Below are 115,343 nucleotides of genomic sequence, written 5' to 3'. Positions count from 1 at the left end.
GGCTGGCTGGCCTGCGCGACCGCCTGATCGACGGCGTCCTGGCGGCGGTTCCCGATGCCGTACTGCGGGGAGCGCCGGGCGCTGGCCGCCTGCCCGGCAACGCCCACTTCACGTTCCCGGGATGTGAAGGGGATTCGCTGCTCTTCCTCCTTGACCTGGCCGGCGTGGAGTCGTCCACGGGATCGGCATGCACCGCGGGAGTGCCGCGCCCTTCGCATGTCCTCCTTGCCATGGGTTTGGATGAGGACACGGCCCGCGGGGCACAGCGGTTTACCCTGGGCCACAGCTCTACGGATGCCGACGTCGACGCACTCCTCAAGGCCCTGCCGGAGGCCTGTGCACGGGCACGTCAGGCCGGGATGGCCGGTCACGAGTCCAGCATTCAAACGGCGGCGACGGTAGCCAGGCAACACCAGGCCTGAGCTGTTGCGCGCCGCCAAGGCGTGGGCAGTTCCGCCCCGTTACGGGGTGGGCAGAAGTTCCTCGAGGGGGACTGCCGGATCGGTCAGCCGATCCAGGCCAACGCGTACCCTGCCCGTAATGAGGGCCTTGATCGCCTTCTGGACACGGCGTTGGTTGAGGCTCATGCCTGCAACCACGCATCCGTCGTTGACCCAGAAAGCGATGAAGCTGCCGTCAGCCACGGTGCCGCGAATGACGGGAGAAAGGCCGGATGCCAGTGAAGGGAAGCCTGAGTATTCCATGCTCGCCTCGAACTGGTCGGTATAGAAGTAGGGCACAGCATCAAACGTGGCGTCCTGGCCAAGCATCGACCTCGCCGCGGTCTTGCCGCCGTTGAGTGCGTTGGACCAGTGTTCGTTGCGGTGGTGTTCGCCGGTGAACGGATGGAGGGCGTTGGCCACATCTCCTGCGGCGAGGACGTCCGGGGCACTGGTGCGGAGGGCGCTGTCCACCAGGATCCCGTTGCGGACGGCCAGGCCGGCTGTCTCGGCGAGCGCGGTATCCGGGACGACGCCGACGGCAACGATGACGACGTCGGCCGGGAGCCTTTCGCCCGTGTCCGTGACCACTGCTTCCACTGTTCCGGCGCGTCCCTCGATTCCCGCCGCGCTCGCCGGAAGCCTGAAGGCCACACCGTGATCCTGGTGAAGGCGTTGGAAGTAGCGGCCCAATTTCGGTCCAATGGCGGCACTCAGCGGAATATCCTCCAGCCCGAGAAGAGTGACGTCGTTGCCGTACGTGCGGGCTGCCGCCGCCAATTCCATGCCGATCCAGCCGGATCCGATCATGACCACTTTCCTGCCGCCGGCTTTGAGGAGGCTTTGCAGCCGCAGGCTGTCCTCGAAGGTCCGGAAGGTCATGACGCCCGCCAGGTCCGAGCCGGGAAGGGGGATGGTCCTGGGGCGTGCGCCGGTGGCGATGAGCAGTTTGGCGTATTCCAGACGGTGGCCACCCTGCAGCACTATCCGATGGTTGGACGGATCGAGCTCCACCGCGGCGCTGCCAAGCAGGAGTTCGACGCCGTTCTCCTGGTACCAGCCGGCAGGAACCACCGGCACGGAATCTTCGCCCGCCTTTCCGAGGAGGAATTCCTTTGAAAGGGGAGGGCGGAGGTAGGGGATACGGTTCTCGGCGCAGAGCAGTGTGATGGGACCATCGAAACCTTCGTCCCGGAGGGTCCTTGCGGCAGTGGCGCCGGCAAGGCCACCGCCGGATATGACCATTTGTCCTGAAGCCATGTCAGCTCGATTCTAAAATCAGTTGTTCTCATTTTAGAATTACGGGCAGGAGTGGTCAAGGCATTTAGCACACTCCGGCTACTGCGAGCTAGAATGGACGGGCACACTGGCCGTTCCGGGCCGGACACAGGGCAGCCCCAAACACACAGAAAGCCAGCATGCGAGTACTTGCAGCAATGAGCGGCGGAGTCGACTCCGCCGTGGCAGCCGCCCGCGCCGTCGAAGCGGGGCACGACGTCGTCGGGGTCCACCTCGCGTTGTCGCGCATGCCGGGGACCCTCCGCACCGGAAGCCGCGGTTGCTGCACCATCGAGGATTCCCGTGACGCTTGGCGTGCTTGCGATGTCCTGGGAATCCCGTACTACGTGTGGGACTTCTCGGAGCGTTTCAAGGAAGACGTGGTCCAGGACTTCATCGATGAATACGCCGCCGGGCGCACGCCCAATCCGTGCATGCGCTGCAACGAGCGCATCAAGTTCGCCGCATTGCTGGAGAAGGCCATTGCTTTGGGTTTTGATGCTGTGTGCACCGGCCACTATGCCAAGGTCATCGAAGATGCCGACGGCAACCGCGAACTCCATCGTGCCGCTGACTGGGCAAAGGACCAGAGCTACGTTCTGGGTGTCCTGACCCACGAGCAGCTCAAGCACTCCATGTTCCCGCTCGCTGATACGCCGTCCAAGGCGGAGGTCCGCGCCGAAGCTGAACGCCGGGGCCTGTCCGTGGCAAACAAGCCGGACAGCCACGATATTTGCTTCATTTCCGACGGCGACACCCGTGGCTGGCTGGCCGAAAAGATCGAGATGACCACCGGCGATATCGTCGATGAAACCGGCGCCAAAGTCGGGGAGCATCCCGGCGCCAATGCCTTCACGGTGGGACAGCGTCGCGGCCTGAAGCTCGGGACGCCCGCTGCCGATGGCAAGCCCCGGTTTGTCCTGGAGATCCGTCCCAAGGAAAACAAAGTGGTGGTTGGTCCCGAAGCGCTCCTGGCCATCGATGAGATTCGCGGCATCAAGGTTTCGTGGGCAGGCCTGCCCATCTCCGAGGTTGCTACTGGTGCGGAGTTCGATTGCTACGCCCAGGTCCGCGCCCACGGTGATCCCGTGCCGGCAATTGCACGCGTGGAAGCAGTGACCGACGACTCCGGCATTGAGCGGGCTGAGCTCGTGGTTACCCTGACAGATCCCTTGCGTGGGGTTGCGCCGGGCCAGACAGTCGTGCTCTACCAAGGGAGCAGGGTACTGGGCCAGGCAACCATCGATGCCGCCCGCTCCCTCCAGCGCGCGGCACTCTAAAGGGCCATTGCCACCGGATTGGCCGGCCTCCATACTGGGCTAAGCAGCGTTTCCGCTGCGGTATGTGGGGTCCGCATCCGGGATGGCGATGACTGTGGCATTTCCAAAGAAGGGCCCGGGAGATGTCAAAGCCGGGCAAATGGTCACGGTGACCGTCCTGGCTGAGGGGCCAATCGGAGCGGACGGTACTGCCCCGGAGACGGCGCAGGTACGGATCCCTGTGGAACGGCTGAGGCGCGGACCCACCGGGCACCGCTACGCGATCCATATCCGGAAGTGGCGCGGTACCAACGTATCCCCGGTGACGCTTACCAGGCAGGGAGACCCCTGGCAGTTGGTCGACGAGCCGCCGCCGCACGGTCTGCGGGAGCTGCTGGATGACACCCGCTTCCTGGCCCAACATGTGTACGGGGTGGCGATGAGCACCTTGGACATCTTTGAAAGCACCCTGGGACGGCGCATGCCTTGGAACCCGGAGGGGCGCGTGGTCCTCAAAGCCCGCGACCTGGTCACAGCCACGGATACCGGATACCAGCGTGGAAGCAACATCATCCGCTTCGGCTCGGTGGATCGGATGGGATACAAGGTTCCGACGGCCCTCTACAGGGACATCGTGGCCCACGAGGTGACGCACGCGATCCTGGACGGATTCCGTCCCGCCTGGGCCGATGAGCTGGCCACCATGGAGCAGCTGGCGATGCACGAGGCCCTGGCTGACCTCGTGGCTATCCTTTCGGTCTTTTCTTCGCGGGACGTCGTCTACCGTCAACTTGAAGCAGCCCGAGCCGGTTTCGGAGCCGGGCAGGTGGTCGACGACGTGGTCATGATGCGATCGCTGTTCGATTTCGCCCGCGACCTGTTCGCCCGGGGGCCGCTGCGTGAGCCGTTCGTGGGCGTTGTCCCCGACCACTGGCAGGAGCTGTGCGAACCTCATGCACGCGGTGCCGTGGTGGTGGGCGCCGTGCTCCGTGCCGTCCAGCGGCTCTGGGGCGAAAGGAATGCCAGGCTGGGAGACGGGCAAAGCCTCCGGCAAAAAGCCGAATCCGGGTCCATCGTGGCAACCCGGGTCCTGCGGATGGTTATCCGGGGACTGTCCTACATGCCGCCGGTTGATGTGTCCTGGCGTGATCTCCTGCGGGGCATCATCGCAGCCGACCTGGACATGGTCCCGGAGGACATCCACGGGTACCGCGAGGCGCTTCAAGCGGAATTCTCCGCAATCGGCATCCGGAGGGTGTCCAGGGACAACATCAGCGGCGTTGAGAACTACCAGGGGCTCCGCTATCCCATCCGCCTATCGGCCCTGGGCTCGGACCCCCAGGAAGTGCAGCGCTTCGTCTGGGAAAACCCGAGGCTCCTGGACGCGGCACGGCTGGAACGACGGACGCCACTGAGCTCCACGCGCGTCCGGACATCGGAGCGCGTGTCCCCGGACGGGTTCGTCATTTCCGAAATTGGGGCTTCGTTCATCCAGACGGTGCGGATGAGCCGGCGGGAAGCGAACGTCCGCCTCGGGTTGAGGACCACAAGGGACTACGTTGACATTCGGGGTGGAGGACTTTTGCGGTTCGACGCCGGTGGGCGGCTCGTGTATGCCGCGCTGAAGCCCGTGATGGACCGGGACCGGCAAGGGAAGTTGTTCGGTTCCGACCAACAGCACGACGCCGAGCTGGCCGCCTCAGCGGGCGTGCGAAACAGGTTTCACGGCACCGGTGACTAGGCGATTCATGCCCGAACTGTCACGTTCCCCATGCGGCCTTGCGGGCTGCTCTGGGGGCTTCCAGTTGCGCCACTTGGTCAAAGCCTCCGGCCTTCAGGCCTTTGCTGACCAGCTTGAGGATTTCGGCCCGCCCCAACGCCCCGTCGGATCGGAGTGTCTTCAGGAAGTTGTAGGTGAAGGCGCCGTTATAGCGGCCCTCTATCAACGCGTCGGCGGCCGTTTGGTCCGATCGGCAGGCCGCCATCAGCACTGGAGCTGACAGCTTGGCGGTTTTGACCAGGTCGCGCAGGCTTCGGAGCTCCTTGTCTTCGTTCGCTATGGCAGCTTCCGGCGTCGGTGCGGGGAGGAAACGTGGCCGCCTGCCAGGTAGCAAGTCCAGGGACTTGAGCCCCGTGCCGCTGTGGCAGGTGTCCAGGACAACGTCCATGAGGACACCTGCGGGCAGGCGGGCAAAAACGGCTGAGAGTTCATCATCCGAGATCACGGTGTCGGGGTCCCACGCGTCCCCGCTGCTGTTGATGTCATGGCAGGCGAAAGCCTCATCCAGGCTGTCGTCCTCGTCCCCGTTGGTATCAGGGATTTGGGTGCCGTGGCTGGAAAAGGTGAAAACGAGATGTGTGGCTTTGCCGGCGACCGCCGCGTCCACCAGTTTGTTCAGCTCCGCCATGACTGACTTCTTCGTGGCCTGGGCGTCGCAGAGAACAGTGATGGCCGAAGCCTCGAAGCCGTAGGAGTCTGCCAGGACAGCGGCCAGGTCGTTGGCATCGTTCACGCAGCCCTGTAGCCAGCTCGACTGCGGCAGGGAAGCGAACTGATTGATACCTACGCAGAGTGCTGCCTTATCCATGTGCTTGTCCAAGCCGTCGCCCCTTGACTGATCACCCGGGACCACCATATTCCCGCCTCCGCGGCCGGGCAACGGCTGCCGGACGAAGAAGAAAGCTACTGGAAGGTAAATTTTATGTCTCGAATCACAAAATCCGGGGTTCTCCGCTCGGGAAGTCTGGTTGAATCGTGGGATCAAGAGTGTCCGCCGTCACAAATTTTCCACGGCGGCGCGCCCAATCCATCGAACAGAAGGTTCACCAGATGGCACTGAACAAGAAGGCCCTACACGGCGTTATCGCGCTGGCGGGCATCTCCGCATTCGCCTTGACGGCATGCACCGGGCCCTCCGGAGGCGGTTCATCATCCGCTCCGGCTGCCGGCGGCCCCATCGCCTACGGCACCACGGACAAGGTCACCTCCCTTGACCCGGCAGGCTCCTACGACAACGGTTCATTCATGGTGATGAACCAGGTCTACTCCTTCCTCCTCAATTCCAAGCCGGGCAGCGCAGAGCCCGTACCCGACCTCGCCGAATCGGCGTCGTTCACGTCCCCTTCCGAGTACACGGTCAAGCTCAAGTCGGGGCTCAAGTGGGCCAATGGCCACACCTTGGACTCCAAGGACGTCAAATTCTCGTTCGACCGCCAGGTAGCCATCAACGACCCCGCTGGACCGGCCTCGTTGCTTACCAACATCCAAAGCGTGAGCGCACCGGATGCCACCACCGTGGTGTTCAAGCTCAAGAACGCCAATGACCAAACGTTCAGCCAGATTCTCAGCAGCCCTGCCGCGCCGATCGTGGACGATGAAGTCTTCCCGGCAGACAAGATCCTCTCGGACGACGAAATCATCAAGGCCAACGCCTTCTATGGCCAGTACACAATCGACAGCTACAAAAAGAACGAGCTGGTCAGTTTCAAGGCATTTGCCGATTACAAGGGTGTCCTTGGCAAGCCGGCGAACGACGCCGCCACCATCAAGTACTACGCCAGCCCCACCAACCTGAAACTGGAAATCCAGCAAGGTGCCATTGACGTTGCCTTCCGCAGCCTCAGCGCGACGGACATCGACGATCTCCGCAAGGATTCCAAAGTCAAGGTCCTCACAGGCCCCGGTGGCGAAATCCGCTACATCACTTTCAACTTCGACACCATGCCGTTCGGAACCAAGGCCACCGGTGCTGATCCCGCCAAGGCACTTGCCGTGCGGCAGGCAATCGCCAACCTTGTTGACCGCCAGGCCATCGCCGACCAGGTTTACAAGGGCACCTACCTGCCCCTGTACTCGAACGTCCCCAACGGATTCATGGGAGCCAACGAGTCCTTCAAGGACGCCTATGGCGACGCCGGCAAGCCGAGCCTGGACAAGGCCAAGAAGGTCCTGACAGATGCCGGGATCACTGAACCCGTCTCACTGAACCTGCAGTACAACCCGGACCACTACGGTGGATCCTCCGGCGACGAATACGCCATGGTGAAGGAACAGCTGGAGAAGTCCGGCCTGTTCAAGGTCAACCTGCAATCCACCGAGTGGGTGACCTACAGCAAGGCCAGCCGCGCCGACGAGTACCCGCTGTTCCAGTTCGGTTGGTTCCCGGACTTCAGCGACGCTGACAACTACCTCACCCCGTTCTTCCCGGAGGGCGGCTTCCTCAAGAACCACTACAACAACGCCACGGTCAACGACCTCATCGCCAAGCAGCTCACCGAAGCGGACAAGACCAAGCGCGAATCCGACATCAAGGATGTCCAGAACGCACTGGCCAAGGACATCTCCACCTTGCCCCTGCTCCAGGGTGCCCAGGTGGCAGTGGTCGGCAGTGGCGTGAACGGTGTCGACAAGACACTGGATCCGTCCTTCAAGTTCCGCCTCGGAACTGTCTCCAAGTAACCGAGCCTCTCCATGGAAGGAAGGCGGGACGTCCACCAGACGTCCCGCCTCCTTGCTGAACACCAAGGTGGGCAGCACGCATGAGCCAAATCCCGCGCAATCCACGGGCAGGAAATACAGGTAACAATGACAACACTTATTGAGGTCCCCGAGGCAGAGCCAGGGATCGTTGCTCCAAAGAGCAAGTCCAGGTCCGGAGGAGGGCTTGGCAGATACATCGTGGTCAGGTTCTTCCTGATCATCCCCACAGTTTTTATCCTCGTGACACTCGTCTTCTTCCTGATGCGGGTCATCGGCGACCCCATCACCGCGGCACAAGGTGGCCGGCTTCCTCCGGACGTTCTGGCGCAGCGCATCCATGACGCCGGCTACGACCGGCCCGTTCTCGTCCAGTACTTCGAATACCTCGGCCAACTCCTGACCGGGAACTTCGGTACCACTATCACGGACCGGCGTCCCGTCGTCGAGGTGCTCACTACCTTTGGTGCGGCAACCCTGGAGTTGTCCATCAGCGCACTGATCGTTGCGCTCGCAGTGGGAATTCCGCTCGGACTTATCGCCGCGCAACACCGGGACAAGACGTCCGACGCCGTGCTGCGGTTCTTTGCGATCCTTTGCTACGCGACACCCGTCTTCTTCTCGGGACTGCTGCTGAAGCTCACCTTCTCCGTCTGGCTGGGTTGGTTTCCCGTCGCGGGCCGTGCTTCAACCCGGACGGAACTGACCATGGGCGGACTGGCGGCGCCGTCGGGCATCTATTGGCTGGACGCGATTCGCAGCGGCAACTTCACGGCACTGGGCGATGTCGCAGCCCATGCGGTTCTCCCTGCCATCGCGTTGGGCTTGTTGACCGCCGGGGTGTTCCTGCGACTGGTGCGCACCAACGTGATCGGCACCCTCGGCAAGGACTACGTCGAGGCCGGCCGGTCCCGGGGTGTCAGCGAGTACAGGCTGGTGACCAAGCACGCCTATAAACCGGCACTGATTCCGGTCATTACCGTCATGGGCCTGCAGATCGCGTTGATGCTGGGCGGTGCCATCCTGACGGAAACCACGTTCGAGTGGAAGGGCCTTGGGTACCAACTGGTGCAGTACCTCAATGCCCGCGACTTCGTGGCAGTACAAGGCATCGTGGTGCTGCTGGCCATCATCGTGGCCGTCACCAACTTCATCGTGGACATCATCGCCGCGCTCATCGACCCCCGAGTGAGGTACTGACCATGAGCACACCAACGCTCACACCGCCCCGGCAGCCCCTGTTCTCGAGGCTTCCGGTAGTGTCCCACCTCAAGAAGAGCGTAGGGCTCCAACGCGGCATGCTCATCGTGGGGGTAGTCCTGAGCGGGCTGTTCATCCTGACGAGCATTTTCGCACCGCTGCTGGCACCCTATGGATATTCCCAGCTCAGCGATGCCTCCGGTTCCTTCCCCACGCAGCAGGCTCCCGGTGGAAATCACCTGTTGGGAACCACCGTGGGCGGCTACGACGTCCTGTCGCGGGTTATCTGGGGATCGCAGACGGCCGTGACGGTCATTATCGTGTCCGTTGCAATGTCCCTGTTCCTCGGCGTCGCCCTGGGATTGCTCAGCGGGTACTTCGGGGGCTGGCTTGACCGGATCCTCGTGGTGGTCGCGGACGCCATCTACGCCTTCCCGACGCTGCTTCTGGCGATCGTGATCTCCATTGTCATCAGCCGTGGCCAGTCCAGTTTCTGGGGCGGGATCTTCTCCTGCGCGTTCTCGATCACCGTGGTGTTCGTCCCGCAGTATTTCCGCGTGATACGCGCCGAAACCATCCGCCTCAAAGCCGAACCATTCGTCGAATCGGCCAAGGTCCTGGGCGCCTCGAGCCTGCGCATCATCGGACGGCACATCTTCAAGAACGCCACCAGGACCCTGCCGCTGATGTTTACCCTCAACGCATCGGAGGCCATTCTCACCCTGGCCGGCCTGGGCTTCCTGGGCTTCGGCATCGAACCAACGTCAGCAGCCGAGTGGGGTTTCGACCTCAACAAGGCATTGGCTGACACCTCGTCGGGAATTTGGTGGACAGGTGTCTTCCCGGGCATCGCGATTGTCCTGACAGTGCTGGGCTTGACGTTGGTCGGCGAGAGCATCAACGACCTCAACGACCCCCGCATCCGCGGACGCAAGCGCGCCGGCAGGACCCCGGTACTGTCCGCAACCCCGGAAACAGGAACGCCGGAAACCCCGGCAGAGGCAGGAAAGCCATGACCACCAACCTTGGAAATGTCTCAGACCAGTCCGTTGCTGGTGAGCCCGTGCTCACCATTGACCGTCTCCAAGTCACTTTCGCCACCGATGGCGGAGACGTTCACGCCGTCAAGGACGTCAGCCTGGAGGTGAAGGCCGGTGAAGTAGTGGCCATCGTGGGCGAGTCGGGATCGGGAAAGACCGTCACCGCAAAAACGATCCTGGGCTTGCTTCCCGAAACGGCCATCAGCTCCGGTGCCGTGGTGATCAATGGCAACAACGTGATCAGTGTCAGCAAATCCACGCTCAGGAAAATCCGTGGCAGGGATGTTGCCATGGTCTTCCAGGAACCCTCCACGGCGCTGAATCCTGTCTTTACCGTCGGATGGCAAATAGCCGAAGGTATCCGGGCACACGCAACGGACGGCAAGCGTGTTTCCGCCAAGGAAGCCAAGAAGAGGGCCACCGAGGCGCTGCGGAAAGTAGGTATCCCGGACCCTGAAACCAGGGTCGATTACTATCCGCACCAGTTCTCCGGGGGCCAAAAACAACGTGTCGTCATCGCCGCGGCGCTCGCGTTGAACCCCGGGCTGATCGTGGCCGATGAACCCACCACGGCGTTGGACGTCACCGTCCAGGCCGAAATCCTGCAGCTGCTGCGCGACCTCAGGGACAACTACGGCACCTCGATTGTGCTCATCACGCACAACATGGGCGTTGTGGCTGACCTCGCTGACCGCGTGGTTGTCATGTATCAGGGCGACGTGGTGGAGGAGGCGCCGTCCCGCGTCCTCTTCGCCGAACCCCGCCAGGAGTACACCCGCAACCTCCTCGCCGCGGTTCCCCATCTTGGCCGGCACTCGGCCTCTGAAGGTGCCCGGAGCCGCCTCCACCAGGATGGCAAGGTACTGGTTGAGGCCAAGAACCTGACAATTGAGTACCCGGGCCGGTTCGGACGGCACGGGTTCAAGGCAGTGGACAACGTCAGCTTCACGGTGTCGGAGAACGAGGTCTTTGGCCTGGTGGGTGAATCCGGCTCCGGAAAGTCCACGATTGGTCGCGCCATCGCAGGCCTGAACCGGACAACCGGGGGCAGCTTGAAGGTGCTCGGCTACGAGATGCTGGACTTCAAGGAACGATCGTTCCGTCCACTGCGGAAAGAGATCGGGTTCGTCTTCCAGGACCCGGCGGCGTCCTTCAACCCGCATCTGACCATTGGTGAGTGCGTGGCGGAGCCGCTGGTCATCCACACGAAACCGAGCGCCGCCGAAGCGAGGAAAAAGGTCGGTGAGCTACTCGAATCAGTCCAGTTACCGGCGTCGTATGCTCAGCGCTACCCCCACGAGCTATCGGGTGGGCAGCGGCAACGGGCCTCGCTGGCGAGGGCGCTGGCGCTGAACCCGCGGCTTCTGATCGCCGACGAACCCACGTCGGCCCTGGATGTGTCGGTGCAGGCCAAGGTACTGGACCTCTTCAAGGAGATCCAGGAGCAGTTCGGCTTCGCGGCGCTCTTCATCAGCCACGACCTCGCAGTGGTGGACATGTTGTCGCATTGGGTGGGCGTGCTTTACAAAGGCCAGCTGGTGGAGCAGGGGATCGGCAACCATGTGATGGGTTCGCCCCAGCATGACTACACCAAGCGGCTTATTGCCTCGCTGCCGGTGCCGGACCCGGACGAACAAGCACGACGGCGGGAAGCGCACCGGGCACTGCTGGGCGGCTAGCCCGGCATTTATCCCGGCGCGTGAGCTACGGCAAAGGCACGCCCCCTGCATGGGGGCGTGCCTTTGCCGTAGTTGTTTCTATTCGGAAACGATGCCGATATTGAACATCTTTCCTTGGGGCTGTTGCATGAAAATCCGCAACCAGAGGGGGAGCCACATCTCCATTGCGCGCGCAGCGTCCAGCCCGCCCAGATCCCGGATGTGCGCGGGCGTCCACCCAAATTCCTGGAGCAGGCCCGACACTACGGCCTTGGCGTCAGCGTCGTTGCCGGCCATGAAGATGTCATGTGGTCCCGGGAGCCGGCCGGGATCCACCATGACCGGTGCGGTGACGGTGTTCAACGACTTCACCACCCTGACTCCCGGATGGGCTCTTTGGATGGTTTCGGCGATGCTGTCCGTATTGCAGACCGTGAGCGGGGGAGGGAATCCCTTCGATGAATCCAAGGGGTTGGAGACGTCCAACAGGATCTTGCCGTCCAGCGTGCTGTCACCTGCCTCGGCCAGGACTGACAGGCTCACGGTGCCGGGGGTTGCGTTGATGATCAGGCTGGACCGTGCACAGGCCTCCGCGAAGGAGCCGGCGCTTGCCCCTGTGCCGGCGCTTCGGGCCCATTCCATGCCTTTGGGATTACCGGCCTCGCGGGAACCCATGGTTACTTCATGACCCAGGGTGACGAGTTTTCCGGCGAGCGCGTGCCCTACCATTCCCGTACCCAGCACAGCGATTTTCATGGGAGCTCCTTTGCCTAGGCTGCGGTGATGGTGCCATTCTGCTCCGTTTCCGGCGGCAGGAACACTGCCCACACCGGCTCGCCAGGCGTGGTGCATGCCCTGCTTGCGGAGGGCAGGTAACAACGGCGCCGTCACGTCCCCACACCCTAGACTGGGGTGCATGACCGAGTACAACAATGCCCTTCCCGATGACGCCGATTCCTTCAACCCGGCTGCGAGTTCCCTGGCCGGCCAGGTGGACCGCGCCGTCATGGATGAGCTGCTGTCCATTCGGTCCAGTATCGACAACATTGACGCGACCCTGGTTTTCCTCCTCGCGGAACGCTTCAAGGCCACCCAGAAAGTAGGGGTGCTCAAAGCCACGCACAAGCTTCCTGCTGGTGACCCGGGGCGTGAAGCTGCCCAGATCGCGCGGCTGCGGAGACTCGCTGAGGACGCGCACCTTGATCCCGCCTTCGCGGAGAAGTTCCTGAACTTCATCATCAGCGAAGTGATCCGACACCATGAGGCTATTGCCGAGGATCACCAGATCTCCAGCCAGCAGGCCTGATCCATGTCCTCATTGAATGACCTGCGTGCCAGTGCCACGGCGCTGGGGCCGTGGCCAGGCAGCGACCCGGCAGAAGCAAACCGGATTATCCGCGGCGAGTTGGGCGACCCGCATCTTCCGTTCCTGCCGTCGTTGCCGGACAGGGGTGTGGGATCGGACCCCGTTGGCCGAACGGGTTCCCTGCTGGTGGACCTGGCCATCGATGTCCAGCCCCATGGGTGGCGTCTGGTGGACAGGCCCGGCAAGGACGCCCAACGCGCTCGTTCAGCCCTGTCTACCGACATCAACATCCTGGCCGACATCGCCGGCGCCGAGGATATTTCGGCCACGGCCCTGAAAGTCCAGTTGCTGGGCCCGATGAGCCTCGCTGCCAGCCTTTACCTGCACAACGGGGAGCGGGCCCTCCTGGACTATGGCGCCAGGCGGGATGTTGCGGAGTCCCTTGCTGCGGGCGTTGGCGACTATGTCCGCAGGATCTCAGCCGCGGTGCCGGGCGCCGGGATCGTGGTCCAGGTGGACGAACCGGATATCACGTCGATCATGGCAGGGACCATCCCGACGGCGAGCGGTTACCGAACGCTGAGGTCCATCCCGGGGGAGGAAGTGACAGGCGCTTGGCAGTTGGTCATCAAGGCGCTCAAGGCTGCGGGTGTGGTGGAAACCGTTGTTTCGGTTCCCGAAATAGAAGCACCCATTGACCGTGTGATCGCTGCCGGGGCTGACGGTGTCGCCGTGCCTCTCAAGGCCCTGACGACCCGGCAATGGGAACAGCTTGCAGAGGCCGTGGAAAACGGCAAACGCTTGTGGGCGGGTGCCCTGCCGACGGGAGATCCCCAGTCCCTGCTGCCCCGGACTGCCGACGTGGTGGAGTGCATCTGGAAACCGTGGCGCCAACTCGGCTTGCCGGCATCGCAGCTTGCCGGGGTTCGGGTCACCCCGTCCACTGGTTTGGAACACTTCACACCGTCGTCCGCCAAAGCCGTCCTTTCGAAGCTGACGAAGGTCGCTGACGGTCTGGACCAACTCATCCAGGGCTAAATCCGTTCCTCCCAGCGGTCCGGTTCCGCGTACCGAGGGAGTGTTGTGCCGGGTGCCGTGCCCGGCAGGTAGGGTGCCAGGCGGTAATCGAACCGCCCGGCATACACCAGGACCAGGCCGATCTGCGGTTGGATGACCTTGACCTGGATCCGGTGCTTGCCCTCGACGCCGTCCCACCACTGTTCGGCGTAGGCGCGGGCGTCCAGGGCTTCAGGCAACGGAATCCGCAACGGCCCCAGCAGGAGCCGGCTTGCTTTCGACACTCCACGCAGCCGGCCCTCTGGGGTGACGCTGACATCCAGGTCCGTGACCAACCGGCGGTACCGGCCCACATGGTCCACCAGCCGGGCTTCCACCCCAGGTGCCGGTTGCCCGCCGGACGTCGGAATGGCACTGGTCGTGTCATGGAAAAGCCGTGTTCCGGACGGGAAGTAGATCTCGCGGCGGGCTGTGAGCGCTGGTCGCCCAAAGGGGTCGACATGGGCATGGTTTTCTATGCGGAACGCTATGCCTTCACCGTACTCGGGGAAGAAGGCCTCCTCACCTCCGGTCAATGCGAGGAGGGGGCGCAGCCACTTCTGCCGGCAACCCACAACATCGAAGATCCCCTCGCCTATGCCATAGGTGCCTGAACCGGCGGAAAGCGAAAAGTACTCCTGGAGTTCCGGCGTCAGTCTCTTGAAGTCCTCACCGAGGGCGAGTTCATAAATGGGGCTGTTCATGGGCGTCCTTCCTAGAGCCGTCCGGCGGCTTTGAGCCGTATATAGGTGTCTGCGAGCAGAGGCGGAACGTCGAGGGGATCAGCGTCCACCACCTCGGCTCCGAGTTGTCGCAGCTGGGCTGTAACAGCGGCCCGCTCCAACAGCGCGCGTTCAGCGGCGGCTGCACGGAACACCTGGCTGGCCGTGGTCCGTTGTTCCTTCATCCCGGTGAGCAGGGGATCGCGGACCGAGGCAACCACTACCGCGTGTTGACGCGACAACTGCGCGACGGTGGGGAGCAACCCTTCCTCGGGGGCGCCGCCGTCGAGCGCCGTCAACAAAACCACCAGCGAGCGGTGCGCCGAGACGGCCCGCACTTGGCCCGGTATCTGTTGCCAGTCAAGTTCGATTAGTTCCGCTTCCAAGGGGGCCATGGCCTGGACCAACTGCCCGAGCAGATTGCCCTTCGACGCCGATTCGACCCGGGCGCGCAGCCTCCTGTCGTAAGCGAGGAAGTCCACCCGGTCTCCACCCCTCTCGGCGAGCACAGCCAGCAACAAGGCGGCTTCGATGCCTGTATCGAGGCGGGGTTCATCGTTGATTCTCGCGGCGGCTGTGCGGGACGTGTCGAGGACGATGACGACGCGGCGGTCCCGCTCCGGGCGCCACGTCCGCACCACTACGGAGGTCCGGCGTGCCGTGGCGCGCCAATCGATGGACCGGACATCGTCTCCGCGGACGTAGTCCCGCAGGGAATCGAACTCCGTTCCGGCGCCGCGGATCTGCACAGCCGCCTTTCCGTCCAGTTCCCTGAGCTTCCTTAGCTTGGAGGGCAGATGCCGCTTGGAGTGGAAGGGTGGCAGCACCCGCAGCCGTCCGGGGAGCACGCGCGTACGCTGGCGGGCGGCCAGGCCCAAGGGCCCCATTGAGCGGATAGTCAGGTGCGGGCTTTCCAGGTCCCCGCGACGCCGGGGTACCAGGGCCACGTTCAGGCGGCGCCGCTCACCGGCCGGGACCGTGAGGCTTTGGACAGGGCTGATGGCTCCCGCGGAAGGCTGCCATGCATCACGGATACGGGCCCGCAGTTTACGGCCGGTGGGATTGGATACCATCACCACCGAATCCGCTTGGCCTTCAAGCGTGACGTTGCCGGGTTGCCGTCGTTCCAAACCCAGTTTGGCCGGAGACACCGCCACCACAAGGTCAAGGACCAACAGGAGCAGGAGTCCGATGCCGACAAAGAGAACAGTGCTCCACGCGGGGAACACCACCAAGGGAACCAAGCCCAGCACGGCCAGGAGCACGAAACGCCCGGTAATTGCCACTTAGTCCGCCCGGTCCTTGAGAAATCCTGGAATCATCGCGGCACCGGGACGGACGCCAGGATACTGCCAAGGACATCGTCCACCTGGATGCCATCCATCTGGGCTTCCGGCCGAAGGCCCACCCGGTGCCTCAGGCAGGGCAAGGACAACGCTTTGACATCGTCCGGGGTCACGAAGGTCCTGCCCGACAACCACGCCCACGCTTTGGACGTATTGAGCAATGCGGTGGTACCTCTGGGGGAGACCCCGAGCTGGAAAGAAGGTGCGGACCTGGTGGCCCGCACCACGTCCACGATGTAAGCAAGAATTTCGGGTGCAACGGTCACATCCGCTACTGCCGCCTGGGCGGCGGACAGCTCGACGGCGCCAGCGACCGGCAGCACGCCGGCGGCTGCGAGGTTGCGTGGATCAAAGCCGACGGCATGGCGCCGGATGACCTCAATTTCCTCGGCCCTTCCCGGCAACGGCATGGTCAGCTTGAGGAGGAAACGGTCGAGCTGGGCCTCAGGCAAAGGATAGGTGCCTTCATACTCCACAGGATTCTGCGTGGCCGCCACGATAAAAGGAACCGGCAACGGACGGGACAGCCCATCGACCGAGACCTGGCGCTCCTCCATGGCTTCCAACAGTGAAGCCTGGGTCTTCGGCGGTGTCCGGTTGATTTCATCCGCGAGCATGATGTTCGTGAAGACCGGGCCTTCGCGGAAAGTGAATTCGGACGAGTGGGAGTCGTACACCAGGGAGCCCGTCACATCGCCTGGCATCAGGTCGGGGGTGAATTGCACCCGCTTGGTGTCCAGGCTGAGAGCGGTGGACAACGCCCGTACCAGGAGTGTCTTCGCCACCCCGGGCACACCCTCCAGGAGCACATGGCCGCCACACAGCAGGGCGATCAGCATTCCAGTCACGGTGGCATCCTGGCCAACGACAGCCTTGCCCACTTCCGCCCGGACGTTGAGCAGCGACTGTCGTGCAGGGTCTTCTCCGGCCGGCCGCTCCGGTGCCTGCTGTGGGGCGGCGCCGCCTGCGTGTTGGCTGTTGCTGTCCGTGTAGCTGTTCGGCTGGCTGCTCATCGGGCGGTTGCCTCCTCTTCGATTCGTTCGATCTGTTGGGCCCACTGCACCAGTTGGCCTTCGGTTGCGGGTATGGCGTCGATCAGGACTGACCGTACTTCCGGTGCCGGCCTCCCCAAGCGGTTGGAACAGGCGTCCACGATGGCTTCGGCGGTGGCGTCGGCCCCGAGGTTGAAATGACGGGCCAAGCGGGTGAGGGTTCCTGCCCGAAGATTGTCCGCTGCGCGGTCTATGGCCCGGGAGTCCTGGTACAGCCGGGCCCTTCCCTCTGCTGTCTCTGCTGCCTTGACAACCACGGGAAGCGGTTCAAAGACCAGCGGCCCCATGCGCCTGCCCCGCCAGGCAATGGCAAGGACGGCCACCAAGCCAAGCCAGGGGCCGGCGAATGCCAGCCATCGGGGTGCCAGCTCGTTCAGGGTAGGTGTCGAATCCGATGCCGCAACGTCTTCGATGCCGGGTAGGTACCAGACAAGCTCGGCATTGTTCCCAAGGGTTCGCAGCGCCAGGGCGGCGTTTCCCTCAGATGCGAGGTGTTCGTTGTCGAGCACCTCGGTGCTGCCGATGGCAACCAACCTCCCGTCGGCTGATGCGGCGTAGACGCCCGGTCCACCGTCCCGGATGGGGTAGCAGACTACGGGACCCTGGAAAACAGGTCCCTGCACGGAAATTCTGCCGGCCGACGTGGCGTCCTCCTGCTCGCAACCCGGCTCTATCGCGGTGGTTGCTTCAGGAACGACGCCACCGGGATGGAAGTCCGGCCCCAGTCCACCGAGGCTCCGCAACCTTGGCTTGACCAGCACCAACCGGTCGGCCATCGCCGCAACATCCTGTACTTGGTCCTGATTGAGGAAACCACGGGGATCATAGACAAGCACTGTGGCTCGGGGCTTTTCAGTCAACGCGGTCCGGGTCTCCTCCAACGTGTCGGTCGGAGTGACGGAAACGCCGTGCTGCCCCAGGATTTCTGCCGCGGCCATGGCGCCATCCGGGGCGGGATTCCGGGCGGACAGGGGGCGCTTGTCGCTGTTGCCAGTGAGAGTGGAAACAGCGAGAAAGGCCACCAAGCCGGCGAGCAACGCACCGATCGCGATCCACGCCAGGTTCTTTCGGAACCAGTCAGGGAAGCCGCGCCGGGAGGAGCCGCTGGTGGGTGCCGCCTCATCCGAACCTTGGGAGTGTTCCTGCAAAGTTGTCGTCATCGTGGCACCGCGAAGCCGGGAGCTGCCTGCCCTGCATAGTCGGGCTTCATGGCAAGGACATCGGTATCCAACTGGCGCAGGGAACCGTAATCGGCTTTCGTAGCCCCCGCCTCGCCGTAGCGTATTGCGTCGAACACGCGGGCAGCGGCAATGAGCCTGCTTTGTGCGGCGCCAAAAACACTTCCCAGTTGGGCTGCAGCTTCGTCTGCGGTCCTGCCGGCCCGGACATCAATGACGTCCCGCTCTTCGGCGGACCTGACCAGGGCGCGGAACAAGTCGACGACGGCGGCCGGCCAGTCGCCGTCGTCGGCCGCAGCTGCGGCACGCGAACGGTACCCGTCCGCATCCATGATGCGTTCGTCACCATAAATGTCCGTGTCCGCTGCTTTTCGCCGTGCGTTCAACCGTGGCCGGACAACAAAGATGGCCACAATAATGACCGCTACGGCCACAGCAAGGATGATGGGCACGGCGAGGTCGGGGCCGGGACCGGACAGCTCCCCGTCGAAGGACGAGAGCCAGTCCAGGAAATCCCGCCACAGCTGGTCAACCCAGCCTGGACGTGCGTCGGGGTATTGGGCTTTTGCGAGTTCTTCGGCGGCCCATTGGCGCGCTTCGTCGCGACCCGGTACCACCGGGGGCTCCGTGCCCACCGGTACGTTCCAGCCGGGAAACCTCATGCGGGAGGACGCTGACCAGGCGGGATGTATGGAAATTGTCCACCGGCTGGTGGCTGCCCGTTGCCGGGTAGGGCCGAAGGGGTGCCCGGGATGCCGTCAGGGTCCGCTCCGGTTTCCATTAACCGCATCAGCTCCACATCAAGGCCATCACGACGCATGCGCAGGTCCATGTAGAGCAACGCCAGAACTGACGCCTGGAAGGCAAAAGTTACCGAGCCCACCAAAGCTCCGATGGCGGAGGAAATAACCGTACTGACCACCATGGTGGAAGCGACTGTGTCCTGGTCGGGATGGGGCGAGACCACTCCGCCGATGGCAGTGGCAGCCAGAGAGGCCGGGATCTGCACGATCTGGGCAATGATTCCCACCATGATCGCCACTACGAGGGTGATCCCGAAAATACGCCACCAGTTGTTCTTCGTCAGCTGCCAGGACCGAAGGAGGCCGTCATAGACGCCCGTGCGTTCCACGACGATGGCCGCCGGGGCGAGCATGAGCTTCAGGCCAATCCACACAATAAGGACGACTGAGCCCAGCCCCACCGGGAAGACAATAAACAAGGCCATGGGCCCCATTGCCGTAAACAGCAATACCGCGATCCCCGCTACGGCAGCAACAGCGAGCAACCCGCCCAGCGTCAGCAAGGCTGCTACGCCAAGCAGAGGCCAGATCCTGCGTCCGGCGAGCGTCCACATCTGCTTGAAGCCGGTCCGTCGGTTAAGGACCGACCGCGCCACCGGGACCACCAGAACTCCCTGGAGGACCGAGCCAAGGAAACCGATCAAGACCGAAATACCCATGGCCCCTGCCATGACGGCAAAGACCGGGCCCATCGCTTGGAGGAACTCCTCCTCGGAGTTGACGGTTTCAAGGGATGAGGTCATCTGGACCATCCCCACCGTGACTGCCCCGATCAGGATCGCCCCGATGGCCTGCACGATCAGGGCCGAGCCAAACATCGCCGCGGCGTTGCGGCGGATGGTCTGGAAGGAGCCGTCGAGGATCTCGCCGAACTGCAACGGACGCAATGGAATGACGCCGGGTTTTGGGGGCGCAACGTAGAGGGGCTGGCCGTAGGGAGCTCCGGGTGGCCACCCTGGCGCAGACTGTCCCGGGACGCCTTGGCTACCGGCCTGCGGAACTGCCCACGCTGGAGGGCCGCCCCACTGTGGCTGGTTGCCCCACGCGGGTTGGTTGCCTGGCGGTGGCTGGTTGCCCCACGCGGGTTGGTTGCCTGGCACCCCATCCTGGCCGTGCTGTGGTTGTGACACGATATCCTCCCCATAAGGCCCGCTCCGCCGACGTCCGACGTCCCCCATACGGACCCTCGCACTCAGCCTATAGTCCCGCCGTCGTCGCTCCTAGCCTGCCGCGGTGCCGCCGTCGACAAGCATGGCCGCGCCGTGGTGCGTTACGGTGGAATTGCCCTGGGGGCGCCATGCCGTGCGCCGTGCCCAACGGGACAAAGACTTGGCGATAAGGGAATATATAACTATGAAGGCACGCATTCTGGTAGTGGACGACGACGAAGCACTCGCGGAGATGATTGGTATCGTCTTGCGCAATGACGGCTTCGAGCCCGTCTTCTGCGCGGATGGCGGACAGGCCTTGGAAATCTTCCGTTCCTCGAAGCCCGACCTCGTGCTGCTGGACCTCATGCTCCCGGGCTCGGACGGCATTGAAGTGTGCCGCCAAATCCGTGGCGAGTCAGATGTTCCCATCGTGATGCTCACGGCGAAGTCCGATACGTCCGATGTGGTCCGTGGCCTCGAGTCCGGTGCCGACGACTACGTGCCCAAGCCCTTCAAGCCCGCCGAACTGGTGGCGCGTGTTCGTGCGCGCCTGCGTCCGGGCGAACAGAAGGCCCCCGAAACGCTGCGTATTGCGGACGTCACGATCGACGTCGCAGGGCACTTGGTGACCCGTGGCGGGGAGCGCATTTCGCTGACGCCCCTCGAATTCGACCTTCTTGTGGCCCTCGCCCGGAAGCCGTGGCAGGTCTTTACGCGCGAGCTCCTCCTCGAGCAGGTGTGGGGGTATCGGCATGCCGCGGACACGCGGTTGGTCAACGTCCACGTCCAGCGTTTGCGCTCAAAGATTGAACGCGACCCGGAAGCGCCAGAGGTTGTCTTGACGGTGCGTGGTGTCGGATATAAAGCAGGTTCCTGAGTCCGCAGCCGGCGAGGCCGGCGCGGCAAAAGGGGATGCTGCCCCCGAGGTTTCCGAAACAGCCGGCGTCGAACAACCGACGCCGGATACTTCGGCCACCCCAAAGCCGGCAGAATCGTCCCCGCCTCCGGCACGGGACCTCTCGTGGTTCCTGACCCGTACCCGGATCTGGACGCGTCGGGCCCTGATCCTTGTCCTGAGGGTGTCGCGGCTGGTCGTCACCGGCATCAGGCACATCCGGCCTGGCCTGCGCTTCCTGTGGAAGTCCTTACTGCGCCGCTGGCGCCGTTCACTGGAATTCCGAACGGTCCTCACCACGTTGCTCCTGGCCGTGACATCGTTCGCCATCGTGGGTGCGTACCTTTCCAACCAAATCGCCAACAACCTGTTCCAGGAACGACTCGCCCAAGCGGAGTCCGAGTCACGCTACAACGTCAAACAGGTCCAGGACACGTTCGACGGCGCCCAGGTCACCGACCAGTCGAGCGTCATCACCTTGGTTTATGACACCCTCACTGCGGTGGAAGGCCGTGGATCGGTCATTCAACGGCGATACGTCTTCGAAGCCAAACCCGAACAGACCAAGCCGCGAAACCGCTGGGTCGAGTCGAGGGCCTCGGACCAATTGACGGTCCGGGTCATTCCGCCGGAGTTGCGCAAGGCCGTCCAGGAAGGCGGGAAGCAGCAGTTCTGGGCCTCCACGCAGTTCCCCGTGGGCAACGAGGACCGGCCCGGCATCGCGGTCGGAAACCTGGTGACGTTCAACGGCACGGCCTATGAGCTGTACCTGATCTATGACCTCAACACGGCCCAGCAAACCCTCAATGAGATCCAGAACGTCCTTTGGGCCGGTGGCGCCGCACTGGTTCTCATGATTGGTGCCATTGCCTGGTACGTCACCCGGAATGTCGTCAGTCCCGTGAGCCACGCTGCAGTGGTCTCGGAGAAGCTAGCCGCCGGGCAGCTGCAGGAACGCATGGTAGTCAAGGGCGAAGACGAGGTGGCACGATTGGGTGCCTCGTTCAACCACATGGCTGCAAGCCTCCAGGAACAGATCACCCAGCTGGCGACGCTGTCCCAGATGCAGCAGCGCTTCGTCTCCGATGTCTCCCACGAGCTCCGCACCCCGCTGACCACCGTGCGCATGGCCGCAGAGGTCCTTTTCGATGCCCGTGACGAGTTCGATCCCATGAACAAAAGGTCTGCGGAGCTGCTCTATCACCAGGTTGAGCGTTTCCAGTCGTTGCTGTCGGACCTGCTTGAGATTTCCCGGTTCGACGCCGGCGCCGCCGTCCTTGACGCCGAGCCCCAGGACATCTTCCAGGTGATTTCCCACGTCATTGACGGTGCGGCGCCCGTGGCCGAGGAGTATGGCTCGGAAGTCCGGCTGAGCGCCCGCCAGAAGAGCATTGTGGTGGAAATGGACTCCCGGAGAATCGATCGGATCCTGCGCAACTTGCTGCTCAATGCACTCGAACATGGTGAAGGCAGGCCCATCCATGTTTCGGTGGCAGCAAACCATGATGCTGTGGCCGTGTCCGTCAGGGATCACGGCATCGGCATGAGCCAGGCAGAGGCAGCGAGGGTATTCGACCGTTTTTGGCGGGCAGATCCGGCCCGTGCCCGAACCACTGGAGGGAGCGGCCTTGGCCTGTCAATCGCTGCCGAGGACACCAAACTGCACAACGGATGGCTGCAGGCCTGGGGCCGTAAGGGATCGGGATCCAATTTCCGCCTGACGCTGCCGCTGCGCCAAGGCGGCACCATCGTAAAGTCGCCGTTGCTTCTGGAACCTGCGGACATCGAATTCCCCGGATCGGCAAACGAACGCCACATGCTGGTGCTTGGTACGGGATCCACGGGCAATCCCGGTCAGACCGCTTCAGATGCTGACCGGAATCCGCAAACAGGCAGCGGAACGGGAGAGGCCCCGTGACGAGAACGCGTTTTGCCCGCTCCAAGGCCGCAGCCGTCATTCTGGCCGTGCTGATGCTCCTGCTCACCTCCTGCGCGCAAATTCCCCGATCAGGACCAGTTGGCAAGAGCAAGGATGAAGGTGCAGGCAATCCGAATGCGCCGGTATTCTTTCCTGCCGCTCCGCGGTCCGGTTCCAGCCCGGAAACCATCATTGAGGACTTCTACATGGCCGGCAGCGGCTATGAGGACGATTACCCTGTTGCCCGCCAGTACCTGACACAGGCGCAGTCGGTGACCTGGAAGCCTGACAAGAAGGCCCTCGTTTTCCGTGCGGCGCACGTGGTCAAGGCTGCCGCGGAAAACGAATACGTCTACGAACTTGATCTTGCCTACTCCGTGGACGCTGACGGCGTTGCCACCCAGTTCCCACCGGGAACCAAGGAGACCATCCCCCTGACCTTGGAGCAGGTAGAGGGGGAGTGGCGCATTTCAAAGGTCCCGGACGGCACGGCTATTCCGGAAGAAACGTTCAAGGTCATTTATGGGGCAAACCCCATCTACTTCTACGACCCGACCTTCACCTACGCGGTCCCTGACTATCGGTGGTTCATCAAGAAGAACACCGTCAAATCGATGACCAGCGCCTTGTTGGCCGGCCCGGCACCCTACCTTCGGGGCGCTGTGGTCAGTGCTTTCCCATCGGGGATGAAACTTGCCCGCGAATCCGTGCCCGTGGTCTCAGGTGCTGCGCAGGTGGACCTGTCGGCGAAGGAACTGTTTGATGCCTCCGCGGAGGATCGCCAGAGGATGCAAAACCAACTGGCCCTGACCTTCAGGAGCCAGCCTGATGTCATCAACGTCCAACTTCGGGCAGACCAGGACCTGGTCCGGGTCGAGGACAACGGAACGGTGCTGCCGCCCGTGCTGGACAAAAATGTTCCTGCACACCAGATCGCCGTGAACAATGGTGACCTGGTGCGGTACGAGAACAACAGGGTTTCCCCGCTCCCGGACATCCAATCCGTTGCGGGCTTGGGGCCGCATGCTCCCGCGGAGTCGCCAGTGTCCCAGACGGCCGCCTTCCTCAACGGTGACAGGACCACCCTGTACTCCATCGAACCAGGCCAGCCCGCGCGACAACTCACCACCAGGAGCACACTGACCGGGCCATCGTTCAGCCCACAGGATTGGGTTTGGACCGCGGGGCCCGGTGCCAACGGCGCTGCCGAAGTGGTGGCGTACAAACCCACCGGAGTTCCACCGGGCACCACCGTGCCTGCCGTCACGATCACCCCGTCCTGGCTCTCGGGCCGGACCGTGAAGGATTTCCGGGTGTCCAGGGAAGGGACGCGGGCCCTGGTCATTTCGGAGGCCAACGGCAAATCCGCGGTCCAGATCACCGGAATAGTCCGTACTCCTGACGGCGTGCCCAAGGACCTCACAACTCCCGTCACCCTCCTTAGCACCGGCAATGCAAACCAGGGTGTGTGGATTAACGGGTCAACGGTAGCCGTGATGTCCGGCTCCGCGACGTCCACGGTTGTTCCGGAGTTGCTCAGTTTGGCCTCAGGGGAACCCCAGCAGCTCGCACCCTGGGACGGACTGACCAGCCTCAGTGCCGGCAACGGATCCGAGCAGATCTATGGTCAGTCAGAGGCGGGGATCTTCCAGCGGGTCGGCAACGGCTGGGAACTCCAGCTCAAAGGACCTACAGAACCCGCGTTTCCCGGCTGACGTCTTCGTCAGGCCGCTATCACGGCCCTTTGTCCACATGGGGCCTCTGTCCACATAGGGCTACGAAGTCCTTCCGTGCAGTAGTGCACTGGCACAGGCTGATGGAATGACTTCGTTTCCTCCCGCCGCAAAAGCCGCCCGCCCCCGTCGCCGCGAGGACCCTGACCTCGAAGCCACAGCCAGCGGTCCCGCACGGCGTCGCGGACCGGACAGGCAACCCATGGGCAGGATCCTTTCCGCGCTCCAAAGAACCGCGGCTGAATTGTTGGCCCTGCTGATCCCTGTTGAATGTGTCTGCTGCAATGCCGAAGACACCGTCCTGTGTCGAACTTGCGCCAAGCGGGTCCGGCAACTCTGCAGGCAGCCCTTTCGGGCGGAGCAGGAGGCGCCCGCCCTGGTCGAGTTCGACGGTACGGCGAAGATCGGTGTGGTGGCTGCGGGGCCGTACCGCGATGAACTGGCGCAATGCCTGCTCTCGTTTAAACACCATGGCCAATGGAAGTTGGCCGGAGTGCTGGCGAACTGCCTGAGCAAGGCCGTGGACTCTGCCGCAGGTGGCTTGGAAGGCTATCGCCTCGTCCCGGTACCAACCAGTACAACGGCGTTCGCGAAGCGCGGATTCAGCCCTGTGCACCTCCTGCTCTTCTGGATGCGGCTCCGGAGGACACACCCGCAAGGCCGTGCATTGGATGCGCTGGTGAAGACCGCCCGTCCGTTCCGCCACGGGCTGGGCCAATTCGCACCCCGCGATCTTGCCATTTGGCTTGCCAACTCCGTGCTGGGTGGCGACGCCGGCCAGGATCGGGGCGGGCAAAAGGGGCTGGGGCGGGGCGGGAGGGTCAGCAGGGTCCGCGGCTCCATGCGTGTGCGGAGCCGCTGGCGCAAGGAGCTCAATGGTGCCCGATGCATACTGATCGACGACGTGCTCACTACGGGCGCCACCCTGGCCGAGGCTGCGCGGGCCGTCACCGCGGCCGGAGGCGTGGTTTGCGGCGCTGTTGTTCTCGCGGCCACGAGGCCACCAGCCTACGCCTCCGTAGTGATCGCAGACGACCCCATGGCAGTTGATAAGACAAAATCAAAAAATAAACGGCCAAAGGATGAATAACACGTGACGATGAACTAACGTCGGTTGTGGGTACCAAGAACAGATGTACCTGTCGATAGCGGCTCGGAAAGGGGCTCGACTGTCCGTCAGACCAGCCCCCAACAGAGTCGTTGTCGTGTCACCGAGTTATTTGGAGGGCACCATGGAGTTCATGATCAGCGGACGAAATCTGACAGTTTCTGACCGCTTTCGCGAATACGCCGGCGAAAAAATCTCGAAGATTGAATCGCTGGGGGATAAGGTCCAGCGAGTAGACGCCAAGGTTTCCAAGGAAACCAATCCCCGGCAGACGCCGGGCCAGCTCACCGTCGAAGTGACAGTCCTGGGCCGAGGCCCCGTTATCCGTGCCGAGGCCACAGCCGCTGACAAATTCGCTGCCTTCGATCTTGCGTACAACAAGCTGCTGGAGCGGCTCCGCCGTGCGAGGGACCGCAAGAAGGTCCACCACGGCCGCCACACGCCCAAGGCCGTCCGGGAGGCCACGGCAACGTTGGAGCCGGCCAGCACCAGCGAGCCGCTCTACGTCGAGGCAAGCAATCACCAGGACTCCGAGCCACAGACCGATGAGCGTTCTCCCTACGAGATTGAGAACGACATCCCGGCGGGCGATTCACCCGTCCTGATCCGCCGCAAGGTATTTCCCGCAGCGTCGCTGACACTCGACGACGCTGTGGACAGCATGGAACTGGTGGGACACAACTTCTATCTGTTCCTGGACAAGGAAACCAACGCGCCCTCGGTCGTTTACCGGCGCAGTGGCTGGACTTATGGTGTGATTACCCTTGATTCGACGTGCGAACCGGGTGAGGAGGCAGTGGAAGAGAAGATCCACGCCTATCGCTCCGATGACCAGGCCGCTACGGCAAAGTAAGTCGTCAACTCCTGCATGAAGGGACTTCAATGACCGCTTCGCTGAGCCTCTCACAGGCACGGCGGATCGCATTGGCAGCTCAGGGTTTGGCAAAGGTCCGGCCTACCGGCCCCGTCACAGCACGGGCGGTGGGCCGGACCTTTGCCCGGCTCCAGTTGGTCCAGATCGATTCCGTGAACGTAGTGTCACGCAGCCACTACCTTCCGTTCTTTTCCCGGTTGGGTAACTACGACCCCGACATTCTGCATGTCATGGCTGGCCGGAAGCCGCGCAAGATGATGGAGTATTGGGCGCACGAGGCAAGCTTTATCCGGCCGGAGCACTTCCACGACCTCCTGCTGTGGCAAAAGCGCGCTTGGGTGGGCGCGCACACCCTGGATCCCTTGGAACGTCAGGGTATGGAAGACCGCATTCTCTCGGCCCTCGCCTCAGGGCGTCCAATGACCGCGTCCGAACTGACTGCGAAGCTCGGGCATGTCCACGATGCTTCGCGAGACCAATGGGGTTGGAACTGGAACATGGTCAAACGCGTGCTTGAGCACCTCTTTGAAGAAGGAAGGGTTTCCGCGGCTACAAGGACCCAGCAATTCGAGCGGAAATACACCCTCACCACCCGGGTCGTTCCGGACCTGGCTCCGCCGGTCCTTGATCCCGAAGCATCCTTGGACCGACTGATCGAGGCCGCCGCCCAAGCCCATGGCATTGGCACGGTGCGGTGCTTCTCGGACTATTTCCGTACACCGGTGAAGGCGGGAGCGGAATCGGTCCGGCGTTTAGTGAAATCAGGGCGGCTGGAACCTGTCTCCGTCCGCGGCTGGGACCGGGAAACCTTCAAGCACGTCGAGGCAAAATTGCCGCGAAAAGCGGAAGGGCGTGCTTTGCTCAGTCCTTTTGACTCATTGGTCTTTGAACGTCGACGCCTGGAAGAGCTCTTCGGCTTCCACTATCGGATTGAGATCTACACCCCGGCTGCCAAACGACGATTCGGCTACTACGTTCTGCCGTTCCTCCTGGGCGAAAGCATTGTGGCGCGGGTGGACCTGAAGGCGGATAGGGCCTCCGGCCAGTTGCTGGTGCGCTCGGCGTTCGGTGAGGCCGACGCACCGGCGGATACCGCCGTCGAACTGGCCGCAGAGCTCTGCCTGATGGCCCGATGGCTCGGCTTGGACGAAGTGGTGGTTTGGCCCGTTGGTGACCTTGCAGCCAGCCTGGCCAGTGAGGTGGCAGTCCTCAGTGTCGATAGTGCCGGCCCGGCCCAGCCGAGCAGTCCGCTCACAGGTGAACCCGGCAACGTGGCGTTGGTCTCTCCCGTAGACTGAAACAGCCAGAATTCGGCAGCATGAGACTGGGAGCAATTTCACGTGGCATCACTAATCGAAAAACTTCTCCGCACGGGTGACAAAAAGACACTCAAGCAACTGCGGAACTATGCCGATTCCATCAATGCCCTGGAAGACTCTTTCAAGTCCTTCACGGACGCTGAACTCCGTGAGGAAACGGATCGCCTCCGCGCCCGCCACCAAGACGGCGAGACCCTTGAGGCACTGCTGCCCGAAGCCTTTGCCGCCGTTCGCGAGGCGTCATCACGGACCCTGGGAATGCGGCACTTCGATGTGCAGCTGATGGGCGGGGCCGCCTTGCATTTGGGCAACATCGCCGAAATGAAAACCGGTGAAGGTAAAACCCTTGTTGCCACCGCACCGGCCTACCTCAACGCCCTGACCGGCAAAGGCGTCCACGTTGTCACGGTGAACGATTACCTTGCCGAATACCAGTCCGAACTCATGGGACGCGTCTACAGGTTCCTTGGCCTCACCAGTGGTTGCATCCTGTCCAACCAGGACCCAGCGGTGCGCCGTGAACAGTACGCTGCCGACATTACTTACGGCACCAACAACGAGTTCGGCTTCGACTACCTGCGCGACAACATGGCCTGGGATGCCAGTGAACTCGTTCAGCGCGGCCACAACTTCGCGATCGTCGATGAGGTTGACTCCATCCTCATCGACGAGGCGAGGACACCCTTGATCATCTCGGGACCGGCGCAGGGCGACACCAACCGGTGGTACAGCGAATTCGCGAAGGTTGTTACGCGGCTTCAGCCTGAGGTCGACTACGAAGTGGACGAGAAGAAGCGGACCGTCGGCGTGCTGGAAGCCGGCATCGAAAAGGTTGAGGACTATCTCGGAATCCAAAACCTGTACGAATCTGCCAACACGCCCCTCATCGGCTTCCTCAACAACGCCATCAAGGCGAAGGAATTGTTCAAGCGGGATAAGGACTACGTCATCCTCGACGGTGAGGTCCTGATTGTCGACGAGCACACCGGGCGCATCCTGGCTGGACGCCGCTACAACGAAGGCATGCACCAGGCCATTGAAGCCAAGGAAAATGTCGAGATCAAGGCCGAGAACCAGACTCTCGCCACAGTGACCTTGCAGAACTACTTCCGCATGTATTCCAAGCTCTCCGGCATGACCGGTACGGCCGAAACCGAGGCCGCGGAATTCATGAGCACCTACAAGCTTGGCGTCGTTCCCATCCCCACCAACCGGGATATGCAACGTATCGACCAGTCAGACCTCGTGTACAAGAACGAGGTCGTCAAGTTTGATGCAGTGGTCGCTGACATTGCCGAACGCCACGAAAACGGGCAGCCGGTACTCGTTGGAACCACCAGCGTTGAAAAGAGCGAATACCTCTCGAAGCTCCTGGCAAAGGAAGGCATCCGCCACGAAGTCCTCAACGCGAAAAACCACGCACGCGAAGCCTCCATCGTGGCCCAAGCGGGCCGTAAGGGTGCGGTAACCGTTGCCACCAACATGGCTGGCCGTGGTACTGACATCATGCTCGGCGGCAATGCGGAGTTTACCGCCATCGCCGAACTGGCCAAGCGTGGTCTCGATCCCGAAGAGAACTCCGAAGAATACGAAGCCGCGTGGCCCGAAGCGCTGGCCGCAGCCAAGCAGGCCGTCAAGGACGAGCATGAAGAAGTCCTGAACCTCGGTGGTTTGTACGTCCTGGGTACCGAACGCCACGAATCACGCCGTATCGATAACCAGCTGCGCGGACGCTCAGGCCGTCAGGGCGACCCCGGCGAATCCCGCTTCTACCTTTCGCTGACTGATGACCTCATGAGGTTGTTCAACTCCGGCGCCGCCGAACGGCTGATGAACAGTTCAGTACCTGATGACGTAGCGCTCGAGTCCAAGCTGGTGTCCCGCGCAATTGCCTCGGCCCAGGGCCAGGTGGAGGCTCGCAACGCGGAACAGCGCAAGAACGTCCTCAAATACGATGATGTCCTCAACCGCCAGCGCGAAGCCATCTATGGTGACCGTCGCAGGATCCTCGAAGGCGACGACCTTCACGAAAAGGTCCAGTACTTCCTCGAGGACACCATCAATGCACTGATCGAGGCAGCAACCGCCGAAGGAACCGGCGACGATTGGGACTTCAACCAGTTGTGGACGAACCTGAAGACGCTCTACCCGGCCACGGTTACACCCGAAGACATCATCGAGGAGGCCGGCGGCAAGTCACGCGTCACGGCAGAGTTCCTGAAGGATGAGATCCTCTCCGACGCCCGGCTCGTGTACCAGGCCCGCGAAGAAGCCATCGGATCGGAGAGCATGCGCGAGCTTGAACGCCGTGTGGTCCTGTCAGTCCTGGGACGAAAGTGGCAGGAACACCTCTACGAGATGGATTACCTCAAGGAAGGAATCGGGCTCCGGGCCATGGCCCAGCGCGATCCCCTGGTCGAGTACCAACGGGAAGGTTTCGTCATGTTCCAAAGCATGATGGAAGCCATTCGCGAAGAGAGCATCGGGTTCCTGTACAACCTTGAAGTCGAAGTGACGCCCGCCGAGGACGTAGTGGTCGCCGACGATACTGCCACTGGCACGCATACAGAGCACCACGATCCGCAAATCCGGGCGGCAGGCCTGCAGGCACCGGAGAAGCCGGCGCAGTTGCAGTACACCGCACCTGGCGAGGACGGAGCAACCCAGACCCGGGTGGAGGGCCGCGCGTCAGGCCGTTCCGGCAATCCCGCCAAGGCGGCTGGCCAGGAGCCACGCAAATCTGCGAAGAAGAAGCGCCGCTGACCCTCGGTAGCTGCGAGTCTAAAGGGCGAACCCCGGACCTAAGGTCCGGGGTTCGCCTTTATTCATTGGTCCCGCCTTGCGATGGGTACGCTGTCAGCCAATTTCGAGCGCAGTAACCTGCCATACACCATCCAGGCGTTCGAGCCTCATGGCTACCGCGCGGCAGCGTTGCTCTTCCGCCACCACGATGCTGGCCTCACAGATGGACTCGGAGATGGAGCATGTCCGAACGGATCGGACCATCGGACTGCTGTGGGGCTGCTGGCTGCCGCGGACCCTGGCGGCATGTTTTCGGGTGAGAGCCGCCCGGTGCTGCAAGGAGAGGTAACACTCGGCATCAAGGGAATGTGAGAGTTGCTGGAGGGGCCGCGTCCCTGCGAGAACCTCCAAAGCTGCCTGCGCAATGCTCCTCGCAACGAGTCGAACGTCGACGTCCGCGCTGTTGGAGCTGCGGACGACGCCGGTCCCACTTCTGCCTTGACGGCTTGCCGGCCTGCTCGGAGTCGTAACGGTCATGGTCATACCTCATGCATTCACAACATGGGCTCGGGCGTGGGGTCGCCGTTGCCTGGGTGGCTTCTGCTGGGATGACGATGGATGGGAGTCGGGATGCTGTTGGAGCCCCTGAGTGGGCTCGCAGTCGGACCTTCGGGACCGCGGATTCCGGGCTAGCCGGGGGGTGGAGGCTGGAGGACCTGGCCTGGCTGCAGCAGGGTCGGGTCGGCACCAATCGTGGAGCGATTCGCGTCGTACCATTTGGGCCAGGACAGGGCGATGTCTACGTCGGTGGCGAAGGGCCCGAGCCGTGACGCCGCGATGGACCACAGCGAGTCTCCGGGTTGCACGATGACGTCTGCTTTCCCGGGAGACGTGGCCTGCCGGGACGCGGTCCGGCTGAGGAGCCCGGGATCAACAACGGGGTGTTCGGGTTTCCATCCCGGACTAATGGCCTCGACCCTTGCCGAACCTGTTTCGACAGGCGCTGGAGCGCCAACCTTCGGCGTGCTGTGCGATGTCGGGGTCCACGATGCTCCGGTGGAATCGGTGGTCACCGTGTCTGTGGCGTGCCACCCAGGTTCGGGTTGTGTTGCTGCTTGCGCGGCGCCGGAGGCCAGCAGGTTCAGGCCGAGTACGGCTGCAGCAAGGCGCAGCATAAAACCGGGGCTGAACTTGGAAATGGTACGGGCGGCCTTAGTCCGGCCTCTGCGCTGCATCGCGGTGGCCAGGAAGGCAAGGAAACATGAGGCGGTCCACCACGTCGCAATGGAGCTGCCAACGATGCTGGCGGAGGTTCCCAAAAGGTGGTCAAGGGAGGACTGTTGATGATGATGTTCGGCAGCCAACCATTGGCCCATCAAGACGGTGCCGGTGAACGCCAAAAGCAAACCAAGCCCGAGTAACGAAGCAGCAAGGACCAGGTCTTCGCGTAGTGTTCGCGCCATGCCAAGCCCCCAAAGCCTAGTTTGATGTCGTTTGATCGTCTTTGACCCATTCTGATGGGTTTTGTCGGCGATTGTCCAATCCTTGTCACCAGAAAGCGGTGAATTGTCCCGCCTTCCTAGTGCAGCCTAGTCTGGCCACATGAGATGGGACTCTCTTTTCAGCGATTTGGAAGCACAATTTTCGGCCGAACGCGCGCTCCGTGATGAATCGGAGATAACGGAACGGGCCAGGGTTGAACTCGGTGGCATCGAACTCAGTGACCGGCTCCGCGGCGTGGTTGGCTCAGGCATCAAGGTCATGCTGATGGATGGCAGCGTGCTCCAAGGCGGGCTAAGCCACGTCGGCAGTGAGTGGATTGTGCTCACTGAGGGGGCGCGGCAATGGTTGATCCCACATGGATCCGTGCTGTCCTACCAGGGGCTTGGGAGGCTGGCAGTCAAGGAAGCATCCCGTGTTCAACGTTCATTGGGAATCGCTTCGGCGTTGCGGGCCCTGTCCAGGGGCCGCATCCCCCTCGTCGTCTACCTGGCTGTCCGGAATGGCGGCGGCCATAAGCTCGATGGGGTTATCGACAGGGTTGGGAGCGACCACTTTGACTTGGCCGTCGTGCCGCAGGGTGAGGAGAGGCGCGCCGGAAGCGTTGCGGCGGTTGTGACCGTTCCCTTTGTCGCGTTCACGGCCATCAGCTCTCCGGGTGGCCAGGAGTTCTAACGCTGGGCGGTTTTGGACCTGGACTCTTCGATCATTCGGCTGGTTTCTGCATATCGGTCCTGGATGTACTGCTCCAGCATCGCTTCCTCGATGCGCCATTGTCCGCGCCCTCCCACCTGTATGGCCTTCAGTTCCCCGCTGCGCACTAACGCGTAAGCCTGGGGGGAGTTTATTTGGAGTTGTTCGGCGACATCCGCCAGAGTCAGGAATCGGGGCATGGCTCCATTTTGCCATCGGTGGTGCTGTTTGGGGTAGTTATCCACAGTTTCGGGCTATTTGGGGTCGTTCGCTTTGGGGCCGCCGCCCGCCCCGGGCAAGAATGGGAGGCAAGTCCATAGGACATGCCCAAACTCGTAGGGGGAGCTGGAAAATGGGTCCAAATGCAGTGGCGGCGGCCGCGCGCTTGAGGAAGCCCTCGTGGAAGGACCCTCGACTGCTTGTCGGGGTTCTTCTGGTACTCCTGTCCATTGCCGGCGTTGTCGCGCTCGTGGGCGCGGCTGACAAGACGACTCAGGTATATGCCGCCCGGGAGGATATCGCAATTGGCCAGCGGATTACCGAAGCCGACTTTTCCATCGTCAACGTGCGTTTGGATGCCATCGAATCGAGCTACGTTACCGTCGAAAGCGGCTTACCTTCCGACAGGGTCGCTGTACAGAGGGTAGCGAAGAATCAATTGATTCCGCAGGACAGCCTGGGTACGGCCGACCTTCTGAATCGTAAGCCGGTTGCCATATCGGTGGATGAAGAACTGCCCGAGCAGGCCGTACCTGGGGCGCGGGTGGATGTGTGGGTTGCGATGCCCGGAACCGACAGGTCATTCGAAGAACCTGAATTGTTGTTGCCGGGCGCGGAAATCGCACAGGTGTCGGAAGGTGCCACTACCTTGGGGGCTTCGAAGACAAAAGTTGTACTGGTGCTGGTGACCGATGAACAAATGCCCAAGCTGTTGGGTGCGCAGGCCAATGATGCCAAGGTGTCCGTTGTGTGGAACCCGGCGGGCTTGGCCCGGTGAGTATTCCCGTCGTAACCGTTGGCACAGCTGAAGAGGACGTCGTGGGTGGGCTTGAGCGCCTGCACGGACCGGTAACGGTTGTCCGGCGTTGCTCCGAGCTTGCAGAACTGATTGCCGCATGCCAAAGCGGGCTGGCTATGGCCGCCGTCGTTGCCGAAGGCTGCCGGGAGCTGACCGCAACCCTCGTTGACCGCCTTGGTGCCGTGGGGGTCTCGGTAGTAGCCCTCACTGACGATCCCGAGGAATCCCGACGACTCCAGTCAATCGGCGTTGTCGCCGCCGCACCCGGCATCAATCCGTCCGCCCTCGCCGACCATATCTCTGAAGCAGTAGGACGTGTTGCGTCAATTGCTGGAGCCCATTACGGGTACGGCAGCGCATTCTCGGATCCGGCCGCAGAATTGACCGGGGTGCCGGCGCCGGCAGATGTGGAGGAAGGGGCGCGCGGAAAAGGTGAGATTATCGCCGTCTGGGGTCCGACAGGTGCACCCGGCAGGACCCTGGTAGCGGTCAACATCGCGGCGGAACTCGCCGCAGACGGCAAATCAGTGATCCTGGTCGATGCTGACAGCTATGGCGCCAGCGTTTCAGCGGTTCTTGGCCTGCTGGAAGAGTCGGCAGGTCTGGCGCAGGCGTGCAGGCTGGCTGATCAGGGCTTGCTCGATGACAGGGCTTTGGAGTCAGCGGCTTCCTTCGTATTTACCAAAGGAGGCGCTTTCCGCGTGCTCACCGGAACCACGCGTGCGGACCGTTGGACTGAGCTCAGGGCAGCGGCGCTTTCCACGGTTCTTGAGCTGGCCCGTCACGCGGCGGAATTTGTGGTCGTGGACACGGGATTCTGTCTTGAGTCGGATGAGGAACTCACCTTTGACACCATGACTCCGAGGCGCAACGCGGCAACCCTCCGCAGCCTGGAGATGGCTGACCTGGTGCTTGCTGTTGGAGCGGCGGATCCCATTGGGATACCGCGCCTGATTCGCGGCTTGGCTGATCTTGCATCAGTCGTTCCGGAGGCATTGCCCCGTGTGGTGCTGAACAAGGTCAAGCAATCCACCGTGGGCCATTCGCCCAGGCGGCAACTGGAAGAGGCGTGGGAACGGTTCGGACCCGGCCGGGCCATCGACGCGTACCTTCCCTCGGATCCTGCTGCCTGCGAGTTGGCCCTGCTGACTGGTGCGGTCTTGCTCGAAGCTGCCCCGGACTCACCACTCCGTCATGCCCTAGCCCAACTCGTTTGTGCGCCTGGCCAGCAAAAACGCAATTCTTTGGGTCGATCAACCAGAGCCCTTCGCTTTTATAAGCGATAGGCTCACCATGTGGGCTGCAGAGTCGCAGCAATCAACTTGTGATGGAGGCGTTTGTCGATGTCGTCAGGATCCAGCGTGGAGGATCGGTCCGATGCAGCAGTTGTCCGTGAAGGGTTCTTCGGTGACTACTATGAGCATCTCGCAGAGGAGGATTCCCGCGCATACTCGCCTGAGCTGTTGATGTCGCGGGCTTCCCATCACAGGACTGTTGCCCAGTCCCGCCGACCGGGCAATGCCGTGGTGGAAGTCTCCGCCGAATCCGACCGAAGCGTCGTCTACATCGTCACCGACGACATGCCCTTCCTCGTTGACTCGGTCAATGCTGAGCTCGTTCGCCAGAACTGCGCCATCCGACTCGTAATGCACCCTCTGTTCGTGGTGTCGCGCGATCGGACGTCCGGGGAACTGGCCAAGATCTCCAGGGTCCCGTCCAATGTGGGTATCTCCAGCGGCGATACAGCAGCACTGCCAAGCGTGGCTCATCTCCTCGGTGACGGTGACAACGCGTCACACATGGAATCGTGGATTGCTGTCGAGATTGACCGCGTGAGCGATGAAGTCCGCGAAGAGCTCGTCACCGGCCTGCAACGCGTACTGGGCGACGTCAGGGCAGCCGTCGAAGACTGGCCGAAAATGCGCAGCAAGGCACTCGAACTGGCTGAAGCGCTGGGAGGCGTCTCCCACCCGGAACAGGTTGCCGAACTACGGCAGGCCCAAGACCTCCTGCGATGGCTGGATAACGGAAACTTCACTTTCCTGGGGTACCGGGAGTACGACCTCGTCAATGAAGACGGCGAAGACGTCCTGCAACTGCGGGAAGACAGCGGCCTCGGCTTGCTCCGTGCCGGAGACTCCACCCGCCAGGTCCAGCACCTGACTGATGCCGGACGAAAGCGTGCCAGGGAGAAGCGCGCCCTGGTCATTACCAAGGCCAACTCGCGCTCTACCGTGCACCGGCCTGCTTACCTCGACTACATCGGTGTCAAAAGCTTTGATGCGCTGGGCAATGTCAACGGTGAACGGCGCTTCATCGGGCTTTTCGCGACCAGTGCCTACACCGGATCCGTGCGCAGCATACCGATTGTGCGGGACAAAGTGGATGCAGTCCTGCGTAACGCCGGATTCCCGATCGACTCCCACTCCGGCAAGGACCTGCTCGGCATCCTCGAGACGTATCCCCGCGATGAGCTGTTCCAGATCGAGGTAGCTGACCTGGCTGCCACGGCCACGGGTATCCAGCGTCTGCAGGAACGCCGGCGCACCAAGCTGTTCCTTAGGCCCGACATTTACGGTCGATTCATGTCAGCCGTGGTCTACTTGCCCCGCGATCGCTACACCACCAGCGTCCGGCTCCGGATCGAGCAGGAACTCCGTGAGACCTTCCAGGCCGAGAGTATTGACTACGAGGCCCGGATTACCGAGTCGGCTTTGGCCCGTGTCTTCTTCAGGATCCGGTTGCCCCGGGCCGCGGAGCTTGCCGAGGTTAATGTGGAAGAGCTCGAACATCGCCTGATGCGGGCATCGAGGTCGTGGAGCGAAGGTATCGCAGAAGTCCTGCGGGAGAACCGTCCAACAGCAGAAGCCGATGTCCTGTCGGCTCTGTGGGCTGAGGCATTCCCGGCCGGTTACCGCGTGGATTACGAAGTCGAAGATGCCCTGGAAGATATCGAGCGATTCGAGAAGTACGGTGCCGAAGCGGAAAGGGCGGGGGCATCCACCCAGCAGGTCAAGCCGGGGGTGCATGTATACCTTCCGGAGGGCGCGGGTGAGGCGTTGGAAGAGGACGCACGCGTCAAGCTCTACCTGATGGAACCCAAGAGCCTTAGCCAGATCCTTCCCTACTTCCATAACCTCGGCCTCGAAGTCCTCGACGAGCGCCCCTTTGAGATTGAAACCGCAGACAACCGGGACTTCTTCCTCTACGACCTTGGTCTTAAGTACCCTGCCGGGGTTGATCCCCTGACCACGGGTGACCTGCTGGGCGATTCGTTTGGGGCAGCGGTGACCGGGGCTGTGGAGTCGGACAACTTCGACAAATTGGTCCTCCGTGAAGGTATGCACTGGCGGCAGGTTGTGGTGCTGCGCGCGTACGCCAAGTACATGCGGCAAATGGGCAACACCAACTCCTTCGGTTTCATAGCTGACACACTCCTCGGGAACCCGGACGTTGCCCGAGGCCTCAACGAACTCTTCTCGGCGCGCTTCGATCCCGCGGTTCCCGAGGACCTCCGGGCTGACCGACAGGCTGCTGCCCGGGATGCACTCGCGGAATCCATTGAGCAAGTAGCCACCTTGGATGCCGACCGCGTCCTGCGGACTTTCGTGAACCTTATCGAGTCGACGCTGCGGACCAACTACTTCCAAAACAAGGACTACGTCAGCTTCAAGCTGGATCCGACCTCGATTGATGGTCTTCCTTTCCCGCGCCCCATGTTCGAGATCTGGGTTTACTCCCCGAGGGTGGAAGGTGTGCACCTCCGCTTTGGAAAGGTGGCCAGAGGTGGTCTTCGCTGGTCGGATCGGCGGGAGGATTTCCGCACTGAGATCCTGGGCCTTGTTAAGGCCCAGACGGTAAAGAACGCGGTGATTGTTCCCACGGGAGCCAAGGGCGGCTTCTTTGCCAAAAAGCTTCCTAACCCTGCCGTCGACCGGGCCGCCTGGATGGCCGAAGGAATCGAAAGCTACAAGACCTTTATCCGGGGATTGCTGGACATCACTGACAACCTCGTCACCTCAGCGGACGGCGAGAGGCTGGTGCCGCCGTCGGACGTTGTCCGGCATGACGGCGACGACTCCTACTTGGTGGTGGCAGCTGACAAGGGCACGGCAACGTTCTCGGATACCGCCAACGGGCTGGCTGCCGAATACGGGTTCTGGCTCGGCGACGCCTTTGCCTCCGGCGGTTCGGTCGGCTACGACCACAAGGCCATGGGCATCACGGCACGCGGAGCCTGGGAATCCGTCAAGAGGCACTTCAGCGAGTTGGATCTCGACACCCAATCCGAAGAATTCACGGTTGTCGGCGTGGGCGACATGTCAGGCGATGTCTTTGGCAATGGCATGCTGCTTTCCCGGCACATCAGACTGCTGGCAGCCTTTGACCACCGCCACATCTTCCTGGATCCGACTCCCGATGCGGCGGCGTCCTTCGCCGAAAGGCAGCGGCTGTTCGAATTGCCCAGGTCGTCCTGGGATGACTATGACCGCTCCGTCATCAGCGAAGGCGGTGGCGTGTACGCGCGCCAGGCAAAGACCATTCCGGTCTCGGACCAGGTCCGCAAGGCGCTGGGACTGCCCGACGGCACAACCCAGCTCAGCCCGCCGGAACTCCTCCGCGCGATCCTGCTGGCGCCGGCCGACCTTCTCTACAATGGCGGCATCGGTACCTACGTCAAGGCCAGTACCGAGACGCATGCCGCGGTGGGGGACAAGGCAAACGATGCCATTCGCGTCGATGGCCGCGACCTGCGGGTCAAGGTGGTGGGCGAGGGTGGAAACCTGGGTCTGACCCAGCGTGGACGCATCGAGGCTGCTCTGCAGGGGGTCATCCTTAATACGGATGCGATCGACAACTCTGCCGGCGTGGACTGCTCCGACCACGAGGTCAACATCAAAATCTTCGTTGACAGGATGGTCGCGGCAGGCAAGCTGGAAGCCGCGGACAGGGCATCGTTCCTGGCCGATATGACCGATGAAGTGGGACGGCTGGTCCTGCAGGACAACATCGACCAGAACATCCTGCTCCTCAACGACAGGACCCGGGTTGCCGATTGGAGCCCGAGCTACGAGCGCCTGATGGATTGGCTGGAGAAGTCCGCAGACCTCAAGCGCGACCTTGAAGCGCTGCCGACTACCGACACCCTGCGTGCGAGGTTGGAACAGGGCCAGGGCCTGACGTCTCCGGAACTGGCTGTCCTGGCGGCCTACGCGAAGATCGAGCTCGGCGCAGCCCTCCGCGACAGCAACCTTGCCGATGATCCGTGGTTCGCGGACACCATCCGCAACTACTTCCCCAAGCAATTGCGCGAGAAGTTCGACGCCGAATTGGACACCCATCCGCTGCGGCGCGAAATCATCGCCACTGTGGTCGCCAATGACATCATCAACCTGGGCGGCATCACCTTCGCGTTCCGGGCCATGGAAGAGACGTCGGCAAATGAAGTCGCAGTCGCCAAGGCTTTCGTCGCCCTGCGCGAAATCTACGACCTCGACCCCATGGTCGATGAACTGAATGCGCTTCCGGCGTCCTTCCCTACAGAACACTGGAGCGAAGTACACCTGGACATCCGCAGGTTGCTCGACCGCGCAGTGCGGTGGGTGTTGGGTCAAGGCATGGCGTCCCAGCCGATTTCCGAGGTCGTGGAATCGTTCAAGCCGATGCTGGCTCCGCTGCGTGCAAAGCTGCTGGACTACTTGCGGGGCGAGGATAAGGTCCGCATCACCGGCTGGTTGGAGAAGGCACGCGGTTGGGAACTGCCGGATCATCTGGCACACAGGTGGGCGGAGCTGTTTGAGAGCTATGCCCTTCTGGATATTGCCCGGATCGCCCGGACCGGAAACGACACGGTCGAGGACGTCGCCCACGTCTACTACACGGTGTTCAACCGCTTCCACGTCGATTCACTGCTGGAGCGAATCAGTTCGCTCCCACGAGACGACCGCTGGCAGGCGTTGGCCCGCGCTGCACTCAGGGATGACCTTTATTCGACGGTGGCAGACATGACGACGTCGGTACTTGAGTCGACTGAGTCCGGCACCTCGGCGGAGGATCGCCTGAGGGCATGGGAGGGGCAGAATGCCGAGCAGCTCGGCCGGGCCAAGACCATGTTCGATGAGGTCAACGCACTCGAAGCCGACGACATGGCGTCACTGTCGGTAGCATTAAGGCTCTTGAGGTCAATCGTTCGACGCTAGGAGCAAGTCCCGGCGTCGCAAATGGAGGTGCAGTGGCAATCTTTACAGACCCCATCAGGGAACACGCTGATTTCGGGCCTGGAGATGCCGAATGGCTGCACCTCCTCGTCGGTGACTGGCAGATGGTCGCCGACCTGGCTTTCGCGGACCTTGCGTTGTGGTTCCCGCACCCGGAGCTCGGCTATATCGCCCTCGCCCACGTACGTCCGTCGACATCGCATACGGTGTTCCATGCGGACTTCGTGGGTGAGGGCATCCGCTCGGACCTCCGCCCATTGGTGGACAAGGCGTGGAACAGCCGATCGATCGAACGGTCCAGTGAAACCAGCTGGAGCAGTGAGATGGCTTTGCGCGTGGAAGCAGTTCCCATGGTGCGCAACGGCCGCACACTGGCCGTTGTCACTTCGCACATGGACCTGTCCAGTTCGCGGATGCCGTCCCGGCTGGAACTGACCTATCGCCAGTGCGCGTACGACCTCCTACGGATGGGAACGCTCGGGTTATGGCCCGACTTTGCCTCACCGACGGGATCCCGCCGAGGGGCGCCCCGTGTTGGTGACGGGCTTATCCGTCTCGATGCCGACGGAGTCGTGCAGTATGCCAGTCCCAACGGAGTGTCCGCCTTCCGCCGTCTCGGCGAAGTCGAATCGCTGGAGGGACGCTCGCTCGCCGAAGTGACTGCCGGTCTGCTGAAAGATCGCCGCATGGTGGACGAAACCCTGCCATTGGTGGTTACGGGCCGGATGCCATGGCGCAGTGAAATCGAGTCCCGGGGCGTGAGCCTGTCTCTTCGGGCCATTCCCTTGCGCGACGAGCAGCATCGATTCGGTGCCCTCGTTCTCTGCCGTGACGTTTCCGAACTTCGCCGGCGGGAGATGGAACTCGTTACCAAGGATGCCACCATCCGGGAGATACACCACCGGGTGAAGAACAACCTGCAGACTGTGGCTGCGCTGCTGCGCATGCAGTCCCGCCGTATGGTCAGTGACGAAGCCAAGCAGGGCCTGGAACAGGCCATGCGGCGCGTAGCCACCATTGCACTGGTCCACGAGACACTTTCGCAGGGTTTGACGCAGAGCGTCGACTTCGATGAGCTCATTGGACGGCAGTTCCGGTTGTCGGCCGAGGTTGCCTCCCCCTCCCAGCAGGTACGCACAGAGCGTTCCGGGCTGTTCGGTGAATTGCCCAGCGACTTCGCCACTCCGTTGGCTTTGGTCATCAACGAACTCGTCACCAATGCCGTGGAGCACGGGCTCGAGGGGCGGACTGGAACCGTATGGTTGTTGGCGGACAGGGCCGACGGGGACGGGAACGACGAATTCCTGACGGTCACCATCGCAGATGATGGCGTTGGATTGCCGGACGGGCAGTACACAGAGGGCCTGGGCCTTCAGATTGTCCGCACGCTGGTGACCAGTGAGCTCGGGGGATCGATCCAGTGGAGGCCGCGTGAAGGCGGCGGGACCGCCGTCGAAATCGTCCTGAACCTTGCCCGGTCCTAGGGCCCGGAGGGCACCAACCCGAGTAAACCCGGGCTTGAGTAACCCGGACCCGTGGGAGACGTAGCGGCCCAGCTGGGCTGAAAGCGTCGCAGCGCGTTAAAGTCGCAGCGCGCTAAAACAGAAGGCCGCGGACCCCTGGGGTCCGCGGCCTTCTTGCTGGGTTCTATGTCTAGGAAGCGCGACGTGCGCGAGCTGCCCGGCGCTTGAGGGCGCGGCGCTCGTCTTCGCTCATGCCGCCCCAGACGCCGGCGTCCTGTCCGGATTCCAAGGCCCACTGCAGGCAGGTATCAACCACCGGGCAACGACGGCAAACGCTTTTGGCTTCTTCTATCTGGAGAAGTGCTGGTCCGGTATTGCCGACTGGGAAGAAGAGCTCCGGGTCCTTGTCGAGGCAGGCTGCGCGATTACGCCAATCCATGCTGATCAGTCACTCCATTCGTGAGAACTAGTAGGGCCCCCTTTTGTGAAAACATTCACGAGAGGCTCCAAAGGAAAGGGGCCCGCATGGGCCCCCTTGGTCGTCTGAGTCAAGCGTTTCATGTTAACGCCTTGTAAACAAGGGGTGTTAGCGGACCAAATGCCCGGAATCCGTGAGCGATGCATCACATCAGCGGCCGGTGCCCTCACTGCTAGATGACTATGTCCGGTAGTGTGCCAGTGTGTCAAGACCTCCAGTTAACCCCAGCCAATCCACGCCCGAACCCGACGGAAAAGACGGGCCCGCCGTATCGACGCCCGGCACGATCGGGGCACCCGGACGCACTCCGCGACCGCTCGGCGTCGCAGTCATTTCCTTGGTTGTCGTACTGGAAGCACTGGCTCTCCTGGGCGCCGCTGCCTGGTATGCATTCGAGCTGCTCACGGGAGCGCCTGTGCTGACGTTCTGGGGTGCGATTTTTACCCTGGGGTTGCTCTTGGCTTTTTCTGCGTGGCTGTTTGCCGTAGGCCATTTCCTGTTCCGGGGTTACCGGTGGACCCGTGCGGCCGCGTTGGTGGCACAGTTGTTCGTCCTCACCATCGGCTTCCCGACCATGACCGGCGGTTTGGTGCTGCCGGGTTTGGCGATGATCATTCCCGCACTCGCGGCGATAGTGTTCTTGTTCCAAAAGGACGTCATCGCTTACGCATCACGCACCGGCGGCACGTCAGCGGCACTATAGGCCGCTCCGTCCTCGTCATCAGACGTCAATGGGCTGCCAGGGCTCCTTGATATGGAGTCACCTCTTTTCCCTGGATAACGAAACCCCTGCCTGGGCGCGCGGGGCCAACATCGTCGAGCCTTGCTCCAAAGAGTTCACCGTCATGCGGTGTTGACGGGGCCAAGACCACTCCGGCGCCAAAGGACCGCACGTCGCCGGCCAGAGGCATGTGATGCACGAGTGCCGGTCCCGTCGTGGCTGTAAGCACGATTCCCCGGACTTTACCTGTCAGCGCGGTGAGCGCATGGCGGCCCTCGGCATTCATGGCGTCCGCGTCGTCCACCAGCAGGATGCTGTTGGGATCCAAGGCGCCGGCTTCTGCCTGGTCGGCGATGGAAGCCCAAAACGAACCTGTACTGTCGGCTCCGTCAGGGTATACCCACGGCACCAGTGGGTTAAGGTGCCGGAGGCCGGCCAGCGCGGAGCTTTTGCCGGAGCAGCGCCCACCCAAAATGGCGCTGACGCCCCGTTCCGGAAGAGGGAGGGCAACGGGAATGGCCTCATCGCCCCCAACGCCCAACCACAGGGGGGCTCGTGCATCTCCATCTGGGGAAAACTGGTCCGAGCCCCGGGGGACCGGAGCCGTGGTGCAGGCTTCGGGCACGACAGCACTTTGCCGCACTTCTTCCAGGCACCGGAAGAACTCCTCGGCGCTGAGCATGTCAGGAAGTGGCCTGATCCGAAAAGGCGGTTCAGAATTCTCCAGGTCCTTGAAGGGCCATGCGCCCGACCCTGGAGCTTCCCGGAACTGTGCAACGTTGGAGTGGCCGTCAATGAAATTACCGGTGACCACAGCCCGACCAGCGACGTCTTCGATCTCGGGAAGCCGCGGCCAATGGAAACGCGCTTCCTCCGTGGACCCGCTGGGAAAGTACGCCCGATTGGGGACTGCGGCGAAGAAGCGCGAACTGACGAGCTCTCTCTCACCTGAGATCAGCACAGAGATGCCGAGGGGAGTGCCGTCGCGGACGATGTCGTGCAATGCCGCCTCTACCCATCCAAAAATCCCGTTCCGCAGGGCGTTGGACCACGAGCACCACCCCGTCACGATCAGTACCAGTGGAGTGCCGGATCGTGCGGCATTCCGGGGGTCGCGTCGAACATCCAACTCCCCTGCAAGGCGCTTGACGATTCGCGCCGCGAGGGGCAATTGGTGCAGCCCCGCACGGCCCCCGAGGAGTTGCTCTTGAGCCGCGTCTTCCAACAGCCCGATGGCGTCAAGGACGTAGAGGTGAGGTTGTGGATGGGCTGTGGCCAGCATGGCGGCCACTGCCCTGAAGGAGGTCATCACGCCGCTGGATGTGCTGCCGATCATGGCCAGATGTCCATGTTGGGCCGGAATCCACGTTAAGGGTTCGACGACTTGCTGGGCTGGCGCATCCACGAGTGCAAAGGGTCCAACGCGCCATGATGAGGCTGTTGTAGAGTCCTCGCCTTGGGCCGGTCCGGGGGCCGGGAGACTGTGGTTCCAGGCTATGGAATCGGGCAGCGGGTCGGCTATTGGAGAGCGCGGATGCAGCCCGCCCATGGCCTGCCAGAGTTCAGGGAGAGTGGACGCTATGGTGGCCGTCCCTGCGCTCGCCTGTTCATCGCGCTCATTGGGCCCGGCGTCGGCGACAGCGCGTTGCAATATGGCCTGGGTAGCGGGCTTGACAAGGACCTGCCCGTAGGCGGACCCGGATCCGGAAGACGCCGTTGCGGAAGGCACGTCCAGTGATGCTGTCTGGAATTCTTCGGCGTCTCCTGAGGCCCTGGCCAGAAACGCGCGTCCCGGACTCCCAACGTGAATGGAAGCCGCAGCCTTGTTGTTGATGATGTCCAAAGACTCTGCGTCGGATTGCACCCTCAGCGCAATGCTGGAGGTGACGTTGGCCCGGATGTCGGCGGTGAGGGCTCCTTGGGGTCTTTGCGTTGCCATCACCAAATGGATTCCCAAGGAACGCCCGATGGCTGCAATGCGCATGAGTTCTTGAAGAGCGCCGGGCGCTTGGTCCACGAGCATGCGGAACTCATCAATGACCAGAAGCAGGTGCGGTATGGGGGAGGACTGCCGATCCGAACGGTGGTACTGACTCAGGTCTGACACGCGCGCCTCTGCAAGCGCCTCTTCCCGGCGGCTGATTTCGGCACGGAGTGAGACGAGTGCGCGGTCGAGATGATGCTTGGTGAGGTCGGTCAGCATCCCTACGCAATGCGGGAGGCTCGCCAGTGGAGCCAAACCCGAACCACCCTTGAAATCGATGAACAAGAACGTTGCGTAGTCCGGTGAGTGGTTTAGGGCTATGGATGCTACCAAGGTTCGCAGCAGTTCCGACTTCCCGGAGCCCGTGGTCCCGGCAACCAGAAGGTGTGGGCCGTCGATCTTGAAATCGAAGGTCATGGGGCCAGCGCCGCCCTGGCCCAGCACCGCAATAAGACCGGTTCGGCTTATGGGGTCCGCCCAGCGTCGCAGCAGCCTGCGCGGTCCGCCCTGATGCAGATCAGTGAACGAGCAGCTGTCGGGAATGTCGTCGCCGCCACCGGCCCTCTTGTTCCATGTCTCCGACGCCAAGAACCGGCAGAAAGCGTCAAAGACGTCCACGGGGATGAGGTCGGGGATGAAGTCCTGGTGGGAGCCTTCCACCCGAAGGACGCCAGCGGTCCCGGATGACCCCAATTCAACAGTTGGCAGCAGATGCGGCGCCCAGCCGGAGCAGTCGATGACCTGCCAGCCAACCCGGCGTGCGGCTGCAAGCACCGATGTTATGGATTCACCGCTTCCGCCGGGATCATCGATGATAAAGAGCCTGCCAGGCGGAATGCCATGGCGGTTAAGGGCAGTGATGGCTGTCAGGTTACTGGCTGCCAGGGTCACGGTGCTGAGGAAACGGGCGGGCAAGGGCAGTCTTCTGATCGGTCCCAGCAGGATGATGGGTGTCTGGGACGAGCCTTGGAAACTGCCTAACTGCATCAGCACAAATCGGAGCAGGGCGTCCACATGGTCCTGGTGTCCACGAAGCCTCACCAGCGGGATCTTCGGATCCAAGGTCACAGCGGCTGTCCCGATGGCAGGCGGCTGGAAACGGGGATCGTGAGGCACCATGTGAACATTCGCCGCGGAATTCATCATGGTGCCGAGCCGCACCCACGTGCCGTCGCCCGACGTCGGCTCCCCGTCCGTCGTCGGACTCTTCTCTGGCTGGCAAGGCCCAGCCGGGTACTGAAGTTCCTGGCTGTCCGCTCCCATGGCCAGGGGTGGACGGTACTTTGCCATGACGATATCGGCGGCCGAGGGAGAGCACCGCCGGCGTCGGGCAATATCTTCCTGCACTGCCTGGGAAAGGGCCTGAAGCCGGTCCTTCCGCTCTTTTCGGCCAGTGAGTAGCGGGACCAGCAGGCTGACTGCGGAAAGTGCAGTAAATCCGAGATACATCCATGTGCCAGTGACAGCGACCAGTGCTACGCCGGCTATCAGCGGCAGTCCTGCTGCCAGCGCCAAGGGCAGGCGGCGGGTTGTGGGTGATGCGTGCACCACGTCCAGGGGCTCTTCAACCGAGCATCCAGCGAGAGTAGATAACTGCGATGCGGCTCCTCCTATGTCAGGGGAGATGCTGAAAGTCGAGTTGCCGCAGCGGATCGAGGATTCCGAGTTGATGGGGCTTCGCCGCGTTGCCTTCCCGCAGACGTACAGGGGTGCAGCTCCTTCCATCTGGCTCACCACTACTGCCGTGCCGCTAACCTCCAGTACAGCGTGCTCCCGTGACATCGCCGAATCCGGTATCTGGATATCGACCTGGCCGCGTCCGATCATGAACCGCCCGCGCCGGAGCCGGAAAACCGAGCCGGCGGCCGGGCCGGAGTGGGCCAGAAGCACCAACGGGACCGATCCGCCCTCCTGAGTCTGGGGCTGCAGCGGAGGGCCGTCCACCAGGATGGCGCCGGAAACCAACGGGGGAATTCCCACGGTGAGAGCAGTTAATTCCAGTCCCTGAACAGTAAGAAGGGCAGTGCCATGGGTTTCAGCAATGAGGGATTGAACGTCGACGCCGGACGTTCCGGCAGGCACTGCGATGGACAATTCAGTGGGCTCGACATTCCGCTCCGCACCGGGGCTGCGGACCAGTGTGCACTCCAGGGGCATCGTGTTTCCTTTCGCAATAAACTGCTTCACCACCGACGATAGGGATTCGGCGATGGGAGTTCAGGACCCCTCATGGCCTATGTGGACAACAGGGCCAAGCCTGTTCCCCATGCCGGTGACTTGACGCCGTGGCATGGTGTCTCAGCTAAGATGAGTTTCGTTGTCGCGTGTGCTCAATGAGGAAGGACCTTCACCGGTGATAGTGGTTGCGGAGAGCGCCGATGTTTCAGACAAGGCTGTAATTGGTGATGGATCAAAGATTTGGCATCTGGCCCAAGTCCGCGAGCAGGCCGAACTTGGCGTCAATTGCATCGTAGGACGGGGTGCTTACATTGGCACCGGGGTCAAGATGGGGGACAACTGCAAAGTTCAAAACTATGCACTTGTCTATGAGCCCGCGGAACTGGAAGCCGGAGTTTTCATCGGCCCGGCCGTGGTGTTGACGAACGACACCTACCCCCGTGCCGTTGGCCCGGATGGGAGCCAGAAGAGTGCCCATGACTGGGAACCTGTGGGCGTCACGATTCGCGAAGGTGCGTCCATTGGCGCCCGCGCCGTGTGCGTCGCCCCGGTGACCATTGGACGATGGGCCACCGTGGCTGCCGGAGCAGTAGTTGCCAAAGACGTCCCGGACTTTGCGTTGATGGTCGGAGTTCCGGCCAAGCGCCATGGTTGGGTTGGCAAGGCCGGATTCCCGCTGAAGCGCAGCGGAGAGAACTGGGTGTGCCCCGAAACCGGCGCAACGTATGTTGAACAGAACGAGATTCTTCGAGAGGTAGAGGCATGAGCCCCGAATTCATTCCCCCCGCAAAGCCCATCATTGGCGAAGACGAGCGGAAGGCCGTAGACGCCGTGCTGGCTTCCGGCCAGCTCGCCCAGGGGTCGGAGGTGGCAACCTTCGAGCAGGAATTCTCGCAGGTCCTCCTCGACGGCAGGGCAGCGGTGGCGGTTAACTCCGGCACCTCCGGTTTGCACCTTGGCCTCCTGGCTGCCGGTATCGGTGCCGGGGACGAAGTCATCGTTCCGTCCTTCACTTTTGCTGCCACCGCGAACTCCGTTGCATTGACCGGCGCAACGCCGGTCTTCGCCGACGTCGACCCGGACTACTACACGCTGGACCCCGCTTCCGTCGAGTCGAAGATCACGGATCGTACGGCTGCCATCATGCCTGTCCACCTCTACGGACACCCTTTCGATGTTGACGGCATTGGCGCACTCGCGGCAAAGCACGGCGTCAAGGTCTTCGAGGACGCTGCACAGGCCCACGGCGCGGCCGTCAACGGACGCAAGGTCGGTACGTTCGGCGACTTCGCAATGTTCAGCCTTTACCCCACCAAGAACATGACGTCCGGCGAAGGCGGCATGGTGAGCACGGGCCTGGCCGACGTCGAGCGCCGGCTTCGGCTGCTGCGTAACCAGGGCATGGAACGGCAGTACGAGAACGAACTGGTCGGCTTCAACTGCCGGATGACCAACATCCACGCTGCAATTGGTCGCGTGCAGTTGACCAAAGTCGAAGCCTGGACGAAGACACGCCAGGAAAATGCAGCCTTCTTCGACGCCAACATTGAGGGCGTCGTCACTCCCAAGGTTGCGGACGGCTACGAGCACGTCTACCACCAGTACACCATCCGCATCGCAGAGGACCGCGACGGCTTCGCGAAGGCACTCCGCGAGGAGTACAACGTGGGCTGTGGCGTCTATTACCCCATCCCCAACCACCGGCTCGCTCCGTTCCAGACCTCCGATGACCTGCCGGTTACCGAGGAAGCGGCGGCAAGCGTGCTTTCGCTCCCGGTTCACCCGTCGTTGAGCCAGGACGACCTTGACCGGATCGTTGCCGCGGTCAACGCCGTTGCAAAGGCAGGCAGCTAGTGGCGAATCTCCGCGCAGGCCTCATCGGATTGGGAATGATGGGGCGCCACCACGCCCGCGTCATCCGTGAACTCGAAGGCGTGGACCTGGTGGCCGTAGCGGATTCCTTCGGGGACCCGCACAACGTTGCCAATGGATTGACCGTCTGCGGCTCCGTGGATGAACTGATTGAGCAGGGCATTGACATGGCTGTCGCTGCTGTGCCAACGGTTCTTCACGAGGAAGTGGCACTGAAGCTCGCCGAGGCCGGCGTGCACTGCCTCGTCGAAAAGCCCATCGCGAATGACTCCGTTTCCGGCCGCAGGATCGCCGAAGCCTTCGACTCCCGTGGCTTGATTGGCGCGGTTGGTCACATCGAGCGGTTCAACCCGTCACTGCAAAGCCTTCGCGACAGGTTGGGCAACGGAGACCTCGGCGAGGTTTACCAGATTTCCACTCGGCGCCAGGGGCCGTTCCCCTCGCGCATTGCAGATGTGGGGGTGGTTAAGGACCTGGCCACGCATGACATCGACCTCACGGCATGGCTTGCGCAAAGCAACTTCGTCAACGTCATGGCGCACACCACGTCCAGGAGCGGTCGGCAGCACGAGGACATGGTCACGGCCATTGGCCACCTGAAGAGCGGGGTTGTCACCAACCACATCGTGAACTGGCTGTCTCCCATGAAGGAACGGACCACGGTTGTCCTGGGTGAGCGTGGTGCTTATATCGCCGACACGATTTCTGCTGACCTGACATTCATCGAGAACGGAACGTTCCAGACGGACTGGGACTCTGTCGCGGCATTCCGTGGGGTCTCGGAAGGTTCATCCACGCGTTTCGCATTGGCCAAGCGTGAGCCGTTGAAGATGGAGCACGAGGCTTTCCGGGACGCTGTCCTCGGAAAGTCGATGAACATTGTCACAATGGCCGAAGGCCTTGAGACGCTCCGGGTTGCAGAGGCCGTACTTGAATCGGCCGATTCAGGCTCCGTGATCGCGCTTTAGTACCAAGTTTCACGCAAGGATGGACGGGAGGCTGGCCCAGTGCCAGGCCTCCCGTTTGCTTTTTCGACCCATGGGAAGGGCTTGCGCGGCCGGCCCCCGAATCGGGGAACAATCGGAACGTCGGGTAGCCTTGACCAGTAGACGTGGGCATTTCTGTGCCCGCACGCCAATACACAGGAGAGTTTGTGAACGCTGATCTCGTCGTCGTCGGCTCGGGTTTCTTTGGCCTGACCATTGCAGAACGCGCCGCTACCGAGTTGGGGCTGAAGGTCGCGGTTCTTGATCGCCGCCACCATATTGGAGGAAACGCCTACAGCGAAAACGAAGAGAAGACTGGAATCGAGGTTCACCGCTACGGCGCGCACCTCTTCCACACTTCGAACGAACGCGTCTGGGAGTATGTGAACCGCTTTACGAAGTTCACCAGCTACCAGCACAAGGTTTACACCAACCACAAGGGTGAGGTGTACCCGATGCCCATCAACCTGGGCACCATCAACCAGTTCTTCCGTTCCGCGTTGAGCCCCTCGGAGGCGAAGGCGCTGATCGCAGAGCAGGCCGGCGAACTCGCGGGCACGGATCCCCAGAACCTGAACGACAAGGGCATCCAGCTGATCGGCCGTCCCCTGTATGAAGCTTTCATCAAGCACTACACCGGCAAGCAGTGGCAGACGGATCCCAAGGACCTGCCGGCAGAGATCATCTCGCGGCTTCCCGTGCGCTACAACTACGACAACCGGTACTTCAACGACACGTATGAGGGCCTCCCGGTTGACGGCTACACCGCTTGGATCGAACGCATGGCGGACCACCCCAATATTGAAGTCATCCTGAACGCGGACTTCTTCGACGACGGCGAGTACGGCCGGTCTGCGGTGCTGGGCCAGGTTCCGGTTATCTACACCGGCCCGGTTGACCGCTACTTTGACTACGCAGAAGGCGACCTGTCGTGGCGCACCATCGACCTTGAAGAAGAAGTGCTCCCGATCGAGGACTTCCAGGGTTGCGCTGTCATGAACTACCCCGACGCCGATGCCGCCTTCACCCGCATCCATGAGTTCCGGCATTTCCACCCGGAGCGGGACTACACCAAGGATGCCACTGTCATCATGCGCGAATTCTCCCGCTTTGCAGAAAAGGGCGACGAGCCGTACTACCCGGTGAACACCTCCGATGACCGCCAGAAGCTCCTGGCCTACCGCGACCTGGCCCGGGGCGAGAAGTCGGTCCTGTTTGGTGGCCGGCTCGGAACCTACAAGTACCTCGACATGCATATGGCCATCGGCTCGGCACTGTCCATGTTCGATAACAAGATCAAGCCGCACTTCACGGGTGGCGCCAAGCTTGAAAGCGGAGGAGTGGACGCATGACCGCTACTACCAACGAAAGCCAGGAGACTGCCATGACGGCTGAAAATGCCTCGGAAGCCTCAACGCAGGAGAGCCTGCGCATCGTTCAGCGGGTGATTTTCCCGGCCAACCGCGACCTCGACACGCTGCCCCTTTATGTCGACCCGGACACCAGCAAGGTGCAGAAGGACGACGGCGGCAGCAGCGCCGTCGTGCAGGCGGTCGGAATGGCCCGAAAGCTGCACCCGGAAGACATCCTGGATCGTGGCTCGGTGCAGGTGCGCCGTGGCGAGCGTCTGTCCTTCGGTTCCTACTTCAACGCCTTTCCTGCCAGCTACTGGAGGAAATGGACCATTGCCACGAAGACCGTCCTTCACCTCGAGACCGAGGGCGAAGGAACGGTCATCGTTTACCGCTCCAACGCCCGCGGAGCCTCTCAGCGCGTGGACTCGGTGCTTGTTGAGGGTTCGGCCAGCAACGATTTCGAATTGACGCTGGCACCCTTCGGAGACGGCGGCTGGTACTGGTTCGACCTGATTGCCGGTGGGGACGGCATGACGCTGAAGACCGCGCACTGGGCCGTGCCGGATGAAGGCCGCCCGCAGGGCCGGGTCACGCTCGGCGTGACCACCTTCAACCGCGCCGACTACTGCCTTGAAACCATCAAGTCGATCGACGCCGATGCGGGCCTGCGTGAAATCCTCGCTGAACTGATCATTGTGGACCAAGGCAACAAGAAGGTTGCCGACGAAGCCGGATTCGACGCCGTTGCAGAGTCCATGGGCGAACAGCTGCGGATCATCAACCAGGGAAACCTCGGTGGTTCAGGTGGCTTCGCCCGCAACATGTACGAGATGGTCGTCTCAGACAAGAGCGATTACGTCATGCTGCTCGATGACGACATTGAGCTGGAAACCGAAGGCGTTATGCGCGCGGTGGCCTTCGCCGACCTTTGCCGGAAGCCCACGATCGTGGGTGGCCACATGTTCGACATGTACAACAAGTCCGTGCTGCACGCCTACTCCGAAGTCGTGAACTTCTACCGTTTCCTCTGGGGTCCCGTGGAAGGACTGGGCAACCACGACTTCTCCGCCGCCGGGTTGCGGTCCACACCCCAGCTCCACCGGCGTTGGGACGCGGACTACAACGGTTGGTGGATGTGCTTGATCCCCAAGACCGTTGTGGAGACAATCGGCCTGTCGCTGCCGGTCTTCATCAAGTGGGACGACGCCGAATACTCCCTTCGTGGTCGCGCTGCCGGGTTCCCGACCGTGACCTTGCCGGGTGCTGCCGTTTGGCATGTCTCTTGGGCCGACAAGGACGACTCCGTCGACTGGCAGGCCTACTATCACGAGCGCAACCGCCTCATTGCCACGTTGCTGCATTCGCCGTTCCCGAAGGGTGGTCGCATTCTTCGCGAAAGCCTGAATGCCGACGTTAAGCACTTGGTCTCGATGCAGTACTACCCTGAGCAGGCTCGCATCATGGCGCTCAAGGATGTCCTGGCGGGGCCCGGCAACCTGCATCAGCAGTTGCCGACCACAATGCCTAAGCTGCGTGCCATGCGCGAGGAGTTCCCGGACTCACAGGTCAAGACTGACCCGGGTGCGTTCCCCGAGGTGTTCCGCAAGCGTCCGCCGAAGAAGCCGCAGTCCTACAAGCAGCCCGGTGCCCTTGGCTTGCTTCCTTGGGCCGTGAAGACGGTCCTGAAGCAGACCCTGGCTCCCGTCCGAGAGTCCGCGAAGGAAAACCCCGAAGCCCAGGTTGCCCACCAGGATGGCAAATGGTGGAGCTTGGCGCACTTGGACAGTGCAGTCGTCTCCAACGCCGACGGTACCGGTGCATCATGGCACCTTCGCGATCCGAAATTGGCCCGCCAACTTGTGGTCGAATCCGCCAAGTTGCACGCACAGCTTTTCTCGAACTGGGAAACGCTCCGGGCTCAATACCGCGAAGCCCTTCCGGAGATCACTTCCATGGAATCATGGCGGGAAACCTTTGAAGCGTCGGAGCCCAGCAAGTAGCGATGGCCAATTCCACTGATACATATGCTGTTCCGGGGGTAGGCGCCGGGCTTCTGGATGTCTACCGCCGGCGTTTCCTTCTGAAGCTGATCGTCCGCAAGGAACTTCGGGTCCGGTACCGCGGGTCCGTCCTTGGCTTGGCTTGGTCCTACGTCAAGCCATTGGTCCAGTACGTCGTGCTGTTCTTCGCTTTGGGAATTGTGTTGAGGGTCGGGGACCAGATCCCCAACTATGCGCTCTACATGTTCTCGGGCGTTATTGTCATCAACTTCTTCACCGAAGCCTTCTCCAACGCAACGCGTTCGATTGTGTCGAATGCAGCACTGGTCAAGAAGATATACCTTCCACGCGAGCTCTTCCCCGTGGCGTCCGTGTGGGTGGCCGCAGTCCACTTCCTGCCGCAACTGGTGGTGCTGCTTGCTGCTGCATTGCTGAACGGATGGCATCCTGACGTTATGCAGCTTTTCGGTGCCCTCCTGGGATTCGTCATTGTTGCGGTCACGGCCACTGGACTGGGTCTGCTGGCTGGAGCCATCAACGTCTTCTTCCGCGATGCGGAGAACATCGTTGACATGCTGATGATGGTCATTACCTGGACTTCGCCGGTGCTTTATGACTGGACCATGATCCGCCGATTGGCAGCACCGTGGGTCCTGTTCGTCTATCAGTTGAACCCGATTACGGTGGCTGTGGAACTGTTCCACTGGGCGTTCTGGTACCCCACCGTGGACCGGCCGGTGGAATTGCCACCGCATCTTCTGATCACGGGGTTCGTTGGTTTGGGCATGGCAGCACTGTTCCTGGTCATCGGCCAGCTCGTGTTCCGTCGGCTCGAGGGCCATTTTGCGCAGGAGGTTTAGTTGGGCGCCGCAGTAATCGTCAAAGGGTTGAAGAAAACCTTCAATCTTCGGCACTCGCACTCGCTGAAAGAGACCCTTGTTTGGCTCGTGAAGGGCCGCAAGGGAGACCTGACCAGGAAGTTCGATGCCCTGCACGATGTCAGCTTCGAAATCCAGCCGGGGGAGACCGTCGCTTTGCTGGGCTTCAACGGTTCAGGCAAGTCCACGCTGTTGAAGCTCATCTCGGGCGTTATCCTTCCCGATAAGGGAACGGTCCGGACCAAGGGCCGGGTTGCCGGTCTCATCGAGGTTGGCGCGGGATTCCACCCGGACTTGTCCGGGCGTGAAAATGTATTTCTCAATGCTGCAATCCTGGGTATGACGGAGCAGGAGATCAACGATAAGTTCGATGACATCGTGGCTTTCTCCGAGATTGAGCAGTTCATTGACACCGAAGTGAAGTTCTATTCATCGGGTATGTTCCTTCGGCTGGCCTTCGCAGTGGCTGTCCATACCCAGCCTGACATCTTCCTGGTGGACGAAATCCTGGCAGTCGGCGACGAACCCTTCCAGAAGAAGTGCCTGGCCAAAATCAAGCAACTCTCTGATGAAGGCCGTACCCTGGTTGTGGTTAGCCACGACCTGGACATGATTGCCCGCATCTGCGATCGCGGGGTGGTCCTTTCGGACGGAACCGTGCAGTTCGAGGGTCCAGCCCAGGAAGCCGTAGCCTGGCTGCGTGACCGCTGACGTATCGAATGTGATGTAGCCCGTTACCGGGTACTGGACAGGAAGGCCACCCATCTCCACGGAGAAGGGGGGCCTTCTCCGTGTTCCGGGACATGCGGGATACCCAAGTGAGCCGTCACCAGCGAGAAAAGGAGCGTCCATCCCGTGACGGGACGGACGCTCCTGGGCTGACTGGAACCGTCGTGCTTTGGGTCCTAGACAGTCACCTTCTGTGCGGTCTTCGGTGCTGTGGTCTCAGCTGCTGTGGTGTTCCGGCGTCGGCGAACATAATGGATGACGGTAAAGAGCAGAATCCCGAACCAGGCGAGAGCCTGCGCGGCGAGTCCTATGGTGAGTCCCGGCGTCGTGAATGTGATGTCGACTGACTTGGCTCCGGCTGGAACGTCGACCAGTATGACGCCTGCGGGTCCCTGGGTCAGCGTCTGCGGCTGGCCGTCAACCTTGACTGAGTAGCCGGGCCACGCGAGTCGGGCGAGCGTGAGTTGACCGGCGCTGCCAGAGCCGGACAGGGTGACCTTCTCATCAGTCCCATTCCGGACGGAGTCCTGCACGGATACGCCCTCAGATGCCCAGGAAACCGTTCCAGGGTAGGGGAGGGGCTTGTCCCGTCGCAGGATGGTCCGGGAGTCGTCAGAGGAAACGATCGACCATCCCGGTGCAACCTTAAGTTGATCAGGTGCTATGAGGGTCTTCTGCACCGCGACCGTTTCCACTTGCAGGACGTCTGCAAGTGTGGCGTCGATTTTGTCGGAGGCCGGTTTGAACAGCTCCGTATAGGCGAGCGGGCACGTCTCGCCACGGTAGTTCATGCACAGGGCGTTGACGTACGTGGTGAAGCTGATTCCGCTGTAGCGGCCCATGCTGTTGTTGACGTCAGCGTTGAGGATCTGGTTGCCATAAAGCAACTGGCCCCCGGTAAATTCCTTTCCAGTGATCTTCATGGTGTTGAAGATCTGGATGGTATTGCCCTTGTAGTCGCTGGTGGCATCCCGAAGCGTCTCGGCATCGACCGGCGATCCAATTCCTGCCACAGCGTTATTGGGGACAAACTGCCTGGACTGCATTCCAAGCGTTGCAATGGTTCCAATAACCAATACGGCCGCCAGGCCCTTGTATCCAAAGCGCCGCCAGCCAAAGATGGCCAGGCAGACCAGGCCCAGCGTGACAGCCAGCGTGAAGATCTGCCACTTGCCACCACCGGGAACCATGGACCACGCCCGATACGTGCCGAAAGCGAGGATCGCCACGGTGATGAAAAGCCGCTTTTTCCAGGCAGTGGTCTTCAGTCCGGCAGAGGCGACCACTGCAACAAGGACGATGACACCGAGGTAGACGTATTCGATCAGGCGGATCGGCCAGCGGAAGACCAGCACCTGTGAAGGTGCAAAGGTCAGCAGGAAGTAGATACCGGTGATGACGTAGATGCTGAAGATCTGGCGGGACCTGCCGCGGAAGCTCCGGAAATCGAGCCATGGAAGCAGCGGAAGGACAAACCAGGCCAGGTAGCTGGACGGTACGTTGTCGATAGGCGCCCAGAAATTGTTGATACGGGGAGTCATCGAGGACGTGCTCATGGTCAGCAGCGACGACATATCCGGTGACAGGAAGAGGTCGTTCAGGATTTCGTTCTGCTGCCGCACGGTAACAGCGGAGCTCAAAGGCAGCGGGAAGTACACGAGGACCGCTGTCAGTCCTACCAGGGCGCCCACGATAACGATAGGGATGAGCCTGCGCCAGTGGCGCATCAGCATCAGCTCGACGGCCACGGCACCGAGGACCAGGATGACGCCGATCGCGCCGTAGGGGTTGCCGGCAGTCATGGTGAGGAAGCCCAGAAGGAAAGGCAGGAAGGGGGAGGTGTTGCGGCGTGCGTAGCGGCGAACCGACCACCAGAACACGGTGATCCATGCGAACGCCATCAGGCCTCCGGGCCAGCGGGCAGCCTCATAGAAGAGCGTGAATCCACTGAAGGGGATTGCAACGCCGGCGGCCAGTGCCAAGGGCCGGTTCGAACCGTAGTCACGGGCGAGCATGTAGGTGCCAAAGGCCAGCAGTGCGATGAACTGGATGATGATGAAGTAGCTCGCCAGGGACAGGTTTTCGAAGTTCGAAACGATGACCGAGTTGACGATGTTCACCGGGTTGAAGATGCCGTAGCCGACTTCGGCCACGATGTTGCCGCCTACCCATCCACCGGGTTCCATTAAGGGGAAACGGCCGGAGCGGATCTCCTCGCCCATGTGGCGCCACAGGGGGAGGAAGGACTGCATCATGTCATCCCAGTAGTAGAACGTGGGATTGAAGAGCCTGGGAATGATGGAGGCAACGGCCGCTATCGCGGCGGTGACGATGCCCCAATGCCAATCGCGCTGCATAAAGTAGCGCCGGCTGGTTCGCGGTCGGCGCTGGGCAGTTGCCCCCGAGGTTCCTGCGGTCATGGTGGTACCTTGCTCCTTAGCACGGCATGTGTATGAAAGTTGGCTGACTGCCTTGGGCGGTCTGCGGGGCTTGCGTCCTTGAGGGCTGGTTGCCATTGCGGAACCGGCCGCTAGTTGGCGTTGTTGTCCGTTTGCTCGGCAGGGGCCTTGGCAAGAGTTGGGTGCCGCCAGCGGAAATGGATGTAGGCGATGCCCACACACAGCAGGTCGGCCACCGTGAACATGATCCGGGAGAGGGCTGCGATGGCCGTAGCCGCGCCTGCGCTCATCATTCCGGCCAGTGCCAGGATGAGGATCGCTTCCCTGGCCCCCACACCAGCCGGAAGCAGGAAGGCGAGCACCCCAAGGGTCATGCCCAAGGCCAGGGCACCGGTGAGTACAAGGAACGTGGCAAGGTCCAGCGTGGCCTCATGGCCCACCAGGATCCACAGATGGAGCCCGAAGCAGAGGTACATGAGGACACCGAGAATGAAAGCCTTCACCATGGTGTTGGCTTGAATCCGCTCGGGGAGAGGCGGGCGCCGGAAGACCCTAAGGACAGTGTTGACGAGGAAGGTTACGACATTGGGGTTCATGGCCAGGATGACCACCGGAAGGATCACGTACAGCCACTGCAGGTTGGGTTCCCGCTGGACAAGGATGGGAAGCGACGACGCGCCGACTACCAGGGCCGCACCAATGGTGATTCCGGTGCTGACCAGTGAGGCCACAAAGACCTGGGCTCGTGCGATCCCGTTCTTACGGCCCAATTCCATCTGCAGGACGAAGGCCCAGACAGATCCAGGAAGGTACTTGCCGATCTGACCCACCAGGTAGATCTGGTTGAGGACCAGTCCCGGGGGTTCGATGTCCACGGACTTCAGGAGACTGCTCATCACGACCCGCCACATGTACATGCCGAGCAGGACTCCCGGGATGAGAGCGAGGAGGGACAGAAGGATCTGCCACCACTGCAGGGCGAATACTGTGGCCTGCACCTGCGGCCACTGGGTGGCGATGAAGTAGACAGCTGCCGCGAATACGAGGACGACCAAGGCCCGCCGGGCGAAGTCGACCAGCTTGGACTTGGCGCTCTTCGCCGGTGGCTGTTCCTGGTTCAGGTCGTTATCGTTCGAGGGCGTCTCGGCAATTGATCCTGTCATGACGCGTGGGTTCCTGTGCTGGGCGCGGCTGCAAATTCACGACGACGGCGGCGCATGGCCAGCAATCCCTTGAACATCTTGACGACGTCGGCAATGCGGATGGTGGTTTCGCTGGGATCGTCGTCGGGCGCCAGGGTGACGGGCACCTCGACGATTGTGAAACCCTGTTTCTCCGCTGCGTAGACAACCTGCGTGCTGAAAAGGAAGCCCGGATCGTCGAAGCGGTCGACCATGCTCCGCAACCAGTCGCCGTCGACAATCAACGTTCCCTGTGAATCGCCAACCCTGGACGCAAGGATGACCTGGCGCAGGGTCTTGAAACCGAAAGTGGTGAGTCCCCGCAGAGGACTGCGCTGGATGTTGGAGTCTTTGTGCGCCTTGGAACCGATGACGATATGGGGCTTCGGGTCCAGCTTCTTGTCTTCGTCGAGGTCGTCGGTTCCGAAAGGGAGGTCGTCCGCAGTGAGAAGCACCCGGCGGCCCGAACTGGCTTCGATGCCGGTCCTGAGGGCGTTGCCCATCCCCTTCTGGCTTTGGAGTACGTGGAAGGTGACGTGGGGAGTGTCAACAGCGTGCTGACGTGCAACCTCAAGTGTTTTGTCCGTGGATCCGTTTTCCACGATGATGATCTCGGAGGTGCCACTGGTCAAATAGCCGGTGAGACGGGCCATTGTTGCCGCCAATATCCGTTCTCCGTTGTAGACCGGGATCACAACGGAGAGGTCCGGTTGGCCTGCCTGGTCGAAAGTCAAGACTCTCCTCGGTAGTTCGTGCCGACGAGATTCTTATACGCCAGCCACAGCCCGCAACGCTGGCGTCACGAGGTCCTTGCAAACCCTCAGTCTAGTTCATCGCAGTATGCCTTCTGTGGACCGGAGGCCACTTTTGGCGCATTGAGGACACCGGGACAGCCACTGCGCAAACCAAAAGGGTGCACCGGATATTCTCCGGTGCACCCTTCCAAAGGGCAAGCTACCCCTGTTTCGGCTTTATGGGAGGGAAGTGAAACCCTGCCATCCTGTGCCTATCTGGCTCCAAGCCAGCCAGCCTCCACTGCCGTTCCCGGGATAGAGCCAAAGGTTGCCGCTGGCATCGCGGGCCATGACATCGGCCTTGCCGTTGCCGTTGAAGTCGCCGGGGCCAAGGAGTGCAGTCATGCCACCCCAACCGCTGCCGATTTGCGAGCGGGTACCCCAGCCAGCGGAGCCGTTGCCCGGGTATAGCCACAGGGCGCCCCCGGTGTCGCGGGCCAGTATGTCTGTCTTCCCGTCTCCGTTGAAATCTCCAGTGCTGAAGATCGCGTTCATGGTGTTCCACCCTGAACCCACTTGGGTCCGGCCGGAGCTGAACTGACCCAGGCCATCGCCCTTGTAGAGCCACAGAATGCCTGATGCATCCCTGGCGAGGACATCGGCTTTTCCGTCGCCGCTGAAGTCGCCAGGTGCCACGATCGACGTCATGCCGGTCCACCCGGAGCCAACCGCAACTGCAGGCTGCCAGCCACCCAGGCCATTGCCTTTGAAGAGCCAGAGCTGGCCTGCGGAGTCACGGGCCAGGACATCGCTGCGGCCGTCTCCGCTGAAGTCCCGGGTTGGAACCAGCAGGTTGTAGTTGTTCCAGCCTGTGCCGGTGTTGACCCTGGTCAGCCAGCCACCAGTTCCGTTTCCGGGGTACAGCCACAGCGTGCCGGCGCTGTCCCGGGCAAGGACGTCATTCTTGCTGTCCGCGTTGAAGTCCTTCCACGTGTTCGCCGGTGCTGCGGGCACTGTGTAGGTCTGCGACGCTACGGCAGATTGGTTGCCTGCCGCGTCAACTGCGAAGTACTTCACTGTTGTGGTTGCGGTTGGAGTCAGGGTCACAGTCGTGATACCGCTCGGGCTTGTCAGGGTCGGGGTGGAATTGTCCGTCGAGTAGTAGATCTTGGCCCCGGTTTCCGTGGTCAACGTGATCTTCTGTCCGAGCGAAATGTTTCCACCCAGCGGACTGGGAGTGACAACAGGAGCAGTGCTGTCCAGTACGTAGGCTCGGGACTGAGGTGCCGAGGCATTGTTGGATGCGTCAACGGCGATGAAACTGACCGTCTTGGTACCCATCGCAATCGGACCTGCATATAGGGTGCTGGCTGTTGTCGGCGTGGTGCCGTTTTCCGTGTAGTAGATCTTGGCGCCGGCTTCGTTGGCCGTCAACGTTATCTTGGTGCCCGGACCATATGTTCCGGCCGCGGGATCGGCTGAAACCGTGGGTGGAGTGGTATCAGCAATGAAGACAGTGAAGTTGACGCCGGCGACTGTCGTATTGCCTGCAGCATCCCTGGCTTCTACCTCGAACCGGTTGGCACCGTTGGCGATATCAGCGTAGACCTTGGGTGAAGTGCACTCCGTGAAGGCGTTGGTGCCCAAACGGCAGCGGAATCCTGCGACGTCCGTGGAGTTCGACGAGAACATGAATTGGTACCCGGCTCCTACGGTGGCTCCACTTGCCGGAGCGGTGATGGCCACTTGTGGTGCCGTCAGGTCCGCTGTGACATTTATCGATGTAGCAGGGCTGACGTTACCTGCCGGGTCTGTGCTGCGGATCCGCAAGGTGTGAGCACCCTCGGTTGTCAGGCTGAAGGTGTCTCCGGGTACGCAGGTCTTGAAGGCACTATCCGCAGTTGAATCGACCGAGCAGGCCAGGGTTGTGCCAGTTTCGAAGGTTGCGCCCAGCACAGGCTTGCCGTTGACCACTTGCCCGCTGTTTGGCGCCGTGAAGACCGGAGGCGCCGGGGCGACCGTGTCCACCTTGAAGGTCCGTGACACCGGAACTCCTCCGGGGGCGGGCCGGACAGAGAAGGTCTGGGATCCGTTGGTCAGGGTTGCCGCCGTGTACGTACCGCTGGTGCAGTCCGTCCACGCGCCGCCCATGGAGCATTCCAAGGCGCTGCCGGCGGGATCGGAACTCACTCCGAATGTTGGTGTGGTGTCATTCGTGAAGTCAGGGTTGGGCGCTTGTGTCCCATTCGCCTGGGTAGGCCCGGACGTGATCTTTGCTGTTACGCCGCCAAGAATACTGACGCGTCCCTGGCCGGTGGCCGGTGCCGCGTTCAACTGACCGGGGTCATCCATGACCAGGAGCTGGCCGCCCCGCATCCCGAGTCCGCCGATTTTGCTGAAGCCCAAGGCCCACGAGTTGTCGACGACGCCGGTTGTCAGGTCAAGTTTCGATACCTTGTCCTTTCCGGCGTCAGCAGCCGTGGCCGCCGTTCCGGTACCGGCATAGATAACGTTGGCGTCGTAGTCGTAATGGATGGACGACGCAATTCCCACGTTGTAGGAAGCCGCGGGCACATAGTTCGTCATATCCCCATCATCGGGGGCTGAGAAGGCCTTCATCCCGGTGGTTTCCAGGACATAGACGCTGACGTGGCCGTTGCTGTCCCGTCCCGCGGCTACCAGGCCCAGGGACTTTGTGGTCACCGATGCGATGGTCTCGATGCTGGGGTGCATGATGGTGGGATCGACGATCTTGATGATCGATCGTGCGTTCGCAAATGACAGGTAGATGTTGCCGTCGGGGCCATCGCTGACAGCGTTTGGGCGAACATCGCCATCAAGGATGGACAGGGTACTGCTGTACTCGAAAAGGTCCGACGGCGGATCCCAAACCGCCCTGACCAGGCGCGAACTCCCGGCCGCGGCGTCCGGGATGAACGCGGTCTCGTCGCCGCTTCCGACTGAGGAAGGGGTCGGATCCAGGACGACTGCGACTCCGGGCAACACTGGGCCTTTGCTGCCGCCTTGCGAGCTCCCGCCCAAGCATGTGCTCTTATCAATCGTGCCCGGCTGGCCGTTGGAGGGCTCAGACATCCGGCAGAAGCCGGCAACGCTGTCCGACACCCAGACGTGGCCGAGGGGGTCCAGTACGGACCCCGCGGACTTGGTCAGCCCGGTCCCAATGACCTGCCGTTGCTGGTCCGCGTGGGCGGGAGTGCTGGAAACCACTGCGGTCATTCCGGCTACGGCCAGGATCGAAGCAGCCCAGAAAGTGGTGACCCTGTGCGCCCGACGCCCCAGTCCGCCGTCGTTCTTCATCTGCCTGATCATCACGCCACTTCCTTCAGCCACTTTGTCAGGACTGCCGATTGCGGCGCCATGGGTGCCAGGGTCAGGGCGCCCTTGACGATCGGTACGCCGCCCAAGCCAAAAAGTGCTGTACTGATGGTTGGCGGGTTGCTTCGGGTGCATGCCTTGATGATTGCCAGGAGGATGTCGTTGCGCGACCCCGTGGCGCCGGCCGCGACGGCAACATTGACCGCTGCATTTTCTTCTGCGGTCAGGACCCACGGCTGAGGGCCGACGAATGTCACCACGACATCCGAGAATTTCTTGTATTGGGTGTTTGCCCATACTTCTTCGAGGCTGGACAGAATGATCAGCGGAAGTCCGTTTGGCCCACGGCACTCGAATTGATAGCGCTTTACGGGTTCGGGTCTTTCAACGCGTGGTTTGACGGCATCGCCGACATTAGTTACGCCGAGCTTGAATGGCTCAACATTTTCAACGACCTTGACCGAGCAGCCCGTAAGAACGAGACCGACTAGGCCAAGCTGGACGATAGCGCGTCTTGGCATGTCCACCGAGGGATCCCCACTTCATTCGGATGCTCCCCAGCTCCGCATGCAGTTGGATTTTCGCCCCAGCCGTTGCCGGCTGCATTACTCTATCTTCTCCCAAATTCCGCATTTGTCACTAGTCAGGACGTCTTTTTCTGCCAGCGTGATTCCGGACTGTCCTTCTGCTGCGCCGCCCGTCGACTTCACTTTGCCGTCCACCCCGGCAACGGACCAGGCACATCCCTCGGGAGGGGCTTTGCGCAGATGGAACCTGCCCGGCGTCAATCCATCAGCCGACACCGGGTAGGTGCCGTCGGCTGCCCTTGCCCCTGACGCCCAGAGTGCAATGATCTTTCCCTGCGGACCGCGAGGGCACAGTTCGCTGGCCGCCCGCAGCAGGGGTCGCGGGCTCTGGCCAAAGAGTTCGGACGCGGCATCATCGCTGACACGGGTGCACAGCCCCAAAGCGGCAAGGTAGGCGTCCAGGCCATCGGAGGGGTTCACTCCGGGCTGGGCTATGGAGATGATTCTTGCTTCGTCTTCCGTCGGTTCATACGGGTCCGGTCCTTCGTACCGTGCCTGGCAGGAAGCCAGCCGAAGATATCCCGTGGAAGACCAGACTTCGGCGAGGCTGGACAGCGTCACGTCGGGTACGCCGTCGAGGCTTGAACAGAGGTAGGAGAATCGGCCGGAGTCATCGGGTGCGCCCGCTCCTTGGCCGCTGCCCGCTCCTTGGCCGCTGCCCGGGTCCGTGGTGGGGCCCGCTTCCGTGCCGGAGGGCGTTGGTGTTGGCGAGGATGTTGCTGATGGCGTCGAACTGGCCGTGGGCTGTGGAGGAGCGGCCGTGGAGCAACCGGAAACGAGGAGCAGCAAAGCTGCCGCCAGTGGGTACAACGCTCTCATGGTGACCTCCAACTCCATGGTTGCCCGGCAAAAGACGCTGGTCAACGGATATGTGGGCGATCTGAGTATCGATACCACTACGAATCAACCCGGGTCCCTGATCAAGGGAGCAGGGCCCGGGCAAGGCTTTAGGCCAACATGCCGTCCAGGGTGTTGATGATGGTGGCCTCAACGCCGGTGGTGCCGCCCTTGAAATGTGCAATGTGCCCGTACACCGTCATGGCCCCACCTGCGATGCCCGGGTAATCGGGATCCCAGCCCCCCTCGTAGCTGCCCCCGGCCGAGTAGGGCGGGAGGAACTGCGCACTGGGCAGGTAGTAGCACGACTCATTTCCGTAGCCACCGACGATCACGCCGTTCGCTCCGCCGTACCTTCCACGGAAGTACGCAGCGTAACCGCTGACGAGCTCACCCCCGACGATCCCGATCCTCAATTGGGGGCTGCCGCCAAACTTCCACACCTGGAACGGGCAGGCCACGGATGTCGCGTAGCTGCCACTGTCGATCCGGCCGATCATGACTTGGGCATGACGTCCGTACCATGCAGGGTTTCCGTCGAGGTTCGGCAGCCGTGAGGCGTACGCCGCCCGAACGGCTGCCATGTTTCCTGCGGTCGGAGTGATGTCCAAGGGAATTTGGATTTCCTTGTAACTGGTTTGCAGGGGGCTGCCGATTGTGCGACCGGCGCTCTGCATCGCCGTCGAAACCGCTGAGCCGAGTGTTGTGGCGTATTCATCCCGCAGTTCCCAGCTGGGCACGCCCATGGGGTTTTGATCTCCGGCCGCACCTTGGAGGAACAATGCGAAACACCCCGGGTTGTTGTTTTCGATGTAGTTGCACGCCCCCGCAGGAAAATCGCCGTCGAACAGCGTCCGCATGCCCGCTGCGACAGGATGGCACGCGTAGTTGAAGATGACCGCACGGGGCACGCCGTTTCCCTTGCGCATCACAATGACGGGCACAGTGTTCTCAAGATAGGAAAGACCTGCGCGGTTGTACGCGATGCTCGCCGTAGTGACCTTGTAGTCGAGCGTCACTGACGTCTGCGCGGCATTCAGGGCAGTCTGGGCTGCCTCCACCAGATCATCTTCGAGTTGCTGGCTGTAGGTCTCGACCATCGAAAGGTCCGATAAGCCGTAACACATGAATGGGTGGAGCGTATCGATCACCACTGGGCCGTTGTGGGTGTGCGTGGACTGGATCAGGATGTCGCTGTTGGACCAGTCTGCCAGGGCCAGGATGCGTTGGCGGGCCCTTTGATGGATGGACCTGGGCAGCGCCAGGATGTCGACGCTCATGATCAGGTTGGGGGAGCCGTTCTCCCACAGGACGATGGCCCGGGCCCACAATGATTCGTAGGGGTCGCTGCTGGTGGCCTCACGGCCGCCGTCGAGCGTTCCGTACCCGGCCATATACGGATTGACGTCAAGCGATGGCGAAATGCTCACTTGGGCCGTCGAAACGGTAAACGCCATGAAAGATCACTCCTTGATTGTGCGCAATGGTGACCTTCGTTTGCCCCCAAACAAAGCCCGTTTCCCGGTAGCGCTTAACAGCCAATACGTGAGACCACCTTCATTAGATCACGCGTTGCGCGGAATCCGGCGTGTCAGATGCACCAAATATTTATCGTTTTCTCTTCGGGTATTTGGTTAAACAAAAAGGGCCGGCACACTCCATTCAGAAGCGTGCGGCCCTTCATGCCATGGTTCTATCTGGAAGCCGGCCTAAAAATGGTCAAGCCATTCCAGCCGGTGCCCACGGTACTGGGCTGGCCCCATGCCCGGTTCTGGCCCACGGGGTAGTAGCGGAGATCGCCGGTGGTGGTCCGGGCGATGATTCCCGAGGTGCCGGTTCCCGCGAATCCCTTAACGGCTCCAAAACTGGAGATGGCGTCCCAGCCGACCCCGATGACACTCGGCGACTCCTGGATAAAGGAACCGCTTCCGTTGGACCGGTAGAGCCTCAGGTCACCGTTGCTGCCCTTGGCCAGAAGATCGGCGTTCGAATCCTTATCGAAGTCCATTTGCAGGATCTCAAGGCCTCCCCAACCCGTGCCAATCTGCACGCGGGGGCCCAGTCCGTTGCCGTTGGGGTTGCTGATGTAGAACATGCGGCCCGAAGGGTCGTAGCCTGTGATGCCTGGCAGGGCATCGGACTTCTTCCATGAGCCGACTGTCAACGTCCAGTCCTTCCAACCCGTCCCGAGGCTGATCGGGGACCCAAAGCCACTGCCCTTCAGGCCTGGATAGACATTCAGGCGGCCGTCGGACCACTGCGCGAGGATGTCCAGGGCACCATCCCCATTCCAATCGGTGAGGAAACCGGCCTTCAGCCCAGTCCACTGCGTGCCGATGCGTTCCGCGCCGAGAAGCGACGTGGATCCTGTTGCAGCGTAGCGGTAGAGGTTGCCGTCCGTCCGTACGGCCAGGACGTCGGCAGCGTCGACGCCGAGTGTTGAAGCCACGTCTACCGGGGCTCCACTGATCAGCGCGGCATCATTCCAACCGAGGCCGGTCAGGAAGCGGTTGCCCCACGATCCCGATTCCGCGGGGTAGTAGAACAAGTCACCGTTTGCGGCGCGTGCCTGCAGGCCCTGCGAACCGGACCCGTTGAACCCGGATGAGGAGCTGACCGAGGTCATGGCTGACCAGCCGTTGCCGATCACACTGCTTGCTTCGGGAACAAACGATCCGAGCCCGTTCGACCGGTAGAGCCGCATGGTTCCGTCGGACGTCCTGGAAACGATGTCCTGGCTGCCGTCGTCGTCGAAGTCGAGTTGGTTGATCTGGTGACCGCCGAAGCCCGTCCCAATGAGGACGCCTCCGCCCAAGCCCCGACCGGAGGCGTTTTGGTAGCGGAAGAGATTGCCGTCCCCGTCCAGCCCGATGACCCCCGGGTAGGCGTCTTTGGAGTTCCACCAACCAACTGTAAGAGACATTTCCTGCCAGCCTGACCCAACTTGAATGGGGGCAAGGAAGCCGCCGCGGGGGGCTCCCGGGTACACCTGAAGGCTGCCGTCGGGCCATTGGGAGAGGATGTCCTGGACCCCGTCCTGGTTCCAGTCGACCACATAGATGGCCTTGGCATTGCCCCACCCGGAGCCAATGGCGACCGGACCCGTGATGCTGCCTTGGCCATCTGCCGGGAAGTTGTCCAGCCGACCGGATGAGCTGGTCGCCAGGACGTCTGCCCCCGACCTGATGGAGGGGGCGGAGGGGGTGTCCGCACCCCGGGCGAAGGTCCGCAGCTGGTCGTAGCTGCCGTTGAAGATGTTGGAGTCACCCTCGAACGGTCCGGTGCTGCTGTATTGCCACATGGAGTAGTTGCCCCAGCTCACGGGCAAGGTTCCGGGCGTGTTGGTGGGGTTGTTCCAGTAGGAGGCGATCCACAAGGGATAGCTGCCGAAAGTGGAGTTCCCCACGCACGTGTTCCACCAGTCCGTGGTGCTGTAGATGACAGGGAACCGGCCCGTCAGCGCCATGACGGTGTTGCCGAAGTCTGCGGCCCACTGGCCAAGTTGCGCCTTGGACATGTCGTAGCACGTGTTCCCGAAGTAGAAGCCGTTGATGGTGCGTCCGGCATAGGGGTTGTACTCAATGTCGAGGACGGGCGGAAGGGTGTAACCGTCCGCGGTCCAGCCTCCGCCATTGGCCACAAAATACCTGGCCTGGTCAGCGCCTGAGGACCAGTTGGGAATGGCAAAGTGGTAGGCCCCACGCACCATGCCTGCGTTTCGTGAGCCGTCGTATTGCTGGGCGTAGTTTTCGTTGAGGTAGTAATTGCCTTCAGTTGCCTTGACGTATGCCCACCTCGAGCCCTGGTTCCATTGGCTCTGCCAGTCGACGTTGCCCTGGTGGGCACTGACGTCCTGGCCCGCAATCCCGATGCTGGGCCGCCAGTGTCCTGTGTCAGCCCCCAAGGGCTGGACCGGGGCTTGCTCAAGCGTTTGGGCGTCCGCAGGTGCCGGGGAACCCTTTCCTTGGGCGGCGGCAGTGACCCGTGGGGAGCGCTGTCCCATCTCGGCTCCGCCGGCCGGGATAGCTGATCTCATCGCCGCGTTCTTTGCCACCGCGTCTTGCCCGCTGCCCGGCAACGCCTTTGGATCCGGCGCCTGCGCCGCCTCGTTCAACGGTTGGCCGGGCGGCTGCGTCGGCGGGGAGGAAGGTCCGACGGCGGTTCCCGGCTTGGGTTCCGCGGGTGCGGTCGGAGGGACATACGGTTGGGCATCCTTCTGGGGAGCCACAGCGTCTGTGCCCGTCGGAGCGGGACGTGGGCCCTGCGATGGCGTCGGTTGCGACGTGGCAGACGGAGCCGGCTGGGGTGCCGTTGCCACGGCTTGCGCAGGAGCTCCGAGGCAACTGCCCGCCACGAGGGCGGTGGCAAGGGCAAGGCCTGCGTTGGTCCACGTCAACCGTCGGGGCGCGTTGAGGGATGGTTTTTTCATTTGCATTCCGGCCCTGTGCCGCGGCTCAGCGGCGCATGGTGTGGCTTGCGGACAAGCTCCGGGGCGGGCGCCTGCGCATGGGACCAAAGGCCAGCTCCTAACGGCCTTACCCTAACATTCTGGAACTGGAGTGACTAGTGGGGTTGACGATACTGCAGTGACTCCTGATTCTGACTTATCCACATGTGCCTCCGAGTGACTTGAGGGGCTTTTGGCGCTCGCCTAGCGTGAGTCACTCGAGATGCGCTCGGTTGACCAATCCGTGACCATTGGGGGAGATGTGGACGCTGTAAAAATAGTCGAGGGCGAGGTCCGCGAACTTATCCGCCGCAGGGGTTTGGATCCCTTGGAGCAAACGGCCGATGTGCGTCGACTTGTTGAGGCCGCGGTCAGCGACTATGACGAGCGGGCGCTCCTCGGGCCCCTTCCACCTTTGGGACATCTCGAGGCGGCGCGCCGCCACGTCTTTGATGCCGTCGCCGGTTTCGGTCCCTTGCAGCCACTCCTGGATGACCCCTCCATCGAGGAGGTCTGGATTAATGCTCCCCATGAAATTTACGTGGCCCGGAACGGGGAATCTGAACTGACTGCTCTGAGCCTCACCGAGCAGCAGGTCCGGGACCTCGTCGAAAGGATGCTTAAGAGCTCGGGCCGGCGGCTGGACCTATCATCGCCGTTCGTGGATGCTGCGCTGCCGGACGGCTCAAGGCTGCACGTAGCCATCCCCGATATCACCCGGAAGCACTGGGCCGTGAATATCCGGAAATTTATTGCCAGGGCAAGCCGCCTGGAGCACCTCGTCGAGCTGGGAAGTCTGACACCCCAAGCAGCCAGATTCCTGGGCGCTGCCGTGGCCAGTGGCCTCAACATCTTGGTGTCCGGGGCCACCCAAGCGGGAAAAACCACCATGCTGAACTGCCTGGCGGCGAACGTCGGTTCCCGCGAAAGGGTAATAACGGTAGAAGAAATCTTCGAGCTTCAACTGCCGCTCCGCGATGTCGTGGGCCTGCAGTGCAGGCAGCCCAACCTGGAGGGCGAGGGCGAAATCCCGCTGCGTCGGCTGGTGAAGGAAGCCCTGCGTATGCGGCCCGACCGGCTGATCGTGGGAGAAGTCCGTGAAGCCGAAAGCCTGGACATGCTGATCTCACTCAATTCGGGCCTTCCCGGTATGTGTACGGTGCACGCCAACTCCGCTCATGACGCCGTAACGAAGATCTGTACCCTGCCACTGCTGGCAGGGGCCAACATTTCCAGTGCCTTCGTCCTACCCACGGTCGCTTCATGCATAGACCTCGTGGTGCACTGCGGTCGCCACTCCACCGGGCGCAGGCAGGTTACCGAGGTGCTCTCCCTGGGGCGCCGCGTGGAGAACGGGATCATCGAGTCATCCCAAGTCTTTGGCATGGTTGGCGGCCAGTTGCAGCCCAGAGCCAATTCCATGCCCGCGGTCGAGAAGTTTGCCCGGGCAGGTTTCGATGTTGCCGCCCTCCTGGAGTTGAACTGATGGCACCGCTTCTCGGGATTCTCTGTGGTCTTGGCGTATTTCTGGTGTGGTGGTCCACGTGGGAGCAGCCCGCCGGAAAGAAGAAAGCCAAGCCGCGGCGACTGGACCTCTTGCTGGTATCGGCGGGGATAGAAAAGGTAACGGCTGGCGGGCTCATTGCGACCTGCGCTGGATGTGGCCTTCTCGCCCTTCTCGTCTTCTTTGTGCTGACGGCCTCGCTTCCCATCGCTGTGTGCTTCGCAATTTTCGGTTCCTGGGTGCCCTTCGGCGTGGTTCGCTGGAGGGCGAAGAAGCGCCGCGCGGCGCTCCGCGTCCTTTGGCCGGACGTGGTGGATCATCTGCGCTCCGCCATCCGGGCGGGCCTGGCGTTGCCGGAGGCACTGATTCAGTTGGGTCACAACGGGCCGGATGAATTGCGTGCCCTGTTCCTCGACTTCGGGGCCGATTACAGGTCGGGTGGACAATTCGATGCTGCCTTGAACAGGCTGAAGGAGCGACTGGCTGATCCAGTGGCAGACCGGATTATCGAAGCACTTCGGATGACCCGGGAGGTGGGCGGATCCGACCTTGGCCGGATGCTTGGCACCCTCGCTGAGTTCCTGCGGGATAGTGCCCGGACACGCAGCGAGCTTGAGGCCCGGCAATCCTGGACGATTAACGCCGCCCGCCTCGCCGTCGCGGCCCCGTGGATCATCCTGGTGGTGATGGCAAGCCGGCCGGAGGCGATGCGGGCCTACAGCTCACCCCTTGGCGCCATGGTGCTGCTGGGAGGCCTCCTGGTCTCCGTGATCTGCTACGCGGTCATGCTGCGGATAGGCGCGTTGCCTGAGGACGAACGGATCCTTGCATGAGTTCAACAACAGCGCTCGCGGTCCTGTGTGGACTCCTGCTTGGGGCAGGGGTGTGGCTGACGATGGTTCGCCTGCCTTTTCTGCGCGGCATCACTCTGGCCGAACGAATCGAACCGCAGCTGAAGTCCAAGAACCTCGAATCGCGCCTTCTGCGCCCTCCCACGCAGAACCTGACGCCATTCGGACCCCTGGAACGGATACTCCGTCCAGTGATTCGTGACGCAATGCGGCAACTTTCCCGGTTCAATGTCGGTTCGACCGCCCTGGCCAAGCGGTTGGCGCGGGCGGGTTCGCAGAAGTCGACTCTTGATTACAGGGCCGAGCAATTGCTGTGGGCCGGCGCTGGCTTCGTGCTTGCTGTTCTGGTGGTTGCTGTCCGGGCAGCGACTGGACAGTTCAGCCCGGCACTACTGGTGGTCGCGGTCATCGGAAGTGCATTGGCGGGTTATCTGCTGCGTGACTACGTTCTTGGCCAACACATCAAGCGGCGCGAGTCCAGGATGCTGTCCGAATTTCCAGGCCTTGCCGAGCTCATGGCCTTGGCCGTTGCTGCAGGGGAGAGCGCGATGGGCGCCATGGACAGGGTGACCCGCAGCTCCAGCGGCGAGCTTTCCGCCGAATTCGCCAGGGTCATCGCGGATGCCCGCTCCGGAAAGCCGCTGCCAGAGGCCCTGCGAGGCTTTTCCTCCAGGGCGGAGCTGCCACCCCTCGTCAGGTTCTTCGACGGGCTGGTGGTTGCTGTGGAACGCGGCACTCCACTGGCCGGCGTACTCAGGGCGCAGGCTGCCGACGTCCGTGACGCCGCCAAACGCGAGCTGATGGAATCAGCCGGCCGGAAAGAGATCGCCATGATGGTGCCGCTCGTTTTCGGTGTACTTCCACTCACGGTGGTTTTTGCCGCCTTCCCAGCCATTGCAGCCCTGGAAATCAGCCTCTAGGAGGCTGGCCAGGTCCATCTCATCATCCTGTTCACCAACAAGCTGCTTCAACACCAGCTCGACACATAGTGGGGAAATCATGAAGAAAAAAGCTCAAAGCACAATTGCAGCCTGGGTCCTGGTACTTGGTTGCGGCTCTTGGTTCACGGCCGGACTGGGGGAGACAATGCCGGCCACGGACGACCATGAACGGGGGGACGTACCGGGTTGGGTCATGATCACACTGATGTCAGCCGTCCTGGTTGCGGGGCTGTTGGCCCTCGCTGCGCCGGCCCTAAAGGACCTCTTTAACCAGGCAATCCATCAGGTTGCCAAGTAGGCCGCGGCGCGGAAGGGTCCGTACCTTGGGTCATTGGCGTCGATCGGCGGCCTCGGCAGCTCCCGACGAGCAGGGGTCAGCGGTCGTCGATTTTGTTCTGGTCGGGACGTTGCTGACCCTGTTGTTCCTGTCAATCATCCAGTTCACCTTGGTCTTGCATGTCCGGAATACGCTCATCGATGCTGCGGCCTCCGGTGCACGCTACGGATCATTGGCGGACAGGACACCGACCGACGCCAAAGAGCGTGCTTCTGAGCTGATCGGCTCTGCCCTGAGTGCCGACTTCCCACGTGAGGTTACTGCGGCCGAGGCTACGACCGACGGCCTTCGCACCATGGAGGTGACTGTCAGGGCGCCTTTTCCGATGCTGGGTTTGATCGGGCCCGTCGGACTGATGGAGGTGAAAGGACATGCGGTTCTCCCGGGCTGACCTAAGGAGTCTGCTGTGGACGGCTATGCGGCAAAGGCTCGGTGACGCCCTGGGCGTGCGGACAGAAGTCGGGGCGGGCCGCGTACCTCATGCGATTCCCAGCGGGGCGCAGGAAGGAAGCGCTGCGGTCGAGTTCATCTTCCTGGCCTTGCTTTTAATGGTCCCGGTGGTCTATTTCGTCGTGACTGTCGGCCAACTGCAGGGCGGTTCCTTCGCCGTGGTGGGGGCGGCGGACCAAGCCGCGAAGGTCTATGTTGCCCAATCAAACCCGGCGGGCGCCCAACGGGCGGCTGAGCAAACTGTCCTCGTTGCACTGAAGGATTATGGCTACACTCCCGAGCAAGCCAGCTTTGAGGTCTCGTGCGACAGATCAGACTGCTCATCGGCGGGTGCCACGGTTTCCGTCGTTGTGCACTTGGATGTTCCCTTGCCCATGATGCCGTTTGCGGACGCCGGCCAACTGACGGCAAGCAGGGTGAGTGCGACAGCAACACAGGTTGTGGGGCGATACAGATGACGGGTTGCAGATGCAGCAGGACAGCCTCGGAGGACGGCCAAATGACAGTTCTTATCATCGGGTTTGTGGCGTTGTCCCTCCTGCTGGCAACAGCGGTGATGGCCGCATCCGCTGTGTACCTGGAACACAAGAAGCTGCTCTCCCTGGCTGACGGAGCAGCGCTCGCTGCCGCGGATGCGTACGTTGCGGGGGAGATAGGCGGGGGAAGCTCGCCATCGACCACGTTGGCGGACAGCAGGGTGCTTGCGGCGGCAGGCTCGTACTTGGACAAAAGCCATGCTTTCGATAGCCATGACCATTTGACCGTGCAAGCTGAAACAGGGCGTGGCCCGGGGGATACCGCTGTTGTGGTCCTGGCGTCCATCGCCCATCCGCCAGTGATCAGTTTCCTGCTTCCCGACGGTATCGCTGTTGAGGCCAAATCCACTGCACGGTCGAGGCTAACGCAGTAATGATACGGGCCAAAGTGTCCGGCCCCGACGGGGGAGTCCGATGAATAGCGTACGCTGGGATAACCATGGCTGACATTGATTTTCCCGCAGAAATCCGCGCCCTTCGCGCAACTTACGGCTCCATCGAGAACGTCACGGATGTTGATGCCCTCAAAGCTGAGATCGCTGAACTGAGCGAGCAAGCCGGTGCGCCGGACCTTTGGGACGACCCCGCAGCAGCCCAGGTGATCACGTCCCGGCTGTCGCATCGGCAGTCGGAAGTTGAGCGACTGTCGAAGCTTGCTTCCCGCATCGATGACCTCGAGGTGCTGGTGGAGTTGGGCCAGGACGAAGGCGACGAAGCTTCCATGGCCGAAGCCGCGAAGGAATTGGCCTCCATCCGCAAGGCACTGGAGGAACTCGAAGTCGTTACCCTGCTCTCGGGTGAGTACGACGAGCGGGAAGCAGTTGTCACGATCAGGGCGGGGGCAGGGGGCGTTGATGCCGCCGATTTCGCCGAGATGCTGATGAGGATGTACTTGCGCTGGGCAGAACGCCATGGTTATCCGACCACTGTCATGGACACTTCCTATGCGGAAGAAGCGGGTTTGAAGTCCGCCACTTTCGAGGTCAAGGCGCCATATGCGTTCGGCACACTGAGCGTAGAGGCGGGCACCCACCGCCTGGTCCGCATCAGCCCTTTCGATAACCAGGGCCGGCGGCAGACCTCCTTTGCGGCCGTGGAGGTCATACCCCTGATTGAACAGACGGACTCGATCGAGATTCCCGACAACGAAATCAGGGTGGACGTCTTCCGGTCCTCGGGACCGGGTGGCCAGTCGGTCAACACCACCGACTCCGCAGTACGGTTGACGCACATTCCCACTGGAATTGTCGTCTCCATGCAGAACGAAAAATCACAGCTCCAAAACCGCGCAGCGGCCATGCGGGTCCTTCAGTCCCGCCTCTTGTTGGTCAAGAAAGAACAAGAAGACGCGGAGAAGAAAGCACTGGCCGGTGACGTCAAAGCGTCGTGGGGCGACCAGATGCGTTCCTATGTGCTCAATCCGTACCAGATGGTCAAGGACCTGCGCACGGAACATGAAGTGGGCAACACATCGGCAGTGCTGGACGGCGATATTGACGACTTCATTGACGCTGGCATCCGTTGGCGCACGGGCAACCGCAACGCCGCTGCCAGCTAGGCCGTACAGCAGTCAGCAGATCCCGCAGGCTGTCAAAGGCTGTGAGGAGTCGGTCCGGATTCGGCGACACGCCCCTTAAAGGTCCGGTTTAGCTCCCTACCCGTGCGTATAGTCGAGTGGCCGGTGCTCTCACTTCCCCCATCGAAAGCCCGCGCTCCGGCTGTTGGACTGGGCGACTACGTCATGTCCGGCGGGGTTCTAAAGGGCCATGATCAGATTTGAGAATGTCACCAAGGTCTACGAGCAGAATGCCCGACCGGCGCTCGACTCTGTCAGCCTTGAGATCAACCGCGGCGAATTCACGTTCCTCGTCGGTGCCTCGGGCTCAGGCAAGTCCACGTTCCTGCGGCTGATCCTGAAGGAAGACAAAGCGTCCTCCGGGTCCGTTTACGTCGCGGGCCAGAACGTCGCCAACATTTCAAGCTGGCGGGTCCCCAAGCTCAGGCGCGGAATTGGCGTGGTCTTCCAGGATTTCCGCCTTCTGCCCCAGAAAAACGTCTTTGCCAATGTGGCCTTCGCGATGCAGGTCATCGGCAAGAGCCGCTCTATTATCCGCGAGACAGTGCCCGAGGTCCTGAAAACAGTGGGTCTGGAAGGCAAGGAACGGCGAATGCCGCATGAGCTCTCCGGTGGTGAGCAGCAGCGCGTGGCGATCGCCCGCGCCGTCGTCAATCGCCCCGGCATCCTGCTGGCAGACGAGCCGACCGGAAACCTGGACCCCATCACTTCGATGGGAATCATGGGAGTCCTGGACAAAATCAACCAGAACGGCACCACGGTGGTCATGGCCACCCACGACGACGACATCGTCAACGAGATGCGCCGGCGCGTGGTGGAACTTAAGAACGGTAAGGTCATTCGCGACGAAGCCAAGGCCCTGTACACATCGATGATTCCTGTGGTGGGGGAGTCGCGCCGTCTGCGCGATGCCAGCGGCGAGGAACTCGACCGGGCTCAGGGGGCACAGCTGTGAGGCTCCTCTTTATCCTCGGGGAAATCGGCAGTGGCTTACGCCGCAACCTGTCGATGGTGATTTCCGTAGTATTGGTGACTTTTGTTTCCCTGACGTTCGTGGGCGCTGCGGGGATGCTGCAGATGCAGATCAACCAGATGAAGGGCTACTGGTACGACAAAGTCCAGGTGGCGGTCTTCCTCTGCAACGACGGTTCGACGGCGGTTGGCTGCGCATCCGGTCCGGCCACGCAGGAGCAGCAGGACAACCTGAAGGCAATGCTGGAGTCCCCTGCCGTCAAGCAGTACATCAACGACTTCCAGTTCGAATCCCAGGCCGAGGCCTACACGCACTTCAAGGAACAGTTCTCCAACTCACCGATCGTGGACTCCGTGTCCGAGGACCAGCTGCCGGCCTCGTTCCGCATCAACATGAAGAACCCTGAGAAGTACCAGATCATCAGCGAAACGTTCTCCTCCCAGCCGGGCGTCGAGACCGTGAGTGACCAAAGACAGGTCCTTGAACGCATCTTCTCGTGGATGAACGGCGCCTCCGTGGCTGCTATTGGCGTTGCTGCGGTGATGATTTTCTGTGCGGTGCTGCTGATTACGACAACCATCCGCCTTTCAGCCTTCAGCCGTCGTCGCGAAACCGGCATTATGCGGCTCGTGGGCGCCTCCAAGATGGTCATCCAACTGCCGTTCATCCTCGAAGGCGTCATAGCCGCCGTCGTTGGAGCTTTGTTGGCTTCGGTCACCCTGTGGCTGATGGCTCATTTCTGGCTCAATGGCGACCTGTCCAGGCAATTCCTTAATACGCCGTTCATCTCGTCAGCGCAGGTCCTGGTGATCGCTCCGGTCCTCATTGCGCTGGGTGCGGGGCTCGCTGGTATATCGTCACTATTGACCTTGCGGCGCTACCTGAAGGTTTAGCCATGACCCTCCCGTTTCACCGAACAACCGTGCTGACAAGCGAAAAGGACTCCTGATGACCACGTTGGACCCGACCTCCCTGCGTCGGCGCCTTGCGTCCGGCCACGTTCGGATTCTGGGTGCTGCCCTTGCCGTGGGTCTGGCTGTCAGCCTCCTTTCAGGTGCCCCAACCGCGCAGGCAGACAACCTGGATGACCAGCAGGCCGCCCTGGAAGCAGAGTCGGCCAGGGTGCAGGCCTCCCTGGAATTCGTGGATGCGAATATCGCGAAGGCCGCAGGTGACCTGGTGATCTACCAAGGCCGTCTTCCGGGAGCCCAGCAGGCGCTGCTTGAGGCTCAGGGCCGGGTTGCCGGCGCAGTCAAGGAAGTCGAAGCGTTGGCTGCCCGGGTAGAGCTTGCCCAGCAGAACAAAGCGAAGATTACCGAACAGCTGGAAAGTGATAAACAAAAAATCACTGACACCAAAAAGCTGATCGGGCAGATTGCGTCCCAGGCGTACAAATCGGGTGGCGTGCCTACCAACATCGCCCTCTTGTTCGGCTCCAGCGAAACAGGAAGCCTGACCGAGTCCATGGATTTGGCTGACCAGGCGATGCGCAGCCAAAACGCAGCGATGACCAAATTGACGCAGCAAAACGCCACGAACGTGAACTCACAGGCGCGGCTGGTTGCGGTCGAGGAGGAAATCCAGGACCTGAAGGCCAAGGCTGATGCCGCGCTGGAGCGGGAGAAAGCGGCCCGGGATGAGGCTGCGAGCAAGAAAGCCGAAGTCGACAAGCTGATCGAAGACACCACCCGCTTGAACGGACAATTGCAAGCGGCCAAACCCGGGATCGAAGCCAACCTCGCTCGGGTGAAGTCCGAACAGGACAGCGTTGCAGCTGAGATTGTGGAGCGGGACCGCAAATTGCGGGAAGCGTGGGAAGCGGAGCAACGGCGTATCGCTGCGGAGGCCGCTGCTGCCGCAGCCGCGGCTGCGGCAGCACAGGGTAGGCCGGCGCCCCCGGAGCAGCCTTATGTTCCGCCCGCTGCGGGATCACCTTCGGCATTCGGTTTGCGGCACCCGTTCGCCAGCGCTGTGCCCATCACATCGGGGTTCGGTTGGCGTGCAACGCCGCCGGGCACTATCGACTTCTACGGCACGGGTGGTTACATGCACACCGGCATCGACTTCGGTGCGGCCTGCGGTACCCCCGTCTACGCGGCCGCCGCGGGCCAGGTGTTCAACTCCGGCTGGAACTCAGCAGACGGAGGTGGCTGGCGGGTCAAGATTTCCCACGGCGTTGTCCAAGGCAACTCGCTGACCACCATCTACTATCACAACAGCAGCATTGTGGTTGCCAATGGTCAGCAGGTCTCGGCAGGGCAGCTCATTGCCTACTCGGGCAGCACAGGTAACTCCACTGGTTGCCATGCGCACTTCGAAACCTGGCTCAACGGCTCGGCAGTGGACCCCATGACCCTTCTCTAAGGTGCGGGGGCCCGCCGGGGCTGGCGTACACTAGTTGAAATCCGCATCTAACAAGGAGTTCTACCGTGCCCAAGGAAAGTGGCCGTAAGGTAGTGGCCACCAATCGGAAGGCCCGGCACAACTACCTCATTCTTGATACCTATGAGGCAGGCATTGCCCTCATGGGAACCGAGGTGAAGTCCCTCCGCGAGGGCCATGCGTCCATGGTGGATGGCTTCTGCACCTTCTACAACGACGAGCTGTGGATGGAGGGTATCCACATCCCTGAGTACAACCAGGGGAGTTGGACCAACCATGCCGCACGCCGGCGTCGTAAGCTCTTGTTGCATCGCGAGGAACTGGACAAGATTTCGCAAAAGATCCGCGAGTCCGGCTTCACCGTCGTTCCGCTTCAGCTGTATTTCCTCGACGGGCGGGCCAAGGTCGAGATCGCCCTTGCCCGAGGTAAGAAGGATTACGACAAGCGGCAGACCCTCCGCGAGCAGCAGGATAAGCGTGAGTCCCTGCGTGAACTGCGTGAACGCAACCGACGTTAGCCGGCCAAGGCGCGTGTCCGGGAATGAAACTTCCGATTAATGCGCTATGCTAAGTAGTCCGGCGGAGCTTCCACAGTCCGACGGTTTGGTAACAAAATACGGGGATGATCGGTTTCGACGATGTTAGTCGCGACAGGTGAAGCGGGCCGAGGATGCAGAATTATCTCGTAAACGCTGTCTGCAAACCAATAAGTGCCGAATCTAAGCGCACTGACTTCGCTCTCGCTGCCTAAGCAGTAAGACAGTCCGTCAGCCCGGGGTTGCTATCGCCCCGGTTCCTGGCGTCATTTAGATAGCCACTGCTGTTTGCCTTCGTCATTGAGGTAAACGGGACTCTTAGATGACTGGGCCCGGATCAGCCGCCTGTTTGCAGGACGGCTGGGGCCGAGAAAATCCGACGCAAACTGCGCCCGGAGAAGCCCTGACAACACGACATCGGACGGGGGTTCAATTCCCCCCATCTCCACCCCGGAAAGCCCTCGGATCCTCGCGATCCGGGGGCTTTCTTCGTGCCGAAAACTACCTGCCCGTAAGCCACGTTCACCCACGGCGTACCGTAAACCGGACTAGCCCCCCAACCCCGGTCGTTGTACTGGGTAAGCGCGAAGCCGGACGGGGCGTGCGGATCGCGGTCCGACGTTTGGCAGGAGGCAAGTGATGAGTACCGAGCCTGAGTTTGAACAACAACACCCGGACGAAGACGAGGCCCTGGACGCGTATTCGCAGCTCGTCATCAGGGTGGCGGAGTCCGTAACACCCCATGTTGCTGCCATTGAAATGACAAGCACAGGGCGCCGTGGCCAAGTGCGTGTGGGAAGCGGATCCGCCGTCGTGTTTACGGGCGACGGGTACCTGCTGACGAACGCCCACGTCGTGGCGGGCATTCAGTCCGGCCGGGCCGTCTTCGCGGACGGTAAGCACACCGACGTGGAGTTGGTGGGTGCCGATCCTCTGTCAGATCTTGCTGTGGTCCGTGGGTTGAGATCCACGCCGCCTCCGGCGCTGCTGGGTAACGCGGACTCTTTGCGTGTAGGGCAGTTGGTCATCGCCGTGGGGAACCCCCTCGGCCTGGCCGGGTCCGTGACTGCCGGCGTGGTCAGTGGCCTGGGTCGCTCCATCCCTGTCCGGGCAGGAGAACACCGGCGGGTGATTGAAGATGTCATCCAGACCGATGCTGCGCTGAATCCAGGAAATTCCGGTGGGGCTTTGGCTGATACGAGGGGCCGCATCGTCGGCATCAACACTGCTGTCGCCGGACTTGGGCTGGGGTTGGCTGTTCCCATCAACAGGACGACGCAGAGGATCATTGCCTCGTTGCTGCGGGATAGCCGGGTGCGTCGAGCCTACCTGGGCCTGGTCAGCACCCCGATACCCCTTGACGCCAGTGCCGTGGTGCGGACAGGCCAGAAGGAAGGCTTACGCGTCGTCGAGGTGATCGCGGGCTCACCTGCTGAGCGGTCCGGACTCCAGCCAGGTGATCTGGTGCTGCGTGCCCAGGGGAGGGCGGTGTCCAGCGCGGAAAGCCTCCAGAAGCTGCTCTTTGAGGAGGCGATCGGCGAACCGTTCCCGCTGACGGTGCTGCGGGAGGGCCGGACCTTCCAGCTTCTCGCAGTACCTTCGGAGATGAGCCAGCAGGCGGGTTAGCCGGCTAGGCCTGGTTCTCCGGAACGTCCACGACGCCGACGAAGCGGCTGCCAACGCCTTCGTATTCGCTGCGGACTTCGCCGAGGAACAGCTTGGGCAGCTCGGAGTTCCGGTGCGTGCCGCAATAGACGAACGAGAAGTCCGGCCACCACTTCTTGGGCCGGACAGCCTCAGAGTAGCCGCACACAGCGCATGTGAGGTGGACCCAGACTGGGCGCTTTCCGGTGCGGTTGGCACGGGACTGCACGAGCCAGGCCGGGGGATTGTCCTGCATGTCGCGAAGCTCGGCCTCGCTAAGGCGGGACGGAATGCCGTGGCGTTGGGCCATTTCCATCGAAATATCCAGGGCCAGGGCGGCGTCACGTCTGCTAATCACCATTCAACGATACGGGACTCCTTCGGCGTAGGCTGTGCTCATGACTGACGCAGCCGCTGTGGAACCGAGCACCCCGCTCCAAAAACGCGTGCTGGTGGTGGCAATCGTGGCTTCGTTCATTGCGATCCTTGACGGTTTTGTGGTGAATCTCGCACTTCCGGCCATTGGGCGGGAACTGGGCGGTGGCCTGGTCATCCAGCAGTGGGTGGTGGATGCGTACTTGCTGACGTTGGGTGCCCTCATCCTGGTGGCCGGCTCATTGTCCGACCATTTTGGCAGGGCCAGGATCCTGGAATGGGGCCTGGCCGGGTTCGCGGTGACCTCGGTGATGTGCGGGCTTGCCTGGACCGGCGAAGTCCTTGTAGTCTCACGTGCCCTGCAGGGAATTGCCGGTGCGCTCCTGGTCCCGAGTTCGTTGGCCATGATCGTTACCTCGTTCTCCGGCCCTGCCCAGTCCAAAGCCATTGGCCAGTGGTCCGGGTGGACCAGCGCGGCTGCCATTGTGGCGCCGCTTATCGGCGGTGTCTCTGTGGATTTGCTTTCCTGGCGGGTCATTTTCTTCATCAACGTTGTCCCTGCAGCCCTGATCTGGCCTATGCTGTCGGGCTTGCGAGCAAGTGACGCCGCACGGGACAAGAGCAAGAAGATCGACTATCTCGGTGCGTTCCTGGCGATGGTCGGCCTGGGTGGTCCCGTATATGCCTTCATCGAGCAGGGCAGGATGGGCTGGGAGAGCCCGCTGGTGTGGGCACCGCTGGTGGTTGGGGCGGTAGCTTTGGCACTCTTCCTTGTCCACGAAGCGCGGACTGCCCAGCCGATGCTGCCGCTGCGGCTCTTCGCTATCCGCAATTTTGCGTGGGGCAACGTGGCTACCTTGGCTATTTACGGCGGGATTTCGCTGGGGTTCTTCGTCCTGGGCATCTACCTTCAGCAGGTGGGCGGTATGGGTGCGACATTGGCCGGCATTGCACTGCTTCCGGGTACGGTCATCCTGATGCTGTGTGCGTCGTATTTTGGCGGCCTTGCCGGCAAGTATGGCCCTCGTTGGTTCATGACGGCAGGTCCGTTGTTGTGCGGCGTGGGCTTCCTGATGTCATTGACGGTCCAGGAGCCCCTCAACTATTGGACGCAGGTGCTTCCCGGCCAGATTGTCTTTGGCGTGGGTTTGGCTACTCTGGTGGCTCCCCTGACGGCGGCGATACTGGGTGCAGTGCCCACGGAGGAGGCCGGTATAGGCTCGGCGGTCAATAACGCAGTGGCTCGCATTGCCGGCTTGATTACCATTGCCTTCGCCGGGGTGATCGTTGGACCGGTGTTCACGCGGCAGGGCCTGGATAATGCCTTGCTGGTCACCGCGGCCCTTTTCGTCATCGGGGGCCTGGCGTCCGCCGTCGGGATCCGGAACCCGCCGCGCGAAGCGGCTGCCTCTGCCGGAAGCGTTACTGATACGGCGTCCGACGACGGCGGTCCCGCCAGCCAGCGCAGCTAGCCGGACGTGCGGCTGCTTCAGCGCCCGGGGAGCACGCACCCAGGATGGACTCCTGCGCTTTGGACCCACAGGGCCGATGCGACTTCATCGGCCAGGTCAAACTCACGGCGATCCGGTCCGCTGCCGATCCTCACAACGAGTGCCCCACCGAACGGCTTGCGCCCCATGACTTCAACAGGCGCGTCCAGCGCGATGTCCTGGGCAGCCAGGTAACGGAGGAGATCGGGGTTTTCGTCGCTGATGCGGGTGATCTTCCCGGCATGCCCTTGGTCCAGTTCGATCATTTGGTACGCGTGCGGCAAGTCCACCATTCCGTCTGCCGACGGAATGGGATCGCCGTGCGGATCCCGGACGGGGTGTCCAAGCTTGGCTGACATGCGTTCGATGAAGGTGTCGGACACCGCATGCTCAAGCATCTCTGCTTCGTCGTGGACCTCGTCCCAGCTGTAGCCCAGTTCCTCCACAAGGTAGGTTTCGATGAGCCGGTGCCGACGCACCATGGACAAGGCCAGCCGCATGCCTTCAGCGGTCAGTCGAATGGCGCTGTAGGGCTGGTGGTCAACCAAGCCCTGGTCTTTGAGCTTGCGGACCATTTCCGAGACGGAGGAGTTGGCCACGCCCAGCCTTTGGGCGAGCTGGGAGGACGTGATCGGCTTGTCCTGCCACTCCGTATAGGAGTAGATGACCTTGACGTAGTCCTCGATCGAGGAGGAGGGCGTACTGGTCTTCACACACCAAGCCTACCGTGGCGGCGCACCCTGGACCTTGAGTGCACGCCACGTTTGCGTCACGTAGGGCACGGGCACTGTTTCGCCCGCAGCATGTCCAAGATGTTCGTGGAGGTACCACTGGAGGTTATCCATGACTTTCGCCCGGGTGGCCTCGCCGGCACGGAGGTAGTAACTGCGCGACTTCGCCAACTCCATGATGTCCTCCGGAGTCAGGGGATCCTCCCATGTGGTCAGGTGGCGTTCCAGGCCATGGAACTCCGGACCGATAACTGGCCGGAATCCCGGCTTGTGGACATCTCCTGCGTGCATGATCCGGGACAGCCTGTGGACCCAGGGAATGGACGTGTCCAGCTGGTTCCACACCAAGCCCATCGTTCCGCCGGGCCTGAGGATCCTGGCGATCTCCGTGCTGGCGGGGAGGGGGTCGCACCAGTGCCATGCCTGCGCAACGCTGACGACGTCGAATGCTGAGTCCGTCAGCCCTGTTGCCTCGGCTGTTCCCACCAGTGCGTTGACCTGCGGATAGCTTTTGCGCAGTTGTTCCAGCATGTCCGGTGAAGGATCGACGGCGGCAACCTCCAGGTCCCGCTGGAGGAGAAGCGACGTGAACTTGCCGGTGCCCGCCCCGATGTCGGCCGCTGTCAGGGCCCCTTGGGGCAGGATCCATTCCAGGGAGTCCATGGGGTATCCGGGGCGCACGCGGTCATAATGTTCCCCGCCGTCCTGGAAGCTTTGGCCCAGTTCGTGCCTGCGGGTGGCGTGGAGCTTGGGACCGCGTGGTCCTGCTGGTCCGGGAATGACCGCCGGATGACTCGCGGCTCCGGGGGACGGCGTGGACACGCGGAGCTCCTTCACAGGGTTGCCAAAAGGTACCCTACGAATTTACCGCAGCCGTGGAACCCTTTGGTGCGCGGATTCCTAGTCCACAGTGCAGGGCGCTGCGCCTGCCGTGCCCGGAGTATTGGGTGCCCATTCAGGGTAGCTGCGGTGGTCGTTCGCGGGCACCCAGCGGCCTTCGTCCACTACGTAGTCCCAGCCAAGTCCGTTGCGCTTGAGTTCCTCGATGCCTGCCAGCAACCTGGTGGCGTCCTCCAACCGGGAGCCGACGCCGAAGCTTGCCCGCAGCGAACCTGACGGCAATCCCAGGCGCTTGAGCAGCGGGTGGGCGCAGAACCGGCCATCCCGAAGGCCGACACCGTGTTCCGCCGCGAGGTAGGCGGCGACCAAACCGGCGTCGAAGCCTTCCACGGAGAAGTTGACCACACCAATGGTGTCTACGGAATCGCTGAAGATCTTGTGGACAGAGACGCCCTCAATCGCTTCCAGGCCTTCAACAAGGTAGGAACGTATGGCCGCTTCATGGTCATGCCATTCCTGCTCATCCAGGCCGGCCAACACCTGGGTGGCGCGGGCCAGGGTTGCCGCTCCCAGGACGTTGGGAGAACCGCCCTCATGGCGGGCCGGTCCGGTAGCCCAGCTGACCGAGTCCAACCGGGCTTCACGGACGGCTCCGCCGCCAGCCAGGTGGGGGACGCCGGCGTCGAGCCAGTCAGGGCGCCCCACCACCACTCCAGCGCCGAACGGAGCGTAGAGCTTGTGGCCGGAGAAGACCAGGTAGTCGATGTCCGCTTCTGCGATGTTGATGCGGCGGTGGGGTGCAAGTTGGGCGGCGTCCACCACGATCCGTGCGCCGAACCCGTGGGCAAGGGAAGCCAGTTCGGCGATGGGGAGGATTTCACCGGTGACGTTCGAAGCGCCTGTGACCGCCAGCAGGCTCACGCCGCCTTGGGCGAGTTCATCGCGGAGTTTATCCAACGTGGCGGCCAGGGTTGGTGCTGCAACGACGCTTCGGTGGGGCACACCCTGCCAAGGCAGCAGGTTGGCGTGGTGTTCGATGTCCAGGTACAGGACCTCGCCAGCGACCTGGCCATCAACCACGGGGAGGCATCCGGCCAGCAAGTTCAGGGAGTCAGTGGTGTTGCGGGTGAAAATCACGGAGTCATCAGCCCGGCCGCCCACGAATTCACGCACGATGTTCCGGGAATTTTCGTAGACAGAGGTGCTGATCTGCGAAGCAAAACCCGCACCGCGGTGAACGCTGGCGTAGTAAGGCAAGACCTCGTTGAGGTGCGCCGAGACGATGGTCAGGGCAGGTGCCGATGCGCCGTAGTCGAGGTTGGCATAACGGACATGGCCGCCTTGGATCAGGGGCGCCTGCAACTCCGCGCCCGTGACAGCGGCCAGCGGACGTGCAGCAGCAACCGGCACTGCGCTTGCCTCAGCAAACGACGGAATGGTGTTGGCGTTGAACGTAACGGTGCTCATGGGACCTCACTTAAGAGGGACCCCCGCATGGGGGATCCGCGCTTGCCGTATCCGTTCCGGACCGGCCGGGTCGTCACCCGGGGCACCCCACCGCGAATGGAGGGTTGCCGGCCAGCAAACCGGGGTTTAGCGCTGGCACTCGTGACCTGTAAAAAAGGTTAGGGCATACCCATCAGCCACTCCAAAGCCGGTGGACATTGTTAAGCGCATTGTTACGTGGAACGAAAAAGTCGTCATTGGGCGAAGATAAAACGGCGGACGGCCCCAAAAGGGGTCGTCCGCCGTCGAAAATTTCGTGATGGTTCGATGCGGGCCGTGCCGCAACCGGAGCTAGAGGAGGTCGTCCAGCCCAGGGTTGAGGCGCTTGAGGACCTCCGAATGCAATATCGAGTTGGTGGCCAACGCGTTACCGCCGAACGGTCCGTCTTCGCCCTCCAGCGACGTGAAGCGTCCGCCGGCTTCCGTGACGATGGGCACCAAGGCAGCCATGTCGTAGAGATTCAGCTCAGGTTCGCAGGCGATATCCACGGCGCCTTCGGCGACCAGGCAATAGGACCAGAAATCCCCGTAGGCGCGAGTACGCCAGATGTCCTCTGTGAGTCCCATGAATTCGTCGAGGTTGCCGCGTTCCTTCCAGCCGGAAAGGCTCGAGTACGACATCGACGCGTCCGCCAACCGGGAGACGTTGGAAACCTTCAGGCGTGTGGCGGAGGCGAGCGAACGGCCCATGTAAGCGCCCATGTCCTTGGCTGCCCACCACCGCTTGCCCAGAGCCGGGGCGCTCACTACGCCAACAACCGGTTCGCCTTCATCGACCAGCGCAATCAACGTTGCCCATACCGGAACACCGCGAACAAAATTCTTGGTGCCATCGATGGGATCGATGATCCAACGACGCGAGCCGTGTCCGCTGCTGCCGAATTCCTCGCCCAAGACGGCGTCGCGGGGGCGGGAACGGGACAGCTGGCCGCGAATCGCTTCCTCCGCGGCCTTGTCCGCATCTGTGACGGGTGTGAGGTCCGGCTTGGTTTCGATCTGCAGGTCCAGCGCTTTGAAGCGATCCATGGTCTGGGCATCTACTGAGTCTGCGAGGACGTGGGCGAGACGCAAGTCATCGTTGTAGGTGGAAACGGGATGGGTCATGCCACCAAACTATCCTGAATCACTGGCCGCAGTGGGGACGTGAAGCCGCCACGATCAGTTGACCGTGCCCAATTCCTTGGCCTCTTTCGCTTCGAGCCGGGGATCAGCCCCAAGCAAGCGACGCAGTGAGGCAAGGCGGGCGACGCCTGACGGTCCGGCATGGCCTTCGTTGACCCACGCATCCAGTCCGCAATTGATGGCGGTTGCGTCGTGTTTGCAGCCGCGCTCGCAGCCATCCGTGCCGGGCTCCAAATCGGGGAAGGAACGCAGGATCCGGTCCGGGTCCACATGGGCCAAACCGAAGGAGCGGATGCCGGGAGTATCGATGATCCAGCTTCCCGTGGGGGCGTCATCGAGTTTAAGGGCCAGGGCCGACGAGGAGGTGTGCCTGCCGCGGCCCGTCACCGCGTTTACGCCGCCAGTGGCGCGTTCGGCTCCCGTCAGGGCGTTGACCATGGTGGACTTGCCCACACCGGAGTGGCCGAGCATGACAGTTACTTTTCCGCCGAGGTGGGAGCGGAGCTGCGCGACGGCATCCCGGTCGAGGCGGGCGGACAGGCCGTCGTCGGAACGCGCGTCAATGCCGCCGGCCCCTGAATCGGCGGTCCGGCTGATGATTACGGGGAAGTCCAGGCTGAGGTAGTTCGCCAGCAGTTCCGCCGGGTCCTTGACGTCCGCCTTGGTGATGAGCAGCAGCGGCTCGATGCCGGCGTCATACGCGGCCACCAGGGCGCGGTCGATGAATCCGGTCCGGGGCTCGGGGTTCGCGGCCGCCACCACCACCACGAGTTGATCGGCATTGGCCACGACGACACGTTCGATCGGATCGGTGTCGTCAGCACTGCGGCGCAGGAGCGTCCTGCGCTCCTCCACCCGGACCAGGCGGGCGAGGGTATCCGGGTCTCCGGAGACATCTCCGACCAGGGCGACGAAGTCACCCGGGACCACGGGGTTACGCCGCAGTTCACGGGCCCGTGCTGCGATGACCAGGCGCTCGTTGTCGGTGTCTTCCCCGACAATTGCCCGGTACCGTCCCCGGTCTACGGTGATGATGCGCCCAATGACGGCGTCATCGTGGCTTGGGCGGTCCTTGGTCCTGGGGCGTGACCCTTTTTTGTTGGGACGGATACGGACATCGGACTCGTCCCAGGAGCGTGCGTCGCGGGCCATGGTCAGTTGCCGGCCTCTTCCGCGCCGGCAGTCCCGAGCATCCGAACCCACATGTCCGGGAACTCCGGCATGGTCTTAGACGTCGTGGCGATGTCTTCGACCTTGACCCCTTCGACGGCGAGGCCAAGGATGGCACCCGCTGTGGCCATGCGGTGGTCCGCGTAGCTGTGCACGATCCCGGAATGCAGGGCAGCCGGCCGGATAACCAAGCCGTCAGCCGTTTCCTCAGCGTCACCACCCAGCCTGTTGATCTCGGCCACCAGGGCCGCGAGCCGATCAGTTTCGTGGCCACGTAGGTGGGCAATGCCCGTGAGACGCGAAGGGCCGGCTGCAAGTGCGCAGAGCGCGGCAACGGTGGGTGCGAGTTCGCTGGTTTCGTCGAAGTCCGCGCCCTTGATCTCCTGACCACCGGTAACGGTCAGCGTCCCGTCCTGAAGAGTGACTTCCGCTCCCATGGTGGCGAGGATGCTCCGCCACATGTCGCCCACCTGCGTGGTGCCGGATGGCCAGTTGGGGATGCGGACTGTTCCCTTGGTAGCCAGCGCAGCTGCCAGGAAGGGGCCGGCGTTGGAGAGGTCCTGCTCAATCCGTTGGTCAAAGGCGCTGATGGGACCGGGGGATACCCGCCAGTGGTTCGGCACCGAATCGTCCACCGAGACCCCGACGCTGCGGAGGGTCGCCACCGTCATCGAGATGTGGTCAAGGCTCGGAACGGGCTTGCCTACATGCTCCAGGTGCAGGCCCTCGGTGAAACGCGCACCCACCAGCAGCAAGGCAGAGACGAACTGCGACGAAGCGCTGGCATCGATCACCAAGTGCCCCCCGCGCACCTCCCCGGTGCCTTCCACCGTGAACGGAAGGGCCGACGGCGTCCTGCCGCCTTCAGCGGCGACAGGAACCCCCAGCGCCACCAAGGCCTCGATGATGGTGCCCATGGGTCGGTTGCGCGCATGCGGATCGCCGTCGAACACGGTAGCCCCGCGGCGCAACGCCGCGAGCGGCGGAACAAAACGCATCACAGTTCCAGCCAGCCCGCAATCGATGGCGGTTTCTGCGCTTGTAGCCAGGGGATCCAGCGGCGTGATCAGGAGGTCGGGTCCGTAGTCGCCGTCGCCGGGTTCTTCAGTGACCGTGGCGCCGAGCTGCCGAAGGGCCTGGATCATGAGGGCAGAGTCGCGGGAATGCAGGGGAGCCCGCAGGCGTGACGGCCCATCCGCCAAAGCTGCAAGCACCAGGTACCGGTTGGTCAACGACTTCGAACCCGGGACCGTCACCGTCGCATCCACAGGGCCTTGGGCGTACGGGGCGGACCATAGCGGAAGCGAGGTTTCGGTAGCTGCTGGGTCGGTGTTGGCGGGGGTGGTGCCTGTCATGCTTCCTTATGCTCCAACTGCGTTGTCTACGGCCTTGCGAACTGCTTTGTCGGCGCGCTTGATCTGCTTGCCGGTGACCTTCCTGGCGTCGGCCGCGAGGTGCTCGGCCCGCCATGCGATGCTTGGCCGGCCCTCGGTGTCAACGGAAGCAAGCAGGACGCCTCCCGTGAGGGAAATGTTCTTGAGGAGCCGTGCCTTGCGGGCAATCCGGCCTTCCTTGGTGCTGATATCGGCTGAGCGCCACTCCACATAGGAGTTAAGGGCGGACGTCACAACCAGCACGGTTGCGGCGAAACGGGAGAGCTTGCCCAGGCCGAGCAATGTCCCGGCGCCCAGCTGGGCGCCGCCGATAACACGGGCAAGGGTCTTCTCGTCTGCCTTGAAGGGCAGGGACTCCGATGCGCGGCGCAGTACAGGCGAGAGTTGCTTCGCGGTGTCGTCCGCGTTCCGTAGCTTTTCCAGACCTGCGACGACGAAGCTGGACGCGAGCATGGGACGCGCGAGAAAACGGATAACAGACATGTCTTGCCTCCTGGATGGCTTGCCACACTATTGGATGAGTGTTGTGTTCACGGGGTGCAGTCTGCTCTAGTCTTGCACCTTTGCGGAATATTTACCCAGCGGCGGCCGTTGTGAACAACAGGTGCGGTGGAGACCGGACCGCGGCATGGTGTTGCCGCTTCGCTGAACGGAGTTGGTTTTTTGACTTTGGTTAAGGACCGGGCGGTCCTGTCAGAGCCGGGGTACGGTTCACAGCTGGTTTCACCCAAGCTGACAGTAGACTTGGCAACGATGAGCACCATTGAACCGGCCGCAGCGGCCATGTATGAAGCAGCCGAATCGTCCGCAGAGGGCACTGCGGAGGCGACGGCCGCCGTCGACGTCTCCTCTGAGACGTCCGAGCAGCGGCGTGCCCGATTCGAGCGCGACGCCATGCAGTATGTGGACCAGCTGTACTCGGCAGCGATGAGGATGGCGCGGAACCCTTCGGACGCGGAAGACCTGGTCCAGGAGGCCTACACCAAGGCCTTTTCCGCCTTCCACCAGTACAAGCCCGGGACCAACCTCAAGGCATGGTTGTACCGCATCCTGACCAACACCTATATCAATCTCTACCGAAAGCGTCAGCGGGAACCCCTGCAGTCCAATTCGGACACGATTGAGGATTGGCAGTTGGCCAAGGCCGAGTCCCACACCTCCGCAGGGCTGCGGTCCGCGGAAGCCGAGGCGTTGGACCATCTGCCGGACTCCGACGTCAAGAACGCGTTGCAGGCCATCCCGGAGGAATTCCGGTTGGCGGTCTACTTCGCGGACGTCGAGGGATATGCGTACAAGCAGATCTCAGAAATTATGAACACTCCCATCGGCACGGTGATGTCGCGGTTGCACCGCGGCAGGAAAATGCTGCGGGACATGCTGGCGGATTATGCCGCCGAACGGGGCTTCAGGGCCCATACCGAAGATCAGGCCGCGGCCGGAAGCAACAATCAGGAGAAAGAGAAATGAGCGACTGCCAGGGATTGGGCGATTGCGACGATACGCGAATGCAACGGATTTATGAGTATCTCGACGGTGCGTTGACCCGTGATGACCTCAGTGAAATCAAGCAGCACCTGGATACGTGCGGGGAATGCGCTGAGCAGTATGACCTCGAATGCCTCATCCGCACCATGGTTAAGCGTTCGTGTACTGAGTCAGCACCGGAGAACCTCAAGAATTCCATTCTTGACAGGATTCACTCCATCAAGCCCGTGGACGCCTGATCCGTCCCGGCAAAAGGTATTAAGCGTCGAGGGCCCCGGAAACCGAATGGTTTCCGGGGCCCTCGCTTTTAGGCATGTGACACTAAGCCGCTGGCTTAGGTGTTGGGACGCTTGCCGTGGTTCGCGCCGCCACGCTTACGGTCACGACGCTTACGTGCACGCTTGCTCATAGCTGGCCTCCTTCAAGGATTGATACTCAATAAAGCTGCCCTCCAGTTTCGCACACCCGGGTGCCGGGCCGCGAACCGGCGGGACCGGGAAGGGAAAAGGCGCTCAGTTTCGCAGCGAATTACGGATCGAAATGCGTGCTTGGTCCAGCACGGCACGGACAGTTTCCAGGGCCACAGGCGTCAAGGGATGCGAAGCGCCGTGCTGGCGCAATTCAACCCGGATGTCATCCCTGAACGACTGAACCATCAGCTCAGCTTCCTTCAGGATCCGCTGGCTCTCGGGTGTGTAGCCGCCGGTGTGGCTTCGGAACGTGGCCGACGAAGCGCTGCTGCCTGCGGCCTCCGCGGTTGCCGCGAGGTCCGCCCGCAGGCCGCGCATGTTGGTCCGGATGTCCTCCCGCAGGTTGTCGGCCAGCCGCCTGACCGAGGCAGAGATGGTGTTTTCCACATCGGCCAGTTCCGCTCTTCGGCCGTCCAGTTCGGCGCGGCCGGCGTCGGTGATGAAGTACTTGGTGCGCCTGCCCTCGGTTTCGGTGGCAACAAGTCCTTCTTCTTCCAGCTTGCCCAGGCGGGGGTAGATGGTGCCGGCGCTGGGGGAGTAGGTACCGCCAAAACGGTCGCCCAAAGCCTTGATCAGCTCATAGCCGTGTTTCGGGCCTGCCTCGAGCAAGGCAAGCAGGTAGAGGCGCAGGGCCCCGTGGGCGAAGACCGGGGGCATCAGAGGCCCGCTTCCCCGCCGGCGGGGTTCTCGTGGTCGGTTGTGGGCGCTGAGGCATGCATGATGTACGTCTTGCCGGACACCGTGTTGGTGCGGACCAGCATCAGCCGCTCGTCGGGTCCTACGATGGTGTGCACGTTGTTTCCTGGCTGGGCGTACAGCTGATCGTCGATCACCACCGATCCGCTGGCGGACTTCGCCACGATGTCCAGGCCGACGTCATGGGGCAGCCGGATGGTCAGGTCACCGGAAACGGAGTTGGCTCCGAGATCGTTCGTGTAGCCCTGGAGGTCGAAGCTGAGGTCGCCGCTGACCGTGTTGGCCCGGACGTTCTTGAACGTGCCGGACGCGGTAACTTCGCCGGAGACGCTTTTGGCGGTCAGGACGCCGTCGTGGTTTCTGGCGATGACCTCGCCGCTCACCGTGTTGACGTGGAGTTCGCCGCTGGTTCCGTCCGCCATGACGGAGCCGGAGACGGTGTTCAGCCGGGTGCGGCCGCCGGTGCCGGACACCATGCCGTCCCCGCTCACCGTTCCGGCTTCGACGTCGACGCCATGGGGGAGGGCGATTCCCACTACCACGGAGTTGGTGCTGGTGTTGTTGACCGTGCCCATCAGGTTGCGGAACCAGCCCTGCGGACCCTGTAATTGATGGCGGACTTCCAGCCGGCCATCCACGAGGGTGACAGTCAGCGGGTCGCCGGTGATCTCGCTGATTTCGATCCGGACAAAGGCCTCGTCGTGGGTCATCACGTCGAAGCGGCCCTTGACGATTCCCAGCTTCAGCGATCGGACCTGGTCCACTTCGATGGTTTGCGGACCGGTGACGGTCCATAGCTCCTCAGACATGTCCCCTCCAGATTGCGATATATCGCGTTGAATAAATTCACGATATATCGCGAATTGGAGGGGCGCAATGGTTATCGCTGATCAGAGGGCCGGCAGGGCCGCCTCTCAACTACTCCGGCTGTGCGATGTTCAACCACTGGAACCAACCGCGGTGCAGGACGAGCCATGCGATCAAGCCGTAACCGGCCTGCCCGGGGGTTCCTCCATTGGCGGCCAGGTCAGTCCTCCACTGCTCGTGGTTGAGCAAGGGCGAGAACGTGTCCACGTAGTGGTGGTTCCGTCGGGTGGTGACATCGGCAAACGCTGTGTTGAGTTCGGCGAGCCGCTTGTTCCGTGCCGGGTCAAGTGTGGGCGGCGGGCCGACCACAAATACCTCAACGCTGCTGTGAGAGGCGCCGTCCAGGATGTTGGCAAGGTTCAACCTGCTCCGTGCCGTGGACAAGCCAAACTCAAGGTCGCGCCCGGACAGGCCGATCACCAGGCGGTTCTCGTGCGTGTCGCTGAAACGCCTGCCCGCTTCATCCTGCCAACGGGCGGCGAGCCCCTCAGTACCCTCCATGGGACAGGGCAGCGGGAAACTCTCCACTACGACGGAGTCCTGGGGTGTACGGGCCAGCACTCGTCCGAGCCAACCCAATGCGCGGGGATCCCCCAGGCCCGCCAGCAGTTCATCTCCTACAGCTGCGATGCGCAGCTTCCTGTCTTCCACGGTTACCTCTTCACACTCGTTACGGTCCTTGCACGGTCCAGGCTCAACAGCCGGTTCGGGAACCGGTACCTGTCCCATTAAACAGAACTGCCCGGCCTGAGGCGCGCTTATCGCTCCTCGGGCCGGGCAGTTTCGGTTTTACTTGCGTTCGAACGCCTGCTTGATCAGCGCATCCTGCTCAGCAGCGTGGCGCTTCATGGAACCTGCAGCCGTGGACGCAGAGGCCGGACGCGACACCAGGCGGAGCTTACGATCGAGCTCCGGTGCCAGGTTCAGGCCCATAAACGGCCAAGGACCCTGGTTGGCAGGTTCGTCCTGCGCCCAGACGACGTCAGCGTTCGGGTACTTGGCGAGCTCCGCGTCGATCTCAGCCTTGGGCAGCGGGTACAGCTGCTCAACGCGGATGATCGCAGTGGAGGTATCGCCGGACTTCTGCCGGTTGGACAGGAGGTCGTAGTACAAACGGCCCGAAACCAGGATGACGCGGTCAACGTTCGCTGGCTGCATCTCTGGATCGCTGATGACCGGCCTGAAGCCGCCGTTCGTGAAGTCCTCGACGGCGGAAGCGGCGCCCTTGAGGCGCAGGAGCTGCTTGGGCGTGAAGATGATCAACGGCTTGCGCGGACGGCTGTAAGCCTGGCGGCGGAGCAGGTGGAAGTGCGAAGCGGCCGTGGTGGGGTTCGCCACGATCATGTTGTCCTCGGCGCACATCTGCAGGAAGCGCTCAATACGTGCCGAGGAGTGGTCCGGACCCTGGCCTTCGTAGCCGTGCGGCAGCATGAGTACCAATGAGGAACGCTGGCCCCACTTCTGCTCAGCCGAGGAGATGAATTCGTCAATGATGGTCTGCGCGCCGTTGACGAAGTCACCGAACTGGGCTTCCCACAGGACCAGGGCGTCGGGACGCTCTACCGAGTAGCCGTATTCAAAGCCCATTGCGGCGTATTCGGACAACAGGGAATCGTAGATCCACAGCTTGGCCTGGTCGTCCGAAAGGTTACCCAGCGGGAGCCATTCGTTGCCATTGGCGCGGTCGTGGAACACGGCGTGGCGCTGGACGAACGTACCGCGGCGGGAGTCCTGGCCTGCCAAACGAACAGGCACGCCCTCCATGATCAATGAGCCGAAAGCTGCGATCTCGCCGAAGCCCCAGTCGATGCCGCCTTCACGGGACATCTGTTCACGCTTCTCCAACAGCTGCTTGAGCTTGGAGTGGACGGTGAAGCCTTCCGGAATTTCCAGGTGGGCCTTGCCGATGCGGGCAAGGGTCTCAGCGGAGATTGCCGTGGATGCAGGGGAGTTGGTCCCGAAATCGGCCTGCTGTGCGATGGGCCGCTCGATGTCCGAGACAGCTGCGGAGTCCGCAGTGATGATCGGAATCGGCGACGTCTGGGCAGCGTGGGTTTCAGCGAAGACGCGCTCGAGGCGTTCCTGGTAGTCGCGGAGCAGTTGCTCTGCTTCTTCCTCGGTGATGTCGCCACGGCCGATCAGCGACTCGGTGTACAGCTTGCGGACGGAGCGCTTGGCTTCGATCAGGTTGTACATGAGCGGCTGGGTCATCGAGGGGTCGTCGCCCTCGTTGTGGCCGCGACGGCGGTAGCAGACCATGTCGATGACGACATCCTTGTGGAAACGCTGGCGGAACTCGTAGGCGAGCTGCGCCACGCGGACCACGGCCTCGGGATCGTCGCCGTTCACGTGGAAGACCGGAGCCTGGATCATCTTGGCGACATCCGTGGAGTACGTGGACGAACGCGAGGAGGACGGGGCCGTGGTGAAGCCGACCTGGTTGTTGACGATCACGTGGATGGTGCCACCGGTGCGGTAGCCGCGAAGCTGCGAGAGGTTGAGGGTTTCAGCCACAACGCCCTGGCCTGCGAAAGCTGCGTCACCGTGGACCATGATGGGCAGGACGGGGAAGGACTCGCCCTGGTCCAGGCGGTCCTGCTTGGCGCGGACGATGCCTTCGAGGACGGAGTCCACTGCCTCGAGGTGCGACGGGTTCGCGGCGAGGTAGACCTTGGTCTGCTTGCCGTTGTCCGAGGTGAAGGTACCTTCGGTGCCGAGGTGGTACTTGACGTCACCGGAGCCCTGGACCGAGCGTGGGTCCTGGGTACCTTCGAATTCGCGGAAGACCTGGGCGTAGGTCTTGCCTGCAATGTTGGTCAGCACGTTGAGGCGGCCACGGTGGGCCATGCCGATGGCAACCTCATCCAGGCCGTCGTCGGCTGCATCTGAGATGACGGCGTCGAGCAGCGGAATCAGCGACTCGCCACCCTCCAGGGAGAAGCGCTTCTGGCCGACGAACTTGGTCTGCAGGAAGGTCTCGAAAGCCTCTGCCGCGTTGAGCTTGGAGACTATGCGGAGCTGCTCTTCACGGCTCGGCTTGGAGTACGGGTGCTCGAGCTGGTCCTGGAACCACTTGCGTTCTGCAGGTTCCTGGATGTGCATGTACTCGATACCGGTGGTGCGGCAGTAGGCATCGCGCAGTACGCCAAGGATGTCACGGAACTTCAGCATCGGCTTGCCGCCAAAACCACCCGTGGGCCATTCGCGGTCAAGGTCCCACAGCGTCAGGCCGTAGGTCAGGACATCGAGGTCCGGGTGCTTGCGCTGGACGTACTCCAGGGGGTCGGTGTCGGCCATGAGGTGGCCGCGCACGCGGTAGGAGTGGATCAGCTGCTGGATGCGGGCGACCTTGTTGATCTCGTCGGCCGGATCAACCTGCAGGTCCGGGCTCCAGCGCACGGGCTCGTACGGGATGCGCAGGGCTTCGAAGATCTCGTCGTAGAAGTTCTGCGCGCCGAGGAGGAGCTGGTGGACCAGCTTGAGGAACTCGCCACTGCCTGCGCCCTGGATCACTCGGTGATCGTAGGTTGAGGTCAGCGTCAGGATCTTGCTGATGGCGTTCTGGGCGATGATCTTCTCGCTGGCACCCTGGAACTCCGCCGGGTAGTCGAGGGCACCGACGCCGATGATGGCAGCCTGGCCCTTGGAAAGGCGCGGCACGGAGTGGACAGTGCCGATGCCGCCAGGGTTGGTCAGCGAAACCGTGGTGCCTGCGTGGTCATCAGCCGTGAGCTTGCCGTTGCGGGCGCGCTTGATCAGGTCCTCGTAGGTGTGCCAGAACTCAGCGAAGTCCATGGTCTCGGCCTTCTTGATGTTCGGAACCATCAGGAGGCGCGTGCCATCGGGCTTGGGCATGTCAATGGCAATGCCGAAGTTGACGTGCGCGGGCTGCACGGCGCTCGGCTTGCCGTCGATCTCGTCGTAGTAGACGTTCATCGAGGGGAACTGGGAAAGCGCACGGACAACGGCGTACCCGATGAGGTGCGTGAAGGACACCTTGCCGCCACGTGCGCGGGCAAGGTTGGAGTTGATCACCACGCGGTTGTCGATCAGCAGCTTGGCGGGTACTGCCCGGACGCTGGTGGCTGTGGGTACTTCCAGACTGGTGACCATGTTGGTGGCGATGGCCTTGGCCGGGCCACGCAGGACGGAGACGACGTCTTCTTCCGGCGCGGTGGGTGCCTTGGTGCTCTTGGGCAGCTGGGCCGGAATAGGCTGCGTTGCGTTGCCGCCGGCGGGCTTCTTTGCTCCGTCCCGGGCGACCGTCGCCGGTTCTTTCTTGGCCGGAGCCGGTGCTGCCGGGGCAGCGTCCGTGGCAGCTGCGGGAGCGGCCGGCGCCGGTGCCGGGGCCGCTGCAGCCGGAGCCACTACGGGAAGTACTTGGGTTGGGGGATTGGCAGCTGCTGGAGCTGCGGAGGTTCCGTTGGAAGAAGTGCCGTCAGCGGAGGCAAAGGATTCGAAGAGTGGCCACCACTTGGCGTCGACCGAATTCTTGTCCTGTTGGTACCGCTCGTACAGTTCGTCAACGAGCCACTCGTTTCCGCCAAATTCCTCTGGTAGACGGTGGCTGGGCTGCTCTGGCACTTGAAATACGCCTCTTCCATGAGTGTTGTTTTCCCGCTGGCCAAAGTTGCTTTTCCGCAACGATGGGACAGGGTCCGGGTCCCGCGAACTCAGACCCCTGACAGTCTAGTTAGGATCGTTGGTTAACTGCCAATAGTGGTGACCTAAATCATGTTCGGGCGGACTTAGTGGGCCACAGCGCTAATTAATCTGCGGTAACCCGAGTGTGGGTGCCCTGCCGGCGGACTGTAGACTGAAAGTCTTATGGACAGTAAATCTAGGTGCCGGCCTGGGAACTGTCGGGGGGGCCAAACTGGCAACTCCGCACAGCGTGCCCGTCGAGCCGGCAACACCCGTTCACATGCCCATCACGCGCCGGCGTTTTCTGCCGGTGGTGCCGCAGACCATGCGTCCGCGGCGCCCGACCAGCCTCCGCCGGGGCGAATTCCCTGGCCGATGGTGTTATCCCCATTGCACGCGCCCACCCTTGGGGTGAAGCGCTAAGTGGAATGGATTCTTCTCCTTGCCGGCTTTGCCCTGATTCTTGGCACCGGCTTTTTCGTAGCAGTTGAGTTTTCCTTGGTGGCCCTGGACCAATCCAGTGTCCAGCGTGCGGTCGACAACGGAGACCAAGCAGCAGCCCCCTTGTTGAAATGCCTCAAATCGCTCTCAACGCAGCTCTCCAGCTGCCAACTCGGCATCACGCTGACTACGCTGCTGACCGGTTTCGTGATGGAGCCCTCCGTTGGTCAGTTGCTGTTGGGTCCTTTGGGCTTGTTGGGCCTTCCCTCCGAGGTGGTGCATTCGGTGGCGTTGATCGTTGCGATGGTCTTCGCGACGCTCCTGTCCATGCTGATCGGTGAGTTGGTTCCCAAGAACATGGCCATCGCCCTTGCTTTCCCGTTGGGCAAGCGGCTCGCCCGTCCGCAGCTGATGTTCACGGCGGTCTTCAAACCGGCGATTGTGGTGCTCAATGGTTTCTCGAACAAGGTGCTGAACCTTTTCGGCCTCGAGGCCAAGGAAGAGATCTCGGGGGCACGGACTCCCGCGGAACTCGCTTCGTTGGTCCGGCGCTCCGCTGAACTCGGGACGCTGGATGCCGGCACGGCCAACTTCGTGGCGAGAACCCTGAACTTCTCAGGACGCACGGCGGCGGACGTCATGACGCCGCGAATCCGCATGGAAACAATCGACGCCGACCAGTCGGTGGCCGATATCCTCGACGCCGCACGTCGAACCGGTTACTCGCGGTTTCCCGTCATCGGCGATTCCACGGATGATATCCGTGGGGTGGTCCATGTTAAGAAAGCTGTGGCCGTACCGGCTGAGCGCCGCTCGAAGCTCCAGGCCGGTGCGATCATGACCGACGTCCTTCAGGTTCCGGAGACCATCCACTTGGATGCGCTCCTGTCCGAACTGCGTGAAGGGAATCTGCAGCTGGCCGTTGTGCTGGACGAATACGGTGGCACGGCCGGCATCGCCACCCTCGAGGACCTCGTGGAAGAGATCGTAGGCGAAGTGGCGGACGAGCATGACAAAGTCCGTCCCGGTGTGCTGCAGAGCGCATCCGGGGACTGGTACTTCCCCGGCCTTCTGCGGCCCGACGAAGTAACAGAGCAAATCCCCAACCTGGTAGTCCCTGACGAATCTGCCTACGAAACCGTGGGCGGGTACGTCATGAGCCAGCTGGGACGCATCGCGAAGACGGGCGACGTCGTGGACGCGGTCGGCGGCACGCTGACCGTGACCAGGATGGATGGCCGGAGAATCGACAGGATCTGCTTCCATCACGTGGAGCCGGATGAATCCTCACCCGAAGACGCTGAAAGCGCCCATCACGAAGCAGGTGCCCTATGAGCGACTGGGTAGGAATCGTCTGGCTGGTCGTGCTCCTGATCGGAAACGCGTTCTTCGTGGGTGCGGAATTCGCGGTCATGTCGGCACGGCGCAGCCAGATAGAACCACTGGCTGAGGCGGGCTCCAAACGTGCGCAGACAACATTGCGTGCCATGGAAAACGTCTCGCTCATGCTGGCTTGCGCCCAATTGGGCATCACCGTTTGCTCGCTCCTGATTCTCCAGGTGGCCGAGCCCGCCATCCACCATTTGCTCGCTGAACCCCTCGAGCTGGTAGGTGTTCCGGTTGAGTTGGCGGACATCATCGCCTTCGCGATCGCCTTGCTGTTCGTAACGTTCCTGCACGTCACCTTTGGCGAAATGGTTCCGAAGAACATCTCGGTGTCCGTGGCCGACAAGGCAGCGCTGCTGTTGGCTCCGCCGCTGATGTTCATTGCCCGCATGGTCAATCCAGTCATTTGGACCCTCAATTGGCTGGCCAATCACATCCTGCGGTTGATGAAAATCGAGCCCAAGGATGAGGTGTCTTCCTCCTTCACCCTGGAAGAGGTCCAATCGATCGTCCAGGAGTCCACGCGCCACGGATTGGTGGACGATGACGCGGGCCTGTTGAGTGGAGCCCTGGAGTTCTCCGAACACACGGCGTCCCACATCATGGTTCCGCTGGACAAGCTCATGGTGCTCAAGACGGCTTCCACCCCCGTGGACCTTGAAAAGGCCGTCAGCCGGACGGGTTTCTCACGTTTCCCGATGGTGGACGACGACGGCGAACTCGCCGGCTACCTCCACGTGAAGGACATCCTGTCCATCCCGGAGGAGGGCCGGAAACACCCTATTGCCGAGGGGCGCATCCGTTCGTTGGCAAACCTTGCGCCGGATGACGAAATCGAGCAGGCCATGTCTGTCATGCAGCGCACGGGATCACATTTGGCGCGAGTCGTTGGTGCCGGTGGCGACACCCAGGGCGTGTTGTTCCTCGAGGACGTCATCGAGCAGTTGGTTGGAGAGATCCGGGACGCCACCCAGGCGACGGGGATCCGCCGTTATGGTGGCCAGCAAGCCCAATAAGGCACAGCAAGCCAGTTCTGGCGTCGGTCGTTTCGATCGACGCCAGAACTGTCTAAATAGGAATCATTCCTATTTAGAGCTACACTGAAGCCCGTCAGTAATTGTGTTTGATTCTCATTTTGAGTAGATCCGAGGTCTTCGTGCGTCGTTCCGCCGTCCGCCTGTCCCTGACCGCTTCTGCAGGCCTTGCCGCGCTCCTGCTGTCCTCCTGTGCTGGCCCGGCCGGGGCGGGCAACCAGTCCCAGTCAGGTGCCATCGAGGTAGTTACCTCGACGAACGTTTACGGCGACATCGTCAAGGCCGTCGGCGGGGACAAGGTGGACGTCAAGGCGATCATCACCAAGACCAGCCAGGACCCGCACTCCTATGAGGCCAGCGCCCAGGACAAGCTGGTCATTTCCAAAGCCAAGCTGGTTGTGGAGAACGGCGGCGGGTACGACGACTTCCTGCACAAAATCGCTGATGAGACCAAGATCGGCCACGAGAACATGATCAGTGCCGTCGAGGTTTCGGGGCTCGCTCCCGAGGAGGAATCCCACAGCGCAGACGCCCACAGCGACGAGCCCCACGCACACGACCACGGCAGCTTCAATGAGCACGTCTGGTACAGCCTGGACACCATGGGCAAGCTCGCTGATGCGGTGGCGGCCAAGCTCGGCAGCCTCGACGCCGGGTCCGCTGCGACCTTCACCGGTAACGCGGATGCCTTCAAAGCGAAACTCAATGGGCTGACCACCACGTTGAATAACGTCAAGGCCGCCAACGAACACCAGCCCGTGGCCATTACAGAGCCGGTTCCCCTGTACCTCCTTGAAGCGGCCGGCCTGGAGAACAAGACACCCGAGGCTTACAGCGCTGCCGTCGAAGAGGGGACCGACGTGCCGGCATCGGTACTGAAAGAGACCACCGACCTCCTCGGTTCCAAGTCGGTGCGCTTCCTTGCCTACAACGAGCAGACCGAGGGCCCGCAGACCGAAGCCGTCAAGCGCGCGGCAGAAGCCTCCGGCGTGCCGGTACTGAACTTCACCGAGACACTGCCCGAGGGGAAAGACTACGTCCAGTGGATGGCCGACAACGTGGAGTCCATCGCCTCGGCCTTGAAGAAGTAGCTTTACCCAAGGCCCTGACTGGGGTGAAGGGTCCCGTTGGCGTCCTAAGATGTTCAGGATGGCTACGGGGCCTTTACTGCCCCCTGCACAACAGCACCAGAACTATTGCGTTCCCAGCAGCGCTTGGATCGAGGACAACTTTTGACACCGGTAGTGAGCCTCCGCGGCGCCAGCCTGCAGTTCGGCAAGAGGACGCTCTGGCGGGACCTGGATCTCGACATCAACCCGGGAGAGTTCTTCGCCGTCCTGGGGCCCAACGGCAGCGGTAAGACGAGCTTCCTGAAGGTCCTCCTTGGATTGCAGGAACTCCATTCCGGCACCGTATCCTTGGGCGGCCACCCGGTGGAACGGGGCAGCAAACGGATCGGCTACATTCCACAGCAGAAGGCGTTCGCGCCAGATACCCCCTTACGTGCCCGCGATCTGGTGGGGCTGGGGATCGACGGGCACCGCTGGGGCATCAGGCTATCGTCGGGCAAGGTCAACCAACGGATCGACGACTTGTTGGAGCAGGTAGGGGCCTCCGATTACGCCAAGGTCCCCGTGGGCCAGCTGTCCGGCGGTGAGCAACAACGGCTCAGGGTGGCCCAGGCGCTGGCCTCGGAACCGCAGGTCCTGCTGTGCGATGAGCCGCTGCTTTCGTTGGACCTGCATCACCAGCAAGGTGTCAGTGCGCTGATCAACAAACAGTGCCACGAGAGGAACAGCGCCGTGGTTTTCGTGACCCACGAGATCAATCCTGTGATCGACTATGTGGACCGGGTGCTCTATCTGGCAGGTGGGCAATTCCGTGTGGGGACGCCACAGGAAGTGATGACCACGGAAGTTCTTTCGGAGCTGTACAACAGCCACGTGGAAGTCATCCATACCAACGGAAGGATCGTCGTCGTCGGTCTTCCGGACGCGACCACGCACTTCCATGACGATGCCCACGCCAGCGTCGGGGAGGAGCTCTAAATGGATCTCGCTTCTGTTTTTCAGACCATCTTCAATTTTGAGAACTACTCCGAGCTGCTGGTTCTGGTCCAGAACTCCATCTGGGCCGGGGCGGTTCTGGGGCTGTTGGGCGGCCTGGTTGGCACATTCGTGATGAAACGCGATCTCGCGTTCGCTGTTCACGGAATCTCGGAATTGTCCTTTGCCGGAGCGGCTTTTGCGTTGCTGATTGGCGCGGACATCATCTTCGGGTCCTTGATCGGTTCGGTGGCCGCGGCAGTGCTGTTGGGCTTCATGGGCGTCCGGGCCCGGGATAAGAATTCGATTATCGGCGTCATCATGCCCTTTGGCCTGGGCCTGGGGATCCTGTTCCTGGCGCTGTATGAGGGCCGGGCAGCCAACAAGTTCGGGCTGTTGACGGGGCAGATTGTGTCCGTGGATACCGTTCAGCTACAGGTTCTTGCCGGGACCGCCGTCGTGGTGATGCTTGCGTTGGTGGCCATCTGGCGGCCACTGAGCTTCGCGAGCGTGGACCCCGAGATGGCGGAGGCGCGCGGTGTGCCTGTGCGTGGACTGGCGATAGGCTTCATGGTTCTGCTGGGCGTCAGCGTGGCGCTGTCCATCCAGATCGTTGGCGCACTTCTGGTGCTTGCCTTGCTGATCACCCCCGCTGCGGCTGCTTTGAAAGTGACTACCTCGCCCAAGTTGGTGGTGGTGCTCAGCGTGGCCTTTGCCATGACCGCCACCGTGGGCGGCATCCTCCTGGCCCTTGGAAGCAGGATCCCCATCAGCCCCTACGTCACCACGTTGTCGTTCCTGATCTACGTGGTGTGCCGGGTTATCGGACGCGTCCGCGCCAAGAGGGGCCTCAACGGGCGGGTGTCGCGGGAACACCCTGCGGGAGCGCTCTAGAGCTTTCCCGCGGCTTTCTTCGCGGTGCACTCAGGGCAGAGCCCGAAGATCTCAACCGTGTGCGCGACCTCGGTGAAGCCATGTTCCGCAGCCGTGCGGGCAGCCCAGGTCTCGACGGAGGGGGCCTCCACCTCGACCGCTTTTCCGCAGTTGCGGCACAGCAGATGGTGGTGGTGGCCGGTGACTGCGCATCGACGGTAGACGGCCTCGCCTTCGCCGTTGCGCAGGACATCAATCAGTCCGTCATCCGCCAGGGACTGCAGGATGCGGTAGGCGGTGGCAAGGGACACCGAGATGCCCTTGTTTTGCATCAGCCGGTACAGCTCCTGGGTGCTGACAAAGTCGTCCAACTCGTCCAGGGCGGCGCTGACAGCCAAACGTTGCTTGGTGACACGTTGCTCCTTCACACCGCCGGAGGCCGGCGTGGCCGGGCCTGTCGTGGTGGAACCGGTGCCGTGTGGCATTGACTGACTCACTTCCGTGGGGATCCTGGCGAACCCCAATTTTACCAGCAGGGGAACCTTGGAAACTCTCAGGGGCCGCCCCTAGGCTGTCCCCATGAAGCTCACCAAGTACACCCACGCATGTGTCCGCTTGGAGAAGGACGGAAACGTCCTTGTCATCGACCCCGGGGCCTTCTCTGAGGCCGAAGAAGCGTTGAAGGGGGCGCAAGCAGTACTCATCACGCATGAGCATAACGACCATATCGACTCACCCGCCGTTCTGGCAGCCCTGCGGAGCAACGAGTCGCTGGTAGTCCACGCCCCGGCCGGTGTCGCCACCGCACTCAAGGAAAACAGCGACATCGCTGCCCGTGTGCACGTCGCCGAGCCCGGCTCTGACTTCCAGGCTGCCGGCTTTGGCATTAAAACCTTCGGCGGCCAACACGCCGTGATCCATCACCAGATTCCGGTCGTGGCGAACATCGGTTACCTGGTGGACGGGAACGTGTTTCACCCGGGGGATTCCTTCGTGGTCCCGGACGGACTGGACGTCAAGACACTTCTGGTACCCATCCATGCACCGTGGTCCAAAGTGGGCGAGGTGCTGGACTTCGTGATCTCCGTGCGTGCTCCCAAGGCGTTTCCGGTCCATGATGCGCTGCTCAACGATATGGGACGGGGCCTCGTTGAAGGCCATGTCACACGGATTGGTTCCCGCTACGGCACCACGTACCAGTCGCTGGCGCCACGGGACTCCGTGGAGGTCTAGCCGGTCCAGGTTCCCGTGTCGTGGAAGTGCTTCAACACCGCTTCATGCGGCGCGGGATCCAGGCCGTGCGAGGCAAGCCACCCGGCGTCGTTGTAGCTGCCTGCGTAGCGGTCGCCGCCGTCGCACATGAGCGAAACGATGCTGCCTTGCCGTCCTTCGTTGATCATGGCAGCCACCAGTTGCCAAACGCCCCAGAGATTGGTGCCGGTGGAGGGTCCCGCGTGCAGGCCGGTGAGTTCGCGGAGATGCCGCATGGCGGCTACGGACGCGGCATCGGGGACCTGGATCATGTGGTCTATCACCGCCGGAATGAAACTCGGCTCGGAGCGCGGACGGCCGATGCCTTCAATGCGGGAGGGCAATCCTGTGGCTGTGGATGCGTCGCCGTCCCGCCAGGCCGGGTAGAAGGCCGAGTTTTCGGGATCAACGACCGCAAGGCGGGTGCTGTACCGGTTGTAGCGGAGGTAGCGGCCGATTGTGGCACTGGTGCCCCCGGTGCCGGCTCCCACTACGATCCATTCGGGCACCGGGTGCTCTTCCAGGGCGAGCTGCTCAAAGATTGATTCGGCAATGTTGTTGTTGCCCCTCCAGTCGGTGGCCCGTTCTGCGTGGGTGAACTGGTCCATGTAGTAGCCGCCGCACGTCTTCGCGGTCTCTTCAGCTACCGCGTAAACCTCGGACGCGTGGTCCACGAACAGGCACGTGCCGCCGAAGTCTTCGATCAACGCGATCTTTTCGGGGCTGGTTGTCCTGGTCATGACCGCGATGAACGGCAGGCCGATCAGGCGCGCAAAGTACGCCTCGGAAACCGCCGTGCTGCCGCTGGAAGCTTCGACGATGGTGGTGCCTTCAGTGATCCACCCGTTGACCAGGCCGTAGAGGAACAGTGAGCGTGCCAGACGGTGTTTGAGGCTGCCCGATCGGTGCGTCGACTCGTCCTTCAAATACAGCTGCACGCCCCATTGCTCCGGTAACGGCACTGCGTAAAGGTGGGTGTCAGCCGAACGGTTGTTCTCCGCCTCGATTTTGCGGATGGCCTCGCTGGCCCAGGCCCTGTCCTGAATACACGAATTGCTCACTGGATAAGCCTAGGCTGGAATCCGGGCGCCGACAGCAACGGTGCCCGTGCCGTCGGACCGAAGGAGACCCCATGGACACTCTGATCAGCGCTGCAGGGCTTCGCAAGCGCCAGGAATCGGGCGAGCGGACTGTGCTCCTGGACGTACGTTGGGTCCTGGGGCGAAGCGATGGGCACAGCGAGTACCTGGCCGCCCATCTGCCGGGTGCTGTTTTTGTGGACCTCCCCTCGGAACTCGCAGACCACGCGCTGCCCGAGCGGGGCCGCCACCCGTTGCCTTCCCCGGAACGCTTCCAAGCGGCCGCGCGCAGCTGGGGGATTAACGACGGCGACACGGTGGTGGCGTACGACAACAGCGGCAGCATGGCAGCGGCCCGCGTGTGGTGGATGCTGCGGAACGCCGGTTTCGGCTCGGTCTATCTTCTCGACGGCGGCCTTTCCGCCTGGCGTGCGGGAGGTTACCCGGTGGAGGAAGGGGAGGTGCGGCCCGCCGTCGGGAACGTGTCCTTGGGGGACGGCGCCATGCCGGTCATCACCGAAGAGGAAGCCGCACGGTGGTCCCGCCACGGGACGTTGCTGGATGCCCGGGCCGGGGAGCGTTACCGGGGTGAAGTGGAGCCTATCGATCCCAGGGCAGGACACATTCCGGGGGCCGTGAGTGCTCCTACCACGGAAAACCTGGCACCCGACGGTACGTTCCTGCCGGCGGCCCAGCTGCGCCGACGATTTGAATCCCTGGGCCTGGAAAATTCCAGCGACGTTGCCGTCTATTGCGGTTCCGGGGTGACGGCGTCGCACGAAATTGCCGCGCTGCATGTCGCTGGGTTCACGGCATCGCTTTTTCCTGGATCTTTCTCGCAGTGGTCCAACAACCCCGGTAATCCCGTGGCGGTAGGAGCTGAACCGTTCGAGGCCGGGGCTGGGAGTGAAGGCCGTCACGATGGTCGGAGTGGCACCAGCGCCACTGCCGGGAGTAGCGTCGAAGGATGACACCCGGACGCCCTGTGCCCCCGCCACTTGCCAAGACCATCACCCCTGATCCGGACTGGACCGGAGCCGGCTCCAGTACGCTGGCCGCAGCCTACGGCGCAACGGCGCCTGACAGCGGGCTGGTGCCCCTGACGGTGGCACGCCGGATCCCCACGGAAGACGACGTGGAGATCGCGATCGAATTCTGTGGGCTCTGCCATTCGGACGTTCATGCCACGCGTGGGGAATGGCGCGTTCCGCCGTATCCGCTGGTACCCGGGCACGAAATCGTGGGCCGGGTGACCCGTGTGGGCTCCGCCGTGCAGGATTTCGCGCCGGGCGACCGCGTAGGCGTTGGTTGCATGGTGGATTCGTGCCGCGAATGCGAAAGCTGCCTCGACGGCCTGGAACAATACTGCGAGCGGGGCAACATCGGCACCTATGGTGCCCCGGACCCCCGGCACGGTGACGCTGTCACCCAAGGCGGATACTCGACGTCGGTGGTGGTTGACCGCCGGTTCGTGCTGAGGATCCCCGATGCCCTGGATCCCGCAGCGGCAGCACCGCTGTTGTGTGCCGGTATCACTACGTATTCCCCGCTGCGGTACTTCGACGTCGAAGAGGGCGACACCGTAGGTGTTGTGGGCTTGGGCGGACTGGGTCACATGGCCGTCAAGATCGCCAAGGCCATGGGCGCGGAAGTCACGGTGTTCACTACCTCCGAGTCCAAGTTCGACGCAGCCCGTGAACTCGGAGCCGACCACGTGGTTCTTTCCAAGGACTCCGAGGCCATGGAAGCAGCCAACCGCAGCATCGACGTCATCATCGACACGGTCGCTGCACCCCACGACCTCAACCCCTATTTCCGGACACTCCGCCTGGACGGTGCCCTCTTTCAGTTGGGCCTTCCTGCCGACGACATGCCGCCGGTCAGCCCCGCCCTGTTGATCCGGCGACGGCTCGCCTACGCGGGTTCGCTGATCGGAGGCATCGCGGAAACACAGGAAATGCTGGACTTCTGTGCCGAACACGGTGTCGCCAGCGACATCGAGATCGTGGGAGCTGAAGAGCTGAACGAGGCGTACGACCGCATGGTGGCCGGCGACGTGAAGTACCGTTTCGTTCTGGATACCGCAACACTCCAGGAACCATCGGAAAGGGCAGACGCATGAGCACGCTGTTCACCAGGATCATTGACGGGGAGATTCCCGGCCGCTTCGTCTGGAAGGACGATGAAGTGGTCGCCTTCCTGACCATCGCCCCTCTTACACAGGGCCACACGTTGGTGGTGCCGCGTGAAGAGGTTGACTCGTGGACGCATGCAAGCCCGGAACTGCTGGCCAAGGTCATGGACGTCGCCCAGAGCATCGGGAAAGTACAGGAGGAGCTCTTTGACGCCAAGCGCGTGGGCGTCCTGATGGAAGGCTTCGAAGTGGAGCACCTGCACGTGCACGTGTGGCCGGCCTACTCCACTGCGGACTTCGAAGTGCACAACGTGGACCACAACCCGGATCCGGCGGTCATGGACGCTACTGCGGTGAAACTCCGTGCAGCCCTGCGGTCTGCAGGGCACGGGGACGCCGTTCCGGCAGACTGAGACCCTTCCAAGAGTTAACCCGGCGGTGCTGAATCAGCGCCGCCGGGTTTCTTGTTGGCGGTTATGCCGGGGCAAGCGCCTGGTTGAGGACGGTACGGATGCGCTTCTCCGACACGGAGTAGGCGGTTCCGAGCTCCACGGCGAACAGGCTGACCCGCAGCTCTTCGATCATCCAGCGCACCCGGGTTAACTCGGTGCCTGCCCGACGTCCCGGCAGGAGGGCCGAAACGGCGTCGTCGTAGTCGTCCTCGAGGCCTTGCACGACTGCCATGTTGAGGCTGTCGCGTTGGACGTTCCCAGGCAACTTCTCCAAGCGCTTCTCAATGGCCTGCAGGTACCGCGGCACTTGGCTCAATTGGGCGTAGCCCGTACGTGCCACAAAGCCCGGAAAGACCAACTGCTCCAACTGGCTCTTCATGTCATTGAGCGCACTGATCAAGGGCAGGCTCGCGTTGGACTTCAGTTCCTTCTGGATGCGGCGGGTGCTCGACAAGATCCGCTCGACGACGGCGGTCACCGTGAACACGGTATCGATCAGTTCTGCCCGTACTACTTCATACAGTGCATCAAAGGACTGTCGGTCCCACGGAAGTTCCTGCGGCGTCAACTTATCGATCGCAGCAAGGGCGCAGTCCGCAATCAGGGCGCTGACGGATCCGTGCGGGTTCTGGCTGAACGTGAGCTTTTCCATGTTGCTCAGGTGCTCCAGCACGTAACGGTCGGGGGGTGGAATACGCAATGCCAGGAGCCGGATGACTCCACCTCGCATGGCGGCCTCCTGTTCCGCCCGGGTCTGGAACACCCGGAGCGCCACGGACTTGCCCTCATCCACCAGGGCGGGGAAACCGGTGACGGCGTGGCCCTTGACGGTCCGCGTGACCTGGCGTTCCACGGTGCCAAAGTCCCATTCCGTGATGCCGCTCTTCTCTGCCACCGCACCATCACCCGCCGCTGAAGTGCCGGGGGCTGTGTGCTGGCCGGTAGTCGTGCCAGCTGTGCCGGCTCCCACTCCGTTCTTGGCGCGGGACGTCGTGGCCGGGGTAGCTCCGAGCGACTCGGCAATGGCGCGACGGGTGGCCGGTGCCAGCTTCTCCTGGAGCTCAGCGAGGTCCTTGCCCTCGTCCAGTACCTTGCCTTTGCTGTCCACTACCTTGAAGCTCACGCGCAGGTGTGCCGGGACGGCATCCCAGTTCCATGAGCCTGGAGGTATGACATGCCCTCGCAGCCGGCGCAGTACGAGCTCCAGGGAAGGCTCGAGCTCGTCGGTTGCGGGATCGAAGTCAGCTTCAAGGGCTGCGGTTGCCTGCCTGGCGACGTCCGGTGCCGGAACGAAGTTCTTGCGTACCTGCTTGGGCAGGGATTTGATAAGGGCTGTGACGAGCTCTGCGCGTTGGCCGGGTATTTGCCAACGGAACGGGGCGTCGTCCAACTGGTTAAGGAACAACACCGGAACCTCAGCGGTCACGCCGTCGGACGGGTTGGGAGCCGATCCCGGTGCGACGGGGTGGAACTCGTAGGTCAGCGGAAGCTCAAAGCCCTTATGAAGCCACGTCTTCGGATACGCGGAGTCGTCCAAGGACTCGGCTTCTTCGCTTATCAGGAGGGATTGGTCGAAGTCCAGAAGCGTGGGGTCCGCCTGGCGGGCCTCCTTCCACCACTTATCGAAGTGCCTCTCGGAGACCACGTCCTTGCCTACACGGGCGTCGTAGAACTCGAAGAGGGTCTGGTCATCCACCAGGATGTCGCGTCGCCGCATGCGCGTTTCGAGTTCTTCGATTTCCTGCAGCAGGGCACGGTTGCGGTGGAAGAACTTGTGGTGGGTCTTCCACTCACCCTCCACCAGGGCGTGCCGAATGAACAGTTCCCGGGACAGTTCGGGATCGATCCGCCCGTAATTGACCCGGCGGTTGGGAATGATCGGCACACCATACAAGGTGACTTTTTCGTGGGCCAGGACGGCGCCCTGTCGCGAGGACCAGTGCGGTTCACTGTAGGAGCGCTTCACCAGGTCCGGTGCCACCTGCTCGGCCCACAAGGGGTCGAACTTCGCGGCAACGCGGGCCCAGAGGCGGCTGGTTTCCACCAGCTCGGCAGCCATGACAAACGCCGGCGATTTCTTAAACAGCGCGGAGCCCGGGAAGATCGCGAAACGGGTTCCCCGGGCACCGGCGTATTCACGCTTGCGCTCATCCAGGAGGCCTATGTGGCTCAACAACCCTGACAGCAGGCTGATGTGGATGCCCTCATAGTTGCCCACGGGATCTGCTTCGCGTTTGTTGTCCAGCGCGATGCCCAAGGGCTTGGCCATTTGCCGGAGCTGTGTGAAGAGATCCTGCCACTCGCGGACGCGCAGGTAGTTGATGAACTCGTTGCGGCACAGCCTGCGGAACTGGGTGGAGGAGAGCTCACGCTGTTTTTCCTGGATGTAATTCCAGAGATTGAGGAAGCCTGTGAAGTCCGAGATCTCATCGCGGAAACGTGCGTGTTTCTCCGCGGCGAGCTGCTGCTTGTCCGTAGGCCTCTCCCGAGGGTCCTGGATGGTCAAAGCCGCGGCGAGGATCATGACTTCCCGGACGCAGCCGCGCTTGCCGGCCTCCACAATCATGCGGCCCAGCCTGGGATCGACGGGCAGTTGGGCAAGTTGATGGCCGACGGCGGTCAGGCCACCACCGTTTCGGCCGTTGCCGCCGGCGTCGGCAGGCTTGGAGGCACGCAAGGCGCCGAGTTCGCGGAGGAGAGTGACGCCGTCGTTGATGGCCCGTGACTCCGGAGGCTCCACGAAGGGGAAGTTCTCGACGTCCTTTGGACCGCGCGCAACCCCCATTGCTGTCATCTGGAGGATGACGGCCGCGAGGTTGGTACGCAGGATCTCGGGGTCCGTGAACTGCGGACGCGACTCGAAGTCCTCTTCCGAATAAAGACGGATGGCTATGCCTTCGGACACACGGCCACAACGTCCTGAGCGCTGGTTGGCCGAGGCCTGGGAGACGCGTTCGATGGGAAGGCGCTGGACCTTGGTCCGGTGCGAGTACCGGGAGATCCGGGCCGTGCCGGTGTCGATCACATACTTGATTCCCGGTACGGTCAACGATGTTTCGGCCACGTTGGTAGCCAGGATGATGCGCCGTTTGCCGCCCGGGTTGAAGACCTTGTGTTGTTCCTGGAGGCTGAGGCGGGCGAAGAGGGGAAGCACTTCCGCCCCGGCAAGGCGGCGGTTCGTTTGGATACGGCCATTGATGGCCTCTGCAGCGTCACGGATTTCGCGCTCGCCGGAGAAGAAGATGAGGATGTCGCCCGGGGCTTCCTTGGCGAGCTCGTCAACGGCGTCGCACACGGCATCGAGGGGATCGCGGTCCTCTTCGAGCTCGTCGTCCGAATCGTCCTCGTCCCCGCCTGCCGGCTGAGACAGTGGGCGGTACCGGATTTCCACCGGGTAGGTCCGCCCGGAGACTTCAATGATCGGTGCCGGATCTTCATCGGTACCGAAGTGCTTGGCGAAGCGCTGGGGGTCGATGGTGGCGGAGGTGATGATGACCTTGAGGTCCGGGCGCTGGGGAAGGATCCGCTTGAGATAGCCCAGGATGAAGTCGATGTTGAGGCTTCGTTCGTGCGCCTCATCGATGATGATCGTGCTGTATTTCCGCAGGAGTTTGTCCCGCTGGATCTCCGCAAGCAGGATGCCGTCGGTCATCAGCTTGATTTTGGTGGACGCGCCCACCTCGCCGGTGAAACGGACCTGGAAACCTACTTCCTGGCCGATTTCGACGCCAAGTTCGGAGGCTATGCGTTCGGCAACAGTGCGCGCCGCAAGGCGGCGCGGCTGGGTGTGGCCGATCAGGCCCTTGTCTCCAAGGCCTAACTCGAGGCACATCTTGGGGATCTGGGTGGTCTTACCAGAGCCGGTTTCGCCGGCAATGATGGTTACCTGGTTGGCCGCGATGGCCGCCATCAGATCCTCGCGGCGCTCGGATACGGGCAGCTCTGCGGGGTAGGAAATATGAAGTGTCATGGCTGCTGCCAGTCTACTGTGGCTTGGTTCCGGCGTCCGCGACCTCCGACACAGTCCCGGCCGCTGCACGGAGGCGATGGGAAAGGTCCAAGGCGAAGGTCCTGAATTCCTCCGGCTCGATGATCTCGAAATTCATGTCCAGCGAGGCCAGATAGGCCCCCGCTGAGGCCAGGCTGTCCCATCCGGACCGCAGAATCGTGGCCTGGTCGCCGTCGGCCGTTAGGGTGGCGTACTGGGAACTTACGACGGCGGCTACCTCGGCGAGGGGCGCGCGGAGCCGCACGACGACGTCGAACCTGTAGGGCGAACGCGTAATTGATTGCTGTACGTACGCCGCAAGGTCCTCTGCCGGCAACGGCCGTGGAGTGTACTTCCTGCGTTCCGAAGGCAGGGAAGCAAAGCGGTCGGCCCGGAACGTCCGCCAGCCTTCCCGCTCCAGGTCCCACGCCACCAAGTACCAGCGCCGGCCGGTGTCCACCAGCCTGTAGGGTTCCACCAGCCGGCGAGCGGAGTCGCCGTCGGACCTGACGTACTCGAAGGAGATCTGCCGCCTGTCGGATATCGCCGCCGAAACCACCGTTAACTGTTGCGGATCAACGCTTGCTGCATTGGTGGGAAGGGTGGTCACGGCAGCTTTCAACATGGCGAACTTAGGGCGAAGCCGGGAAGGCAGGACCTGTTCCAGCTTTGCCAACGCCCGCACGGAGGCCTCCCCGATTCCCGCCACCGGGCCCGCCGCGACGGAATTCAGGCCCAGGGCGACGGCCAAAGCTTCGTTATCGTCAAGGAGGAGGGGCGGAAGCTGCGCGCCAGCGCCAAGTTGGTAGCCGCCGGCGATCCCGGGGGTGGCGTGAATGGGATAGCCAAGGTTGCGAAGCTTGTCGATGTCGCGGCGTACCGTCCGTTCGGTGACGCTCATGCGGTCAGCCAGGTCTGGTCCGGTCCATTCCCGGCGAACCTGCAACAGGGACAAGAGTTGAAGGAGCCGGGCCGAGGTTTGGATCATGCAAGCGAATCTAGTCCATGGCCGGGCGATTCCTCAGTAGATGCGCGGATTCCAGTAGGGGCTGCTCGGAGCATCGAAAGCGCTCCACGGTTCCTTGGAGTTGATGGGCGGATTGTGGCCGCGGCCATCCTTCAAGAGGGCTGAAACGGTAGCTGCAACGGCGGTGATGAGGACGATGAAGAGGATGATTCCGAAGATTTCCATGCCTCCAGCCTGCTCCTGTGGCAGGTCAAGAAACAGTGGCAGAAATGCCCCATTTAGATAATTTTCTGCCACACTGGATGTATGTTGAAATCAGTGGCGGTGATCGTTGTTCCCAACTTCTCGATCTTCGAATTCGGCACGGCTTTCGAAGTCTTCGGCATTGACAGGACGGACAGGGACGGCGGAGTTCCGGGCTTCGACTTCCGGGTCTGCGCCCCGGAACCGGGTGATATCCGGATGAAGTCGGGGCTCTCCCTGCACGTGGAGAACGGACTTGAGGCAACCGCGGACGCGGACCTTGTGATCATGACCCCCTTCGGCAGGGACCAGGAGCTGCCCGAGTCCGTCCTGGAGGCCCTGCGCGCAGCACACGAGCGGGGAGCATGGGTCATGTCCATCTGCTCAGGGGCCTACGCGCTGGCCCGCGCCGGATTGTTGGACGGGCGCCGCTGCACCACCCACTGGCACTACTCGCATGACCTTGCAGCGCGCTACCCGGAGATCATCGTGGACGAGAACGTCCTTTACGTCCAGGACGGAACCATCATCACCAGTGCAGGCACGGCCGCAGGAATCGACGCGTGCCTGCATTTGGTCCGCGTCGAACTGGGAGCCAACGTCGCAACGGCCATAGCCCGCGACATGGTGGTGCCGCCGCACCGTGACGGCGGACAGGCCCAGTTCATCGACCGCCCCATGCCGCAATGCGGATCAGCGCCCATGGAGGAACTCCTCCGCTGGATGGTGCAGCACCTTGACCAGGAGCACAGCGTCAACGAGCTGGCGGCCCGGCTGCACATGTCCCCCCGGACGTTCGCGCGCCGTTTCCGTGCTGAAACCGGAACAACACCCGCCGCATGGCTGAACTCGCAGCGGGTTATAAGGGCCCAGGAACTCTTGGAGAGTACGGAACTGAACATCGACGAAATTGCCCGCGAGGCAGGTTTTGGGCATTCAGTGCTCCTCCGGCACCACTTCACCAAGGTCCTCTCTACCAGCCCACAGAGCTATCGCCGGGCGTTCCGCGGACAGCTGGCCGAGGCAATCTAGGCGTCAGCGCCGACTGCCCGATTTTCCCCGCAACTCCGAGCCCTCCGCCTTGGCGCACTCCACCAGTTCCTGCCACGGGCCCGTTATGGCCCGCTCGGGAAGTGTTGCGCGGCGTTGGCCGGCCCGGATTGAGTACATGAAGCGATCCGGTTCGTTCAGCGTACGGTCCATGCCCTGTGCCTCGTCCCATGGGCAGGCCTCAACGATGGGAACCCACCGTTCCTTCTCCTCGGAAGAGATGGCTTCGACGATCCAGACGCGCGTCATCGCTGCGATTCCTCCACTGCGTTGGACGGTGATCTTCATGACCCGGCTGTTTCTCGTTCCACCCTCGGATGCCAGTCACCCGGCGGGTCCGAACACGGCCGTGGGTCCCGCCAACTGACTAAACCTTGACCTTCACAGTGTCCCACGCCTTCAGGACGGCGTCATGCTCCGCGGAGCCCGCACCGTACAGTTCTTCGGCCGTAGCAACCGTGGTCCTGGCGAACTTCCCAAAGGTGCAGGCCGCGGGCAAGGCCCCACTGGTCAGGGTGCCGTACCAGATCTGTCCCGGAGCCTCCCAGGCATTGCCGCCCAGGGTGGCGCTGACCAGGTAGAAGGCCCTGTTGGGGATACCCGAGTTGATGTGCACACCGCCGTTGTCGGCACTGGTCCTGACGTAGGTGTCCATGGAATCAGGCTGGGGGTCTTTGCCCAGGACGTCGTCGTCGTACGCCGTTCCGGGGGCTTTCATGGAGCGAAGGGCGGCGCCCTGGACCTGATCGGTGAAGAGTCCTTCGCCGATGAGCCAGCTCGCCTGCTCAACCGACTCCTGTTTCGCGTACTGCTCCACGAGGACTCCGAAGACGTCCGACATCGACTCATTGAGGGCCCCCGCTTGGTTGCGGTAGGCGAGATTGGCGGTGTATTGGGTCACACCGTGGGCCAGTTCGTGGCCGATGACGCTCACGGACTTGGTGAAGCGCTGGAAGATCTGGCCGTCTCCGTCGCCGAAGACCATTTGGCTTCCGTCCCAGAAGGCGTTGTCATACAGCTTGCCGTAATGAACGGACGCGTCGAGGGGGAGACCGGCGCCATCGATGGAGTCCCGGCCGAAGATCTCGCCGTACAGCCGGTGGGTGTTCCCCAAGCCGTCATAGGCCTCATCCGCTGCGGGATCCCCGACGGCGGGGGCGCCTTCTTTCCGGACGAGACGGCCCGGCAGCGTCTCCAGGCTCCCGGCATCGTAGATGGTCCGCTTCGGAGGGCCCGGCTTGGCCTGCCGCGCGCTGGGCGGTGCTGCTGGAAGGGGTGCCGTCCGAAGGGCCTGCAGGCCTTTGACGTGCAGCAAGGATTCCTTGGCCGCCCTGGCAACTGCCCGCAGGCGCGGTTCATTCTGGGCAGCAATCCTGCGGAGCATGTACGGCGGGACGATTGAGCAAATCACGGCAAACCCCTTTGGCTACGGACGAGGACCCTTTGGGATCAGCCTAGGAGCAGGGGCGGACAAAATAGTGTTGGAGGCCCGGCAAGCCCCGAAGTGATAGCGGCTGACCGGGAGACAAAAATACCCCGCCAGCAAGGCTGGCGGGGTATTTTCATTGTGCCCTCGATAGGATTCGAACCTACGGCCTTCTGCTCCGGAGGCAGACGCTCTATCCCCTGAGCTACGAGGGCATCCAGGGATCCCTCCGTTGCCGGTGGGACGTCCTAGAGCTTAGCAGCCACTGAGCCGCAAAGGAAAACTGCAACACACTTCCTTCAGCA

At 62.3% G+C, this 115,343-nt stretch carries 97 protein-coding genes, 1 tRNA gene, 1 other RNA gene and 1 riboswitch (1 of these 100 cut by a window edge); of the genes, 56 read left to right on the top strand and 43 right to left on the bottom strand.

The genetic code is table 11. The annotated features are described in order from the left end of the window. Positions 1–422: the 3' end of a cysteine desulfurase family protein gene (locus NEK97_RS07740; RefSeq protein WP_235520628.1), read on the top strand. The gene continues 802 nt to the left of window position 1, outside the view; 422 of the gene's 1,224 nt are visible here — the last part of the coding sequence; the start codon falls outside the window, past its left edge; it ends in the stop codon at positions 420–422. A gap of 39 nt (positions 423–461) precedes the next feature. Here NEK97_RS07740 and NEK97_RS07735 read toward each other — a convergent pair whose 3' ends face one another. Beyond that, on the bottom strand, positions 462–1,700 hold the full coding sequence (locus NEK97_RS07735) for an NAD(P)/FAD-dependent oxidoreductase (protein ID WP_257369225.1): 1,239 nt from the start codon (positions 1,698–1,700) through the stop codon (positions 462–464). Positions 1,701–1,876: 176 nt separating this feature from the next. Between NEK97_RS07735 and mnmA the strand changes: the two genes are divergently transcribed. Both mnmA and NEK97_RS07725 read left to right on the top strand, forming a co-directional pair. Further along, complete coding sequence (mnmA, locus tag NEK97_RS07730; RefSeq protein WP_257369298.1) at positions 1,877–2,998, top strand: tRNA 2-thiouridine(34) synthase MnmA; 1,122 nt, start codon at positions 1,877–1,879, stop codon at positions 2,996–2,998. Between the two features lie 94 nt (positions 2,999–3,092). Then, positions 3,093–4,718 carry a hypothetical protein gene (locus NEK97_RS07725; protein ID WP_257369224.1) on the top strand — a complete coding sequence of 542 codons (1,626 nt, stop codon included), beginning with the start codon at positions 3,093–3,095 and terminating at the stop codon, positions 4,716–4,718. 19 nt (positions 4,719–4,737) lie between these two features. Here NEK97_RS07725 and NEK97_RS07720 read toward each other — a convergent pair whose 3' ends face one another. Then, positions 4,738–5,565, bottom strand: coding sequence for a caspase family protein (locus NEK97_RS07720; protein ID WP_257369223.1), 828 nt, complete (start codon positions 5,563–5,565; stop codon positions 4,738–4,740). Positions 5,566–5,807: 242 nt separating this feature from the next. Here NEK97_RS07720 and NEK97_RS07715 point away from each other — a divergent pair, with 242 nt between their 5' ends. The 4 genes from NEK97_RS07715 to NEK97_RS07700 all read left to right on the top strand — a co-directional run bounded on the left by NEK97_RS07715 (position 5,808) and on the right by NEK97_RS07700 (position 11,373). Continuing rightward, positions 5,808–7,436, top strand: a complete 1,629-nt coding sequence (locus NEK97_RS07715; RefSeq protein ID WP_257369222.1) for an ABC transporter substrate-binding protein — start codon at positions 5,808–5,810, stop codon at positions 7,434–7,436. Between the two features lie 126 nt (positions 7,437–7,562). Beyond that, positions 7,563–8,654, top strand: coding sequence for an ABC transporter permease (locus tag NEK97_RS07710; protein WP_257369221.1), 1,092 nt, complete (start codon positions 7,563–7,565; stop codon positions 8,652–8,654). Between the two features lie 2 nt (positions 8,655–8,656). Then, complete coding sequence (locus NEK97_RS07705) at positions 8,657–9,670, top strand: ABC transporter permease (protein ID WP_257369220.1); 1,014 nt, start codon at positions 8,657–8,659, stop codon at positions 9,668–9,670. Beyond that, positions 9,667–11,373, top strand: coding sequence for an ABC transporter ATP-binding protein (locus NEK97_RS07700; protein ID WP_257369218.1), 1,707 nt, complete (start codon positions 9,667–9,669; stop codon positions 11,371–11,373). The genes NEK97_RS07705 and NEK97_RS07700 overlap by 4 nt, the downstream gene beginning before the upstream one ends. Before the next feature lie 78 nt (positions 11,374–11,451). Here NEK97_RS07700 and NEK97_RS07695 read toward each other — a convergent pair whose 3' ends face one another. Next, positions 11,452–12,108, bottom strand: a complete 657-nt coding sequence (locus tag NEK97_RS07695; RefSeq protein WP_257369217.1) for an NADPH-dependent F420 reductase — start codon at positions 12,106–12,108, stop codon at positions 11,452–11,454. Positions 12,109–12,268: 160 nt separating this feature from the next. On the opposite strand from NEK97_RS07695, the gene NEK97_RS07690 reads away from it, so the two are divergent. Then, positions 12,269–12,658: a chorismate mutase gene (locus tag NEK97_RS07690; protein WP_235520619.1), complete on the top strand. Its 390-nt coding sequence runs from the start codon at positions 12,269–12,271 to the stop codon at positions 12,656–12,658. A 3-nt stretch (positions 12,659–12,661) separates the two neighbouring features. Beyond that, on the top strand, positions 12,662–13,696 hold the full coding sequence (locus NEK97_RS07685) for a hypothetical protein (RefSeq protein WP_257369216.1): 1,035 nt from the start codon (positions 12,662–12,664) through the stop codon (positions 13,694–13,696). Here the strand turns inward: NEK97_RS07685 and NEK97_RS07680 are convergent. Genes NEK97_RS07680 through NEK97_RS07655 form a run of 6 tightly spaced genes read right to left on the bottom strand, consistent with a single transcriptional unit; the run spans position 13,693 to position 19,945 of the window. Further along, positions 13,693–14,418, bottom strand: coding sequence for a DUF4166 domain-containing protein (locus tag NEK97_RS07680; RefSeq protein WP_257369215.1), 726 nt, complete (start codon positions 14,416–14,418; stop codon positions 13,693–13,695). The two genes, NEK97_RS07685 and NEK97_RS07680, sit on opposite strands and share 4 nt — an antisense overlap. 11 nt (positions 14,419–14,429) lie before the next feature. Next, positions 14,430–15,722 (bottom strand): DUF58 domain-containing protein, encoded by a 1,293-nt coding sequence (locus tag NEK97_RS07675; RefSeq protein ID WP_257369214.1) that lies wholly within the window; start codon positions 15,720–15,722, stop codon positions 14,430–14,432. 32 nt (positions 15,723–15,754) lie between these two features. Continuing rightward, a complete protein-coding gene (locus tag NEK97_RS07670; RefSeq protein ID WP_257369213.1) occupies positions 15,755–16,795 on the bottom strand; it encodes a MoxR family ATPase in 1,041 nt (346 codons plus the stop codon). Continuing rightward, positions 16,792–17,994 (bottom strand): DUF4350 domain-containing protein, encoded by a 1,203-nt coding sequence (locus tag NEK97_RS07665; RefSeq protein ID WP_257369212.1) that lies wholly within the window; start codon positions 17,992–17,994, stop codon positions 16,792–16,794. The genes NEK97_RS07670 and NEK97_RS07665 overlap by 4 nt, the downstream gene beginning before the upstream one ends. Next, the gene (locus NEK97_RS07660; RefSeq protein ID WP_257369211.1) at positions 17,991–18,674 is read right to left on the bottom strand and encodes a DUF4129 domain-containing protein; all 684 of its coding nucleotides are present in this window, start codon (positions 18,672–18,674) and stop codon (positions 17,991–17,993) included. Before NEK97_RS07660 ends, NEK97_RS07665 begins: the two co-directional genes overlap by 4 nt. Beyond that, positions 18,671–19,945: a hypothetical protein gene (locus tag NEK97_RS07655; RefSeq protein WP_257369210.1), complete on the bottom strand. Its 1,275-nt coding sequence runs from the start codon at positions 19,943–19,945 to the stop codon at positions 18,671–18,673. Before NEK97_RS07655 ends, NEK97_RS07660 begins: the two co-directional genes overlap by 4 nt. Positions 19,946–20,168: 223 nt before the next feature. Between NEK97_RS07655 and mtrA the strand changes: the two genes are divergently transcribed. The 7 genes from mtrA to secA all read left to right on the top strand — a co-directional run bounded on the left by mtrA (position 20,169) and on the right by secA (position 30,576). Next, positions 20,169–20,843, top strand: a complete 675-nt coding sequence (gene mtrA / locus NEK97_RS07650; RefSeq protein WP_211714198.1) for an MtrAB system response regulator MtrA — start codon at positions 20,169–20,171, stop codon at positions 20,841–20,843. Positions 20,844–20,994: 151 nt separating this feature from the next. Then, positions 20,995–22,779, top strand: coding sequence for an MtrAB system histidine kinase MtrB (gene mtrB / locus NEK97_RS07645; RefSeq protein WP_255774221.1), 1,785 nt, complete (start codon positions 20,995–20,997; stop codon positions 22,777–22,779). Then, positions 22,776–24,494: an LpqB family beta-propeller domain-containing protein gene (locus tag NEK97_RS07640; RefSeq protein WP_257369206.1), complete on the top strand. Its 1,719-nt coding sequence runs from the start codon at positions 22,776–22,778 to the stop codon at positions 24,492–24,494. The genes mtrB and NEK97_RS07640 overlap by 4 nt, the downstream gene beginning before the upstream one ends. 106 nt (positions 24,495–24,600) lie before the next feature. Beyond that, positions 24,601–25,602 (top strand): ComF family protein, encoded by a 1,002-nt coding sequence (locus NEK97_RS07635; protein WP_257369205.1) that lies wholly within the window; start codon positions 24,601–24,603, stop codon positions 25,600–25,602. A gap of 142 nt (positions 25,603–25,744) precedes the next feature. Next, the gene (gene hpf, locus NEK97_RS07630; RefSeq protein ID WP_257369297.1) at positions 25,745–26,473 is read left to right on the top strand and encodes a ribosome hibernation-promoting factor, HPF/YfiA family; all 729 of its coding nucleotides are present in this window, start codon (positions 25,745–25,747) and stop codon (positions 26,471–26,473) included. Between the two features lie 29 nt (positions 26,474–26,502). Next, on the top strand, positions 26,503–27,792 hold the full coding sequence (locus NEK97_RS07625) for a winged helix-turn-helix domain-containing protein (RefSeq protein ID WP_257369204.1): 1,290 nt from the start codon (positions 26,503–26,505) through the stop codon (positions 27,790–27,792). Between the two features lie 42 nt (positions 27,793–27,834). Then, positions 27,835–30,576, top strand: a complete 2,742-nt coding sequence (gene secA / locus NEK97_RS07620) for a preprotein translocase subunit SecA (RefSeq protein ID WP_257369203.1) — start codon at positions 27,835–27,837, stop codon at positions 30,574–30,576. Positions 30,577–30,669: 93 nt separating this feature from the next. Here the strand turns inward: secA and NEK97_RS07615 are convergent, their stop codons facing one another. Together NEK97_RS07615 and NEK97_RS07610 are read right to left on the bottom strand one after the other, a co-directional pair. Further along, positions 30,670–31,092: an Rv3235 family protein gene (locus tag NEK97_RS07615; protein ID WP_257369202.1), complete on the bottom strand. Its 423-nt coding sequence runs from the start codon at positions 31,090–31,092 to the stop codon at positions 30,670–30,672. A gap of 152 nt (positions 31,093–31,244) precedes the next feature. Next, complete coding sequence (locus NEK97_RS07610) at positions 31,245–32,018, bottom strand: LysM peptidoglycan-binding domain-containing protein (protein ID WP_257369201.1); 774 nt, start codon at positions 32,016–32,018, stop codon at positions 31,245–31,247. A gap of 139 nt (positions 32,019–32,157) precedes the next feature. On the opposite strand from NEK97_RS07610, the gene NEK97_RS07605 reads away from it, so the two are divergent. Further along, the gene (locus NEK97_RS07605; protein WP_257369200.1) at positions 32,158–32,730 is read left to right on the top strand and encodes a hypothetical protein; all 573 of its coding nucleotides are present in this window, start codon (positions 32,158–32,160) and stop codon (positions 32,728–32,730) included. Here the strand turns inward: NEK97_RS07605 and NEK97_RS07600 are convergent. Then, positions 32,727–32,948: a helix-turn-helix domain-containing protein gene (locus NEK97_RS07600; protein WP_257369199.1), complete on the bottom strand. Its 222-nt coding sequence runs from the start codon at positions 32,946–32,948 to the stop codon at positions 32,727–32,729. The two genes, NEK97_RS07605 and NEK97_RS07600, sit on opposite strands and share 4 nt — an antisense overlap. A 152-nt stretch (positions 32,949–33,100) precedes the next feature. Here NEK97_RS07600 and NEK97_RS07595 point away from each other — a divergent pair, with 152 nt between their 5' ends. From NEK97_RS07595 to NEK97_RS07580, 4 genes are read left to right on the top strand one after another with little or no spacing between them, the layout of a single operon-like run. After that, positions 33,101–33,745 carry an SAF domain-containing protein gene (locus NEK97_RS07595; RefSeq protein ID WP_257369198.1) on the top strand — a complete coding sequence of 215 codons (645 nt, stop codon included), beginning with the start codon at positions 33,101–33,103 and terminating at the stop codon, positions 33,743–33,745. Further along, positions 33,742–35,052, top strand: a complete 1,311-nt coding sequence (locus NEK97_RS07590; RefSeq protein WP_257369197.1) for a CpaE family protein — start codon at positions 33,742–33,744, stop codon at positions 35,050–35,052. The genes NEK97_RS07595 and NEK97_RS07590 overlap by 4 nt, the downstream gene beginning before the upstream one ends. A gap of 57 nt (positions 35,053–35,109) precedes the next feature. After that, positions 35,110–39,966: an NAD-glutamate dehydrogenase gene (locus NEK97_RS07585; protein WP_257369196.1), complete on the top strand. Its 4,857-nt coding sequence runs from the start codon at positions 35,110–35,112 to the stop codon at positions 39,964–39,966. Positions 39,967–39,998: 32 nt separating this feature from the next. Further along, positions 39,999–41,468 carry a sensor histidine kinase gene (locus NEK97_RS07580; protein WP_257369195.1) on the top strand — a complete coding sequence of 490 codons (1,470 nt, stop codon included), beginning with the start codon at positions 39,999–40,001 and terminating at the stop codon, positions 41,466–41,468. Between the two features lie 169 nt (positions 41,469–41,637). On the opposite strand, the gene NEK97_RS07575 is transcribed toward NEK97_RS07580, so the two are convergent. Beyond that, positions 41,638–41,886, bottom strand: coding sequence for a WhiB family transcriptional regulator (locus NEK97_RS07575; RefSeq protein WP_003804966.1), 249 nt, complete (start codon positions 41,884–41,886; stop codon positions 41,638–41,640). A gap of 241 nt (positions 41,887–42,127) precedes the next feature. Between NEK97_RS07575 and NEK97_RS07570 the strand changes: the two genes are divergently transcribed. After that, complete coding sequence (locus NEK97_RS07570; RefSeq protein ID WP_374111519.1) at positions 42,128–42,628, top strand: hypothetical protein; 501 nt, start codon at positions 42,128–42,130, stop codon at positions 42,626–42,628. A 25-nt stretch (positions 42,629–42,653) separates the two neighbouring features. Here the strand turns inward: NEK97_RS07570 and NEK97_RS07565 are convergent, their stop codons facing one another. After that, on the bottom strand, positions 42,654–46,787 hold the full coding sequence (locus NEK97_RS07565; protein WP_257369194.1) for an FtsK/SpoIIIE domain-containing protein: 4,134 nt from the start codon (positions 46,785–46,787) through the stop codon (positions 42,654–42,656). Positions 46,788–46,956: 169 nt separating this feature from the next. Here NEK97_RS07565 and NEK97_RS07560 point away from each other — a divergent pair, with 169 nt between their 5' ends. From NEK97_RS07560 to NEK97_RS07530, 7 genes are all read left to right on the top strand, one after another. Further along, entirely contained in the window at positions 46,957–47,574 is a 618-nt protein-coding gene (locus NEK97_RS07560; protein WP_211714185.1) for an acyltransferase, read from the top strand. Continuing rightward, on the top strand, positions 47,571–48,662 hold the full coding sequence (locus NEK97_RS07555; protein ID WP_235520596.1) for a DegT/DnrJ/EryC1/StrS aminotransferase family protein: 1,092 nt from the start codon (positions 47,571–47,573) through the stop codon (positions 48,660–48,662). Before NEK97_RS07560 ends, NEK97_RS07555 begins: the two co-directional genes overlap by 4 nt. Continuing rightward, positions 48,662–49,648 (top strand): Gfo/Idh/MocA family protein, encoded by a 987-nt coding sequence (locus NEK97_RS07550; RefSeq protein WP_235520595.1) that lies wholly within the window; start codon positions 48,662–48,664, stop codon positions 49,646–49,648. The genes NEK97_RS07555 and NEK97_RS07550 overlap by 1 nt, the downstream gene beginning before the upstream one ends. Before the next feature lie 185 nt (positions 49,649–49,833). Beyond that, positions 49,834–51,018 (top strand): UDP-galactopyranose mutase, encoded by a 1,185-nt coding sequence (gene glf / locus NEK97_RS07545; protein ID WP_235520594.1) that lies wholly within the window; start codon positions 49,834–49,836, stop codon positions 51,016–51,018. Continuing rightward, on the top strand, positions 51,015–53,021 hold the full coding sequence (locus tag NEK97_RS07540; protein ID WP_235520593.1) for a glycosyltransferase: 2,007 nt from the start codon (positions 51,015–51,017) through the stop codon (positions 53,019–53,021). Before glf ends, NEK97_RS07540 begins: the two co-directional genes overlap by 4 nt. A gap of 2 nt (positions 53,022–53,023) precedes the next feature. Then, positions 53,024–53,881: an ABC transporter permease gene (locus tag NEK97_RS07535; protein ID WP_235520592.1), complete on the top strand. Its 858-nt coding sequence runs from the start codon at positions 53,024–53,026 to the stop codon at positions 53,879–53,881. After that, positions 53,882–54,610 (top strand): ABC transporter ATP-binding protein, encoded by a 729-nt coding sequence (locus tag NEK97_RS07530; RefSeq protein ID WP_257369193.1) that lies wholly within the window; start codon positions 53,882–53,884, stop codon positions 54,608–54,610. A 194-nt stretch (positions 54,611–54,804) separates the two neighbouring features. Here the strand turns inward: NEK97_RS07530 and NEK97_RS07525 are convergent, their stop codons facing one another. The 8 genes from NEK97_RS07525 to NEK97_RS07490 all read right to left on the bottom strand — a co-directional run bounded on the left by NEK97_RS07525 (position 54,805) and on the right by NEK97_RS07490 (position 68,131). Then, positions 54,805–57,048: a hypothetical protein gene (locus NEK97_RS07525; RefSeq protein ID WP_257369192.1), complete on the bottom strand. Its 2,244-nt coding sequence runs from the start codon at positions 57,046–57,048 to the stop codon at positions 54,805–54,807. Between the two features lie 110 nt (positions 57,049–57,158). Continuing rightward, positions 57,159–58,190 carry a flippase-like domain-containing protein gene (locus NEK97_RS07520; protein WP_257369191.1) on the bottom strand — a complete coding sequence of 344 codons (1,032 nt, stop codon included), beginning with the start codon at positions 58,188–58,190 and terminating at the stop codon, positions 57,159–57,161. Beyond that, on the bottom strand, positions 58,187–58,942 hold the full coding sequence (locus tag NEK97_RS07515; protein WP_257369190.1) for a glycosyltransferase: 756 nt from the start codon (positions 58,940–58,942) through the stop codon (positions 58,187–58,189). The genes NEK97_RS07520 and NEK97_RS07515 overlap by 4 nt, the downstream gene beginning before the upstream one ends. A 237-nt stretch (positions 58,943–59,179) precedes the next feature. Next, entirely contained in the window at positions 59,180–62,272 is a 3,093-nt protein-coding gene (locus NEK97_RS07510) for a chitobiase/beta-hexosaminidase C-terminal domain-containing protein (RefSeq protein WP_257369295.1), read from the bottom strand. Continuing rightward, positions 62,272–62,799 (bottom strand): hypothetical protein, encoded by a 528-nt coding sequence (locus tag NEK97_RS07505; RefSeq protein WP_235520587.1) that lies wholly within the window; start codon positions 62,797–62,799, stop codon positions 62,272–62,274. Before NEK97_RS07505 ends, NEK97_RS07510 begins: the two co-directional genes overlap by 1 nt. A gap of 84 nt (positions 62,800–62,883) precedes the next feature. Continuing rightward, a complete protein-coding gene (locus tag NEK97_RS07500) occupies positions 62,884–63,684 on the bottom strand; it encodes a hypothetical protein (RefSeq protein WP_257369189.1) in 801 nt (266 codons plus the stop codon). Positions 63,685–63,812: 128 nt separating this feature from the next. Continuing rightward, complete coding sequence (locus NEK97_RS07495; RefSeq protein WP_257369188.1) at positions 63,813–65,159, bottom strand: hypothetical protein; 1,347 nt, start codon at positions 65,157–65,159, stop codon at positions 63,813–63,815. A gap of 236 nt (positions 65,160–65,395) precedes the next feature. Continuing rightward, positions 65,396–68,131 (bottom strand): GH25 family lysozyme, encoded by a 2,736-nt coding sequence (locus NEK97_RS07490; RefSeq protein WP_374111518.1) that lies wholly within the window; start codon positions 68,129–68,131, stop codon positions 65,396–65,398. Positions 68,132–68,411: 280 nt separating this feature from the next. On the opposite strand from NEK97_RS07490, the gene NEK97_RS07485 reads away from it, so the two are divergent. From NEK97_RS07485 to NEK97_RS07420, 14 genes are all read left to right on the top strand, one after another. Beyond that, positions 68,412–69,635, top strand: a complete 1,224-nt coding sequence (locus tag NEK97_RS07485; RefSeq protein WP_257369294.1) for an ATPase, T2SS/T4P/T4SS family — start codon at positions 68,412–68,414, stop codon at positions 69,633–69,635. Next, on the top strand, positions 69,635–70,486 hold the full coding sequence (locus NEK97_RS07480; protein ID WP_257369186.1) for a type II secretion system F family protein: 852 nt from the start codon (positions 69,635–69,637) through the stop codon (positions 70,484–70,486). The genes NEK97_RS07485 and NEK97_RS07480 overlap by 1 nt, the downstream gene beginning before the upstream one ends. Continuing rightward, on the top strand, positions 70,483–71,424 hold the full coding sequence (locus NEK97_RS07475; protein WP_257369185.1) for a type II secretion system F family protein: 942 nt from the start codon (positions 70,483–70,485) through the stop codon (positions 71,422–71,424). Before NEK97_RS07480 ends, NEK97_RS07475 begins: the two co-directional genes overlap by 4 nt. Positions 71,425–71,503: 79 nt before the next feature. Beyond that, positions 71,504–71,743, top strand: a complete 240-nt coding sequence (locus NEK97_RS07470; protein ID WP_257369184.1) for a hypothetical protein — start codon at positions 71,504–71,506, stop codon at positions 71,741–71,743. A gap of 25 nt (positions 71,744–71,768) precedes the next feature. After that, positions 71,769–72,173 carry a TadE/TadG family type IV pilus assembly protein gene (locus NEK97_RS07465; RefSeq protein WP_257369183.1) on the top strand — a complete coding sequence of 135 codons (405 nt, stop codon included), beginning with the start codon at positions 71,769–71,771 and terminating at the stop codon, positions 72,171–72,173. Between the two features lie 25 nt (positions 72,174–72,198). Further along, positions 72,199–72,690 (top strand): hypothetical protein, encoded by a 492-nt coding sequence (locus tag NEK97_RS07460; RefSeq protein WP_257369182.1) that lies wholly within the window; start codon positions 72,199–72,201, stop codon positions 72,688–72,690. Positions 72,691–72,731: 41 nt separating this feature from the next. Continuing rightward, complete coding sequence (locus NEK97_RS07455) at positions 72,732–73,142, top strand: pilus assembly protein TadG-related protein (RefSeq protein WP_257369181.1); 411 nt, start codon at positions 72,732–72,734, stop codon at positions 73,140–73,142. 65 nt (positions 73,143–73,207) lie between these two features. Further along, positions 73,208–74,326 (top strand): peptide chain release factor 2, encoded by a 1,119-nt coding sequence (gene prfB / locus NEK97_RS07450; RefSeq protein ID WP_257369179.1) that lies wholly within the window; start codon positions 73,208–73,210, stop codon positions 74,324–74,326. Between the two features lie 208 nt (positions 74,327–74,534). Beyond that, complete coding sequence (ftsE, locus tag NEK97_RS07445) at positions 74,535–75,299, top strand: cell division ATP-binding protein FtsE (protein ID WP_026540084.1); 765 nt, start codon at positions 74,535–74,537, stop codon at positions 75,297–75,299. After that, entirely contained in the window at positions 75,296–76,210 is a 915-nt protein-coding gene (gene ftsX / locus NEK97_RS07440; RefSeq protein ID WP_211711497.1) for a permease-like cell division protein FtsX, read from the top strand. The genes ftsE and ftsX overlap by 4 nt, the downstream gene beginning before the upstream one ends. 55 nt (positions 76,211–76,265) lie before the next feature. Continuing rightward, positions 76,266–77,681, top strand: a complete 1,416-nt coding sequence (locus tag NEK97_RS07435) for a M23 family metallopeptidase (RefSeq protein WP_235520577.1) — start codon at positions 76,266–76,268, stop codon at positions 77,679–77,681. A gap of 65 nt (positions 77,682–77,746) precedes the next feature. Then, on the top strand, positions 77,747–78,217 hold the full coding sequence (gene smpB, locus NEK97_RS07430) for an SsrA-binding protein SmpB (RefSeq protein ID WP_235520576.1): 471 nt from the start codon (positions 77,747–77,749) through the stop codon (positions 78,215–78,217). A 100-nt stretch (positions 78,218–78,317) separates the two neighbouring features. Further along, positions 78,318–78,686, top strand: a transfer-messenger RNA (tmRNA) gene (gene ssrA, locus NEK97_RS07425). Positions 78,687–78,874: 188 nt separating this feature from the next. Further along, entirely contained in the window at positions 78,875–79,861 is a 987-nt protein-coding gene (locus tag NEK97_RS07420; protein ID WP_257369178.1) for a S1C family serine protease, read from the top strand. A 4-nt stretch (positions 79,862–79,865) separates the two neighbouring features. On the opposite strand, the gene NEK97_RS07415 is transcribed toward NEK97_RS07420, so the two are convergent. Then, the gene (locus NEK97_RS07415; RefSeq protein WP_235520574.1) at positions 79,866–80,240 is read right to left on the bottom strand and encodes a hypothetical protein; all 375 of its coding nucleotides are present in this window, start codon (positions 80,238–80,240) and stop codon (positions 79,866–79,868) included. 37 nt (positions 80,241–80,277) lie between these two features. Here NEK97_RS07415 and NEK97_RS07410 point away from each other — a divergent pair, with 37 nt between their 5' ends. Then, positions 80,278–81,726, top strand: a complete 1,449-nt coding sequence (locus NEK97_RS07410; protein ID WP_257369177.1) for an MFS transporter — start codon at positions 80,278–80,280, stop codon at positions 81,724–81,726. A gap of 17 nt (positions 81,727–81,743) precedes the next feature. On the opposite strand, the gene NEK97_RS07405 is transcribed toward NEK97_RS07410, so the two are convergent. The 7 genes from NEK97_RS07405 to NEK97_RS07375 form a co-directional block, all read right to left on the bottom strand. After that, positions 81,744–82,457 (bottom strand): metal-dependent transcriptional regulator, encoded by a 714-nt coding sequence (locus NEK97_RS07405; RefSeq protein ID WP_257369176.1) that lies wholly within the window; start codon positions 82,455–82,457, stop codon positions 81,744–81,746. A 9-nt stretch (positions 82,458–82,466) separates the two neighbouring features. Next, on the bottom strand, positions 82,467–83,255 hold the full coding sequence (locus tag NEK97_RS07400) for a class I SAM-dependent methyltransferase (RefSeq protein ID WP_257369293.1): 789 nt from the start codon (positions 83,253–83,255) through the stop codon (positions 82,467–82,469). Positions 83,256–83,375: 120 nt separating this feature from the next. Then, positions 83,376–84,782 (bottom strand): aminotransferase class V-fold PLP-dependent enzyme, encoded by a 1,407-nt coding sequence (locus NEK97_RS07395; RefSeq protein WP_257369175.1) that lies wholly within the window; start codon positions 84,780–84,782, stop codon positions 83,376–83,378. Positions 84,783–84,815: 33 nt separating this feature from the next. After that, positions 84,816–84,929, bottom strand: a riboswitch (SAM riboswitch). A 183-nt stretch (positions 84,930–85,112) separates the two neighbouring features. Continuing rightward, positions 85,113–85,925: a histidinol-phosphatase gene (hisN, locus tag NEK97_RS07390; RefSeq protein ID WP_211711505.1), complete on the bottom strand. Its 813-nt coding sequence runs from the start codon at positions 85,923–85,925 to the stop codon at positions 85,113–85,115. Positions 85,926–85,979: 54 nt separating this feature from the next. Further along, positions 85,980–87,095, bottom strand: coding sequence for a ribosome small subunit-dependent GTPase A (locus NEK97_RS07385; protein ID WP_235520570.1), 1,116 nt, complete (start codon positions 87,093–87,095; stop codon positions 85,980–85,982). A gap of 2 nt (positions 87,096–87,097) precedes the next feature. Beyond that, positions 87,098–88,468, bottom strand: a complete 1,371-nt coding sequence (gene aroA, locus NEK97_RS07380) for a 3-phosphoshikimate 1-carboxyvinyltransferase (protein ID WP_257369174.1) — start codon at positions 88,466–88,468, stop codon at positions 87,098–87,100. A gap of 6 nt (positions 88,469–88,474) precedes the next feature. After that, positions 88,475–88,990 (bottom strand): DoxX family membrane protein, encoded by a 516-nt coding sequence (locus tag NEK97_RS07375; protein WP_257369173.1) that lies wholly within the window; start codon positions 88,988–88,990, stop codon positions 88,475–88,477. Between the two features lie 180 nt (positions 88,991–89,170). Between NEK97_RS07375 and NEK97_RS07370 the strand changes: the two genes are divergently transcribed. After that, complete coding sequence (locus tag NEK97_RS07370) at positions 89,171–89,974, top strand: sigma-70 family RNA polymerase sigma factor (RefSeq protein WP_235520567.1); 804 nt, start codon at positions 89,171–89,173, stop codon at positions 89,972–89,974. After that, entirely contained in the window at positions 89,971–90,231 is a 261-nt protein-coding gene (gene rsrA / locus NEK97_RS07365) for a mycothiol system anti-sigma-R factor (protein WP_235520566.1), read from the top strand. The genes NEK97_RS07370 and rsrA overlap by 4 nt, the downstream gene beginning before the upstream one ends. A gap of 95 nt (positions 90,232–90,326) precedes the next feature. On the opposite strand, the gene NEK97_RS19950 is transcribed toward rsrA, so the two are convergent. The 5 genes from NEK97_RS19950 to NEK97_RS07345 form a co-directional block, all read right to left on the bottom strand. Beyond that, positions 90,327–90,401, bottom strand: a complete 75-nt coding sequence (locus NEK97_RS19950) for a 50S ribosomal protein bL37 (protein WP_369299106.1) — start codon at positions 90,399–90,401, stop codon at positions 90,327–90,329. Between the two features lie 103 nt (positions 90,402–90,504). Next, a complete protein-coding gene (locus NEK97_RS07360) occupies positions 90,505–91,119 on the bottom strand; it encodes a PadR family transcriptional regulator (protein ID WP_257369172.1) in 615 nt (204 codons plus the stop codon). Continuing rightward, positions 91,119–91,967, bottom strand: coding sequence for a DUF4097 domain-containing protein (locus NEK97_RS07355; protein WP_257369171.1), 849 nt, complete (start codon positions 91,965–91,967; stop codon positions 91,119–91,121). Before NEK97_RS07355 ends, NEK97_RS07360 begins: the two co-directional genes overlap by 1 nt. Positions 91,968–92,076: 109 nt before the next feature. After that, positions 92,077–92,676 carry a GDSL-type esterase/lipase family protein gene (locus NEK97_RS07350; protein WP_014922202.1) on the bottom strand — a complete coding sequence of 200 codons (600 nt, stop codon included), beginning with the start codon at positions 92,674–92,676 and terminating at the stop codon, positions 92,077–92,079. Positions 92,677–92,814: 138 nt separating this feature from the next. Further along, positions 92,815–96,609 (bottom strand): multifunctional oxoglutarate decarboxylase/oxoglutarate dehydrogenase thiamine pyrophosphate-binding subunit/dihydrolipoyllysine-residue succinyltransferase subunit, encoded by a 3,795-nt coding sequence (locus tag NEK97_RS07345; RefSeq protein ID WP_257369169.1) that lies wholly within the window; start codon positions 96,607–96,609, stop codon positions 92,815–92,817. 483 nt (positions 96,610–97,092) lie between these two features. Between NEK97_RS07345 and NEK97_RS07340 the strand changes: the two genes are divergently transcribed. The 5 genes from NEK97_RS07340 (at position 97,093) to NEK97_RS07320 (ending at position 102,469) form a co-directional block, all read left to right on the top strand. Beyond that, positions 97,093–98,445 (top strand): hemolysin family protein, encoded by a 1,353-nt coding sequence (locus NEK97_RS07340; protein ID WP_257369168.1) that lies wholly within the window; start codon positions 97,093–97,095, stop codon positions 98,443–98,445. Next, on the top strand, positions 98,442–99,512 hold the full coding sequence (locus NEK97_RS07335) for a hemolysin family protein (RefSeq protein WP_257369167.1): 1,071 nt from the start codon (positions 98,442–98,444) through the stop codon (positions 99,510–99,512). Before NEK97_RS07340 ends, NEK97_RS07335 begins: the two co-directional genes overlap by 4 nt. A 107-nt stretch (positions 99,513–99,619) precedes the next feature. Beyond that, complete coding sequence (locus tag NEK97_RS07330) at positions 99,620–100,621, top strand: metal ABC transporter solute-binding protein, Zn/Mn family (RefSeq protein WP_257369166.1); 1,002 nt, start codon at positions 99,620–99,622, stop codon at positions 100,619–100,621. Between the two features lie 141 nt (positions 100,622–100,762). Then, positions 100,763–101,578 (top strand): metal ABC transporter ATP-binding protein, encoded by an 816-nt coding sequence (locus tag NEK97_RS07325; protein ID WP_257369165.1) that lies wholly within the window; start codon positions 100,763–100,765, stop codon positions 101,576–101,578. Beyond that, positions 101,579–102,469 carry a metal ABC transporter permease gene (locus NEK97_RS07320; protein WP_257369164.1) on the top strand — a complete coding sequence of 297 codons (891 nt, stop codon included), beginning with the start codon at positions 101,579–101,581 and terminating at the stop codon, positions 102,467–102,469. It abuts the gene before it with no gap. On the opposite strand, the gene NEK97_RS07315 is transcribed toward NEK97_RS07320, so the two are convergent. Continuing rightward, entirely contained in the window at positions 102,466–102,933 is a 468-nt protein-coding gene (locus NEK97_RS07315; protein WP_257369292.1) for a Fur family transcriptional regulator, read from the bottom strand. The genes NEK97_RS07320 and NEK97_RS07315 overlap by 4 nt on opposite strands. A 94-nt stretch (positions 102,934–103,027) precedes the next feature. On the opposite strand from NEK97_RS07315, the gene NEK97_RS07310 reads away from it, so the two are divergent. Then, the gene (locus NEK97_RS07310) at positions 103,028–103,681 is read left to right on the top strand and encodes an MBL fold metallo-hydrolase (RefSeq protein ID WP_257369163.1); all 654 of its coding nucleotides are present in this window, start codon (positions 103,028–103,030) and stop codon (positions 103,679–103,681) included. On the opposite strand, the gene NEK97_RS07305 is transcribed toward NEK97_RS07310, so the two are convergent. Continuing rightward, on the bottom strand, positions 103,678–104,760 hold the full coding sequence (locus tag NEK97_RS07305) for a PLP-dependent cysteine synthase family protein (protein WP_257369162.1): 1,083 nt from the start codon (positions 104,758–104,760) through the stop codon (positions 103,678–103,680). The two genes, NEK97_RS07310 and NEK97_RS07305, sit on opposite strands and share 4 nt — an antisense overlap. A 71-nt stretch (positions 104,761–104,831) precedes the next feature. On the opposite strand from NEK97_RS07305, the gene NEK97_RS07300 reads away from it, so the two are divergent. Genes NEK97_RS07300 through NEK97_RS07290 form a run of 3 tightly spaced genes read left to right on the top strand, consistent with a single transcriptional unit; the run spans position 104,832 to position 107,325 of the window. Beyond that, positions 104,832–105,749, top strand: a complete 918-nt coding sequence (locus tag NEK97_RS07300) for a sulfurtransferase (RefSeq protein WP_257369161.1) — start codon at positions 104,832–104,834, stop codon at positions 105,747–105,749. After that, on the top strand, positions 105,746–106,900 hold the full coding sequence (locus NEK97_RS07295; protein ID WP_257369160.1) for an NAD(P)-dependent alcohol dehydrogenase: 1,155 nt from the start codon (positions 105,746–105,748) through the stop codon (positions 106,898–106,900). Before NEK97_RS07300 ends, NEK97_RS07295 begins: the two co-directional genes overlap by 4 nt. Continuing rightward, positions 106,897–107,325: an HIT family protein gene (locus tag NEK97_RS07290; protein ID WP_257369159.1), complete on the top strand. Its 429-nt coding sequence runs from the start codon at positions 106,897–106,899 to the stop codon at positions 107,323–107,325. Before NEK97_RS07295 ends, NEK97_RS07290 begins: the two co-directional genes overlap by 4 nt. 61 nt (positions 107,326–107,386) lie before the next feature. Here the strand turns inward: NEK97_RS07290 and hrpA are convergent, their stop codons facing one another. Genes hrpA through NEK97_RS07275 form a run of 3 tightly spaced genes read right to left on the bottom strand, consistent with a single transcriptional unit; the run spans position 107,387 to position 112,544 of the window. Next, positions 107,387–111,334: an ATP-dependent RNA helicase HrpA gene (hrpA, locus tag NEK97_RS07285; RefSeq protein WP_257369158.1), complete on the bottom strand. Its 3,948-nt coding sequence runs from the start codon at positions 111,332–111,334 to the stop codon at positions 107,387–107,389. Positions 111,335–111,347: 13 nt separating this feature from the next. Continuing rightward, on the bottom strand, positions 111,348–112,340 hold the full coding sequence (locus NEK97_RS07280; RefSeq protein ID WP_257369157.1) for a YafY family protein: 993 nt from the start codon (positions 112,338–112,340) through the stop codon (positions 111,348–111,350). 33 nt (positions 112,341–112,373) lie between these two features. Further along, positions 112,374–112,544: a hypothetical protein gene (locus NEK97_RS07275; protein WP_014922190.1), complete on the bottom strand. Its 171-nt coding sequence runs from the start codon at positions 112,542–112,544 to the stop codon at positions 112,374–112,376. A gap of 81 nt (positions 112,545–112,625) precedes the next feature. Between NEK97_RS07275 and NEK97_RS07270 the strand changes: the two genes are divergently transcribed. Continuing rightward, positions 112,626–113,594 (top strand): GlxA family transcriptional regulator, encoded by a 969-nt coding sequence (locus NEK97_RS07270; RefSeq protein ID WP_235520550.1) that lies wholly within the window; start codon positions 112,626–112,628, stop codon positions 113,592–113,594. Between the two features lie 3 nt (positions 113,595–113,597). Here the strand turns inward: NEK97_RS07270 and NEK97_RS07265 are convergent, their stop codons facing one another. From NEK97_RS07265 to NEK97_RS07255, 3 genes are all read right to left on the bottom strand, one after another. Then, positions 113,598–113,900: a protealysin inhibitor emfourin gene (locus NEK97_RS07265; RefSeq protein ID WP_235521624.1), complete on the bottom strand. Its 303-nt coding sequence runs from the start codon at positions 113,898–113,900 to the stop codon at positions 113,598–113,600. Between the two features lie 79 nt (positions 113,901–113,979). Beyond that, positions 113,980–115,023 carry a M4 family metallopeptidase gene (locus NEK97_RS07260; RefSeq protein ID WP_257369156.1) on the bottom strand — a complete coding sequence of 348 codons (1,044 nt, stop codon included), beginning with the start codon at positions 115,021–115,023 and terminating at the stop codon, positions 113,980–113,982. 157 nt (positions 115,024–115,180) lie between these two features. Then, positions 115,181–115,253: transfer RNA gene (locus NEK97_RS07255), tRNA-Arg, on the bottom strand. Between the last annotated feature and the right edge of the window lie 90 nt (positions 115,254–115,343).

Source organism: Paenarthrobacter sp. UW852, assembly GCF_024608385.1.
GTDB lineage: Bacteria > Actinomycetota > Actinomycetes > Actinomycetales > Micrococcaceae > Arthrobacter.
Note: the sequence above shows the minus strand (reverse complement) of the source record. Positions and strands in the feature narration are given on the sequence as shown.

Bases quoted from the DNA above. Each gene is read 5' to 3' on its own strand.
- NEK97_RS07510 (WP_257369295.1), bottom strand. From the start codon at position 62,272: ATGATCAGGCAGATGAAGAACGACGGCGGACTGGGGCGTCGGGCGCAC.
- hisN (WP_211711505.1), bottom strand. From the start codon at position 85,925: ATGACCCATCCCGTTTCCACCTACAACGATGACTTGCGTCTCGCCCAC.
- NEK97_RS07605 (WP_257369200.1), top strand. From the start codon at position 32,158: ATGAGATGGGACTCTCTTTTCAGCGATTTGGAAGCACAATTTTCGGCC.
- NEK97_RS07520 (WP_257369191.1), bottom strand. From the start codon at position 58,190: ATGACAGGATCAATTGCCGAGACGCCCTCGAACGATAACGACCTGAAC.
- NEK97_RS07585 (WP_257369196.1), top strand. From the start codon at position 35,110: ATGTCGTCAGGATCCAGCGTGGAGGATCGGTCCGATGCAGCAGTTGTC.
- NEK97_RS07355 (WP_257369171.1), bottom strand. From the start codon at position 91,967: ATGTCTGAGGAGCTATGGACCGTCACCGGTCCGCAAACCATCGAAGTG.
- NEK97_RS07275 (WP_014922190.1), bottom strand. From the start codon at position 112,544: ATGGAAATCTTCGGAATCATCCTCTTCATCGTCCTCATCACCGCCGTT.
- NEK97_RS07575 (WP_003804966.1), bottom strand. From the start codon at position 41,886: ATGGATTGGCGTAATCGCGCAGCCTGCCTCGACAAGGACCCGGAGCTC.
- NEK97_RS07710 (WP_257369221.1), top strand. From the start codon at position 7,563: ATGACAACACTTATTGAGGTCCCCGAGGCAGAGCCAGGGATCGTTGCT.
- NEK97_RS07525 (WP_257369192.1), bottom strand. From the start codon at position 57,048: ATGACCGCAGGAACCTCGGGGGCAACTGCCCAGCGCCGACCGCGAACC.
- NEK97_RS07735 (WP_257369225.1), bottom strand. From the start codon at position 1,700: ATGGCTTCAGGACAAATGGTCATATCCGGCGGTGGCCTTGCCGGCGCC.
- NEK97_RS07435 (WP_235520577.1), top strand. From the start codon at position 76,266: ATGACCACGTTGGACCCGACCTCCCTGCGTCGGCGCCTTGCGTCCGGC.
- NEK97_RS07420 (WP_257369178.1), top strand. From the start codon at position 78,875: ATGAGTACCGAGCCTGAGTTTGAACAACAACACCCGGACGAAGACGAG.
- NEK97_RS07290 (WP_257369159.1), top strand. From the start codon at position 106,897: ATGAGCACGCTGTTCACCAGGATCATTGACGGGGAGATTCCCGGCCGC.
- NEK97_RS07500 (WP_257369189.1), bottom strand. From the start codon at position 63,684: ATGAGAGCGTTGTACCCACTGGCGGCAGCTTTGCTGCTCCTCGTTTCC.
- NEK97_RS07315 (WP_257369292.1), bottom strand. From the start codon at position 102,933: ATGCCACACGGCACCGGTTCCACCACGACAGGCCCGGCCACGCCGGCC.
- NEK97_RS07680 (WP_257369215.1), bottom strand. From the start codon at position 14,418: ATGAACAGCCCCATTTATGAACTCGCCCTCGGTGAGGACTTCAAGAGA.
- NEK97_RS07535 (WP_235520592.1), top strand. From the start codon at position 53,024: ATGGCCAATTCCACTGATACATATGCTGTTCCGGGGGTAGGCGCCGGG.
- NEK97_RS07470 (WP_257369184.1), top strand. From the start codon at position 71,504: ATGAAGAAAAAAGCTCAAAGCACAATTGCAGCCTGGGTCCTGGTACTT.
- NEK97_RS07660 (WP_257369211.1), bottom strand. From the start codon at position 18,674: ATGAGGTTTCCCGGCTGGAACGTACCGGTGGGCACGGAGCCCCCGGTG.
- NEK97_RS07360 (WP_257369172.1), bottom strand. From the start codon at position 91,119: ATGCCCCCGGTCTTCGCCCACGGGGCCCTGCGCCTCTACCTGCTTGCC.
- NEK97_RS07335 (WP_257369167.1), top strand. From the start codon at position 98,442: ATGAGCGACTGGGTAGGAATCGTCTGGCTGGTCGTGCTCCTGATCGGA.
- NEK97_RS07635 (WP_257369205.1), top strand. From the start codon at position 24,601: ATGACTTCGTTTCCTCCCGCCGCAAAAGCCGCCCGCCCCCGTCGCCGC.
- NEK97_RS07460 (WP_257369182.1), top strand. From the start codon at position 72,199: ATGCGGCAAAGGCTCGGTGACGCCCTGGGCGTGCGGACAGAAGTCGGG.
- NEK97_RS07685 (WP_257369216.1), top strand. From the start codon at position 12,662: ATGTCCTCATTGAATGACCTGCGTGCCAGTGCCACGGCGCTGGGGCCG.
- ftsE (WP_026540084.1), top strand. From the start codon at position 74,535: ATGATCAGATTTGAGAATGTCACCAAGGTCTACGAGCAGAATGCCCGA.
- hrpA (WP_257369158.1), bottom strand. From the start codon at position 111,334: ATGACACTTCATATTTCCTACCCCGCAGAGCTGCCCGTATCCGAGCGC.
- NEK97_RS07280 (WP_257369157.1), bottom strand. From the start codon at position 112,340: ATGATCCAAACCTCGGCCCGGCTCCTTCAACTCTTGTCCCTGTTGCAG.
- NEK97_RS07375 (WP_257369173.1), bottom strand. From the start codon at position 88,990: ATGTCTGTTATCCGTTTTCTCGCGCGTCCCATGCTCGCGTCCAGCTTC.
- NEK97_RS07475 (WP_257369185.1), top strand. From the start codon at position 70,483: ATGAGTTCAACAACAGCGCTCGCGGTCCTGTGTGGACTCCTGCTTGGG.
- NEK97_RS07455 (WP_257369181.1), top strand. From the start codon at position 72,732: ATGACAGTTCTTATCATCGGGTTTGTGGCGTTGTCCCTCCTGCTGGCA.
- NEK97_RS07490 (WP_374111518.1), bottom strand. From the start codon at position 68,131: ATGAAAAAACCATCCCTCAACGCGCCCCGACGGTTGACGTGGACCAAC.
- NEK97_RS07385 (WP_235520570.1), bottom strand. From the start codon at position 87,095: ATGGCCCGCGACGCACGCTCCTGGGACGAGTCCGATGTCCGTATCCGT.
- NEK97_RS07410 (WP_257369177.1), top strand. From the start codon at position 80,278: ATGACTGACGCAGCCGCTGTGGAACCGAGCACCCCGCTCCAAAAACGC.
- NEK97_RS07565 (WP_257369194.1), bottom strand. From the start codon at position 46,787: ATGCCCCTGGAGTGCACACTGGTCCGCAGCCCCGGTGCGGAGCGGAAT.
- NEK97_RS07480 (WP_257369186.1), top strand. From the start codon at position 69,635: ATGGCACCGCTTCTCGGGATTCTCTGTGGTCTTGGCGTATTTCTGGTG.
- NEK97_RS07395 (WP_257369175.1), bottom strand. From the start codon at position 84,782: ATGAGCACCGTTACGTTCAACGCCAACACCATTCCGTCGTTTGCTGAG.
- NEK97_RS07625 (WP_257369204.1), top strand. From the start codon at position 26,503: ATGACCGCTTCGCTGAGCCTCTCACAGGCACGGCGGATCGCATTGGCA.
- NEK97_RS07505 (WP_235520587.1), bottom strand. From the start codon at position 62,799: ATGCCAAGACGCGCTATCGTCCAGCTTGGCCTAGTCGGTCTCGTTCTT.
- NEK97_RS07265 (WP_235521624.1), bottom strand. From the start codon at position 113,900: ATGAAGATCACCGTCCAACGCAGTGGAGGAATCGCAGCGATGACGCGC.
- NEK97_RS07540 (WP_235520593.1), top strand. From the start codon at position 51,015: ATGACCGCTACTACCAACGAAAGCCAGGAGACTGCCATGACGGCTGAA.
- mnmA (WP_257369298.1), top strand. From the start codon at position 1,877: ATGAGCGGCGGAGTCGACTCCGCCGTGGCAGCCGCCCGCGCCGTCGAA.
- NEK97_RS07295 (WP_257369160.1), top strand. From the start codon at position 105,746: ATGACACCCGGACGCCCTGTGCCCCCGCCACTTGCCAAGACCATCACC.
- mtrA (WP_211714198.1), top strand. From the start codon at position 20,169: ATGAAGGCACGCATTCTGGTAGTGGACGACGACGAAGCACTCGCGGAG.
- NEK97_RS07310 (WP_257369163.1), top strand. From the start codon at position 103,028: ATGAAGCTCACCAAGTACACCCACGCATGTGTCCGCTTGGAGAAGGAC.
- NEK97_RS07495 (WP_257369188.1), bottom strand. From the start codon at position 65,159: ATGGCGTTTACCGTTTCGACGGCCCAAGTGAGCATTTCGCCATCGCTT.
- NEK97_RS07320 (WP_257369164.1), top strand. From the start codon at position 101,579: ATGGATCTCGCTTCTGTTTTTCAGACCATCTTCAATTTTGAGAACTAC.
- NEK97_RS07715 (WP_257369222.1), top strand. From the start codon at position 5,808: ATGGCACTGAACAAGAAGGCCCTACACGGCGTTATCGCGCTGGCGGGC.
- NEK97_RS07695 (WP_257369217.1), bottom strand. From the start codon at position 12,108: ATGAAAATCGCTGTGCTGGGTACGGGAATGGTAGGGCACGCGCTCGCC.
- NEK97_RS07415 (WP_235520574.1), bottom strand. From the start codon at position 80,240: ATGGTGATTAGCAGACGTGACGCCGCCCTGGCCCTGGATATTTCGATG.
- NEK97_RS07665 (WP_257369212.1), bottom strand. From the start codon at position 17,994: ATGACGACAACTTTGCAGGAACACTCCCAAGGTTCGGATGAGGCGGCA.
- NEK97_RS07610 (WP_257369201.1), bottom strand. From the start codon at position 32,018: ATGGCGCGAACACTACGCGAAGACCTGGTCCTTGCTGCTTCGTTACTC.
- NEK97_RS07595 (WP_257369198.1), top strand. From the start codon at position 33,101: ATGGGTCCAAATGCAGTGGCGGCGGCCGCGCGCTTGAGGAAGCCCTCG.
- NEK97_RS07270 (WP_235520550.1), top strand. From the start codon at position 112,626: ATGTTGAAATCAGTGGCGGTGATCGTTGTTCCCAACTTCTCGATCTTC.
- NEK97_RS07615 (WP_257369202.1), bottom strand. From the start codon at position 31,092: ATGACCGTTACGACTCCGAGCAGGCCGGCAAGCCGTCAAGGCAGAAGT.
- NEK97_RS07555 (WP_235520596.1), top strand. From the start codon at position 47,571: ATGAGCCCCGAATTCATTCCCCCCGCAAAGCCCATCATTGGCGAAGAC.
- prfB (WP_257369179.1), top strand. From the start codon at position 73,208: ATGGCTGACATTGATTTTCCCGCAGAAATCCGCGCCCTTCGCGCAACT.
- NEK97_RS07690 (WP_235520619.1), top strand. From the start codon at position 12,269: ATGACCGAGTACAACAATGCCCTTCCCGATGACGCCGATTCCTTCAAC.
- NEK97_RS07600 (WP_257369199.1), bottom strand. From the start codon at position 32,948: ATGCCCCGATTCCTGACTCTGGCGGATGTCGCCGAACAACTCCAAATA.
- hpf (WP_257369297.1), top strand. From the start codon at position 25,745: ATGGAGTTCATGATCAGCGGACGAAATCTGACAGTTTCTGACCGCTTT.
- NEK97_RS07720 (WP_257369223.1), bottom strand. From the start codon at position 5,565: ATGGATAAGGCAGCACTCTGCGTAGGTATCAATCAGTTCGCTTCCCTG.
- NEK97_RS07670 (WP_257369213.1), bottom strand. From the start codon at position 16,795: ATGAGCAGCCAGCCGAACAGCTACACGGACAGCAACAGCCAACACGCA.
- NEK97_RS07705 (WP_257369220.1), top strand. From the start codon at position 8,657: ATGAGCACACCAACGCTCACACCGCCCCGGCAGCCCCTGTTCTCGAGG.
- NEK97_RS07700 (WP_257369218.1), top strand. From the start codon at position 9,667: ATGACCACCAACCTTGGAAATGTCTCAGACCAGTCCGTTGCTGGTGAG.
- rsrA (WP_235520566.1), top strand. From the start codon at position 89,971: ATGAGCGACTGCCAGGGATTGGGCGATTGCGACGATACGCGAATGCAA.
- aroA (WP_257369174.1), bottom strand. From the start codon at position 88,468: ATGACAGGCACCACCCCCGCCAACACCGACCCAGCAGCTACCGAAACC.
- NEK97_RS07300 (WP_257369161.1), top strand. From the start codon at position 104,832: ATGGACACTCTGATCAGCGCTGCAGGGCTTCGCAAGCGCCAGGAATCG.